The following is a 115,343-nucleotide window of genomic DNA, read 5'->3' on the forward strand; positions in this document are numbered from 1 at the left end:
CCCGGCAGCCCGCCGGTCGCGCGGGCGGTCCGGGCGGTCCGGGCGGTCCGGTCCGCTACCGCAGGACGCCGTGCACGGCCTCGGGGTCGGTCGGTGCGAGGCCGGTGGCGGGGGCCGCGGCGGGCGTGGCCTTGGCGGCGGCCGGCGGCGGCGTCACGTACACCGGCGCCGGATCGGCCTCGGGCGCACAGGTCTTGGCGATCCGGCCCTTGCCCTGGGGCAGGCTGCCGTCGCGCAGGTAGGCGGTGAAGGTGTCGTCCAGGCAGGCGTTGCCGTGGAACAGGATCTCGTGGAAGCTGCCGCCGTCCTGGACGACCAGCTTGGAGCCGGGCAGTGCGTCGTGCATGGCGAGCCCGCCCTCGTACGGCGTGGCGGCGTCCTCGGTAGCCTGGAAGAGCAGGACCGGGGGCAGGCCCTTGCCGGTGATCTTCAGCCGGCCCGCCTGGTTGCCCTGGTACGGCCAGAACATACAGGCGGCGTTGTACCACATGTTGTTATAGGTGTAGAAGGGCGCGACCGCGTTCACCTTCGCCTGGTCCTTCTTCCACACCTCCCAGTCCCGCGGCCAGGCGTTCTCGGTGCACTGCGCCGCGTTGTACGCCGGGAAGGTGCCGTCGTCCGCGCCGGGGGCCGCGTACCTGTTGTACGCGATGGCCAGCGGGCGGGTGTCGTGCTGGGTGAGGTAGGCGGAGAGCACGGTGGCCATCCGGGGCCAGCGCAGGAAGTTGTAGCCGCCGCCGTAGAAGGTGTCCTCGAACTCGGCCGGGCCGATCTTCCCCGGGGCGGGGGCGGCGTCCACCGGCTCCTTCCGCAGCGCGTCCTCGACCCGGCGGTAGGCCTGTTCGACGGCGGCGGCGTCGGTGCCCAGGTGGTAGACGGAGTCGGCCTTGGCGGTCCAGGCCGCGAAGGCGTCGAAGCGGCGCTGGTGTTCCTTGTCCTGCAGGATGTTGTGGTCGTACCAGCTGATGGTCGGTCCGACGATGCTGTCCAGCACCATCCGGCGCACGTGCGAGGGGAACAGCTGGCCGTAGGTGGAGCCCAGCGAGGTGCCCCAGGAGCCGCCGTAGAAATTGATCTTCGGGACGTTCAGGGCCCGGCGGATGCTGTCCATGTCGCGGGCGTTGTCGACGGTGGTCATGTGCGGCAGCAGCCAGGACCAGTCGGCCGCGCAGTCGGCGGCGTAGCCGGCCGCCTTCTTCAGCCACGCCTTCGACGTGCCCTGGTCCACCTGGTAGTCGGGGCGCTCCGCGTCGAAGTAGTGGGCGTCGCAGACCACGTGGGGGTCACTGCCGTTGGTGCCGCGCGGGTCGAACCCGATCCAGTCGTAGGTCGAGGCGACGTCCGCCGGGATCGCGGAGGAGACGGACACCGGCATCCACAGCCCGGAGTCGCCGGGCCCGCCGGGATTGAGCAGGATCGGGCCCTGCTGCTTGTCCTTGGGCGCGGTCGCGGGGAGCCGGTTCAGCTTGACGGCGATCTTCCGCCCGTGCGGGTCGGCGTAGTCCACCGGCACGTCGAGCATCGCGCACTGCAGCGCGGGGGTGGTGGCGTCGTTGCAGGAGCTCCAGACGAGCTTGCCCTGGCCGGTGTCGGCCAGATCGGCGGCGTCGGGTCCGGCGGCGGAGGCGGAGGTTCCGCCGAAGGCGGCGACGGCCGTGACGGCCGCGAGCAGGGCGATGGCTTTTCTCATGGGGAGCATGATGTGACATGTGCAATGGCACATCTAGAGGATCGGCCGGAATTTGCCAAGCTTTGACCGAATGGACCTGACTGGTCATCAGACCTCCCCTTCCGCAGGAAGGTTGTCCGTGCGGGTACTCACGGCCCGTGACCGGCACCGGGAACGCATTCCGTTCGAGACCTTCCGCTGCCCGGCGTGCGCCAGGTCGAGGTGGAGGTGGACGGGTACGGACTCACCGTCCTGCACGCCGATGTGCGCACCCCCGGCGGACCGGCGGGCCCGCCTCCCGGCGCCGGCCGCCGACCCCCTCGGCGAGGTCGACACCCGCGATCCGAAGGGCGGTCCGCACCTTGCTGTCGGCGGCTTCCCGAGCAGGCCTCCCGGGCGGCCGGCGGAAGAAGTGGGCACCCCGGCACCGGTGTTCGGCGGGGCGGCCCCCCTGTGCGGGTGCCACCCCGCCGTCGCACCTGGCCCCGGAATCCCGCCTCAAGCCACCCGGAACCGTGCTCGACGGGGACTAGAGGAATCCGGACCGGGCCCCTCGCCGCCGCTATGGTGCGACGCATCCCCCCACCATTCCTTCAACTCGAACACACATCCGACCGACCCGGTCACCCCGCTCGACCGAGCGACCCTCTCACCGTCCCGCGCACGAAAGGAGAACTGCCATGCAGCTCAGAGTCCTCGGCCCCCTCACCGCCGACCTCAACGGCATCTCCGTCGTCCCCTCCGCCGCCAAGCAGCGCCAGATCCTCGCCCTGCTCTCGCTCTACCCGAACCGGATCCTGCCCACGGCCACCCTGATCGAGGAGATCTGGGGCGACGACCCGCCAAGACAGGCGCTCACCACGATGCAGACGTACATCCTGCAGCTGCGCCGGCGCATCACCCAGGCCCTCGGGCCGACCCCGCACGTCACCGCCAAGGACATCCTGACCACCCGTCACGGCGGCTACCAGCTCACCACCCACCCCGACAACCTCGACGTCCACACCTACAACCTGCTGATCACCCAGGGCCAGCACGCCTTCAACCACGGCCACGACCACCAGGCCGCCACGCACTTCCGCCAGGCCCTCGCGCTCTGGCACGGCCCCGCCCTGGTCGACGTACGGCCCGGCCCCATCCTCACCATCGAGATCATGCGCCTGGAAGAGAGTCGGCTGATCACCCTTGAGCGGCGGATCGACACCGACCTGCGGCTCGGCCGGCACAACGAACTGATCCCCGAACTCACCCACCTGACCCACCAGCACCCCCACCACGAGGGCCTGCACGCCCAGGCCATGGTCGCGCTCTACCGCGCCGGCCGGCAGACCAGCGCCCTCACCACCTACCACCACCTGCGGCACCGGTTGACCACCGAACTCGGCATCCAACCCTCCCCGCACCTGCAACACCTGCAACACGCGATCCTCACCCTCGACCCGACCCTCAACACGCCCACCACCGCCCACCCCACCACCTACAACCTGTACCCGGCCTGAGCCCCGTCCGGACGGCCGTCCCTGCCGACCTCTCCCAGCCCTCACCCACAGGACGCGTCATGACCACCGCACCCGAGCAACCCCTCGCCCTGATCACCGGCGGCACCCGCGGCATCGGCCTGGCCATCGCCCGCGAACTCGGCAGCCGCGGCCACCGTGTCTTCATCTGCGCCCGCACCGCCCAGCACATCGACCAGGCGGTGGTCACCCTGCGCGAGGAGGGCCACCAAGCCGACGGCCTCACCTGCGACGTCCGCGACCCCGCCCAGGTCTCCGAACTGATCCGGCACGCGGTCGCCGAACACGGCCCGATCACCGTGCTGGTCAACAACGCCGGACGCACCGGCGGCGGGCCCACCGCGACCACCACCGACGACCTGTGGTACGACGTCATCGACACCAACCTGAACGCCGTCTTCCTGGTCACCCGGGAGACCCTCCGGCACGGCCACATCACCAGCACCACGCACCCGCGCATCATCAACATCGCGTCCACGGCCGGGAAGCAGGCCGTCACCCTGGGCGCCCCGTACACCGCGAGCAAGCACGCCGTGATCGGCTTCACCCGGGCGCTGGCCAAGGAACTGGCCCCGACCGGCACCACCGTCAACGCCATCTGCCCCGGCTACGTCCAGACCCCGCACACCACGCGGATCCACCACGAGTACGCCACCGCCTACAACACCACCCCCGAGACCATCCACCAGCACTTCCAGACGCACATCCCGCTCGGCCGCTACACCACCCCGGAGGAGGTCGCCTCGCTGGCCGGCTACCTCACCACCCCGACCGCCGCCAGCATCACCGCCCAGGCGCTCAACGTCTGCGGCGGGCTCGCCACCCAGTAACCCCGGCGCGATCCTGGCCGGCCCACGGGAAGGACTCGGGCTCCGGTGCCCGCTGATCAGTGATGACGAACCGCCAGTTCTCCAGCGCACCCGTCACCTTGCTGGTGTCCGGCGCACCCGCGCCCGAGCCCTGCCTGCCCGCCTCCCGCCCACCGAGACGGCTCGACGCGGGAGCGGTCAGCGCGGCCCTGGCCCGCACGACGGCCCGGCCCCGGCAGACCGCCGCCCGGCCCACCGGGGCACGGGAGTTCCTGCTGGTCGAACTGCACCGGGCGTACCGGCCGGACGTGCTGCACACCGCGCTGCGGGCCGTCCTGCCGGAGGCCCTCGGCCCGCGCACCGCAGCACCGGGTGCCGGGACGGACGCCTTGCCGGGCGCAGTACCGGACACCGCGCCCGGTGCCGTGCCCGCCCCGGCGGCGCCCGGCGCCGGGGCGGACCTCCTGTGGCACCGGACGGCGGACGGCCCCGAAGGCCTCGACCGGGTACTCGCCGAACTGGGGCACAGCCTGGCCGCCGGGCCCCGCCTGCGGGCGGTGCTGGTCGAGGACCGCCGGAGCCGCCGGTCCGGCCCGGACACCCCGGGCCACCCGGACGACTTCGACGCACTGAACGCCCCCGACCGGCGGCCCAGGCTCTTCGTCGGCCTCGCGCCCTCGCCGCCCGGACACGCCGTCGAGCTGCTGGCGGAACTGCGCGAGGCGCTGGCACACCCGCCGGAGCCCGTCACCGTGCCCACCAGTGCCCTGCAGCGGGAGATGCTGCACCAGGTCCTCGGACAGCCCGACCACGGCGGGCGGCACATCGAGCAACTGTCCTGGAACTGGCACGGACCACTGGACACCGAACGCTTCACCGCCGCCTGGCAGTCCGTCATGGACCACGAGACCGTGCTGCGCGCGGCCTTCGACTGGGACGAGGACGGCGACGGCACCGGCGAGGGTGAACCGTGGATGGTGCTCCACGAACGCGCCGTCCCCGAGGTCACCCGGCACCCGCACGGCACCGCCGACTGGGACGACCTGCTCGCCGCCGACCGCCGGCGCGGCTTCGACCTGCGCCGCCCCGCCCTGCTGCGCGCCACCCTGCTCGACGCCCCGCCGGACGCCGGCGAGGGCCCCACCACCCGGGTGCTGCTCACCTACCACCACGCGATGCTGGACGGCTGGAGCGTGCGCCTGCTGCTGCAGTCCTTCCACCGCGCCTACCTGACCGGCGGCGTCCTGCCCGGCGGCGAGCGCCGCCCCGACGTCCGCGACCACGCCCGCTGGCTGCAGGCCCGGAGCACCGACGCGGCCCGGCAGTTCTGGTCCACCCGGCCCGGCGCCACCGCCGTCCTGCCGCTCGCCCCCGACCCCCGCCGGCACGGCAGCGGCCGCGCCCGGCGCCGGCTCACCCCGTACGAGGCGGTCCGGCTGCGCGGCTGGGCGGCCGCCTGGGGCGCGGGCGAGAGCAGCGCCCTCCAGGCCGCCTGGGCCCTGCTGCTGTACCGCGCCGCGCAGTCCGGCCGGCCCCGCCGCCCGGCCCGGTCGGTGCGGGTCGGCTTCGCGGTGACCGTCTCCGGCCGGGGCATCCCGCTGGACGGCGTCGACCGGCTGCCCGGCGCGCTGCGCAATCCGCTGCCCATCTCCGTCCGGCTGCACCCGGGCACCACCGTGCCGCAGCTGCTCGCGGCACTGCGCGACGGGGTCCTCGACCTCGCCGCGTACGAGTGGGTCTCCCCCGGCCAGGCGCACCGCTGGACGCCGAACGCGCACGGCCGGCGGCCGAACAGCCTGGTCGTCCTGGAACACCAGCCGACCTCCGCCCACCACCTGCGGCTGGAGACCGACCTGGCCGCGCACGGCATCCACGTCGAGAGCCCGGCGCCGGCCGGCACCTTCACCTCCTACCCGATCACCCTCGCCGCCCACTACGACACCACCGGCGGACTGGTCCTCACCGTCACCCACGACCGCGCCCTGCTCGCCGACCAGGACGCCGCCGAACTCCTCAGCCAGAGCGCCCACCTGCTGCGCACCTTCCCGGACCTGCCGAGCGGGCTGAGCACCACCGAGGTGCTGCGCTCCACGCTCGCCGGGCAGCCGGCACCCCGGCTGGGCGAGCCGGGCGACGACACCGGGCAGCCCCCCGTCGGCCGTAGCACCGCAGACGACCGGGGCTTCCCCGACGACCGGGCGTTCCCCGACGGCCACGGCACGGCGAACCCCGGCGGCCCGGCGGTGCAGCTGGACGTCCTGCGCCGGGCCACCCGCCCGGGCGCCGGCTGGGTCCTCCTGCTGGCCCCGCCCGGCGCCCCCCGCACCCGCCGCCCCGACGCCTCCCGCGGCTGGCCCGGCCCGCAGGCCCTCGGCGTGCTCCGCCCCGAGCGGGGCGCCCCGCCCCCCGCCGCCTACCGGCCGCTGCTCGGCCCGCTCGTGGAGTCCCGCGCCCCCGTCGCCCTGGTCGCCCCACCGGGGCTCGGCCTGACCGCCTACGAGATCGCCCGGCTGGGCGCCCCGGCGCACCCGCCGCTGGTGGTGCTGCTCGGCGAGGACGGCGACCTGTCGACGCTGGCGGCGCTGCTGGGCGACCGGGCGTAGCGGCCCGGGGCAGGTACCCGTATGGCCCCGGACCGCGCCGAGATCCGTACGGTCCCCGGGAGCCCGGCGGCGCTACGGTGGGCCGCATGGCCTGTTTCGTCCTGACCCGCCGTTCGCCGCTGCCGCCGGCCGTCTGCTGGGAGCGGCTGCTCGCCTGGCACCGGCACGGGGACCGGGTGCCCTTCACCCGGGTCGGTGTCGCCCGGGGCAGCGGTCGGGAGACCGGCGACGTCGTCCTGGCCCGGACGGCCCTCGGACCGCTGCGGTTCGACGACCCGATGGAGATCGTCGAGCTGGTCGCTCCCGCGCCGGGCCGCGACGGCCTCTGCCGGCTGGTCAAGCGCGGCCGCCCGGTGCGCGGCGGCGCGGTGCTGCGGGTCCGCGCGGTCGGCGGCGGCAGCGCGGCCGTCTGGACGGAGGAGCTGCGGATCGTCGGACTGCCCCGGTTCGCCGATCCGGTCGTCGCCTCGGCGGCCCGCCTGGTCTTCGGGCGGGTGCTGGACCGGCTGTTGGAGCCGTAGTCGGCGCCGCCCGGCCCGACGTCGTGCCCGGCATCGGCTCCCGGGGGCGGCTCCCGAGGTCGACTCCCGGGGGCTCCCGTGGTCAGTTCCCGGGCCGGTGCGGGTGCCACTCCGCCAGCAGGATGGTCGCGTCGTCGCGCAGCCGGTGCTCCTGGTGGGTGACCAGGGCGTGGATCAGGTGGCGCAGCGCCTCGGGGGCCGGGTCGCCACCCGCCATGTGCTGGACGAGGGTGTCGGTCAGGCGGCGCTCCCCGAAGATTTCGCCGGAGGTCGAACGGGCCTCGGTGACGCCGTCGGTGTAGACCAGCAGCCGGTCACCGGGCTGCAGCCGGGCGTGGTGCACGGGCTGCGGGCCGTCCAGGTGGAAGCCGAGCCCGAGCGGCAGTTCGGCGCGCCGCAGCAGGGCGTCCGGCACGATGCGGCGCTCCCGGATCAGCAGCGGCGGCGGGTGGCCGCAGTTCACCCAGGAGAGCTCGCCGGTGGCCGTGTCCAGGTCCGCGACCACGGCGGTCAGCAACCGCTCCGGGATCCACCGGGCCAGGGTGCCGTCGATGGCCCGCGCGATGTCGGCCGGGCCGCCGCCGGCCCGGCGGGTGGAGCGGCAGGCGGCCAGGGCGACCGCGCTGGCGCCGCCCGAGGCCAAGTCGTGGCCCATCGCGTCGAACACGGACACGTGCAGGCGCCCGCCCGTCACCGAGTGGTCGAACGCGTCCCCGCCCACGTCGTAGGCCGGTTCCAGGACGGCACTGGAGGTCACGTGGCGGGTGCCGATGGTGCGCGGCGGCAGGAAGGACCACAGCAGCTCGGCCTGCAGACTCATCCGCCGCCGACGCCCGACCTTCACGATGAAGTCGCTGTACGCGCCCTTCGACACCACCAGCAGGGCGACGAGCGCCGCCAGCGCCTCGTAGCGGCCCATCGCGCCCTCGTCCCTCGGCCCGCCCTCGATCCGCAGGACGCCGATCCGCTCGACCCCGTCGACCAGTGGGAACCAGCCCACGGCCGACGGCCCGGTGGAGAGCTGGGTCTGCTGCAGCCGGTAGGCGCGGCCGCCGAGCGTCCCCTCGATGTCGATCTGGCTGTCGAGGTCCCCGTCCTCGCCGCGGTCCCCGCCGCCGTCCCCGTCGGACTGCCCGTCCCCGGGGCCGGACAGCAGGACGAGGCGCCGCTGCTGGACGTCGACCAGGTGGACCCGCGCTCCGTCCGCCCCGAGTCCGCGGGCCGCTTCCCGCACCAGCCCGGGCAGCTCGGTCGGCCCCGCCTCCCGCGAACGGGCCAGTAGCCCGGCCAGCACCGCGCCCAGTCCCGCGTCGTCGCAACTCACCGTTCACACCTCCCGTCGGGTCCACGCCTACCCGGATCGGGCGCGATCCTGCAGCGGCTCCGATGATTTCCGCCGGGACCGCGCCGCCGTCCCACGCCTGGCGCGCCCCGTCCCACGCGTGACCGGTCCGGCGTGCGAAGCGGCCCGTCCCGGCGCACCGTCGGAGTCATGGCCTCGATCATCGTGCTGTTCGAGCTGGAGCCCGAGCAGGTCCTCGGCGCGGAGGGCGTCGGGCCCGGCGTACTGGCCGTCCACGCCGCCGGCGCCGACCCCGACGTCCCCGAGGACCCCCAGCCGACCACGCTGTGCCGGCGCGACACCCGCTCCATGGAACACAGCCACTACGCCCCCGCCCGCCCCGGCGAGCCCTGGTACCCGCCCGAGCTGGCCGACCGCCGCTGCCGGGAGTGCGAGCGGGCCCTGGCAGCCGCCTGAGGGCCCCGTCCGGCGTGATCGGGCGTGGCCCGCCCTGGGGCCACGCCCGATCACGCCGGGCGAGCCGCGTCACGGCGCCTGGCTGTCGGCCGCCGGAGGCTCGGGCTCGTCGTCCTCGGCCTTGTCCCGGACGTCCGGCGGCGTGGGGGCGGTGATGTTCCGCTGCTCGGACGAGCGCTCGCGCGTCTGCTCGTCGGCCTGCGGGGTGTCCTTCTCCTCGGGAACGCTCATGGCGGTCGTCCTTCCGTAGCGGTGTCGGTCAGGGTGCCGGCCCGGCAAGGTGCCGGCCGGGAGCGGGGCTCCGCAGGGCCTGGTGCGGGGCTCCGCAGCCCTCGCGTATCCCCGCCTCCGGCAAAGTCATGCGGTCGACGGGCGGTGCGCCGTCGGCAGGTGTCGCCCGGTGCCGCGTGGGCAGACGCCGTGTGTGAACCCGATCGAACGAGCCCTTCGGGGCGTGGACCGCTTCCAGCAGCGGCACCGGCCCACCGGTGTGGTGATCGGCGTCGTCCGCAAGTACGGGGACGACCGGGGCGGGCTGCTCTCCGCCCTGATCACCTACTACGGCTTCGTCGCGCTGATCCCGCTGCTGCTCCTGCTCAGCACCGTCCTCGGCTTCGTCCTCCACGGACACCCCGGCGCCCAGCGCTCGGTGGTGGACTCCGCGCTGGCGGACTTCCCGATCATCGGCGACCAGCTGCGCCAGAACGTGCACTCCCTGCAGGGCAGCGGCCTGGCCCTGCTCATCGGCGCGCTCGGGATGCTGTACGGCGCGCTCGGCATCGCCCAGGTCCTCCAGCACGCCATGGCCGAGGTCTGGAACGTCCCCGGCGTCCAGCGCCCCGGCTACTGGCCGCGCCTGGCCCGCAGCCTCCTGCTGTTCGCCGTGCTCGGCACCGGGCTGGTGCTGGGCACCGCCGCCGCGTCGCTGGTCGGCACCGCCCTGGGTGGGGCCCCCGCCCGGGTCGGGGGGCTGGTCGTCTCGGCGCTGCTGAACACCGCCCTGTGCCTGGCCTGCTTCCGCGTGCTCACCCCGCGGGAGGTCCCCACCCGGGCGCTGTGGCCGGGCTGCGCGATCGCCGGCCCGCTGTTCACCGCCTTGCAGGCGTTCGGCGCGCTGCTGGTCGCGCACGAGCTGCGCCACGCGGGCCAGGTCTACGGCTTCTTCGCGACCGTGATCGGCCTGCTGTTCTGGCTCTACCTGGCCGCGCAGGTCACCGTGTACGCGGCCGAGACCAATGTGGTGCTCGCCCGTCGGCTGTGGCCGCGCAGCCTGCTGCAGCCGCCGCTCACCGACGCCGACCAGAAGGTGCTGTCCTCCGTCGCCCGCCAGGAGGAGCGTCGGCCCGAACAGCGCGTCGACGTCTCCTTCCGGGCCGATGACGAGCCCGCCGGCGGCCGGCCTGCCGACGGCCCGCCCGCCGACACCCAGCTCCCCGACGGCCGGCCTGACGCCGGGGCCCGGCCGGGGAAGGGCGGCGACCGACGTGACGGCCCCCCGGACACCGACGGGCGGATCCGGTAGGGCGGCGGCCCGGCGGACTCAGGCCGGGGCCGCCGACACGTCCGGGGCGTCGCCGCCACCGGGGCCGTCGGTGGCGCCGTCACCGGGGCCGACCGGATCCTCGGCCCATCCGGGGGCTTCCCGGTCCTCCAGCTGTTCGCGCAGGTGGGCGAGGGTGGCACCGAGCAACCGCGAGACGTGCATCTGGGAGACGCCGATCCGTTCGGCGATCTGGGACTGGGTCCAGCCCTCCCAGAAACGGAGCTTCAGGACGGTCTGCTCGCGTCGCGGCAGTCCGGCGATCAGCGGGCGCACGGCGGTGCGGAAGTCGGCGAGGTCGATCCCGGGGTCGCAGCTGCCGAGCCGGTCGAGCAGGGAGCTGCCGGTCTCGTCGGCGTCCTGGTCACGCAGGGCGTCCAGGGAGTCGGGGCGGTAGACCCGGCCCGCCAGCAGTCCTTCGGTGGCCTCCTCCACGGTGAGGTGCAGGCCCTCGGCGATCTCCTGGGGTTGCGGAAGCCGGCCGAGCCGCTGTTCGAGGCGGTCGGAGCCGCGGGCGACGGTCAGGTACAGCTCCTGCATGCTGCGCGGCACGCGCACCGGCCAGGAGGTGTCGCGGAAGAACCGCTTGATCTCGCCGGTGATGGTCGGGATCGCATAGGTGGGGAACTCGACGCCGCGCTGCGGGTCGTAGCCGTCGACGGCCTTGATCAGGCCGATCGTGCCGACCTGGAGGATGTCCTCCAAGTCCTCGGCGCGGTGCCGGTAGCGGGCGGCGATGAAGCGCACCAGCGGCATGTTGAGTTCGATGATCGTGCCGCGGACGTAGCTGTAGGCGTGGGTTTCGCGCGCGAGCCCTGCCAGGCGTTCGAACAGCGCGTCGCTGAGCTCACGTGCCTCGGTCTTCCCCATCGACCGCATGTCGGCCTCCGTCGGTCGCGGCGGGAGGTCGGCGGGCAGGTCGGCGGGCAGGCCGGGCGGCGTGGCGGCATCGCGGCGGACTGTTTCCAGTGAGGTGGACACGTGACTTCTCCTGGGCATCGGGGTGAACGCCCGGCGGGGGTGGCGAGCTGCCGCTCGCGTGCGTCGCGGGCTTCGTTCCCCAGGACCTGTGCCCGGCTTCAAGCGCGGTCCCGGTGGCACCCGGTCGGGTGCTGGAGCGACCGGATCCGATCGTGGTCGCTGCATCGGTGTCCTACCCGACATACGACATTGAATTCATGTTTATATCGTTTTCTTCAGTTTCATCCGGGTATCCGCGCCACGGCAACCACCTCGGCCACGAGAGGAGGGGCCGCCATGCCCCGAGGATCCAGCCCCAAGCGGGAGCGCCAGTACGAGCACATCAAGGAGAGCGCGCTCGACCGGGGCGAGAGCGAGAAGCGGGCTGCGGAGATCGCCGCCCGGACGGTGAACAAGGAGCGCGCCCGGCACGGCGAGTCGAGGACCGCGAGCCGCACCTCGATCCAGGACGTGTCCTCCGGCCACCGCGGCGGCAGGCGCTCGCACAGCGGTTCCCGGGGCCCGACCTACGACCAGCTGTACAACGAGGCCAAGCAGCGCAACATCGAGGGCCGCTCAGGGATGAACAAACGTCAGTTGGCCGACGCGCTCGGACGCTGAGCGGCGGCGGCCACGGCCGCGCCCCGGCGGATCAGCGGCCGCGGCGCCGGGCGGAGCTGCCGCGGCGCCACTCCGCGTACTGCTGCCGGACGTACCCGCGGGCGTCGCCCTCGGCAGGCGTGACGCCGTCGTGCTCGGCCAGGTCCCGGGCCGCGATCCGCGCGCTCGACACCTGGCCCGGGTCGGCGTCCGTGTTCCCCACCGCCACGCGGTCGCGCAAGGCGGCGAGGCGCAGCAGGAACTCCCGGCGCCGCCGGGGCGGCTCGTTGCTCCGGGACCGGTGCGCGTCGACGTACCGGGCCTCCTCCGCGACGGCGGGCGCGTCCGCGTACGCCTCCTCGGGCGTGGGCACCGGCCCGGTGGGCACGGTCCGGACCGGCGGGGGCGGCAGCGGCGGAAGTCCGTGCGCGGAGAGCACGGCGTTCGCGAACTCCGGCCGGTCGACCGGGAGACCGTGCCGGCCGAACAGGGCGAACAGCTCGGCGAGGGCCCGCGGCTCGACGTCACGCGGCCCGTCGTCGTCCTTGACGGTGAGCTCCCCGAGGAACGGGCCCCGGAACCGGCCGGGCGGGTCGACGAGGCGCAGCCGGAGGCGGACCAGGCGGGCGCCGGTCTCCGTCTCCTCGCCGAACTCCATGGCCAGCCCCCGGATCTCGGCCCAGGTGTAGTGCTTCGGCACGAGCAGGCGCACCACGGTGAGGCCGGTCTCGTGCTCCCGCACCCAGAAGGTGCGCGGCGCGCAGGCCGTCACGGCGGCGACGACGGCGGCGCCGGTCAGCATCGTCGTCCCGACGCCCGCGGCACCGGTCTCGCTCAGCACGATCACCGTGATCAGGGCCGGTATGCAGCCGACCCCGATGATGTCCACCCACCGCCGCATGAACGCCAGTCGTACCGTCGTCATCCCGCACCTCCCCGCGCGTGCTCCCACCCTCGCGGGCGATGCGCGGCCCGGACAAGCACGGGCCCGCAGCTGTGACGGCCCCGTGACGAACCCGCCGCCCGGGCCGCTGCGTTCCCGCCCTGGGCTCCTGGCTTCGCCGCCTTCCGCTACCGCCCGCGCAGGCGCCGGACGAGGTCGCGGGCGGCGGCCGGCCAGTGCGGGTAGTCGAAGGTGAAGCCGGCGTCGAGCAGACGGGTCGGGACGACGCGGCGGCTCTTCAGCAGGAGTTCGGACTCGGAGCGCATGGCGAAGGCGCCGACCTCGGCCATCCAGCGCGCGGCGGGCAGGGCCAGCGGCATGCCCCAGGCGGTGCGCAGGTCGCGCATGAACTCGCGTTGGGGCAGCGGGTTCGGGGCGGCGAGGTTGACCGGGCCGGTCAGCTCGTCGTGGGCGATGAGGAAGTCGACGGCGCGGGCGAAGTCGCGTTCGTGGATCCAGGAGACGTACTGCGCACCGCCCGCGATCGGGCCGCCGGCGCCGAGGCGGGCCAGCCAGGAGAGCGAGTCGAGGGCGCCGCCGCGGTCGGGGCCGAGGACGACGGCGGTGCGCAGCGCGACCTTGCGGGTGGCCGGGGTGTCGGCATCCTCCTGGGTCTCCTCCCAGGCCCTGGCGATGTCGATGCTGTACCGCCAGGAGGCCGGCGCGTCGGGTTCGGTGCCGCCGATCAGGCCGTCGTGTTCGCCGTTCGGGGCGTCGTGGCGGTGGGCGTAGACGGTGGCGGTGCTCATCTGCAGCCAGACGGCGGGTGGACGCCGGGCGGCCGCGACGGCCTGGCCGACGACGCGGGTGGAGCGGACCCGGGAGTCCATCATCTCCCGCCGGTTCTCCTCGGTGTAGCGGCAGTTGACGCTGCGGCCGGCGAGGTTGACCACGACGTCGCTGCCGTCGACCTCCTCCGCCCAGGCGCCGAGCGTCCGCCCGTCCCAGCCGATCTGCCGGGGTCCGGCGGGCCTGCGGCTCAGGGTGACCACCTGGTGCCCGGCGGCGGTCAGGCCGCGGTCGAGCAGCGCGCCGAGGGCTCCGGATCCACCGGGAATGACGACCTTCATGCGTTCCCCCTCTTCTTCGCGCTCCAGCCTAGCCCAGAGTTCTGAACGTGTTCAATTACCTGGTTCCCCGCCGTGCAGCCGCCGATCAGGTCGTGGACGCCCGCGCAGTGCAGGACGCTCCGTCGGCCGGCGGGGAGTTCGCCGTGGCCGGCCGGGAGTTCGGCGATCGGGAGGCGGCAGGAGCCGGGAATCGCACCGGCCCCGCGCTCGGCGGCGCTGCGGACGCCGACGGCGTCGGCGAGGTGCCCGGCGGCGAAGTCGACCGGGCCCCGGCCGTCGGTGGCCAGGGCGCCCTCCGCGCGGCGGCGCAGCAGCTCGGCGTCGGTCAGGGCGCGGACGGCGGCCGGGTCGAAGAGTTCGCGTGCGCGGCGGTCGAGGTCGGCGTCGTAGCCGACGTAGCCGGGGCGGTGGGCCGGCCGCCGGCGACCGGCATCTCGACCGGGGCGGACTCTGCAGGTGACTCGCCCGACTACTCCCGGCGGCCGATCGGCTCACCGTGCACGGGCTGGTCCTCCGACACGTTCTCAGTGGTGGGGCCGGCACCGTCCGGGTCGCAGCGGCTACCGGACGGTACGGGCCTCGTACCGGGCTACGTCTACCAGCCGCGGCGTGGTGGTACCGGGTTGAGCTTGGCCGTGAGCGTCGAGAGGAAGACGGGGAGCTTGTCGACCATGGTCTTGGGGACCGGCGCGGTCTGGACGCTGCCCCGCCGCACGTCCTCGACGACGAGGGTGTAGGTGCCGTTCTCCTCGACGAGTTCGGCGGCGAAGAGAAGGGTTCGGGTGGTGGTTTCCATCGGGGTCCTAGGCTTGGGTGTCGTTGAGCCAGGCGGTCCACGCCGCGGTGGCCTGCTGCTCGTCGGCGTCCTCGGCGAACAGGTGGTGGCCGAGCCAGATCGGCACGTTCCAGGTGCTGCCGTTGAAGAACCGGTAGAGCCCGTCCGGGCCGCGCAGGCCGACGAATTCGGGGCTGAGCCAGTCCACGACCACGTCCTCCGGCCGGCCGTCCGTACCCGGGAGGCGGAGCGACAGCCGGTCTCCGACGGCCGCGTCGTCCGCGAGGCCCAGGCGTCGGCACAGGGCGGCGAAGTCGTCGGGGTCGGAGGCGGGTTCGGGGCGCCCGGCCTTGACGTAGACGGCGGGTCGGCCGGCGAAGTGCCGCAGGTACTCGGCGAGGCTGTGCTGGTAGAAGTGGACGTGCTTCTCGGCCGCGTCCGCCTTCCTGTCCCAGACCTCGTCCCAGACGCCTTCGTGCACCCAGTGGATTCCCATGCGCAGGTGGGTCGTTCCGCCGTCCACCGGCTCGATCCGGTAGCTGAGCGTGTTGGAGAATTCGTCGCCGAGAGTCGCCCGGGCGGCGAAGTGGTGCGGCGGCTCCCACGCCACGACGGTGCTTTCGGCCCGGGTGATCTTTCCGCCGACGCGAGGCTCGACCTCCATGGGGTACAGCCAGCCCAGGTTGCCGGCGCCGGTCGCGACCGCGGCCCAGACCTGTTCGGGTGACGCGGGCAGGTCCTGTTCCTTGCGGACCTCGAACTCTCGGGCCACGGTCGGTTCTCCTTCGTCGTCATTCATCAGGTGTCAGTGGGTGACCGGGAGGGCGCACAGCCGCCGTTGCAGCGGGTTGGGCCGCCAGTCCAGCGCCGCGCCGTCGGCCAGCCGAAGCTCGGGCAGCCGGCGGACCAGCGTGCCGATCGCCACTTCGGCCTGGAGCTTGGCCAGCGGGCCGCCGAGGCAGAAGTGCGGGCCATGGCCGAAGCTCAGGTGCCGGTTTCCGGGGCGGGTCAGGTCGAGCCGGTCGGGGTCCTCGAAGCGCTCGGGATCGCGGTTGGTCGCGCCGAGGAACAGGTACGCCAGCTCGCCCTCGCGCAGGGTCCGTCCGCCGATGTCCAGGTCCTCCGCGACGACCCGGACGATCGCCTGGGTCACCGTGTCGTAGCGGGCGAGCTCCTCGACGGCGCCTCGGATCAACTCCGGGTCTGCGCGCAGCCGGGCCAGTTGGTCCGGGTGGCGCAGCAGGGCGAGCACGCCGTTGCCGATCAGGTGGGTGGTGGTCTCGTCGCCGGCGGTGATCAGGACGAAGCAGGTGGACAGCAGTTCGGAGTCGGTGAGCCGGTCGTCCTGCGTCTGGGTGGCGACCAGGGCGCTGATCAGGTCGTCGCCCGGTTCGCGCCTGCGCTGCCGGATGAGACCGGACAGGTAGTCCTCGTACTGCTCGATCGCCGCCTCGGACTTGTCGATGTCCTCGCCGAGCCGGCCGAAGCGGCGGAACCAGCCCTTGACCCGTGGCCGGTCCTCGTCCGGAATGCCGAAGAGCTCGCAGACGACGGACATCGGCAGCGGGGCGGCGACTGCCTCGATCAGGTCCATGGTCGGGCCGGCCGCGACCGCCTCGTCGATGAGGTGGTCGACGATGCGCTGGACACCGTCGCGCAGGGCTTCGACCCGCCGGGCGGTGAAGGCCCGGTTGGCCAGCTTGCGCAGCCGGGCGTGGTCCGGCGGGTCGGTGTTGGTCATCACCCGGCCGAGCCGGTCGGTGAGCCGGCTGATGGCCTTGAGGTCACCGCCGAGCCCGACGTAGGCGCGGGTCATCCGGTCCCGGTCGTTGGACAGCCGGAGGTCGCCCAGCGCCGCCTCGACGTCGGCGTGCCGGGTGAGGTACCAGATGCCCTGGGCGCTGCGGTGGACGGGGCTCTCGCGCCGCATGCGGGCGTAGCACGGGTACGGGTCCCGCCGGGCCTCGGGGGTGAGCAGGTCCGCGGCGAGGTCGTGGGGCGGGGCGAGGTCGTGGGGCGGGGCGAGGCCCGCCGTGGGGCGGGCCTCGTCCGTGGTGTCGGTCAGATTCACTACGGGCCGCGCTACCGCTGGGTGTCCATGGCGTCGGCGAGACTCTTGGGCCGCATGTCGGTCCAGGACTGCTCGACGTACTCCAGGCAGGCGGCGTTGGTGTCGGGGCCGTGGACGATTGTCCAGCCGGCCGGAACGTCCGCGAACTGCGGCCAGAGCGAGTGCTGGTTCTCGTCGTTGACGAGCACGAGGAAGGTGCCGTCCTGGTCGTCGAAGGGGTTGGTCATGGGTCAGTCCTCCTGGTGGGAAGGGGTGGTGGTGCCATCGGTGTCACCGATGGCCTCGGTGAGCCGGGCGGCCAGGATCGGTCCGATCTGGGCCAGTGAGCCGGCTTGGGTCATCCGGTCGTGCCGGGTGGTGATCTCGTGCGATTCGATCCGGCCGGTGACGTAGGCGCGCCAGGTCTCGGGCCCGGCGTTGTCCTCGCCCCGGTCGATCGTGGAGTTGAACAGCAGCAGGTCTCCGTCGAAGCCGCCAGGGACGAAGTCGACCGCCAGCTTCGCGTTGTTGATCATGATCTCGACGATCACCTCGACCTGTCGCTCGTTCAGGCCGGCCAGCGCGCTGCCCCGCCGGTTCAGCACCTCGGCGACCTCGGCATAGGTGATCTCCCGGTCGCCCAGCTCGTCCGGATCGACGTCGAGCACACCGACGAGGACGTCCCGCACGGTGGGCACCGGAGCCACCTCGAACTGCACGTCCTTCACCGGGTAGGCGTCGAGGATCGCCAGCAGCGCGGTCCGTTCGCCGCGCGACTGCAGTTCGCAGGCCAGCGCGTGGGCGATCAGCCCGCCCGCGGACCAGCCGAGCAGCAGGTACGGGCCCTCCGGCTGGATCTTCTGGATCTGGTCGGCGTAGTCGGCCGCCATCTCCTCGTAGGACGTCGGCAGGACTTCGGGCCGACCGAGGCCGCGCGCCTGGATCGCGTAGACCGGGTGCTCAGGACCGACGTGGTTCAGCAGCCCGCTGTACGACCAGCTGATGCCGCCGCCGGGGTGGATGCAGAACAGCGGTGTGCCGGTCCCGGTCGAACGCAGCGGCAGCACCACGTCCAGCGCGTCCTCGGGATCGTCCATGAGCAGACGCTCGGTGAGACCGGCCACCGTCGGTGCCTCGAACAGCATGCGCAGGCCCAGCTCCAGGCCCAGGGTCTCGCGGACCCGGGAGGCCAGGCGGGCGGCCAGCAGCGAGTGCCCGCCGAGGTCGAAGAAGTTGTCGTCGATGCCGACCTGCTCCCGGCCGAGGACCTCGGCGAAGAGGCCGCACAGCAGCTGCTCCTGCGGCGTCCGGGGGCCCCTCCCGGCATCCGAGGCCCCGTACTCGGGGGCGGGCAGAGCGGCACGGTCGAGCTTTCCGTTGGCGGTCAGCGGCAGTGCGTCCACGGTGACGAACGCCGCCGGCACCATGTAGTCCGGCAGGTCGCGGCGCAGCCGGCCGGACAGCTCGCCCGCGTCCGGCGCCCCCTCCCGGGTGGGCACCAGGTAGGCGACCAGCCGCTTGTCGCCCGGCCGGTCCTCGCGGGCGACCACGGCCGCCTGGGCGACGCCCGGGCAGCCCGCCAGGACGGCCTCGATCTCGCCGGGCTCGATCCGCAGGCCGCGCAGCTTGACCTGGTGGTCGGCGCGGCCGGCGAAGTCCAGCGTGCGGTCGGCCCGCCACGAAGCGAGGTCGCCGGTGCGGTACATCCGGCTGCCGGACGGCCCGTAGGGGTCGGCGGTGAAGCGCTCCGCCGTCAGGCCGGCCCGGCCGTGGTAGCCGCGGGCCACGCCCGTCCCCGCGAGGTACAGCTCGCCCACCATGCCGGTCGGCACCGGGCGCAGCCTGTCGTCGAGCACGTAGGCGCGCATGTTCGCCATCGGCCGGCCGATCGGCACGGTCGCGGCGTGTTCGGGCAGGTCGCCCACCGGGTGCCAGGTGGCCAGGGTGGTGGCCTCGGTGGGCCCGTAGCCGTTGACCACCTCGATGCCGGGGCAGGCCGCCAGCACCCGGGCGACGGCGGCCGGGGAGACCACGTCGCCGCCGGTCCACACCTCGCGCACCCCGGCGAGCAGCCCCGGGCGCTCCTCGGCGACCAGGCGGAACAGTCCGGCCGTGAGCCACAGTCCGGTCACCCCGTGCGAGGCGACCGTGTGCTGGAGCAGGTCGAGGTCGAGTTGCTCCGGCGGTGCGACCACGACCCGGCCGCCGTTGAGCAGCGGCACCCACAGCTCGTAGGTGGAGAGGTCGAAGGCCGTCGGGGAGTGCATCAGCACCCGCTCGTGTCCGCCGCCGCGGAATTCGGGAGTGAGCGCGAGGCCCACCACGTCACGGTGGGTGACGGCCACGCCCTTCGGCCGGCCGGTCGAGCCCGAGGTGTACATGATGTACGCCACCTGCCCGGGTGCACAGGGGACGTCGACCTCGGACGGATCGGCGGCCTCGGACCGCACCAGCGCGGTGAGCACCTCCCGGGTGAGCACCAGGGCGGCCCCGCTCTCCCGCAGGATCAGGTCGATCCGGGAGGCGGGGAAGCGCGAGTCCAGCGGCACGTAGACGCCGCCCGCCTTGACGATCGCCAGGATCGCCACGACCAGCTCCGCCGAGCGGTCCAGCATGACCGCGACCGGCGTCTCCGGCCGTACGCCCTGGCGGATCAGCGCCCGCGCCAGGCGGTCGGTCCGTAGGTCGAGTTCCGCGTAGGTCAGCTCGGTGCCGCCCGCCACGACCGCGACGGCCTCCGGGGTGGCCCGCACCTGGCGGGCGAACAGCTCCGGCACCGCGGCCCCGGGCAGCTCGGCCGCGGCACCGCTGGACCCGGCGAGCAGTCGGCGGCGTTCCTCGACGGGCATGATGTCGATCCGGCTGATCGGCCGGTCGGGGTCGGCGACCGCCGTGCGCAGCAGCCGGGCCAAGCGCTCGAACAGCAGCTCCACGGTGGGCGCGTCGAACAGGTCGGTGGCGTACTCCACCGCGCCGACCAGACCGTCCGGGCCACCGTCCGGGCGGAACTGCTCGGCCAGGCTGAACGTCAGGTCGACCCGCGCGGTCCCGGTCGGCGCCTCCAGGTGGACGGTCTCCAGCCCCGGCAGTGCGAACTCGCCGACCGGTGCGTTCTGCAGGGCCAGCATGATCTGGAACAGCGGGTGGTGGGCCAGCGACCGCGCGGGGTTGACCACCTCGACCAGGTACTCGAACGGCACGTCCTGGTGGTCGTACGCGGTGAGCGCCTTCTGCCGGACCCGGCCGAGGAGTTCGGCGAAGCCGGGGTCCCCGCCGGTGTCGGTGCGCAGCACCAGGGTGTTGACGAAGAACCCGACGAGTTCGTCCAGCGCCTGGTCGGTTCGGCCGGCGATCGGGCTGCCGATCGTGAGGTCCGTGCCGGCTCCGAGCCGGGTGAGCAGGGCGGCGAGGCCGGCCTGGAGCACCATGAACATGCTGGCGCCGCGCGCGGCGGCCAGGTCCCGCAGGGCCTGGTGCAGTTCGGCGTCCAGTCGGACCACGACCCGGTCGCCCCGCTGGGAGGCCACCGGCGGGCGCGGCCGGTCGGCGGGCAGCTGGAGCTGCTGCGGGATGCCGGCCAGCTCCTCCTTCCAGTAGGCCAGTTGCCGGGCGAACAGGCTGTCCGGGTCGGCGGCGTCCCCCAGCAGGTCCCGCTGCCAGGCGGTGTAGTCGGCGTACTGCACCGGCAACGGGGACCACTTCGGGGCCTCGCCCCGGCAGCGGGCCGCGTAGGCCGCGGCGAGGTCACCGGAGAGCGGGCCCATCGACCAGCCGTCGGCTGCGATGTGGTGCACCACGACCAGCAGCACGTGCCGGTCGGGGGCGAGGGCGTACAGCTCCGCCCGGACCGGCGGTTCCGCGGCCAGGTCGAATCCGCGTCGGGCCGTCTCCGCCAGCCGCTCGGGCAGCCCGCTCTCGTCCAGCTCGACCAGCGGCAGCGCCGGGTGCGCCCGGGCGGTGCTCAGCACGACCTGGTACGGCACGCCGGCGATCTCGTGGAAGACCGTCCGCAGGCTCTCGTGCCGGGCGATCACGTCCGCGAGCGCGGCGTGCAGGGCCGGGCGGTCGAGTTCGCCGGTCAGGCTCAGCGCGAGCGGCATGTTGTAGGTGGCGCTCGGCCCGTCCATCCGGTGCAGGAACCACAGGCGGCGCTGGGCGAAGGACAGCGGCACCCTCCCCCGGCCTTGACGGCCGGGAGGTGCCCCCATGGGCCGTGGCCGGGCGGTGAGCGCGGGCCGCGCCGTTCCGGAGCCGTCCATGCGGGCGGCCAGCCCGGCCACGGTCGGGGTCTCGAACAGGGTCCGGACCTCCAGCTCGGCGCCGAGGGTGGCCCGGACCCGGGACGCCAGCCGGGTCGCCAGCAGGGAGTGTCCCCCGAGGTCGAAGAAGCTGTCGTCGACGCCGACCTGCGCCAGGCCCAGCACCTCGGCGAACAGCTCGGCGAGGAGTTGCTCCTGCGGGGTGCGCGGCGCCCGCCCGGCCGCGACCGGGCCGAGGTCGGGTGCGGGCAGCGCACGGCGGTCGAGCTTGCCGTTGGCCGTCAGGGGCAGCGCCTCCAGCGCCACGAACGCCGACGGGACCAGGTAGTCGGGCAGCCGGCCCCGCAGCCAGTCACGGAGTTCGCCCAGGAGGGCGCCGGTGCCCCGGCCGCCGGTCGGGCGGTTGGTCAGCGCCGACAGCGCGGACAGCGTCCCGCCCGTGGCCCGGGCCGACCGGTACGCCTCGACCGGGGAGCCGTGGACCGCCTGCGGGTCGGTGAAGACGACGTCCACGGCGTCCGCCGCGGTCGCCGACCAGGTGACGACCGCCGGGCGGCCGAACTCCGCCCCGAGGGAGCGGAAGTCCTCCGGGTCGGGGAGGGAGTCGGCGTCCTCCGGGGCGTGCAACCGTTCCAGCAGCTCGGCGAGCGAGCCGTCACCGTTCTGCACCGCCCGGGCCAGGGCGGCCTCCCGCGCCACGCGGCGGTTCGGCACCCCGGTGATCCGCAGCAGGTCGGCGGGCGGCTGGGCGAGCAGTTCGCGCAGCTCGGCCGGCCCGGCGACCTGCCGTCCCCACGCCAACTCCACGGACCGCTGCGGGACCGCCGGGGTGACCGGCGACCGGTGCAGCGTCACGTCGTACCGGTAGCGGCTCAGTTCGTTGTGGTGACGGCCGCTCCGGACCTCGACGGCCACCGCGCCGATGTCCGTGCCCATGTCCGTGCCGTGCTCCCGCAGGGCGGTGAAGAAGTCCGGGTCGACCAGGAGTTCCTTCTCCACCCGGACGGCCTGCTCGACGGCCCGGCGCACCGCGCCGAGGTCGGCGCCTTCGCCGATCCGGTGGAGTTGGACGGCGGTGGCCAGCGGGCGCAGCAGCCGGAGGTTGCGGACGTCGCCGACGAACAGCACACCACCGGGGGCGAGTAGCCCCATCAGCTTCCCGATCACGTCGGCGAGGTACTCGGCGGACGGGAAGTACTGCACCACCGAGTTGATCACGACGGTGTCGAACTGCCCGGCCGGCAGCCCGTCGGTGTCGTGTGCCGGGCGGGTCTGCAGCACCACGCGCCCGGCCAGGTCCTCCTGCCCGGCCACCTGGGCGGTCAGCGCCTCGATCGCGGTGGCGGAGAAGTCGGTCGCCCAGTACGTCTCGCAGTGCGGTGCGACCTGCGAGAGCAGCAGACCGGTGCCGACGCCGATCTCCAGCACCCGGCGGGGGCGCAGGGCCAGGATGCGGGAGACGGTCGCGTCCCGCCACTCCCGCATCTGCTCGACGGGGATCGGGCTCGCGTCGTAACTGCTGTTCCAGCCGACGAAGTTCTGACCGAAGCCGGCGTCCTCGGGCGCGATGGGCAGGGCGTCGTAGATGTCCTGCCACTCCCCCACGTGGTCCGCTTCGAGGCCGCTGTCCCGGGATTCGTCCCGGCGCGGGACGACGTAGCCGACGAGCCGGTCGTCCTGGGCGAGGACCGCGGCCCGGGCGACGGCGGGGTGCTCGGCCAACGCGGACTCGATCTCGCCGGGTTCGATCCGGAAGCCGCGGACCTTCACCTGGTCGTCGTCTCGGCCGACGTACTCCAGCTCGCCGTCACTGCGCCGGCGCACCAGGTCACCGGTGCGGTACATCAGGGCGCCCGGAGAGCCGTACGGGCAGGCGACGAAGCGTCCGGCCGTCAGACCGGGCCGGTTCAGGTAGCCGCGGGCCAGGCCCGCGCCCGCGACGTACAGCTCGCCGGGCACGCCGGGCGGCACCGGCCGCAGCCGGTCGTCCAGCACGTACACCCGGGTGTTGGCGATCGGCCGGCCGATCGGCGGTGCGCCGCCCGTTCCCGGGGACAGCGGGTCGCTCATCGTCGCGCACACCGTGGTCTCGGTCGGACCGTACGCGTTGATCATCCGCCGGCCCGTGGCCCAGCGGTCCACCAGCTCCGGCGGACACGCCTCCCCCGCCACGACCAGCGTGGACACGGTCACGGCGCCCTCCGGCACGGCGGCGAGGACGGACGGGGGCACGGTCACGTGGGTGACCGCGAGGCCCGGGTCGGTCAGTGCGGCGACCGGGTCCGCCGCCGGGGGCAGCACCAGGGCCGCGCCGCGCAGCAGGGCGGTGTAGATCTCCGACACCGAGGCGTCGAAGCTCGGTGAGGCGAACTGGAGCACCCGACTGCCGGGTTCGATCGCGAACCGCTCGATCTGGGCGGCGACCAGGCTGGCGACCCCGCCGTGGGCGACCACGACGCCCTTGGGGCGACCGGTCGAACCCGAGGTGTAGATCACGTACGCCGGGTGCCGGACGTCGAGCGCGACGACCGGATCCGTGCCCGGCCAGTCGCCCTCGCTCACCACGGCGGGGTCGTCGACCATCACCGTCGGACGGGCGTCCGCCAGCATGAAGTCGATCCGCGCCTGCGGGTACGCCGGATCCACCGGCAGGTACGCCGCCCCGGCCTTCAGCACCCCCAGGACCGCCACCACCGACTCCACCGAACGCGGCAACGCCACCGCCACCACCTGCTCAGGACCCACACCCCGCGCGATCAACGCATGCGCGAACCGGTTCGCCCGAACGTTCAACTCGCGGTACGTCAATGCGACATCGCCGCACACCAGCGCCACCGCGTCCGGCGCCACCGCCACCTGGGCGGCGAAGGCCTGCGGCACCGGAACGGCGCCCACCTCGCGGGCGGTCGCGTTGCCCCGTTCCAGCAGCCGGTGCCACTCGTCGCCGTCGAGGAGGTCGATCCTCCCGATCGCCCGGTCCGGGTCGGCGGTGACCGCCTCCAGCAGGAGCGTCCAGCGTCGGACCAAGGCCTCGACCGTCGAGCGGTCGAACAGGTCGGTGGCGTACTCCGCCGCGCCGAGGATCCCGGCCGGCTCCCCGTCCGGACCGAACTGCTCGACCAGGCTCACCCCGAGGTCGAACTTGGCGGTTCCGGTGGCCACCGCGTAGGTGGCGACCTCCAGGCCGGGCAGCGAGAACCGGCCCATCGGGGCGTTCTGAACGGCCAGGATGGTCTGGAACAGCGGGTGGTGCGACAGCGACCGAGACGGGTTGAGCACCTCCACCAGGTGCTCGAACGGCACGTCCTGGTGCGCGTACGCCGACAGCGCCGTCTCCCGCACCCGCCCCAGCAACTCGGCGAAGCTCGGATCACCGCTCGTGTCGGTGCGCAGCACCAGCGTGTTCACGAAGAACCCGACCAGCTCGTCCAGCGCCTCGTCGGTCCGCCCGGCGATCGGGCTGCCGATCGGGATGTCCGTGCCCGCACCCAGCCGCGTGTACAGCGCGGCCAGCGCGGCCTGCAGCACCATGAACAGGCTGGTGCCGGTGTTCCGCGCCAGCTCGGTCAGAGCGGTGTGCAGCTCGGGGCTCAGCTCCAGGCCGACGTGGTCGCCGTGCCGGCCGGCGACGGCCGGCCTCGGCCGGTCGGCCGGCAGCCGGAGCAGCTCCGGCAGGTCGGACAGCTGGCGCTTCCAGTAGTCGAGCTGCTCGGTGAACCGGCTCTGCGGGTCGGTGGCGTCGCCGAGCAGGTCGCGCTGCCAGAGCGTGTAGTCGGCGTACTGCACCGGCAGGTCCGACCGACTCGGCGCGCGGCCCTCACTCCGGGCGGCGTACGCCTCGGCGAGGTCGCGGGCCAGCGGCCCGGTGGACCAGCCGTCACCGGCGATGTGGTGCATGACCAGCAGCAGCACGTGCTCGTCCGGCGCGAGTGCGAACAACTCCGCCCGCAGCGGCGGCTCCGCCGCCAGGTCGAAGGGCCGCCGGGCGAACTCGGCGAGCCGATCGTGCAGTTCGGGCTGCGAGACCTCGGTCAGCCGGGCCCGGGGCCGGGCCGCGACCGGGTCCAGGACCCGCTGACACGGAACGCCGTCCGCCTCCGGGAACACCGTCCGCAGGCTCTCGTGCCGGGCCACCACGTCGGCCAGTGCCTCGTCCAGCGCCGCCCGGTCGAGCGTTCCGGTCAGCTGGAGGGCCAGCGGGATGTGGTAGGTCGCGGCCGCGCCGTCCATGCGGTGCAGGAACCAGAGCCGGCGCTGGGCGAAGGACAGCGGCACGGCCTCCGGCCGCTCCCGTGCGGCCAGTGTCGGGCGAGTACGACCGGCCTCCGCCAGTGCCCCGGCCAGACCCGCCACCGTGGGCGCCTGGAACAGCGCGCGCAGCCCCAGCTCCACGCCGAGCACCGAGCGCACCCGAGCGGCCAGCCGGGTGGCGAGCAGCGAGTGCCCGCCAAGGGCGAAGAAGTCCTCGTCGACCCCGACCCGTGGACGGCCCAGCACCTCGGCGAACAGCTCGCACAGGATCTGCTCCTGCGGGGTGCGCGGCGCCCGGCCGGTCTCCCTGGTCGTGGCCTCGGGCGTGGGCAGCGCCGCCCGGTCCAGCTTCCCGTTCGGCGTCAGCGGCAGCGCGTCCAGCAGCACGAACGCCGACGGCACCAGGTAGTCCGGCACCCGGTCGCGCAGGTACGCCGCCAGCTCCGCCGGACGGACGGTTGCGTCCGGACGAGCCGTCACGTAGCCGACGAGCCGGTCGCCCCGGGCCAGGACCGCCGACTGCGCGACGGCGGAGTGACCGGCCAGGACCGCCTCGATCTCGCCGGGTTCGATCCGGAAGCCGCGGACCTTCACCTGCTGGTCGGCGCGGCCGACGTACTCCAGCTCGCCGTCACTGCGCCGGCGCACCAGGTCACCGGTGCGGTACATCAGGGCGCCCGGAGAGCCGAACGGGCAGGCGACGAAGCGTCCGGCCGTCAGGTCCGGCCGGTTCAGGTAGCCGCGGGCCAGACCCGGGCCGGCGACGTACAGCTCCCCGGTCACCCCCGGCGGCACCACGCGCAGCCGCTCGTCGAGCACGTACACCCGGAAGCCTGCGACCGCACGGCCGATCGGCGGCAGGCCGCCCGTTCCCGGGGACAGCGGGTCGCTCATCGTCGCGCACACCGTGGTCTCGGTCGGACCGTACGCGTTGATCATCCGCCGGCCCGTTGCCCAGCAGTCCACCAGCTCCGGCGGACACGCCTCCCCCGCCACCACCAGGGTGGTGGCCGTGACGTCGGTACCGTCCACCGCTGCCAGGGCCGACGGCGGCAGCGTCACATGGGTGACGCCGAGCCGCTGGTCCGTCAGGGCCTCCAGCGGGGCGTCCGCCGGGGCCAGGACGAGGGCGGCACCGCTGAGCAGGGCGCTGCACAGGTCCCAGAAGGACGCGTCGAAGCTGGGCGAGGCGAACTGGAGCACCCGGCTGCCGGGCACCACGCCGAGCCGCTCGACCTGCGCCGCCACCAGGCCCGACACGCCGGAGTGGCTGACCACGACGCCCTTGGGGCGACCGGTCGAGCCCGAAGTGTAGATCACGTACGCCGGGTGCCGGACGTCGAACGCGACCACCGGATCCGTGCCCGGCCACTCGCCCTCGACCACCACGGCGGGGTCGTCGACCACCAGCACGGGCCGGGCGTCCGCCAGCATGAAGTCGATCCGCGCCTGCGGGTACGCCGGATCCACCGGCAGGTACGCCGCCCCGGCCTTCAGCACCCCCAGGACCGCCACCACCGACTCCACCGAACGCGGCAACGCCACCGCCACCACCTGCTCAGGACCCACACCCCGCGCGATCAACGCATGCGCGAACCGGTTCGCCCGAACGTCCAACTCGCGATACGTCAATGCGACATCACCGCACACCAGCGCCACCGCATCGGGCGCCACCGCCACCTGGGCGGCGAACAGCTCCGGAAGGCTCACCCCGACCGCCCCACCCTCGACGGCGGGCAGCAGCTCGCGGCGTTCCTCGGCCGACAGCAGGTCGATCCCGCCGATCGGCTGGTCGGGCGCAGCGGCGACCGCGGCCAGCAGCCTGGTCCACCGGGCGACCAGGTCCTCGACCGTCGAGCGGTCGAACAGATCGGTGCTGTACTCGACCGCACCGCTGAGCCCGGCCGGCACGCCACCAGGCCCGTGCTCCTCCGCGAACCCGAAGGTCAGGTCGAGCCGGGCGGTCCCGGTGAGCACGCTCATCCCGGAGACCCGGAGACCCGGCAGCTCGAAGTCACCGGTCGGCGCGTTCTGCACGACCAGCCCGGTCTGGTACAGCGGGTGGTGGGACAGCGAGCGGGACGGGTTCACCGCCTCCACCAGGTGCTCGAACGGCACGTCCTGGTGCGCGTACGCCGACAGCGCCGTCTCCCGCACCCGCCCCAGCAACTCGGCGAAGCTCGGATCACCGCTGGTGTCGGTGCGCAGCACCAGGGTGTTGATGAAGAACCCGACCAGGTCCTCCAGTGCCTCGTCGGTCCGCCCCGCGATCGGGCTCCCGATCGGAATGTCCGTCCCCGCACCCAGCCGGGTGTACAGCGCCGCCAATGCCGCCTGCAGCACCATGAACAGGGTCGCACCCGAGCGGCGCGCCAACTCCACCAGAGCCGCGTGCAGTTCGGCTTCGATCCGGAGCTCCAGCAGGTCACCGCCGTACGACATGGCGGCCGGGCGCGGCCGGTCGGCGGGCAGCTGCAGCTGCTCGGGCAGCCCGGCCAGCGCCTGCGTCCAGTAGGCGACCTGGCGGGCGAACACGCTGTCCCCGTCGTGTTCGTCGCCCAGGATCTCGTGCTGCCACAGCGTGTAGTCGCCGTACGTCACCGGCAGCGGCGGCCAGGCGGGTGCCCCGCCACCCCGCCGGGTGGCGTAGGCGGTGGCCAGGTCGCGGGCCAGCGGGCCCATGGACCAGCCGTCACCGGCGATGTGGTGCATCACCACCAGCAGCACGTGCTCGTCCGGCGCGACGGCGAACAGCTCCGCCCGCAGCGGCACTTCCGAGGTCAGGTCGAAGCCGCGCACCGCCGCCTCGCGCAGCAGGGCGGGCACCTCCGCCTCGCCGGCCGCGCGCACGGCCAGCGGGACCGGCACCTCGGCGGGGTCCAGCACCCGCTGGTGCGGGACGCCCGCGATGTGCGGGAAGACCGTCCGCAGGGTCTCGTGCCGGGTCAGCACGTCGGTGAGCGCGGCGCTCAGCGCCGCCCGGTCGAGGTCGCCGGACAGCCTCAGCGCCAACGGCATGTGGTAGGTGGCGCTCGGCGCCCCGAACTGCTGGAGGAACCAGAGCCGGCGCTGGGAGAACGACAACGGCATGGGCTCGCGGCGGGGCCTGGGCACCAGGGCCTGCCGCGCGGTGCCGGCGCCGGGCAGCCCGGTCGCCAGCCCGGCGGGCGTCGGGGTCCGGAACAGGCTTCGCAGCTCCAGCTCGACCCCGAGGGTCGCACGGATCCGCGAGACCAGCCGGGTGGCGAGCAGCGAGTGCCCGCCGAGGGCGAAGAAGTCCTCGTCGACCCCGACCCGTGGACGGCCCAGCACCTCGGCGAACAGCTCGCACAGGATCTGCTCCTGCGGGGTGCGCGGCGCCCGGCCGACCTCCCTGGCCGTGGCCTCGGGCACCGGCAGCGCCGCCCGGTCCAGCTTCCCGTTCGGCGTCAGCGGCAGCACGTCCAGCAGCACGAACGCCGACGGCACCAGATAGTCCGGCACCCGGTCGCGCAGGTACGCCGCCAGCTCCGCCGCGGTCACCCCGCTTCCCGCCACGGGGACGACGTACGCGACGATCCGGTCCTCCCGGGCCAGGACCGCGACCTGGGCGACGCCCGGGTGCGCGGTCAGCTCGGCCTCGATCTCGCCCGGCTCGACCCGGAATCCGCGCACCTTCACCTGGTGGTCGACCCGGCCCGCGAACTCCAGCTCCCCATCGGCACGCCAGCGCACCAGGTCGCCGGTGCGGTACATCAGAGCGCCCGCCGGACCGTACGGGTCGGCGACGAAGCGCCCGGCGGTGAGCCCTGGCCGGTTCAGGTAGCCACGGGCCAGCCCCGTCCCGGCCAGGTACAGCTCACCCAGCACACCGGGGGCCACCGGTCGCAGCGCCGAATCCAGCACGTACACCCGGCAGTTGGCGATCGGACGGCCGATCGGCACCGGCAGCGGGCAGTCGGCGGGGTCGGCCGGCAGCGGGTAGGCGGTGATCACATGGGTCTCGGCGGGCCCGTAGTGGTTGTGCAGCACCCGGCCCGGCCGACGGGCCTGGAAGCGGCGCACCGCACCGCTCAGGCGCATCGCCTCGCCGGCCTGCGCGACCAGCCGCAGGCTCGGCAGCTCCAGCCCGGCCTCCTCGGCGGCCTCGGCCAGCGCCTCGACCACCAGGTTGGGCGCGAACAGCTCCTCGACCCGGTGCCGGTCCAGCCAGTGCGCGAACAGCTCGGCGCTGCGCCGCTGCTCCTCGGTCGGCACCACCAGGGTCTTGCCGTACAGCAGCGCGGAGAGCACCTCCTGCACCGAGACGTCGAAGCTGATCGCGGTGAACTGCGCGGTGCGTGTGCCGGGTTCCCCGCCGACGGCCCGGTGGTGCCACTCCAGCAGGTTCAGCAGCCCGGCGGCGGGCATCACCACGGCCTTGGGCCGGCCGGTCGAGCCGGAGGTGTAGATGACGTAGGCCGGGCGCCGTGCGTCCACGGGGACAGCCGGATCGTGCTCCGGCTGCACGTCGGACGGTGTGACGGCCGCGAGGTCGTCGAGCACCACGGCCGGGCGCGCGTCCTCCAGCATGTACGTGATGCGGGCGGCCGGGTAGTCCGGGTCGACCGGCAGGTACGCCGCGCCCGTCTTGAGCACGGCGAGGACGGCGACCACCAGCTCGGCCGAGCGCGGCAGCCGCAGGGCGACGGTCCGCTCCGGTCCGACCCCGCGCGCGATCAGCGCGTGGGCCAGGCGGTTGGCCCGGCGGTTCAGCTCGCGGTAGGTCAGCGCGGTGTCCTCGAACACCACGGCCGGGGCCTCCGGGGTCGCCCGGACCCGCGCCTCGAACAGCGCGGGCAGATCAGCCGTGGCGACCGGGCGGGCGGTGTCGTTGCGGGCGACCAGCAGCTCGTGCCGCTCCTCGGCGGTGAGGACGTCGATCCGGCTCAGCGGCCGGTCCGGCTCGGCGGCCACCGCGGCGAGCAGCCGCAGCCACCGGTCGACCAGCGTCTCCACCGTGGTGTGGTCGAACAGGTCGGTGCTGTACTCGACCCGCCCGACGATGCCCTCGGCCGGCCCGCCGGTGCCGCCGCGTTCCAGCAGGTGGAAGCCGAGATCGAACATCGCGGTGGGCGTCCGCACCAATTCGATCTCGGCGTTCAGACCGGGCAGGGCGAAGTCGGTGCGGGGCACGTTCTGCAGCGCGAGCAGCACCTGGAACAGCGGCTGGCGGGCGAGCGACCGGGACGGGTTGAGGGCCTCGACGACGTGCTCGAACGGCAGGTCCTGGTGCGCGTACGCGGCCAGCGCGCCCTCCCGGACCCGGCCCAGCAACTCGGCGAAGGTCGGATCGCCCGAGGTGTCGGTCCGCAGCACCAGGGTGTTGACGAAGAAGCCGACCAGGTCGTCCAGCGCCTGGTCCGTCCGGCCGGCGATCAGGCTGCCGACCGGGATGTCCGTTCCCGCGCCGAGCTTGTCCAGCAGCGCCGCCAGCGCGGCCTGGAGGACCATGTAGGCGCTGGCCCCGTGCTCCCGGCCCAGGCGGACCAGTCCGGCGTGCAGCTCGGCGTCCAGCTCGACCGCGAGGTGGCCACCGGAATAGGAGGGTGCGGAGGAACGGTGGCGGTCGGCGGGAATCCGGATCTGCTCGGGCAGGTCCGCCAGCGTCCGTGTCCAGTGGGCCACCTGGCGGGCGAACAGACTCTCCTGGTCGGCCGCGTCGCCGAGCAGTCGGTGCTGCCACAGGGTGTAGTCGGCGTACTGGACAGGCAGTGGCGCCCACCGCGGTTCCTCGCCCCTGCGGCGCGCCGCGTACGCGGTGGCCAGGTCGGTCGACAACGGGCCCAGCGACCAGCCGTCACCGGCGATGTGGTGGACCACCACCAGCAGCACGTGCTCGTCCGGTGCCGTCTCGAACAGCTCGGCACGCAGGGGTGGTTCGGTGGCGAGGTCGAATCCGCGCGCCGCGGCCGCCACCAGCAGCTCCGGCAGATCCGTCCCACCGGTCCTGGTGACCGGCAGCCGCGGCCGGACCGTCCATGCGTCCAGCACGTCCTGGTACGGCACCCCGTCGACCTGCGGGTAGACCGTGCGCAGGCTCTCGTGCCGGTTGACGACGTCAGCCAGCGCCTCCTCCAGGGCAGCGCGGTCCAGCGGGCCGCAGAGCCGCCACGCCAGCGGCATGTTGTAGACGGAGCCGGCGCCCTCCAGCTGGTGCAGGAACCACAGTCGGCGCTGCGCGAACGACAGCGGGACCCGGTCGGGCCGCTCGACGTGGCGCAGTGCGAGCCGCGCCTGGCCGGCTCGGCCGAGTCCTGCGGCCAGCCCGGCCACCGTCGGCGTCTCGAACAGGCTGCGCAGTTCCAGTTCCACACCCAGCGTGGCACGCGCCCGGGCCACCAGCCGGGTGGCGAGCAGGGAGTGCCCGCCGAGGGAGAAGAAGTCGTCGTCGGCCCCGACCTCGGCCACGCCCAGCACCTCGGCGAACAGCTCCGCGAGGACCTGTTCCTGCGGGGTGCGCGGGGCCCGGCCGGTCCGCGGTGCGGTGTGGACGGGTGCGGGCAGCGCGCGCCGGTCCAGCTTGCCGGTGGCCGTCAGCGGCAGACCGTCCAGGGGCACGAAGGCCGCTGGGACCATGTGGTCCGGCAGTCGCTCGCGCAGGTGTGCCCGCAGCTCGTCCGGCCGGAGGTGCGCCCCGGCGACGGCGACCGGGTAGGCGACCAGCCGTGCGTCCCCTGCGCGGTCCTCCCGGACGGCCACCGCGACCTGGGCGACCTGCGGGTGTGCCGCCAACGCCGCCTCGATCTCGCCGAGTTCGATCCGGAAGCCGCGCACCTTGACCTGGTCGTCGGTCCGGCCGAGGAACTCCAGGTTGCCGGTCGCGTCCCAGCGCACCAGGTCTCCGGTGCGGTACATCTGCGTGCCGCTCGGACCGAACGGGTCCGCCACGAACCGTGCCGCGGTGAGACCCGGCCGGTTCAGGTAGCCGCGGGCCAGGCCCGCTCCGGCGAGGTACAGCTCGCCCGCCACGCCCGCGGGCACGGGCTGCAGCGTGCTGTCGAGGACGTGCAGCCGGATGCCCCCGAGCGGCCGGCCGATCACCGGGCGCGGACTCGATTCCAGCGGTGCCACCACGGCGTCCACCGTGCATTCGGACGGCCCGTAGTAGTTCAGGCAGGACACGCCCTCGACGGCCCGCAGCCGCTCCCACAGCTGGTCCGGAACGGCCTCCCCGCCCATCGAGACCACCGCGGGACGGCGCTCCGGGTCGTCCAGGAGCCCCCGTGCGACGAGCACGTGCAGGTAGGAGGGGGTGGCGTTGACGTAGTCCAGTCCGGCGCGCGCGACGTAGTCGACGAAGGCGTCCGGGTCGGACCAGGTCACCTCGTCCAGGACGTGCAGTTCGTGGCCCGCGTACAGGCCGGACAGCTGGTCGCAGGAGGCGTCGAACGACACCGAGGTGGTCAGCCCGATGCGCAGCCGCTCCTTCGTCCGCCGGGGGAACAGCAGCGGACGCTGGCTGACGAACAGGTTGACCAGGCCGGCGTGGGTCGACACCACGCCCTTGGGCCGGCCGGTGGAGCCGGAGGTGTAGATCACGTAGGCCGGGTGCCCCGGGGAGATGGCCACCAGGGGGTCCGTCGCCGGGCCGTCGGCCACCGGGGCGGCCGTCGCCGGGTCGTCGACCACCAGCCACCCGGCCGGACCGGCCTCCGGCAGTCGGCCCCGGGTCCGGGCATCGGTCACCGCCAGGACCGGGCCGGCGTCGTCGAGCATGTAGCCGATCCGGGCGGCGGGGTACTCCGGATCGACCGGGACGTAGGCCGCCCCGGCCTTGAGCACCGCGAGGATCGCCGCCACCAGCTCGGCGGACCTCGGCAGGGCCACCGCGACCAGCCGTTCCGGCCCCGCGCCCCGGGCGATCAGGGCGTGCGCCAGCCGGTTCGCCCGTGCGTCCAGCTCCGCGTAGGTCAGCGAGACGTCCCCGCAGACCAGCGCCACCAGGTCCGGCGTCGCCCGCACCTGCGCCCGGAACAGCTCGGACACGCTCGCGGCCGGAAGCTCCACCTCCGGTCCGGTGCCCAGGGCCGTCAGGTCCTCGCGCTCCTCCGCGGAGAGCAGGCCGTACCGGCTGAGCCGCCTCCGCGGGTCGGCGACCGCGGCCCGGAGCAGCCGCTCCCAGCGGCCGATCATCGTCTCGACGGTGGCCGGGTCGTAGAGGTCGTCGGCGTACTCGACGAGCCCGTCGATCCCCTCCGGGGAACCGTCCTGCCCCTGCCGCTCGGACATGGTGAAGATCAGGTCGAGCTTGGCGGTGGTCGTCGTCAGCGGCATGTCGTCGACACGCAACCCGGGCGGCGCGAAGTCGGCCCGGGGCGCGTTCTGCAGCACCAGCATGACCTGGAACAGCGGGTGGTGCGCCAGCGAGCGCACCGGGTTGAGGGCTTCGACCAGGTTCTCGAACGGCAGGTCCTGGTGGGCGTAGCCGGCCAGCGAGGTGTCCCGGACCCGCTCCAGCAGCTCGGCGAAGGTCGGGTCGCCCGAGGTGTCGGTACGGAACACCAGGGTGTTGACGAAGTAGCCGACCAGCTCGTCCAGTGCCTGGTCGGTCCGGCCGGCGACCGGGCTGCCGACCGGGATGTCGTCGCCCGCGCCGAGCTTGCTGAGCAACGCCGCCAGCCCCGCCTGGAGGACCATGAACAGACTGGTGCCGTGCTCGCGGGCGAGCTCGCGCAGGCCGCGGTGCAGTTCGGCGTCCATTCCGGCACGCACGAAACCGCCCCGGTGCGAGGCGGCCGCCGGGCGGGGCCGGTCGGCGGGCAGCTGGATCCGCTCCGGAAGACCGGCCAACTGCTCCGTCCAGTAGGCCGCCTGGCGGGCGAACGGGCTGTCCCGGTCGGTGGAGTCGCCGAGCAGCTCGTGCTGCCAGAGGGTGTAGTCGGCGTACTGGACCGGCAGCTCCTCCCACCGCGGCTCCTCGCCGCGGCAGCGCGCCGCGTAGGCGGCGGTCAGGTCCTGCGCGAGCGGGCCCAGCGACCAGCCGTCACCCGCGATGTGGTGGAGCACCAGCTGGACCACGTGCTCATCGGGCGCCAGCTCGAACAGCGCGACCCGCAGCGGCACGTCGGCCGCCAGGTCGAACGGCCGGTCCTTCGCCGCCGCCGTCAGGGCGGGCAGCTCGGCCTCGGTGGCCCGGCTCACGAGCAGCCGCGGGCGGGCCGCCACGACGTCCAGAACCTGCTGGTACGGGACACCGTCGACAGCCGGGAAGACGGTGCGCAGGCTCTCGTGCCGCCCGACCACGTCCGCCACCGCGGCCTCCAGGGCCCGCCGGTCCAGGTCCCCGGACAGCCGCCAGGAGAGGGAAATGTGGTAGTTCGCACCGGAGCCCTCCAGCTGGTGCAGGAACCACAGCCGCCGCTGCGCGAACGACAGCGGGATCACCTCGGGGCGCTCGCGCCGCACCAGGGCGGCCTGCGCCGGTCCGGCCGCCACCAGGGCGGCGGCCAGGCCGGCCGGGGTCGGCGCCTCGAACAGGGCGCGCAGGGGCATCTCCACGCCGAGTGTCGCGCGGATCCGGGCGGCCAGGCGGGTGGCGAGCAGGGAGTGCCCGCCCAGGTCGAAGAAGCCGTCCTCGACGCCGGCCGACGCGACGCCGAGGACCTCGGCGAACAGCTCGCAGAGCACCTGCTCCTGCGGAGTGCGCGGCGAACGGCCGGCAGCAGCAGCCGGGGCGTGGTCGGGGGCGGGCAGGGCCCGGTGGTCCAGCTTGCCGTTGGCCGTCAGCGGCAGCGCGTCCAGCACGACGAACGCCGACGGCACCATGTGCTCCGGCAGCCGCTCGACCAGGTGCTCGCGCAGGTCGGCCGGGCGCGGTCCGGCGCCGGCGACCGGGACCAGGTAGGCGACCAGCCGGGTGTCGTCGGCGCGGTCCTGCCGGGCCAGGACGGCGACCTGGGCGACGCCGGGGTGCGCGGCCAGCGCCGCCTCGATCTCGCCGAGCTCGATCCGGAAGCCGCGCACCTTCACCTGCTGGTCGGCCCGGCCGACGTAGCGCAGGCTGCCGTCGGCGGCCCGGCGCACCACGTCCCCGCTGCGGTACATCCGCGATCCCGGCGGTCCGAACGGGTCCGCCACGAACCGCCCGGCGGTCAGGCCCGGACGGTTCAGGTAGCCGCGCGCCGGCCCGGGGCCCGCGACGTACAGCTCGCCGGGCACGCCCGGGGGCACCGGTCGCAGGCCGTCGTCGAGCACGTAGGTCCGCAGGTCCGGCAGGGCGGCGCCGATCTGCCCGGCGGCGGCGCCGGAACGGTCGAGCGCCGCGTACGTGACGTGCACCGTGGTCTCGGTGATGCCGTACATGTTGACCAGGCGCGGCGCGTCCTCCGGGTGCCGTTCGTACCAGCTCGCGAGCCGGGCGTGCTCCAGCGCCTCGCCGCCGAACACCACCGTGCGCAGGGCGAGTTCACGCGGGTGCTCGGCGTCCGCCTGCATCAGCTGGTAGAAGGCGGACGGCGTCTGGTTGAGCACCGTCACCCGCTCGCGGGCGAGGAGTTCCAGGAACCGCCCGGGCGAGCGGCTGGTCTCGTGGTCCACGACCACCAGGCGGCCGCCGTGCAGCAGCGCGCCCCACAGCTCCCACACGGAGAAGTCGAAGGCGTAGGAGTGGAAGAGCGTCCACACGTCCTCGGCGGTGAAGCCGAACAGCTCCTCCGTCGTCCGGAACAGGCGTACCACGTTGCGGTGCGGGACCACCACGCCCTTGGGGTTGCCGGTGGAGCCGGAGGTGTGGATGACGTAGGCGGCGTGGCCGGGATCGACGGCGGCCTCCGGGTCCGTGTCCGGCAGCCCGTCCAGGCCGGCGGTGTCCAGCAGCAGCCGGTCCAGGTGGTCCGCCCCCGGCAGCTCGCCGGTCCGGCTCGTCGTCACGAGCAGCGCGGGCCGGGTGTCCTGGAGCAGGTAGGAGATCCGGGCCGGCGGGTACGCCGGGTCGATCGGCACGTAGGCCCCGCCGGCCTTGAGCACCGCGAGGACGGCCACGACCAGCTCCGCCGAGCGCGGCAGGGCCAGCGCCACCGACTGCTCCGGGCCGACCCCGCGGGCGATCAGGGCGTGCGCGAGCCGGTTGGCGCGGGCGTTCAACTCTCCGTACGTCAGGGTGACTTCGCCGTCCGTGAGGGCGACCGCGACCGGGTCGGCCCGCACCTGCCGCTCGAACAACGCGGTCAGGCTGCTCTCGGGCAGCTCCCCGCTCCGGTCGGCGGCGGCCGGCAGCAGCGCGCGGAGCTCGTCCGCGGACAGCACGTCCACCCGGCCGATCCGCCGGCCGGGGTCGGCGACGACGGCGCGCAGCAGCCGCAGCCACCGCTCGACGATCCCCGCCGCGGTGGACTCGTCGAACAGGTCGGTGCTGTACTCCAGGACGCCCGAGAGCCCCTCGGGCCGTTCGGCCAGGATGAAGGTCAGGTCGCACTTGGCCGTCCCGGTGTGCACCAGGTCGGTCGTCACCCGCAGCCCGGGCAGGTCGAAGGCGCCGAGCGGCGCGTTCTGCAGGGCGAGCATGGTCTGGAACAGCGGGTGGTGCGCCAGCGTCCGGGTCGGGTTCAGCGCCTCCACCAGGTGCTCGAACGGCACGTCCTGGTGCGCGTACGCGGCCAGCGCGTCGGAGCGCACCCGGCCCAGCAGTTCGGTGAACGACGGGTCGCCGGACAGGTCGGTGCGCAGCACCAGGGTGTTGACGAAGAAGCCGACCAGCTCGTCCAGGGCCTCGTCGGTGCGTCCGGCGATCGGGGTGCCGATCGGGACGTCGCTGCCCGCGCCGAGCTTGCCCAGCAGGGCGGCCAGTCCGGCCTGCAGCACCATGAAGAGGCTGGCTCCGCCGTCCCGGGCGAGTTCGCGCAGGCCCTGGTACAGCTCGGCGTCGACGTGCACCGGCAGGTGGGCTCCCCGGTAGGACATCGCGGCCGGCCGGGGCCGGTCGAAGGGCAGCTCGACCTGCTCGGACAGGTCCGCCAGCTGCTCCCGCCAGTACGCGAGTTGGCCGTTCAGCAGGCTGTCCGGGTCCGCGCCGTCGCCCAGCAGCTCCTGCTGCCACAGGGCGTAGTCGGCGTACTGGACGGGCAGCGGCTCCCACTCCGGCTTCGCCCCCTCGCAGCGGGCCGCGTAGGCGGTCCTCAGGTCCCGCAGGAGCGGCCCGGCCGACCAGCCGTCACCGGCGATGTGGTGCACCACCAGCAGCAGCACGTGTTCCTCGGTGCCGGTCCGGAACAGCTCGGCACGCAGCGGCGACTCCTCGGAGAGCTCGAAGCCGTACCGGGCCGCCTCCGCCAGCAGGTCCGGCAGGTCGCACGCACCGACGTCGGTCACCCGCAGCCGCGGCCGTGCCTCGTCCGGGTCCAACACCCGCTGGCACGGCACGCCGTCGACCACCGGGAAGACGGTGCGCAGGCTCTCGTGCCGCCCGACCACGTCCGCCAGGGCGGCTTCCAGGGCCCGTCGGTCGAGGGTCCCGGAAAGCCGGAGCGTCAGCGGGATGTTGTACGTGGCACTCGGGCCCTCCATGCGGTGCAGGAACCAGAGCCGGCGCTGCGCGAAGGACAGCGGGACGGCCTCGGGCCGCTCGCGCCGTCCCAGCGCCGGGCGCGCCCGGCCCGCGACGTCCACCGCCGCGGCCAGTTCCGCCACCGTCGGCGCGTCGAACAGGTCGCGCAGCCTCAGCTCCACGCCGAGCACCGACCGGGCCCGGGCGACCAGCCGGGTGGCCAGCAGGGAGTGCCCGCCGAGGTCGAAGAAGCTGTCGTCGGCGCCGACCTCCGGCACGCCGAGGACCTCGGCGAACAGTCCGGCGAGCAGGTGCTCGGTCGCGGTGCGCGGAGCGCGGCCCGGGTCGGCGTGCTGCCGGTCGGGCGCCGGGAGCGCCCGCCGGTCGAGTTTGCCGTTCGGGGTCAGGGGCAGGGCGTCCAGCACCACGAAGGCCGACGGCACCATGTGCCCGGGCAGCCGTTCCCGCAGGTGTTCGCGCAGGGCGGTGTCGGTCACCGTGGCGCCGGGCCCGGAGACCGCGTAGGCGACCAGCCGGGGCTCCTCCTCGGTGCGCACCACGACGGCGGCCCCGGCGACCTGCGGGTGCGCGGTGAGGACGGCCTCGATCTCGCCGAGCTCCACCCGGAAGCCGCGGATCTTGACCTGGTCGTCGGTGCGCCCGAGGAACTCCAGGTTTCCGTCCGGGTTCCACCGCGCCAGGTCACCGGTGCGGTACATGCGGTCGCCGTCCGCGCCGAAGGGGCTGGCCACGAACCGCCCGGCCGTCGCCCCCGGCCGGTTCAGGTAACCACGGGCGAGGCACGCGCCGGCGATGTACAGCTCACCCGGTGTGCCGGCCGGCAGCGGTCGCAGCGCGCCGTCGAGCACGTACAGCCGGGCGTTGGTGCCGGGCCGGCCGATGACCGGGCGCGGGCTCGAACCCACTGTCGCGATCACCGGGTTGACGGTGCACTCGGACGGCCCGTAGAGGTTGAGGCAGGACACCCCCTCGGCGGCCCGCAGCTGTTCCCACAGCCGCTCCGGGACGGCCTCGCCGCCCGCTGCGACCAGCGCCGGCCGCCAGCCGCGGTGGCCCAACAGCCCGTGGGCGACGAGGACCTGGAGGTAGGACGGAGTCGCTTCGATGTAGTCCAGCCCGCAGCGCGCCGCGTAGCTCACGAAGGCCTCGGGGTCGGTCCAGGTCGCGTGGTCCAGGACGTGCAGTTCGTGGCCCGCGAACAGGGCGAGCAGCTGGTTCCAGGAGGCGTCGAACGACACCGACGTGGTGAGGGCCACCCGCAGCCGCTGTCGTTCCCCGAGCACCGCCCGAAAGTGCACCTCCCGGAGGTCGGTGAACAGGTTGAGCAGGCCACCGTGGGTCGGCACCACGCCCTTGGGCCGACCGGTGGAGCCCGAGGTGTGGATGACGTACGCCGGGTGGCTCGGCTCGACGGCCACCATCGGGTCGGCCGCCGGGCAGCCCGCCACCAGGGCGGCCGTCTCCGGGGCGTCGAGCACCAGCCGGTCGACAGGACCGGCCTCGGGCAGCCGCTCCCCGCTCCGGGAGTCGGTCACCACCAGGGCCGGGCGGGCGTCGTCGAGCAGGTACGCGATCCGGGCGGCCGGGTACTCGGGGTCGACCGGGACGTAGGCCGCCCCGGTCTTCAGCACCGCGAGGACCGCCACCACCAGCTCGGCCGACCTCGGCAGGGCCACCGCCACCAGCCGCTCCGGTCCCGCACCCCGGGCGATCAGGGCGTGCGCCAGCCGGTTCGCCCGCGCGTCCAGCTCCGTGTAGGTCAGCGAGAGGTCCCCGCAGACCAGCGCCACCAGGTCCGGCGTCGCCCGCACCTGCGCCCGGAACAGCTCCGGCAGGCTCGCGGCCGGAGCCGCCGGTGCGCACGCCACCGGCCCGGCACCGAGCGCCGCCACCTCGCGGTGCTCCTCGGCCGTGAGCAGGTCGATCCGGCCCACCGCCTCGTCCGGGTCGCAGTCCGCGACGGTGTCGAGCAGGGTGAGCAGCCGCTGCCGGTGCGCGGCGAGATCGTCGTCGCCGTACGCGTCCGGCGCGCCGTGCAGCCGGAGGAGCGGGGGGTTGCCGTCCCGGTAGTCGAACACCCAGACGGCGAGGTCGGTGGTCGAACCGGACACGAAGTGGTGCACGGAGGCAGGGTGCCCGGCGAAGCTCGGCCTGGAGTTGAAGGCCATGATGTTGACGATCAGCGGGAACGCCGTCCCGATGCTGCCGGGCGCGCCGAGGTCCCGCAGCAGGTCCTCACTGCGGTAGCGCTCGTGCGTGACGGCCGACGCGACCTCCCGCGCCACCTGGGAGACGAGCTCGCGCCACTGCATGTCCGGTCGCACGGTCAGCCGGAGCGGCACCACGTTGGACATCGTGCCCGGCACCGACATCAGGTCGCGGTCGGTGCCCCGGCGGGCGGTGACGGGCATGGCGAGCACCACGTCCTGTGTGCCGGTCAGCCGGTGCGCGTAGAGTGCCGCCGCCGCGATGACCAGGCGGGACCACCGGACACCGGTCCTCCCCGCCGCCGCCCGCAGCGCCTCCGGACTCCGCAGTTCCCGCTCCTCGGCCAGCCGCAGGGCGCGGTGCGGATCGGTGGCGGAGGCGTCGGTGAGCCGGGTCGGGGCGGGCAGGTCGGCGAAGCGCTCGGTCCAGTAGGAGCGGTCGGCGGTGAAGTCGGCGGACGAGCGGTAGGCGGCGTCGGTGTCGACCAGGTCCCGTAGCGAGCCGAACGGGCACGGCGGCACGGCACCGTCCTCGGCGAGCGCCGAGTACACCTCCCCGACCCGCTGACGGACCATGGAGCTGCTGATCGCGTCCAGCACCACGTGGTGGTAGTTCAGGTACCAGAGGAACTCGGTGGGCGACAGCCGGATCAACGCGTGCCCGAACAGCGGGTCGCGGGTGAGGTCCAGCGGGCGCATCAGGTCCCGCTCCATCCACGCCACGGCCGCCGCCCGGGGGTCGGACTCCCCGCCGAGGTCCAGGTGCGCCGGCGCCCAGTCCCAGCTCTCCCGGAGGATCTGGCGCGGGCCCTCGCCGTCGTCGGCGAAGGTCACGTGCAGGGCGTCGACCTCGTCGACCACCCGGCGCAGCGCGGTCTCGAACAGCTCCCGGTCCACCGGCCCGTGGATCTCCAGGCACTCGCCGACGCGGTAGCCCGGGATCGCCGTGCGGGAGCTCTGCTCGGCGAGCCAGATCTCGCGCTGGGCCGCTGTCAGGGGAAGGGCGTCACCGTCACGACGGGACATGGGGGTACCTCCGAGGGTGTGGGCAGGCGTGGTGGCAGGGCGCACCGGACCGCACCGGACCACGCCGACCGCGGTGGCGTCACGAGGTCGGCGGGTGGGCGCGGGTGCTGCGGTCAGGCGGCGAGTTCGCCGGCCTGGAGCTGCCAGAGGGATGCGTAGAGTCCGTGCCGGGCGACGAGTTCGTCGTGGGTGCCCTGTTCGGCGACGATGCCGCCCTTGTCCAGGACGTAGATCCGGTCGGCGTGGCGGACGGTGGAGAGCCGGTGGGCGATGATGACCATCGTCCGGTCGGCCGCGAAGCCGCGGAGCGTGCGTTGGATGGCGGCCTCGGTCTCGTTGTCCACGGCGGAGGTGGCCTCGTCCAGGATCACGACCGGTGCATCCTTGAGGATCGCCCGTGCCAGGGCGATCCGTTGCCGCTGGCCGCCGGAGAGCGCGGCGCCGCGTTCGCCGATCAGGGTGTCGTAGCCGTCCGGCAGCGTCGAGATGAAGGTGTGTGCCTCGGCCATCGTGGCCGCTTCGACCACGGCCTCGTCCGAGGCTCCGAAGCGGCCGTAGCGGATGTTGTCGGCGATGCTGCCGTCGAAGAGGAACGGGTCCTGGGCGACGAACCCGATCGCGTGGCGCAGGTCGTGCCGGGGCAGGTCGCGCATGTCCCGCCCGTCGAGCAGCACGCTGCCGGATTCCGCGTCCTGGAAGCGCATCAGCAGCTTGGCGACCGTCGTCTTGCCGGAGCCGGTGGCGCCGACGAGGGCGGTGGTCCGCCCGGCGGGGATGGTCAGCGAGAGGTCGTCGAGCGCCGGCGGCCGACCCGGGTAGGCGAAGGTCACCCCGTCGAGGACGATCTCGCCCTGGACCTTCTCGACGTCGAGCGGTCCGCCGGTGCCCTCGGCCTCGACGGGCAGGGCCCGCAGCCGCTGGACCCGGTCGTGGGCGGCGAGGGTGCGCTGGTACTGGTCGACGATGCCGCCGAGCCGGTTCATCCGGAACAGCACCATCTGCGGCAGCCCGATCAACGGGCTGAACACCTCGAAGCGCAGGGTGCCGTTGAGCACCGAGCGGCCGCCGACCAGCAGGGTGCCGGCCATGGAGGCGGTCGTGCAGGCCCGGACGGTCTCGGCGTGGCGGATCGTGCTCCGGGCGGTCTGCTGGTTGCTCGCCTGGACTTCCTCGCTCAACCGGTCGATGCGCTCGGCCTCGTAGTCCTCGGTGCAGAAGCTCTTGACGGTGGCACCGGCCTCCAGCGTGTTGACCAGCTGGCTGTGCAGCCTGGCCCGGTTCTCGCCGGAGACGGCGTAGTCGCCCGCGACCCTGTCCTGGTAGTGGAGCGACAGCCAGGCGATGACGGGGATGGGCAGGAAGGCGATCCAGGCGATCTGCGGCGCCATCAGCAGGAACACCGGTACCAGGATGGCCAGGCTGGTCCCCAGGTGCAGCACGTCGTTGGCCGAGGTGGCGAAGAACGTGCCCAGCTGGCTGACGTCCTCGGTGAGCGCACCGGCGACCCGGCTGGTCCGCTCGCCCTCCAGGTGCCGCAGTTCGAGGTGCTGCACGTGGGCGTACGTCCGGCTGCGCCAGTCGTGCTCGATGTCCTGGCCGAGCCCGCGCCACTGGAGGTTCGACGCGTACGACAGACCCGCTACGGCGGCGCAGGCGGCCGCCACCAGCCCGGCCAGTCCCCAGAGTTGGGCGGATGCGGTGGTCAGGCCGAGGTGGACCAGCGGCGCCGCCTCGCCCTTGATGAGCACCAGTCCCGTCCAGCCGAGGAAGGTGCCCAGCGCCATCTCCGAGACCTGGCAGGCGACCGAGAGCGCGGAGGCGCGGTAGAGCCGCTTCCGGTGCGGTCCGACGATCTCCAGCAGGGGGTGGCGTGCGGCTTCGGCCCCGGACAGGTCCCGGGTCGTCCCGACCGTTCTGCGCCAGGACTTCCGGACGACGGCCGCGGTCGCGGCCGCGACCCCGCCGAGCGCCACCAGCTGCCTGCTCAGCGCCGACCCGCGGATCAGTGCGATGCCGGCCGCCACACCGCCGCCGACGGCGAGGACGGGGCGCACGACGAGGCCGCGGTCCGGACGTGCGGCCGGTTCACCGGCCGGGCGGGCGGGTGCCGGAGGTCGTGTCCTGGCCGGTCCTTCCGCGACCAGGGCGACCGCCCTGCGCACGATCCGGCCGATGTCCGCGGCGGGTACCCGTACGTCGTGTCGGACGAGGACGCCGCCGGTGACGGGGTTGGCCTGGGCCGCGGTGATCCCGGGGACGCGGCGCAGGGCCGCGGCGAGGACTTCGGCCGTCCTGGGCCGCCCGATAACCAGCTTGACGTCCCAGCGCTGGCGGCCCGGAATGACCGAGCGCGGGCTCGCGTCCGAATCCACGGGGCCGAATCCGGCTGCGGCACCCAGCAGAGATGGCATGTGTACGATCACCTGTTTGCGGAGGTCGCAGGCAATCCGTCGACGGGCACGGCGGAATCGTGCGCACGGCGGAGTTACTGCGACGGAGTGGAAAGTCCGAAGGAGGGCGGAGATTCGGCCGAAAGGCCCACGGCCGGCCGCCGCGAGGGCTCGTCATCCGAGACCGGTCGGAGGACTCGCCCGGGCGGCGGGCCGGGCCGCGAATCAGGGGGTCATTGCGCCTTGCCGGCGCCGGCGCCGGCGGTCGCGCGGATCTTCGGAGTCCTGGCCTCGCCCTCGACCCGGTCGGCGGCGTCCTCCTTCTCGCCGTTCGAGGCCGAGTTCTTCTCACCGTTCGAGGCCGCATTCTCGGCGGGCCGGTGGCCGTCACCGGAGGCGATCTGCGCCGCCACCATGTCGGCGGCCACCTCGGCCGCGAGGTCGTGGATGTTCTCCCCGGCCTCGTGGGCCGCCTTCTTCACCTCCATGACAACACCGACGGACGTCTTGACGACACCTCGCACCAGCGGCTTGAGGAGACGCTTCGCCAGGGGCGCGACGATGAGACCGATCAGGAACGGCGGAACTACGGGCGGCATGATGCTCCAACCTCTCTACGCAGACGTATGACAGGGGACTCCGGGCACTGCGGACTCCGGAGCGCGCACAGCGGGACGGACGGAAGCACCCGTTTCCGGAATTCTCGATTCCCGCGCCGGATTTCCCGCCGGGTCGAATTCCTCGTCGAGAGGGGTGTACCGACCGTTCCCCGATCACCGTAGTCCAGTCCTGTCCATCGAGACCAAACAGTCCTCGCCGGTTTCACTCGTGCGAGTGCCATCCGGTGTCCGGGCCGCAACGAATTGGCCGGAGGGTACACATCAAGCGAAGCGATATTCCTATCACCCGACTTCTAGAGACCGCCGTCGTGCCGCGTTCCGAGTTCTCTCGCCACCCTTCGACGCAGGGCGGGGAACGGCAGCGCCCCGCCTCCCAGCACCGCCTCGTGGAAGGCACGCACGTCGAACCCGGCACCCAGGTCCGCCTCGGCCCGCGCCCGCAGCCCGCCGAACTCCAGGTAGCCCGCGCGGTAGGACAGCGCCTGCCCCGGCAGGTCCGTCGAGTACCGCAACAGGTCGGAGGCGATCTGGCCGTCCGCCTCGGTGGAGTTGGCCCGCATGAAGTCCCGGGCCTGCGCGAGGCTCATCGTCCCGAGGTTGAGCCCGGTGTCCACCACGAGCCGCTGCGCGGTGAACCGCTCCTGCGCGAGGCGCCCGTACGCGTCCCACGGGTCGTCGTAGAGCCCCATCTCCCAGCCGAGCCCCGCCGCGTACTCGGCCCAGCCCTCGCTGAACGCACCGAACTCGGCGGCCTCACGCCGCAGTCGCGGCAGTGAGCGGTCCTCCGCCTGACGGGCGAGGTGGAAGTGGTGCCCCGGCGCCAGCTCGTGGTAGATCAGGGAGGCCGAGCCGATCAGCGATCTGCCGTCCAGACCCGACCCGTTGTAGCGGTAACGCCCGACCGGACTCGCCGCGGTCGGCAGCTCGTAGTACCCGAAGGTCATCCCCGACTCCAGCGCCGGGTCCAACCGGGCCAGCCCGTACGGGGCGGCCGGCACGGTGGCGAACCATCTCGGCAGCAGTGGGGCCAGCCGGTCGAGGTGGCCGCGGAACCGGGCCTCGACCTCCTCGGGCGTCCGGGCGTACAGCCGGGGCTCGGACCTGAGCCGCTCGTGGAACTCGGCCTCGGAGCCGTGGAAGCCCAGGGTCGCGCGCACCTCCCGCATCCGCTCGGCGAGTTCGCGGCACTGGTCGCGGCCGAGCTCGTGCAGCCGCTCGGGCGGGGTGTCGCCCCCGGTGCCGGTCCGGACGAAGTCCCGGTACGCCTCCTCGCCGCCCTCGTAGCGCGCCCAGCCGACCTCCTGCGGCGCCGTGCCCGGATCGGCCGGGTCGTCGACGAGGCCGAGCAGCCGGTCGAAGGCCGGCGTCAACTCCCTCTCCACCAGCCGCCGTACGCCGTCCCGGAGGCGTCCGCGCTCGGCCGGCCCCAGGCCACCGAGCCGGTCGTCCGCCACCGTCACCCTGCGCGCCGCGGAGGACCGCAGGCCCTCGACCGTGGCCCGCACTCCGGCCAGGGCGGGTGCGGGCACCCGAAAGCCGCGCGCGGCCTGTCCGACCACCTTGTCGCCGATCGAGCCGACCACGCCCGCCAGTTCGCGCACCAGCGTCAGGTAGCGCCCGGTGTCGGCCCGTTCGGCGAACCGGAAGGGGCCCAGGACCGCGTCGAGGTACAGCGACAGCGGGAACAGCCGGTACGGCGTGACGGCGGGCGTCAGCCAGTACCACCGGCGGGAGCGCAGTTCCTGCTCCGCCAGCGCCGCGAGAACGGCCGCGGTGTCGGCGTCGGCACCGGACAGCTCCGCACCGTCGAGCCCCCGGACCCGCTCCAGCACGCCCGCCGCGAGCCGCGCCCGTTCCTCGGCCTCGGCGAGCGACACTCCCGGCAGCGTCTCGACCGGGAGCCCCTGGCGGACTCGCAGCAACGGGTCCCGCTCCAGCAGGAACTCCCAGTAGCGGTCCGCCAGGTGACCGACCTCGCGACCCGGTTCGTTCGTCCTCATGTCGACATCCTGGCCGTGCCGGACCGTCAGGTCACCCGGTCGGCGACACACAGGCGGCGACACCCCTCGAACGAGTGAATCAGAACCTCCGCCCCCACCGTCACGCGCCGTCGCCGACCGCTCCCACCCAGGCCAGCGGCGACTCCCCTGATTCGAACACCGCTTCCCTGCGGGCGAGTTGAATCGCCACCGCCAATTCCCGGTGGCACCATGGCGGCATGCCCCGTCGCCCCCTGCCGGTCGCCCTGACAGGCGCCATGACCGCTGCGGCCGTCGCGCTGAGCGGCTGCGGCGGAGCCGCACCGTCCTCGACGACCACACCGCTCGTGGACCGCGGGACCGTCCGGATCGCGGCGGCCGCCGAGACCCCGAGCTTCGACCCGTACACCGCCTTCGGCGCTGCGCAGGCCCGCTACGCCTACGACTCGCTGGTCAACATCACCGCCGACGGCACGGTGGTCACCGGCCTCGCCTCGTCGTGGCAGGCCACGACCACCACCGCCACCTTCACCCTCCGCCCGGGCGTCACCTGCTCCGACGGCACTCCCCTCACCGCCTCGGCGGTGGCCCGGGCGCTCACCTACGCGGGCGACCCGGCCAACCAGCTCCCCGGCGCCCGGACCGTCCTCCCGAACGTCCCGTTCACCGTCGGCGCCGACGACCGGACCGGCACGGTGTCCGCGACCACCACCGGCCCCTTCCCGTTCCTCACCCGCACCCTCGGACTGCTGCCGATCGTCTGCCCCGCCGGACTCGACCGGCCCGAGGCGCTGGACCGCACCACCCGGGGCACCGGCCCCTACCTGCTGACCCGCTACACCCCCGGCGGACCGTACGAGTTCACCGTCCGCGAGGGGTACGCCTGGGGCCCGGACGGTGCGACCACCGCAGAGCCCGGCCTTCCGGCCCGCATCGTCCTCTCGGTGGTGCCCCAGGCCTCCACCGCGGCCAACCTGCTGCTCACCGGCGGTGTCGACATCGCGGACGTGAACGGGCCGGACCGCGCCCGTCTCACCGGCCACGGCCTGGCCACCACCGACGTGGCGACCGTGGTCGGGCTGACCTTCTTCAACCAGCGCCCCGGCCGGGCCCTCGCCGACCCGGCGCTGCGCCGCGCCCTGGTCTCCGGGCTCGACCGGCAGGGGCTCGCCAACGTCGCCGTCGGCGGCACCGGCCGGCCCGCCACCGACTTCGGCGCCGAGGGCGCCGTCTGCCACGCCGACCTCGCCGCCGACCTGCCCGCACAGGACGCCGCCGGGGCGCTGCGGGCCGCCGGCTGGACCCGCACCGGCAACGGCCCGCTCACCAAGGACGGCCGACCGCTCCGCCTCCGCCTGATCACCAGCCCCGACCTCGGACCGACCCTGCCGTCCGTCGCCGAGCTGATGTCCCGGGAATGGACAGCGCTCGGCGCACAGGTCGACCTCGTCACCGAGAGCCTGCCCGCACTCGTCAACGCCATGTACCGGAGCGGCGAGTTCGACGTGGTGGTCGGCACCTCGCCGGGCTTCGCCCTGCCGGTCGGCTTCATCCCGTTCTTCTCCGGCCCCGCCCCCGCCCAGGGCCTCAACTTCGCGGGCGTGACCAACCCCGAGTACGACGCGCTGGTCGCCCAGGCGCTCCAGGAGACCGACACGGCCGGCTGCGTCACCTGGAACCGGGCCTCCGCCGCGCTCCTCCGCTCGGCCGACGGCCTGCCGATCGCCGACGGGCGGAGCAGCGTGTACGGCTACCGCACCACGTTCTCCACGACCTTCGGCGGCCAGATCGTCCCCACCAGCATCCGCCTCCACCAGTGACCGAGGGAGCCACCGTGTCCGTACCCCAGCTGCTACGGCACCCGTGGACGGCGTTCCTCGGCCGCCGCACCGCCCGGCTGCTGCTCTCCCTCGGGGTCGTGCTCACCGCGTCGTTCGCGATGATCCGCCTCGTCCCCGGGGACCCGGTCCGCGCCGCGCTCGGTGTCGACGCCGCCCCGGGCCTGGTGGCCGCCCGCAGGCACAGCCTCGGCCTCGACGCGCCCTTCCTGTCCCAGTACCGGCACTACGTCGGTGGCCTCGTGCACGGCGACCTCGGCACCTCCCTGGTCACCGGGACACCGGTCGCGGAGCTGGTCCGCACCCGGCTGCCGGCCACCCTGGAGATCGCCGGCCTGGCCTTCCTGGTCACCCTCGCCGTCGCCCTGCCCTGCGGTCTGCTGGCTGCCGTCCGCACCCGCGACGGACGGCATCCGCGCACCGAGCTGGTGTTCACCGCGGTCACCGCCGCCCTGGCCGGGGTACCGGACTTCGTGCTGGCCGCCGGGCTCACCGCGCTGCTGGCCGTCGGCCTGCAGCTGCTCCCGGTGGCGGGCGCGGCGGGCGTCGAGTCCTTCGTCCTGCCGGTCCTCGCGCTCTCCCTCGCGCCCACCGTCGTCCTGGTGCGCATCGTCCGGGTGGAGACCCTGAAGGTGCTGAGCGAGGACTACATGCGCACCGCCCGGAGCAAACGGCTGTCCCCCGCCCGCCGTTACCTGCGGCACGCCGCGCCGAACACCGCGACCGCCGCGCTCACCGTCGCCGGGAGCCTGCTGCCCGCCCTGATCGCCGGCACCGTGCTGGTGGAGAAGGTGTTCGCCTGGCCCGGCATCGGTTCGGCGATGGCACAGTCCGTCGTCGCGCAGGACTACCCGGTCGTCCAGGCGATGGTGCTGGTGCTGGGTACCACCGTGCTGCTCGCCGGCCTCCTGGTCGACGTGCTGCTGGCCGTGCTCGACCCCCGTTCGGCGATCCGGGAGATCTGACCATGCCCCGTCCACTCGGACGCCGACGCTCACTCATGGCCCGGATCACGGCGGCCATGTTGGGCTCGCTGGTCGTGCTCGCGCTGGTCGGCCCGCTCGTCCGGGGCGAGGCGGCGGACCTCCCGGACCCCTCCGCGGTGCTCCAGGGCCCCTCAGTGGCGCACCCGTTCGGCACCGACAACCTCGGCCGGGACCTGCTGGCCCGGGTCCTGACGGCGACCCGGCCCTCCCTGCTGCTCGCGCTGACGGCGGTCCTGCTCGGCGCCGCCGGGGGCGTCCTCCTCGGGGCGTCCACCGCCGTGGTCGGCCCCCGTGCCCGGCGGCTGCTCGCCGGGCTGATCAACCTCCTGCTCGCCTTCCCGGCGCTCCTGGTCGCGATGTTCCTCGCGGTCGTGTTCGGCGCGGGCGCCGGCGGGGCGGTGCTCGCCCTCGCCGTCGCGGGCGTCCCCGGATTCGCCCGGCTCGCCCAGACCCTCGCCGCCGGCGTGGCGGGCACCGACCACCTGGCCGCCGCCCGGGTCCTCGGCCTGCGCCGACACCGGCTGCTGTGGCGGCACGTCCTGCCCAACATCGCCGAGCCACTGCTGCTGAGCACCACCACGGCGGCGGGCACCGCCCTCGTCGCGCTCTCCGGGCTGAGCTTCCTCGGCCTCGGCGTCCAGCCGCCCGACTACGACTGGGGGCAGTTGCTCAACCAGGGGCTCGACCGCATCTACGTCGAGCCCCTGCCCGCACTCGCCCCGGGCCTGGCCATCCTCTACGCGGCCCTGACCTTCCAACTGCTCGGCGAGGTCCTCGCCGCAGGCGTCGCCCGGCGGAGCCCAGCCCGCCGTACGCCCGCGCCACGGCTCTCCCCGAGCGGTCCGGCCGGGGACGGCCTGGTGCTCCAGGTCGAGGACCTCCACGTCGAACTCCCCACGCCGGACGGGGTGATCCGGCCGGTGCGCGGTGTGAGCCTGTCGCTCCGGCCGGGCGAGATCGTCGGGCTCGTCGGCGAGTCGGGCTCGGGCAAGTCACTCACCGCGCTCGCCATCGCCGACCTGCTCCCGGACGAGGCCCGGGTGTCCCGACGCACTCTCCGCGTGCTCGGCGCCGACCTCGCCGCCATGACACCCGGGGAGCGCGACCACCACCTCGCGACGGGCCTCGCAATGATCTTCCAGAACCCGGCCTCGGCGCTCAACCCGTCCCTGCGGGTCGCCACCCAGCTCACCGAGTCCGTCCGGGCGCATCGCGGCGCGAGCCGCACTCAGGCCCTCGCGGAAGCCGCGAACGCCCTGCACCGGGTCGCGCTCCCCCCGGCACTGCTGCACTCGCGCCCCCACCAGCTCTCCGGCGGCCAGCGCCAGCGCGTGATGATCGCGGCCGGACTGATGGTCCGGCCGGGCCTGATCATCGCCGACGAGCCGACCACCGCGCTCGACGTCACCGTGCAGCGGCAGATCACCGGGCTGCTGTCCGAGATCCGGCAGGCCACCTCCGCCGCGGTCCTGTTCATCAGCCACGACATCGCGCTCGTGGGCGAGTTCTGCGAACGGGTCCTGGTGATGTACGCGGGCACGATCGTCGAGGCGCTACCCGCCGACCGCCTCGCCACCGGAGCCCGGCACCCCTACACCCGCGCGTTGGTCGCCTCGGTGCCGGACCTCGGCGCGGACCGCGACCGGCCGCTGCCGACCGTGGAGGGCGCGCCGCCCGACCCGCTCGCGCCCGCCCCGGGCTGCCCGTTCGAACCCCGCTGCCCGAGCCGCCGGAGCCGCTGCGCCGAGCAGGCCCCGCCACTGGACGACCTCGACGCGGCGCACCGGCTCGCCTGCTGGAACCCGGTACCGGTGACGGTCGAGGCGGTGAAGCCGTGACCACCCTTCAGCTCCGCGACCTCACCGTCCGCCGTCACGGCCCGCGCGGCCCGGTCACCGCCGTGGACGGCGTCTGCCTGGACGTACCGTCCGGCAGCACCCTCGGGCTGGTCGGCGAGTCCGGCTCGGGAAAGTCCAGCCTGGCCCGGGCCGTCGTCGGTCTCACCCCGGTGCACGGGGGCCGGGTCCTGCTCGACGGCCGGGAGGTCCGTGTCCGCACCGTACGCGACCGGCGGCGGCTCGGCCGGCTGGTCCAGGTCGTCCTCCAGGACCCGGACACCGCACTGGACCCCAGGATGACGGTCCGTCAGACCCTGGTCGAGGCGGCCACCGTCTTCCACCGGCTCGACCGGCCGGCCCGCATCGAGCGCGTCACCGCCCTGCTCGAACTCGTCGGCCTGGACCCCCGGTTCGCGGACCGCCTGCCCCGCCAGTTGTCCGGCGGCCAGCGCCAGCGGGTCGCCGTCGCCCGCGCCCTGGCCGTCGGACCGCGCCTGCTGATCGCCGACGAGATCACCTCGGCCCTCGACGTCTCGGTGCAGGCGGCCGTCCTCAACACGATCCGCGACCTCCAGCGACGGCTCGGCCTGTCGATGCTGTTCATCGGCCACAACCTGCCCGCGGTCTGCCACGTCTCCGACGCGGTGGCGGTGATGCGGCACGGCCGGATCGTCGAGACCGCCCCCACCGACGCCATCCTGTGCACCCCGCAACACCCCTACACCCGGACGCTGCTCGACTCCGTACCGAACCTGAGGAGGGTCCGATGACCACCCGCCAACCGGACGCCGTCGTGGTCGGAGCCGGAGTGATCGGTTCGGCCGTCGCCCTCGAACTCGCCCGCACCGGGCGGCAGGTGGTCGTCGTGGACAAGGCGGGCGCTGCCGGACACGGCTCCACCAGCGCTTCCAGTGCGATCGTCCGGTTCAACTACTCCACCTTCGACGGCGTCGCCACGGCCTGGGAGGCCCAGCACCTCTGGACGTCCTGGACCGACCACCTGCGGCTTCCCGGCCGCAGCCCGCTCGCCGCCTTCCACCGCACCGGCGCCGTACTGCTCGACTCCCCCCTCGCCGCGCCCTCCGACGTCGCCGCCCTGTTCGACCGCGCCGGCGTCCCGTACGAACGCTGGGACGCCTCCGCGCTGCGCCGTCACCTGCCCGGGATCGACCCCGGCCGGTACTGGCCGCCGAAGCCGGTGGACGACGACGCCTTCTTCGCCGGCCCGTCCGGCGAGCTCGGCGCCCTGTTCACCCCGGACGCCGGGTACGTCGACGACCCGCAGCTCGCCGCCCAGAACCTCGCGGACGCGGCGGGCGAACTCGGCACGCGCTTCCTGTTCCACCGCACCGTGGTGGCCGTCGACCGGCACGCGGACCGGGTGGCGGGCATCCGCCTGGCCGACGGCGAGCGGATCGCCGCGCCGGTCGTGGTCAACGCCGCCGGCCCGTGGTCGGGCGGCCTCAACCGACTGGCGGGGGTCGGCGGCGACTTCACGATCGGCGTGCGGCCGCTGCGCGAGGAGGTCCACCAGGTCGCCGTGGGCGGCCACGCCGCCGGCCCCGGTCCCGTGGTCGCCGACCTCGACCTCGGCACCTACCTGCGCCCCGCCCCCGACGGGCACCTCCTGGTCGGCGGGACCGAGCCGGACTGCGACCCGCACGAGTGGATCGACGATCCGGACGAGGCCGACCCCCGCCCCACCGCCCAGCGGTTCCGGGCCCAGGTCACCCGGGCCGCACGCCGCTTCCCGGAGATCGGCGTCCCCAACCGGCCGCTCGGGGTCGCGGGGGTGTACGACGCCGCCGACGACTGGACCCCGATCTACGACCGCACCGCCCTCAGCGGCTACTACGTCGCCATGGGCACCAGCGGCAACCAGTTCAAGAACGCCCCACTGGTGGGCCGCTTCCTCGCGGCCCTGATCGGCCTGGTCGAAGCCGGCCACGACCATGACGGCGACCCGGTCCGCTACCGCTGCGAGCACACCGGCAACACCGTGGACCTGGGCTCCTTCTCCCGCCGACGCGCGCTCCGAGCGGACTCCGCGCGGACGGTCATGGGCTGATCACCCGCAGCTCCCGCACCAGGTCTCCGACCACGCCGACGACGAACTCGGGCGCCTCGTGCGGGAAGTCGTGGCCCGTCCCCTCCGGCGTGTGCACCAGTCGCGACGCCGTCGACGCCGCCAGGTACCGAACCCTGCTGCGGAGGTAAAAGCGGCTGATCCGCTCGGCCTCGACCGCGTCCCGGGCGCCGGCCAGCACCGCCTCACCGCCGATGAGGTCCCGCGGTATCACCAACACCAGCGGCAGGTCTCCGAGATCCCCGTCGTACACCACGGTCTCCCAGCCCACCCGCGCCAAGCCGGCCGGCGTGAGCTCCCCGAAGGCGGACCCGGCGGCGCACAGCGGCCCGGTCCGCCCGCCACGGCCACGGTGCGCACCGAACAGCTGCCGCACCGCAGCCAGCAGGAGGCCGCGGCGCATCGCCGCGAGCTGCCCGTCGGGCGGCGCGAAGGCGATGACCTCCAGCGGCGTCGGATCCAGCAGCACGAGCCCGGCCACCAGCTCCGGCCGACGCCTGGCCACGTTCGCGACCAGTAACCCACCGAAGGAATGACCGACGAACACGAACGGAGCCCGCTCGCCCGCCGCCGCCAGCGCTGCCGGCAACTCCTCCGCCTCGGCCGCCGTCGTCCGCGGGAAGGGCCCGACGTCGCTCCAGCCCGTCCCGAGGCGGTCGACCAGCACCGACCGGGCCCGGGCCGACAGCATCGTGTGCAGTTCCCGGAAGTCCTCGCCGGGGGCGTGCCCGCCGGGCATCCAGACCACCGTCGGCCCGGCCCCGGCCTCCCCCTCGGCGAGGACGTGCATCCGGTGACCCCCCACGTCGACCAGCCGCCCCGGCGGCGGGTTCTCCCGCCCCTCCCGGGCCGTCAGCACCACGTGTCGCACGGCTCCCACCGCCAGCAGCACGCCGACCGCCATCGCCACGCCACCGAGCGCCACCGCCCATGCCGGCCCCACCCCGACGAGGCCACCGCCCACTCCCACCACCACCAGCGCGACCGGCACCCCCAGCCAGTCCCGGCTCAGCAGCGCGAGAAAGGAGTTCGCCACCTGCCCGTTCCGTCGCATCGGTCCTCCGCGACAGCAGCGTCCGCCGACTGCCCCCTGCCCGTCTCTTTCCCGCCCGCTCGCCCCCTCACCCGCCCGCTCTCCCCGTCACCCGGAAGAAGTCCCCCACAGCCCACCAGCACGGATGCCCCGACGCACCCGGGGCTGCGCCGGTCGGCTGACGGCCGGGCACCGCCGTACCGACCGGCCCGTCCGGTCCGCCCGGTCCCCTGGTCCCGGCTCCGTGACCGGCCGAAGATGGCGACATGGGAGCTGACGTCGTGGGTACCGGACTGCTGGTGACGAACGTGCGCGTCTTCGACGGGACCGGCACGGAGCCGGTGCCGGGGCACGTCCGAGTGGAAGGGGACAGGATCGCGGAGGTGGTGCCGGGCCACCCCGTCCCACGCGGCCTCCCCGGCGGCACGGCGGTGCTCGACGGCGGAGGCCGCACCCTCCTCCCCGGCCTCACCGACGCGCACGTCCACCTGTTCGCGATCGGCGGCACCATGGCGGAGCTCCAGCTCGCACCGACCGGTACCGTCTACTACCGGGCGCTGGCCGCGGCCCGCGACATGCTGATGCGCGGCTTCACCACCGTGCGGGACATGGCCGGCGACACCGAACCGCTCCGGCGCGTGCTGGACCTCGGGCTGTTCCCCGGCCCACGGATCTACCCGAGCCAGGCGGCCGTCTCCCAGACCGCCGGCCACGGCGACTTCGGGACGGTCCACGACGCCCCCACCGCCCTGGGCGGGCCACCGGCCCGGAGCGAACAGATCGGGTTCACCCGGGTGGCCGACGGTCCGGAACGGGTGCTCGCCGCGGTGCGCGAACAGCTCAAGAAGGGCGCCACCCAGATCAAGCTGATGGCCGGCGGCGGCGTCATCTCCGAGTTCGACCCGCTGGACGTCCTCCAGTTCACCACGGCCGAACTGGAGGCCGCCGTCGCCGCGGCCTCCGACTGGGGCACCTACGTGACCGTGCACGCCTACACCTCCGAAGGCGTCCGCCGCGCGGTGCAGGCCGGAGTGCGCTGCATCGAGCACGGGCACCTCGTCGACGAGGACACCATCCGCTACCTCGCGGAGCAGGGCGTGTGGCTGAGCACCCAGCCGTTCGCGGTCGACGACCACCACTACGCCTCCGTGGACAGCGACCAAAAGAACCGCGAGGTGTGCGAAGGCGTCGCCCGCACCATCGGCTGGGCGGTGAAACACGGTGTACGGCTGGCCTTCGGCACCGACCTGGTCCTCGACCCCGGGAAGGCCCACCGGCAGAACGAGATGCTCGTCCGGCTCGCCACCCACCTCAGCCCGGCCGAAGCCCTGAGGACGGCCACCTCCGGCAACGCCGAACTCTTCCGCCTGTCCGGCCGCCGTGACCCCTACCGCGCCGCGCCGCTCGGCGTCATCGCGCCGGGAGCATGGGCCGACCTCCTGGTCGTCGACGGCGACCCGACCACCGACCTCTCCGTCCTCGCCGACCCCGGACGCAACCTCCGACTGATCGTCAAGAACGGCGTCGTCCACAAGAACGAACTCGGCTGAGCAGAACGGGCTTCCGCGTCTGCGTGATCGGCTTCGCCGGGCTCCTGCTCGCAGCGGCCGGTGCCCCGATGGTGTGGGTCGTCATCCTGGGCATGGGACTGGGCGCCGGGCAGGCACTGCCCGGCGTGCTCTACGCCCACCTGGACCGCACCACTGACCGCGCTCACCGCCGTCCTGCTCGTGTGCGCAGCGGCGAGCCGGCCGGCCGGCCACGACCCCGAGTGAGCGGCCACCCGGCCCTCCGAGCACACCGCGACGCCGACGCCGGAGCGGACCGCAGGACGCACGGGCGCGGTCGACGTCTGGGTCAGGTTCATCACCTGGTAGCCATGGGTAGGCAAGGGTGCACTGAACGTAGGCGGCAGGAGGGATTCGGAATGAGCGGTCAGCCGGTAGTGGCGACGGACGTCGGCGGTGCCCGGGCTGTGGCACCGTATGACGAGGCCGATGTCATCTTCCACGGCGGTGAGATCGTGACCGTCGCCGCCGACGCGGACGGGTCCGGTCCTGGCCCCGAGGCGGTGGCCGTCAAGGACGGTGTCATCGTCCACGTCGGCACCCACCAGGAGGCCGTCGACCGCTGGCAGGGGCCGCGAACCCAGGCGCGCGACCTCGCCGGCCGCACCCTGCTGCCGGGGTTCATCGACGCCCACGGGCACCTGGGCGGCATCGGGCTGCAGGCCACCCTCGCCAACCTGCTGGCCGCCCCCGACGGGGACGTCACCGACATCGGCTCGCTCCAGGAGAAGCTGCGCGCGTGGGCGCGGACCCCGGTGGGCGCCTTCTCCAAGTGGATCATCGGGTTCGGCTACGACGACGCGATGCTCGCCGAAGGCCGCCACCCCACCCGCGAGGATCTCGACAAGGTGTCCACCACCCGGCCGGTGCTGGCCATCCACCAGTCCTTCCACCTCGGGGCGGTGAACAGCCGCGGCCTGCAGGAGCTGGGCTACACCAGGGCCACGGCGGACCCGGACGGCGGCGTGATCCGCCGCCGATCCGGCCCCCTGGCCCGGCCGTACGGCGAGCCCAACGGCGTGCTGGAGGAGACCGCTTTCACCCCTGCCTCCGAAATGGCCACCAAAGGCCTGCCGTTGACCGCACTGGCCGCCCTCTTCAGCAAGGGCGTGGCGTCGGCCGCGAGGTTCGGCTTCACGACCGTCCAGGAGGGCGGCGCCACGCTGAAGAACCTGAAGGCCCTGCGGGACGCCGCGGCCCTCGTGCCGTTCAAGATCGACGTCGTCGCCTACGCGCGGGCCGACGAGGCGACGGCCTCACTGGAGGAGGACCCGGTCGGCGCGAGCCGGGAGTACCACCGGGGCGTGCGCGCGGCCGGCGTGAAGATGTACCTGGACGGATCCCCGCAGGGCAGGACCGCCTGGCTCACCGAGCCCTACCACGAGCGGCCGGAGGGCACGCCCGAGGGCTACCGCGGCTACCCCACCATCGAGGACCCGAAGGTCGTCCTGGAGCAGGTGCGCACCGCGTACGCCAGGGGCTGGCAGGTGCTCGCGCACGTCAACGGGGACGCCGCGATCGACCAGTTCGTCAAGGCGGTCGGCACCGCCGCCCGGGAGGCCGGACCCGGCGACCGGCGGACGGTGGCGATCCACGCCCAGACCGCCCGCGAGGACCAGGTCGAGGCCTTCGACCGGCTGGGCGTCATCCCGTCCTTCTTCTCCATGCACACCTACTACTGGGGCGACTGGTACCGCAAGACCGTCCTCGGCGAGAAGCGGGCCGCCACCATCTCCCCCGCCCGCTGGGCCGTGGACCGGCGGATGATCTACACCTCGCACCACGACGCCCCGGTCGCCCTGCCCGACTCGATCGCCATCCTCTCCAGCCAGGTCACCCGCCGCACCCGCACCGACCAGGTCGTCCTCGGACCCGAGCAGTGCGTGTCGGCCCTGGACGCGGTCAAGTCCATCACCATCAACGCCGCCCACCAGTACTTCGAGCAGGACCACAAGGGCAGCATCGAGGTCGGCAAGCTCGCCGACCTGGTGATCCTCTCCGCGAACCCGCTGACGATCCCGCCGGACGAGATCAAGGACATCACGGTCACCGAGACCATCAAGCAGGGAACCACCATCCACTCCGTCGCCGCCCCGATCAGCGACGACCCCGAGCCCGGGCTCGAAGTCCCGACCGACTACCAGTGGCACGGCTGCTGCTGACGGCCCCGCAGTCGACGCCCCGGGCTTCCGGCCCGGGGCGCCGCACCGGCCAAGCCCGTTGGCGTCAGCGGACGATTCACCCCACGATCCGGCGCCCCCAGCAAGCCGGATCGCCGCGCCGACCTGAGTGCCCTTCAGGGCAGCAGCGCGATCAGGTCCTTCACCGCCCCCGGAACAGCCTGTACCCGCGGTGCTGGCGCCCGCTCAACGGGATGTCCGTCGACGGAGGCGCCATAGTGTGGCGTATCGCCGCCGTGTAGTAGTCGGCCGGGATCGCACTGGCGTGGTTCATGGCCGCCGGGAAGCCACGCACGTACACCGTCGCATCCGCCAACCGCAGCAGTGCGGCATCGCCGTCGCCGTGCCGCAGATGGCGGGCGGCGTCGGCTACGGCGACCGCGGCGCAGACGTTGAACAGGACGTGGACCTGGTGCCCGATGAGCCACCGAGCACTCCACGCGCTCTCCAACGACACCCCCGCACCAGGCTCGGGGGCGGCCACCGGTGCTGCGGAGTCGGGGCCGGCGCCCGGGGGCGGTCCGCTTCGCCTCGGCAGCGACCCTCGGGCCCGACACCGGAACGGGCCGCCCGCCCCGGGGCTCATGGAAGACAGCGACAGCAGGATGACCGGCAACCGGCAATAAGCCCATGGTTGAAGTGTTTCGCCAGGAACACGCCACACGAAACGCTGATCCGCACGACGATTCCCCTGCGGTGCGCCGGAGTTGGCCGACGATCAGCGGCGGCCGGCCCGGCATGCCCCGCGGGCTCCGGCCGACCCAGGACGGCAGCGCCGCCACCACCGACGGGGAGCGCCAACAGGACTGCTCCTGACCGATGGCCGCTCCCGGCAGGCACAGTGACGGCGAACTGGCGATGGAACTGCGGCGCCCGGACTGCTGCTCGGTGCGAGCGAAGCCATCCGCGCGGGCGACGAAGGCCGCAGAGCCGGACACCATGGCCCTTCTGCGTCAACCGAGCCGCTGGAACCGACCAGGCGGGAGCGAAGTGGCCACGCCATCGAACCCTTCGACTACGAATAGCGATGATATCGTCGCCCAGAGTGTCGGCGCGCGGTCTCCGTCACCGCGCCCGGGTCGCCAGGCACCGCTCCGGCCGGCCCCCGACAAGCCGGCCGGGCCCGTCAGCCGTCAACAGGAAGGCACCACGGTGAGCAACGAGAACGCGCAGCTGATCTACGGCCAGGGGGAAGAGGCATGCCCCGAGGGAAGCTTCTGCCTCTACCGCGCCACCAACTACAACATCGGCCAGAGGCCCGGGGTCGGTGACAAGATCCTGGCCATTCCCGTGGGCTCGCACGTCAACGACTTCTCCGTGTACGGCTTCGACCACAGCGGCGACGGGGTGAGCAGCGTCGTCAACCGTACCGACGAGGGCAACGCGCTCTTCTCGGCCGCCGACCAGCGGGGACATTCGCTGCCGGTGGACCGCAGGTCCTCGATCGCGAACCTGGCGCGGATCGCGATGGCCGACAGTCCGAACGGCAGCTGGAACGATCAGCCGCAGTCGGCGCTGGCGGCTCCCTTCCTGGGGAACCTGATCATCGAGCAGTCCTTCCTGAGCAAGTGGCAGGACTGGGAGACCCAGAAGTGGATCTACTCCTACCGGATCACGGTGCGGGCCGCCGAGACGCGCGTGGTGAAGTGGGCGCTCGGCTTCGGTGACCTGCCCGAGGGGACTGCCCTGTACAAGGGGTTCACCGATGTCTTCTGGGGCCAGATCCTGCGGGACGGCACCGAGGGCAGCGTCCTGCTCGGCTCTCCGGAGGGCGGCGGACACACCATCGACCCCGGCACCGACCTCGCCATCGACATCCAGGTCCTCTACGCGAAGGAAAGCCCCGCCCAGGAACACCTCACGAGCCTGAATGCCCAGCAACTGGGCTGATCGCAGACACCACCGCACCACCCAGCCACGGGCCGCTCACCCGGATGGCAGGTAGCGGTGAGGTGCGAATAGGCCACGCTTCGGCCGGCCGGGCTGATCCATGGCGATCAACACGGACGAGCAGGCCGAGCGGAAGGTGGCCGGCGGCAGCCCGATCGTCCTGCGCCGCCGTCCCGGCCGGTCCGGTCCGCCGCTGTGAGCAGGATCTGAACCGCGTCCGCCGCGGCCGTGCCCCTGCCCCCGGACCACTCCCGGACGGGGCGCCGCTGGGTTGGTGTCCTGGGGGCACGTGGCGGGGGGCAACCCTCAGGATCGCCACGCGGCCCGGACGTGGGTGGGCCGGGACGGCCGGGATCAGGCTCGGGCGGGGTGGGTGAGGGTGTGCCAGGCATCGTAGCCGCCGAGGAGGTCGGAGACGTCGGTGCGGCCGTGGTGGCGCAGCAGGCTGGCGGCGATGGACGAGCGGTGGCCGCCGGCGCAGTGGACGACCAGGGGGCGGTCGGTGGGGATCTCGTTCAGGCGGTGGGGGAGATCGGTCAGGGCGATGTGCAGGGATCCTTCGATGGAGCCTGTTTCGCGTTCGCTGCAGGTGCGTACGTCCAGGACGGTGGGGGGTTGCTCGCCGGCGAGGGCGGTGCGGAGCCGGTCGGCGGTGAGACGGCCGGCGGTGGTGAGGTCGTCGGAGAGGGCGGGCAGGGCGTTGGCGGGGTTGCGCAGGTAGCCGGCGATGTGGTCGAAGCCGATGCGGGCGAGGCGGGTGATGACTTCGTCCTCGCGGTCCTGCGGGGCGATGATCGCGATGGTGCGGTCGGGGGTGAGGACGGTGCCGGCCTGTTCGGCGAAGCGGCCGTCGAGGGGGACGTTGACGGCGCCGCGGATGTGTCCCGCGCCGAAGTCCTGGGGGCTGCGGGCGTCGAGGACGACGGCGCCTGCGGTGCGGGCCTCCTGGAAGCCTTCGGGACACAGGGGCCGGGCGGCGTTGGTGCGGTCGAGCAGCGGGCGGTCCTGCCGGTTGAGGGCGGCGTCGTGACCGAAGTAGGCGGGCGCGGTGGCTTGGCCTGCGGTGACGATGCGGACGAAGGTCTCCTGGTCCATGGGCTGGCAGGCGTAGTTGGTCCGCCGCTGCGCGCCGATGGTGGAGTGGCGGTCGGTGGAGAGGTTCTTGCCGCAGGCGGAGCCGGCGCCGTGGGCGGGGAAGACCAGGGTCTCGTCGGGCAGGGCCATCAGCTTGCGGTGGACGCTGTCGTAGAGCATCGCGCCGAGTTCGGCGGCGGTGACGCCGGTGGAGGCGAGCAGGTCGGAACGGCCGACGTCGCCGATGAACAGCGCGTCCCCGGTGAGCACGCCGTACGGGACGGTGTCGTCGGGCTGTTCGAAGACCAGGATGCTGATGGACTCGGGGGTGTGGCCGGGGGTTTCCAGGATCTGCAGGGTGACGTCGCCGAGTTCGATCCGCTCGCCGTCGGCGAGCTTGCGGATGGGGTACTCGGTCTCGGCGCGCTGCCCGTACCCGATCCAGGCGCCGGTGCGGTCGGCCAGTTCGAGGTGACCGGCCAGGAAGTCGGCATGGAAGTGGGTGTTGATGACGCCGACGACGGTCAGGCCACGCGCCATGGCGTCGGCGAGGTACTCGTCGACGTCCCGGCGGGGGTCGACGATCACGGCCTGGCCGGTGCGCTCGTCGGCGATCAGGTAGGACGCCTGGGAGAGGCAGTCGAGGTAGTACTGACTGAAGATCACAGGGTTGTCTCCTTGTCGGGTTCTGACGGGCCGGGATAGATATCCGAGTGTACCCCGGGGGGTATTTTTCTCGACGGGAGTCGAGGCGGGCGCGGCCGATCATGTGGGCCGAACTGTCGGCGCCCGGGCAGCCCTCCTGGGTGGCAGGTGGCAACGGGCGCCGCAACGCGGCGCTGGATACCCCCCCTCGGCATACATGCAGGCATGCGTCCACCGGGGACCGATACCGGCGGGGGTATCGCCGAACATTTCGATAATACCCCCGGGGGTACTATGGTGGGCATCGAGGGGGACCGGCCGCCGCCACCGATCCAGGGACGAGCGGGGCCGAGGAAGCGCCGACACCGCCGCACCACCGCCGCACCGAGCCGTCCGGCCCGTACGGGCGGCCGCGGCAACCCCCGATCCGCCGGACCGCCCGCCGTCCGGCCCGTACCACCGGAGAGAGTCCCTTGCCCCAGCTGCCGCCTGCCCCTGATCAGCGCCGCCCCGATCAGCGCCGCCTCGAACAGCGCTCCCCCCACCGGGGCGTTCCCGACCTGCCCGACCTGCCCGACCGGGGCGACCGGGGCGACCGGGGTGAGCGGGGCGCGCCCGGGCAGACCACGCCCGCCCGGGCCCGGGGGCTCGCCCGTACCGGCACCGCCGTCCTGCTCGACGTCCGGGAGGCCGGTGAGTTCGCCGCCGGCCACGCCCCCGGCGCGCTGCACCAACCGCTGATCGCCCTGGTCGCGGGCGTCCCGCTGCCGCCCGCGGCGGCCGGGCGGACCGTCCTGGCGATCTGCCGCTCCGGTCACCGGTCGCAGCGCGCCGCGGAGTTGCTCGCGCAGCGCGGCGTCGAGGTGCTGAACGTGACCGGCGGCATGGGCGCCTGGGCCGGGGCCGGCCTGCCGGTCACCACGCCCGGCGGCGGCCCCGGGCGCGTCATATGACCGCGCTGCTGCTGGCGCTCGCCGCCGGCGCGATCGTCGGGCTGGCGTTGGGCGGGCTCGGCGGAGGCGGCAGCATGCTCGCCGTGCCCGCCCTGGTCTACCTGCTCGGCTTCAGCCCGGCGACGGCCACCACGGCCAGCCTGGTGATCGTCGCCGCGACCTCGCTGACCGGACTGTTCGCCCACGCCCGGGCGGGCCGGGTCCGCTGGCGGACGGGTGCGCTGTTCGCCGCCGCCGGTCTGCCCGCGGCGGCGGCGGCCGGAGCGCTGTCCGCGCACCTGCCGGGCGGGCTGCTGACCGGCGCCTTCGCGGTACTGGCGGCGCTCGCGGCCTGGCGGATGCTGATGCCGCCCAGGGCGGCAGCGGAGGAACGTTCCGCCGCCGGCACCGGACGCTCCACCGCGGCGGGCGCCGGCCTCGGCGCCGTCACCGGGCTGCTCGGCGTCGGCGGCGGGTTCCTCGCCGTCCCCGCCCTGGTCTCGGTGCTCGCCTTCACCATGGCCGAGGCGGTCGGCACCAGCCTGCTGGTCATCACCGCCAACTCCCTCGCCGCCCTGCTCCCCCGGCTCGGCGCGACCGGCGCGATCGACTGGGCCGTGGCCGCGCCCTTCACCGGCGCCGCGATCCTCGGCGCCTGGGACGGCAAGCGGCTCGCCGACAAGCTCAGCGGGCGGACCCTGCGGAAGTCCTTCGCCATCGCCCTGCTCGCCGTCGCCGCGCTGATGCTGGTCACCGCGCTCGGCTGACCACGGACTCCCCGACGGCCCACCGGAACCGATCCTCGACACCCCGCCGGCCGGGCCGGTCACGCCGATTCCCCCACCACCCCGAGAGGACCCCCATGACCACGCCGCTGACCGTCGAGCAGCTCAAGCCCCGCCTCGGGCAGCTCACCCTCATCGACGTCCGCTCCCCCGGCGAGTACGCCGTCGGCCACATCCCCGGCGCACTGAACATCCCGCTCGACCAGCTCGACCGCGCCCTGCCCGCGCTGCGCGACGCCGCCGAACAGAACGAGCTCGCCGTCGTCTGCGCCGCCGGACCGCGCGCCGACGACGCCTGCCGCCGACTCGCCGCCGCCGGGATCCCGACCCTCACCCTGACCGGCGGCACCAACGCCTGGTCCGGCGCCGGACAGCAGCTGGACCGGGCCGCCGGCGCCCGCGCGGTGTGGTCGATGGACCGCCAAATCCGGTTCGTGGCAGGTTCGCTCGTCCTCGCCGGGGTGCTGATCGGCCTCGCCCGACCCCGCGCCCGCTGGGTCTCCGCCGCGGTCGGCGCCGGGCTGTCGTCCTCCGCGCTGACCAACACCTGCGCGATGGGCTCGATGCTCGCCAAGCTCCCGCACAACCGCCCGCGCCCCGGCGGGCCCACGCTCGACGACACGCTCGCGGCGCTCGGGCGCTGAGCCCCCGGCTGCGACCCCGCATCGCGGGGGCCCCTGCCCACCCCCGTCGGGCAGGGGCCCCGCAGCTCCGGGCGGACCACACCGGACGGACCGGCGCCACACGGCCGACCCGGACGCATCGCGGCCGTCACGGCCGCCCCGGACGGACCGCCGTCACGGCCGCCCCGGACGGACCGGCGTCACACAGCCGCCGCCACACAGCCGCTGCCGGACGGCCGTCGGCATGCGGCCGCTGACGCGCGGCCGTTGACGCGGCTTGTCCGAACATGTGAAATGTCACCCATCACATGCGATGCCTCCCGCATTGATTTGAACGTTCAAACGCTCACTCGTCAACCACCCGACCGGAAGAGGACCCGCCATGCCGCCCCGCGCCCGCACCCGCGCCTTACCGTCCGGTCTCCTGCTCCTGGCCGTCCTCGCCGCTCAAGCCCTCGGCGGCGCACCGGCGTTCGCCGACGACCGGGCACCGCTCGTGGACGGCGGCAGCTACCTCCTCGGCTCCGCGCTGGACGGCAGCTGCCTCGGCCCGCAGTTCGCGCAGTCCGCCCCCGGTGCCCCGGTCACCGGTGCGGACTGCCGCCGGCTGCTCAGCCAGCGCTGGCAGCTGCGCCGCGCCGACGGCGACTACCGGCTCGTCAACGCCGCGACCGGCCGTTGCCTCACCCTCGACGGCCCCGGCCACCGGCCCGCCACGGCGGACTGCGGCACCTCCCCCGACGCCGAACGCTTCACCGTCTCCCGCGCCCCGCAGGGCACGTACACCCTCGCCGTACGCGGCACCGGCGCCTGCCTGACCGCCGACCCGACGCCCGGCCGGGCCACGCCCCCGGCGCAGGCCGGGTCTCCGCCGGCCGCGCACGGCCGCTGCGACGCCCGGCCGGCGCACCGCTGGACGCTCACCCGCACCGAGCCCCTCGTGCTCGCCAACCCCGGCTTCGAACAGGGCGCCGACGGCTGGACGCTCACCGCGCACACCGGCATCGCGACCAACAACCCGCACGGCGGCGCCCGCCTCGCCTACCTCGACGCGGGGACCGGCTACGCGGTCAGCCACCAGGCGACGGCCGTCACCGCGGGCGGCTACGACCTGTCCGCGTGGATCGCGACCGGCGGGGCCGGCGGCAGCTTCTCGGTCAGCGTCAACGGCACCGTGGTGCGCTCCCTCGACCTCCCCGAGCAGCCCACCTACGCGAAGTACACCCTCCCCCGGATCCGGGTCGCCGCCGGTGACCGCATCGTCCTCACCATCGGCTCCTCACCCACCGGTTGGGTCAACGTGGACGACGCCGCCGTCGCCCCGGCCGCCCCCGACGACCCGGTCGCCACCTCCTCCGACCCGGAGGTGGCCGCCCTGTTCGACTGGGCCAAGACCAAGGCCAACAGCTGGGTCCAGCAGGCCGGCACGACCGGTGTCCTCGACATGGACGAGAACCACCCCGGCGGCACCGGAAGCACCGTCTACGACACCACGTACTGGGCCGGCTACCCGTTCCGGTCCGCCTTCTACAGCCGGGACTTCGCCCACCAGCTGGTCGGCGCCCACCTGCTCGGCCTGGACGCCGAGAACAAGACCATGCTGCGCGGCTTCGCCGCCTCCGCCACCGAGGTGAACGGGCTCTACCCGGTCTGGGCGCTCGACTTCGACGCCCGGACGTACGGCGCCATCGACTACCGCGGTCCGGACCGCTTCGTCCGGGAGCTGCCCGCACCCTTCGAACTGGTCCAGAAAGCCGGTGAGGCCTACCGCTGGACCGGCGACCACGACTACGCCGACGACCCCGCGTTCGGCACGTACGTCCGCAACACCCTCGGCCCGTTCATCGCCCGGCACCCCGGCCCGATCGACAACGGCGGCCTGCCGATCCCGCAGGCCACCAGCCGGAGCATCTTCGCCGGCACGGCCGGCTACGCCGAGAACGCCACCGGCACGTACGCCGAGTCCGGTGACGCGCTGGGCTCCCAGTACCAGGCCTACCTCGCCGCCGCCACGCTGGCCGACGCCCGGGGCGACACCGCCTCCGCCGCCGGGTACCGCCAGGCCGCCGGGGCGCTGCGGTCCTACGTCAACTCCACCTGGAGCGTCGACGCCCGGCAGCCCGGCGAGGTCGTGCACGGCTACGACACCACCGGCGCACCGGTCACCGGCTGGGGCTACGAGGCGAGCGTGCTGATGCCGGTCAAGCAGCTCCTCGACCCCGGGCCGCGCCGGGACGGCCTCCTCGCCGCCATCGACGCCGCAGACTCCGGGCCCGACCGCTCGGCCAACCTGGAGGCCTACACCTACCTGCCGGACGCCTTCCTCGCCGCCGACGACGGCGCCACCGCCTGGAAGTGGATGCGGTACGTCTACGAGAACGTCGGCGCCCTGCACGCGAGCGGGCGGATGCTCAACGGCGACTACCCCGAGGTGCCGTTCACCCTGCTCGCCCAGACCGTCCAGGGCCTGCTCGGCGTCGAACCGGACGCCGCGAACGGCACACTCGCCACCACCTCCCGGCTGCCCGCCTCGATGGGCTGGCTGCAGGTCGCGTCGATCCCCGTCGGCAGCGGCACGGTGACCGTCCGCCACGACGGCGAGCGGCGCAGCACCGTCACCAACACCGGGACCGAGCCGCTCACCTGGGAGGCCCGCTTCCGGGGGGAGCACGCCCGCACCACCGTCGACGGAGGGCCGCGGGCCGCCCGCACCGCGGTCGTCGACGGCGTCACCTACACCTGTGTCACCGTCACCCTCGCGCCCGGCCGCTCCGCGACCGCGGCCGTCACCGACTGACCCCACACCGCACCACCACACCGCCGGTCCCCACACCGCACCACCCGCGGCCGGCCGGCCCACCCGGCCGGCCGCGGCCCGTCTGCGGGGCGGCCTCCGGCGCGTCCCGGCGGACGCCCGACGCGCCGGAGGCCGCCCGTGCGGCTGGTCCGGATGCCACTGTGCGGGTGCAGCCGGTCCGCCCCGGGGAGACGTTGGTGAGATGGACACCGTCATCGTGCTGGAACGCGACACCCCGACCAACGTCCGACTCCTGGGGTCGGCCCACTCCCCGGCGCACCCCGACTACCCCGTGCGCCGGGCCCACACCGCGCTCGCGGAGGCGTCGGGCCTCTGCGGGCCCCTCACCCTGTGCGGCCTGGACACCTCCGAGATGACCCTGGCCCCGCTCCGCGCGGGCGACCCCGGCCGGGCGTCGGTCCTCCCCCACTGGAACACCTGCGGGACCTGCCGACACGCCGGGGAACGCACCGCACCCCGTACCACCGGACGGTCCGTCGCGAGCACCGCGCAGAACGCCGCACGGAGCGCCGCGCAGCACGACGCCCCGGACGACGCCCCGGACGACGCGCCGAACGACGCGCCGAACGCCGTGCCGGGGGACGCTCCTGACGACGCGCCGGAGACGGCCGGCGTCGCGGAGACCCAGGCCTCCTGAGCCGCGTTCCGGTACCACCGACGCCGCCTCCGGCGGTCCCCGGGCGGGGATCCGCCGGACGCGGCCGCGGGCCGCCGCTACCGGGCGTCGGACGGCCGCACGGCGCGGGCGGCCGGGTCCCGGACCAGGGCCGCCACGCTCAGGCCGAAGATCAGCACGCCCAGCGGGACGTGGACCGCCGGGACGTGCGCGATGCCCAGGACGACCTGCGCCGAGGCCAGCACCAGGAAGCCGGCCGCGTGCAGGACCGGCCGGGGCGATCCGCCGCCCGGCCGCCACGCCAGGACCGCGGCGAGCACGTACAGCATCGACGCCCCGTACATCACGCGCGCCCCGACGCCGTGCAGCACCTCCCCGGCGGAGGTGGACAGCAGCAGGCCGGCCGTGACCGCCTGGAAGAGGACGGCCGCCGTCTGCAGGGCGATCGCGGCCCGCAGGAAGCCGGTGCTGCGGTGTACTGCTGCCGTCGTCGGTGTGGCCATGACGCGGTCCCCTCTTCTGCCTCGCGGCGGTGATCGATAGTGTCCCGGTGGTCCGACGACGCGGGCCCGCGAAGTGTGAGGCGGGTTCCGTCGCCGATCCGCCTCACAGTCCGGTGCGCCGTTTCGTCGAAAGGGTGGAAGCGGCGGCACGGACGCCGACGGACGAGCGGAACCAGGGAGCGGCCCCGATCATGAACACCCCATCCGAGCCGGGGCACGACCGGACCGAACCGGGCCTGAGCACGGTCGTCGGCGAGCGGCGGCAGCTGATCAACCTCGCCTACCGGCTGCTCGGTTCGCTGGCCGAGGCCGAGGACGCCGTGCAGGAGACGTACGCCCGCTGGTACGCGATGGCGCCGGGGCGGCGGGCGGACATCGTCTCGCCCGGCGCCTGGCTGACGACGGTGGCCACCCGGGTCTGCCTGGACCTGCTCGGGTCGGCGCGGGTGCGCCGGGAACGCTACGTCGGCGAGTGGATCCCCGAGCCGCTGCCCGACCGCACGGAGTGGATCGGCGGGCCGGGCGGCGGCCGGGAGGAGCCGGCGGATCCGGCCGACTGGGTCACCCTCGACGAGTCGGTGAACATGGCCCTGCTCGTCGTCCTTGAGGCGATGACACCGGCCGAGCGGGTGGCGTTCGTCCTGCACGACGTCTTCCGGTACCCCTTCCCCGAGGTGGCCGGGATCGTCGGCCGCACCCCGGCGGCCTGCCGGCAGCTGGCCTCCTCGGCCCGTCGGCGGGTCCGCGCCGCGCAGGTGCCGACGGCGCCCAGAGCGGGACAGGCCGCTCTGGTGCGGCACTTCAAGGAGGCGTGGGAGGCCGGGGACATCGCGGCCCTGGTCGGTCTGCTCGCCCCCGACGCCGCGATGGCGGCCGACGGCGGCGGGACGGTCGGCACCGCCCTGCGCCCGGTCGTGGGCGGCGAACGGATCGCCCGGTACCTGATCCACTTCGCCGGCCGGGCCCCCGGGCTCACCCTCCTCGAACGGACCGTCAACGGCCGCCCCGGTCTGGTGGCCCGGTACGCCGGGGTCACCGCGACCGTGGCGGCCTTCGACGTGGACGGCGAGCGCGTCACCCGGATCTGGGCGGTCCGCAACCCGGAGAAGCTGCGCCCCTGGACGGAGGACCGGCCGCTCCCCCGCTGAGGCCCCGTCTACAGCTCCTCCACCACCTCCACCCCCGGGCACTCCCGCGCCAGGTCGCGGAAGAACCGCTCCGCGTCGACCGCCGCCTCCGGCGGGTGCACCCCCGCCGGCCCCACCGTCCCGTCCAGCAGTTGGGCCAGCGCCAGCCCGGCGGGCACACCTGTCGCCTCGGCCATGTCCGCCAGCAGCCCGTCCGCGCCGGTGAGCCGCGCCAGGGCCGCCGCCGGCCGGCCGTCCCGCGTCCCGGTGGCGGCGGCGAAGAACGGCGGGAGGGTGCCCGGGCCGCGCAGGCGGGGAGCCCGGCCGGCGGCGCGCAGGACGCGGCGCAGGGTGGGGCCGTCCAGGTCCGCGGCCGCGGTCTCATTGCTGAGCCGCCCGGCGTCCAGGTCGGCGCGCAGCACGTCGAGGTAGGCGGCGGTGCCGGCTCGGACCACCATCAGGTTGGCGGCCTCTCCGGTGGGCCGCAGGCTGCGGTGCAGGGTGACCGGTTCGGGGTGGCCGACGGTGTACGCCGTCCCCCGGTGGCCGCCGGGCAGGTCGAGGGTGACGGGGCGCAGCGGAGGGCGCCGTACGATCCGGCCGTCCTCGACCGCCGCGACGGTGCCGCTGATCTGCTGCATCCAGTGCACGGCGGCGGCCGAGACGGCGCCGTTCGCGTCGCGCAGCGAGGGCTCGGGCGGCGAGGTGTCGGGCGGCGAACCGCCCGGTCGGGGGCCGGCGTCGACCGGCCAGGCGGTGTACACGTCGGTCAGGGTGTCGAGGCGGGCGGCTGCCCGGGCGGCGAGCAGGTTGCTGACGCCGGGGCTGGCGCCCATGCCGATCACGGCGCGCACCCCGGCGGCGCGGGCCTCGCCGTCCAGTTCCAGCATCGCGACGGTGGGTTCCCAGTCGTCGCAGATGTCGAGGTAGTCGGTACGGGCGCGGATCGCGGCGCGCAGGACGTCGAGGCCGAAGCGGTAGTAGGGCCCGACGGTGTTCAGCACGGCGTCGGCCGCCCCGAGGGCGGCGTGCAGGCCCGCCGGGTCGGTGACGTCCACCCGCTGGGCCCGCACCGGGACGACCGTCGCGGCGGCGAGCGCGGCGGCCGCGCGCCGGGCGGCGGGCAGGTCGCGGTCGGCGATCACGAGTTCGTGGACGCCGGGGAGCCCGGCCGCGACGCGGGCGGCGACCCGGCCCGTCGCGCCGGCTCCGCCGAGGGCGAGCACCTTCATGGTCGTCATCCCTTCCGGTGGTCCTGCGAGGCCAGGAGCTGCCGCACGCCACCCAACGATCGCTCGTTTTCAGAACGACCGTATCAGATATGAACGAAACCTTCGGGTCTACCGCCGGGCCCGCACCGCCGCCCCCTCCCGCACCACCACGCCGGGCTCCGGCACCACCGACTCCGGCGTCACCGGCTCCGGCAGCGTCCGGAACAGCGCCCAGCTCGCCACCGGCATCAGCACCAGCGGCAGCAGCGCCGTCCGCAGCGAGGTCGCGTCCGCGAGAGCACCGATCAGCGGGCCCGCCAAGCCGCCGATGCTCACCGTCAGGCCGAGCGTGATCCCGCTCGCCGTGCCGATCCGCGACGGCAGGTAGTCCTGCCCCAGCGTCACCTGCAGCGAGAACGGCACGTACAGCCCCGCGGAGGTCAGCGCCACGCACAGGTACAGCGCCGGCCCCGGCACCAGCAGCACCCCGGCCACCGCGACCGCCGCCACCAGGTACGACCGGCCGGCCACCGCGACCCGCCCCCACCGGTCCGCCAGCGCCCCGCCCAGCACCGAGCCCACCGCGCCACCCGCATAGAGCACCACCAGCGCCGCCGTGCCCGTCGCCGCACCCCCGCCCAGCCGCCGGGTGACGAACAGCGCGAGGAAGGTGCTCAGCCCCACGAAGGCGATCGAACGGCACACCACGGCCAGCGACAGCTTCACGAAGGACGCCCGGTCGTCCGCGGCCACGGGCCGCGGCGGCTCCGCCCCGGACGCGCGCCGCCGTTCCAGCTCCCGCAGCACCGGCAGGCACAGCGCGGTGCCCGCCAGCGCCGGCAGCACCAGCAGCGGGGTCAGCCGCAGCCCGCCCCACCCGACCACGGCCCCGACCAGCAGCGGGGCCGCGGCGAAACCCAGGTTGCCGCCCAGCGAGAACCAGGCCATGCCCCGATGGCCGCCCCGCCCGCCCCGCATCCGCTGCGCCGTCAGTCGCGCCACCCGGGCCGACTCCGGGTGATAGGCCGCCACCCCGACCCCGGACAGCGCCACGAAGGCGAGCGTCAGCCCGTACGAGCCGCTCACCCCGCTCAGCGCGATGCCCGCCCCGCCGAGCAGCGTACTGACCGGCAGCAGCCAGGGCAGCGGACGGCGGTCGGTGAGCGCCCCGAACAGCGGCTGCGCCACCGAGGACAGCAGCGAAGCGGCGAGCACCACCCCGGACACCGCGGCGTACCCGTAGTGGCGTTCGGCCACGAAGAACGGCACCAGCGCGGCCACCGCGCCCTGGTAGACGTCCACACAGGCGTGACCGACGGAGAGCAGCAGGATCGACCCGGCGTCGTGCGTTCGTTTCGACATGCCGCCATGCTCGGGGCCGCACCCCCTGTCGGACTTCCGATAATCTGCCAGACAATGCCGCAAATCCGCCACGATCCCGTCGCCCCGACCCGCGCCCAACTCCTGCCGCCCGGCGGCGAGATCGACGCGCACCGGCACGACGACCACCAGATCGCCTACGCCGCCCGCGGCGTCCTCGCCATCACCACCGACGCCGGATCCTGGGTCGCCCCCGGCAACCGCGCCCTGTGGATCCCGGCCGGCACCGTCCACGCCCACCAGGCCCACGGCACCCTCGAACTCCACCTCGTCGGCCTGCCCGCCACCGACAACCCGCTCACCCTCGACCGGCCGACCGTCCTCGCCGTCGGCCCGCTGCTGCGCGAGCTGATCGTCGCCTACACCCGCGCCCCCGAGGACCACGGCCCCGAACGCGCCCGGCTGCGCGCCGTCCTGCTCGACCGACTGCGCGCCTCACCCCGGCAGCCGCTCCACCTGCCCACACCCACCGCACCCGTGCTGCGCGCCGTGTGCGCCCTGCTGGACGCCGACCCGGCCGACAGCCGCACCCTCACCGCACTCGGCCGCGCCGTCGGCGCCAGCGACCGCACCCTCTCCCGGCTCTTCCGCACCGACCTCGGCATGACCTTCCCCCAGTGGCGCACCCAACGACGGCTGCACCACGCCCTGGTGCTGCTCGCCGACGGCCTGCCGGTCACCGCCGTCGCCCACCGCTGCGGCTGGTCCTCCGCCAGCGCCTTCATCGACGTCTTCCGCCGCACCTTCGGCCACACCCCGGGCGGACGGGCACCGGACGGGCACGCGCCAGGAGCGACCGCGCCACGCTGAGGGGCGGGCCGCGCGCCGGTTGTCCGCCCCGGGTGGCAGGCTGGGGGGCATGTGCGGCCGCTTCGTCTCCACCACCACGCCCCAGGACCTCGTCTCGCTGCTCGGAGAGCTCCGCTGGGACCCGGCCGAGACCTTCGCGCCCAGCTGGAACGTCGCCCCCACCGACCCGGTGCCGGCCGTGCTGGAGCGCGTCGACCGGGACACCGGCGAGGTGCTGCGCCAACTGCGGCCGCTGCGCTGGGGCCTGGTCCCGTCCTGGTCCAAGGACCCGTCCGGCGGCGCCCGCATGATCAACGCCCGCTCGGAGACCGTCGACACCAAGCCCGCCTTCCGCAAGGCCTTCACCGCCCGCCGCTGCGTCATCCCCGCCGACGGCTACTTCGAGTGGCGCGAGGTGCCCGCCGCAGCCGATCGCAAGACGTACAAGCAGCCGTACTTCCTCAGCACCGGCGGCGTGATGCTGATGGCCGGCCTCTACGAGTTCTGGCGCGACCGCACCCGCGCCGACGACGACCCGCTGGCCTGGCTCGCCACCGCCACCGTCATCACCACCGACGCCACCGACAGCGCCGGCCGCGTCCACGACCGGATGCCGCTCACCATCGCCCCCGACGACGTCCCCGGCTGGCTCTCCCCCGCCCACACCGACCCCGCCGAACTCCACCACCTGCTGCGCCGCCCCGCCGACGGCGACCTGCGCGTGCGTGCCGTCCCCACGACCGTCAACAGCGTCCGCAACAACGGCCCCGAACTGCTGGACACCGCCCCCGACCCGCTGGGCCTCGCGGACTGACGGTCCGACGAGGACGGGCACGCCGGGCCGAGGGGTCCGGGCACGTCCTTCCGTGATCACGGCCGTCAGCGGTCCCCGGCGCGGAGTTCGGTGGTGAGGCGCCGCCGGCCGGCGGCCAGGGTGTCCAGCACGACGGCGAGGCAGACCAGCAGGGCCAGCCCCGCGGTGGGCAGGAGGACGGGGAGCAGGGTCGGGGCGAGGGTGTGGCCGACCTTGGCGCCGACCAGCGTGGAGAGGTCGAAGGCGGGCCCGAGCAGGGCCGTCGCGGTGAGCGCGGCGAGGCAGAGCACCACGACGGCCACGCCCGCGACACCGGCCGGGCCGATCGCGCTCAGGGGCATCGCGGCCCGGTACCGGGCGTCGGCCCGGCCGAGGGTGTCCGGCAGATAGGAGTCGACCCGCAGGTCCGGCCAACCGGTCGCGCCGACCAGCAGCCGGGCGTCGCGTCCGTTCACGAAGGAGGCGACGGTGGTGCGGGTGCGGTACCCGGGGTTGTTCAGGTCGCCCCGGGCGACGGCCCTGGTGCCGCGGGCCGCACCGGGCGGGGACAGTGCCAGGGCCGGGGCGATGCGCGCGGTGAGCGACCGCTGCACGGTGGCGAGTTCGGCGGAGTCGTCGCCGGGGCGGGTGAGGGAGGTGTACCGCAGGCTGGTCTCGTGCAGGCTGCGGTGAGTCACGTAGTCGCGCAGCGCGGCGTCGGCGCCCCGGTCGCGACCCGGGGAAGGGCGGCCGCGAGGAACACGGTGACGAAGGCGAGGGCCGCCGTCAGCAGCGCGGGCGGCAGGTCGGCGCGCACCCGGGTACGGACCCAGCGCGCGGGCCGGGGGGCCGGGCGGCGCTCGGTGTCGGTGGTGGGCACGGCGGTGCCCGCGCGGCCGGTCACATGTCCTCCGGCCCCGTCCGGGCACGATTCGACCACCCGTGGACGTCCGGCGGCGCTCGACGAGAGCCGGCGGCGCTCGGCGCGCGCCGGCGTGGCGGATCACCGGCGGGGGTCGCCGGACAGCGGACGATGCTGTCAGATCCGTTCGGCGACAGGAAGGGACGTGCACGATTCCGCCCGCTTCACCTGCGGCCTTTTCGGGCACGTTTGACGCTGCGGAGGTTCTTCTCCGGTTTTTCGCCGGCCGGTGAACCCGGACGGCGGTCGCATCCGTGGACCGGAGTGGGAGGTGACGTCGGACGTCTCATGAGCGTGGTGACTGGCGGATCGTCAGATCCCTTGCGCCGACGAACCGTCAGATCCACTCCGTGCCCGGTCAGGTGCGCTCGAAGCCGTGGGAGTGCCCGATGACCTCGAAGCCCCGGCGCGCGTACCAGTCCCGGGGCCAGTCGTCGGACTCCGCGATCAGGAAGCGGGTGCCGCAGCCCGCCGCGGCCGCGCGGCGCAGGGCGGCGGCGAGCACGGCGTCGGCGTGGCCGCGCCGCCGGTGTGCCTCGGCGGTCATCAGGTCCTCGATCTGGGCGATCCCCCTGGCGGGTTCGAGGTAGAGGTCGGCCCAGGCGGCCACCGCTCCGTCCCGCGCCCGCGCGCCGAGGAACCGGACGTCCTCGGCGCCTCGCCGGCACGCCTCCCGCCGGTCGACCAGCTGCCGGACCACGTCCTCGCCCGCGTCCGGGAGCACCGCCCGCCAACTCGCCGCGAGCGGCAGGCGGAGCGCCTCCAGGTCGACCTCCTCGACGGCGCCGCCGTCGGCGGCGGGAACCGGGCTCGTGTGCAGCATCACCAGGTAGGTGCTGTGCCGGTACCCCGCCCGCCGGAACGGCTCCACGCACGCCAGCCCGAACTCCCCGTCCAGCACGGCCGCGACGCGGAACGGCCGCTCGCCCATCACCTCGTCGACGAGGCCGGGCAGGGCGGCCGGATCCGTGTCGGTGCCGTCCACGACGACCTGGTTGTTCGACCACGAGCCCGCGAAGCGGTCGTCGAACACGGCGAACCCGCCGGGGAGTTCGACCGTCCGCTCGGCCCGCAGGCGGGCGAACCCGGCCAGGAAGGCGTTGATCCGCTGCAGTTCGTCATCCGGCATGCCGGAACTCTACGGGTTCCCGCCCGGCGGGCCGCAGCCGGCGGTCGACCGGCGTCCGCTCGGCCCCGTCGTCACCCGGGCACTCCCGGCCGGGGTGCCACCGGCCTCCCCAGGGGCAGCAGGTACTGGATCGGCTCCTCCAGGTCGTCCAGGCCGAGGAGTTCGTGGGCGAGGTCGTCCTGGACGCCGCCGAGGGGGGTGGTGCCGAGGCCGTGCGCGCCGGCGGTGAGGAGGAGGTTCTGGGTGAGGTGGCCGGCTTCGAGGAGGCCGAGGCGCAGCGCGCGCAGGCCGTAGCGGCGGCGCAGGCGACCGAGGTCGAGGTAGACGGCGAGGACGGCGGGGGCCTCGTCGATGTCGATCGCGACCGGGTCGGCGGCCGGGCGGGAGGTGTACGAGGAGAGGGCTTTGAGGTCGTCGAGCGCGGGTGGCGGGCCGATGGGGCGCAGGCTGCGGTGTTCCGGCAGGCAGTGGTAGGTGCCGGCGGGCAGGCCGTCGACGGCGAGGGCGATCAGGCGCAGGCGGACGGTGTGCAGGGCGCCCGCGCTGGGGTACGGGCGGTGGCCGGTGCCGGGATTCTCGGCGTGGGCCGGCCACAGCACGCCGCCGAGGGTGGCGGCGGTGAGCGGGCCGGTGAGGGCGCCGCGGGTGGAGCGGCGGGTCTGCAGGGCCTCGGCGAGGGTGACGGCCGGCAGGGGTTCGGCGGGCAGCGGGACGTCGCCCGGCGCGGGCTGCGGGGCCGGGGAGGGTGGCAGGTCGCGCAGCGTGGTGTCCTCGGTGCGGCCGATCTGGAACTTGCTGCGTTCCAGGTACTGGTGGTCCGGGGCGTGGTGGTCGGCGGGGAAGAAGGTGAACGGCTGCCCGGTCTCCAGCAGGGTCCGGGCGGCGAGGCGGCAGACCGCCCGTTCCTCGTCGGGGCCGACGCCGAGCCGGTTGAACAGCATGTGCAGCTGGGAGGCCCAGACCCAGCCGAGCCGCTCCGCGGACGCCCGGACGGCGTGGCCCGGGGCGCTCCGCTCCACGGCCGCGGCGGTCCGCATCCGAGCTGCGGACTCGGCGACGACGGCGGCCCAGTCGCCCAACCAGGTGGCGGCCGTGCCCGCGTCGAGGGCCGTGCGCAGCGCCCGGGCGCGCCCGGCCAGGGCCTGCCGCTGCCGGGCGAACACCGTGTTGACCCGGGTGTGGACGGCAGCGCCGGGCAGCGCCTGGAACTCGGTGACCCAGCGCCAGGACGCGGCGTGGCGGCGCAGCCAGCGGGAGGCTGCGAGTTCGTCGAGGCCGAGGGCGTGCGCGGTGGTGTGGGCGAGGTCGAGGGCGAGCGGCAGACGGGACTCGGGGGCCGCCTGGAGGGCGCGCAGGGCGTGGACGGCGGTGCGGGTGGAGTCGGTGAACAGGTCCTCGGCGATCGGCAGCAGGGCCGGGCCGCCGTAGCGCGCGGTCTCGGGCTCGTACGGGACTTCGGCGACCTCGCCGTGCCGCGCCGCCCAGGGCCCGTCGAGGGGGGTGCGGCGGGTGGCGAGGCGGGTGAGGTCGGCGGCGAGCGTGGCGGGCGGCGGGCCGGCGCTGCGGAGGCGGATCCGCAGGTGGGGGCCGCCCTCGCTGTAGCGGATGAAGAACCAGTCGGTGTCGGGGAGGCCGTCCAGCAGGGGGGCGAGGTCGGCGGTGAGGAAGGCGTCCGCCTCGTGGGCGGGCAGCGGCAGGGCGAGATGCAGGCTGTGCCAGCCGGGGGTGGGGGCGGTCGGCACGGTCGGTGTGTCCTGCACGGTCGTCGCGTCCTTCATGGTCGGAGTGTCCTTCCCGGACGGCTAGGGGAACGGGTGCGGGTGGAGCGGCAGTTCGTCGTGGCGCAGCGGTTCCGGGGTGCGGCCGAGCCGGTGCGGGACCTCCAGCAGGCGCGGCAGGCCCCGGGTACGCCGGTTGACGTGGCCGAAGGTCATCGGCAGCGTGCCGGGGACGATCACCTTGGCGCAGTGCAGGCCGAGCCGGTCGCGGACGCCGGGCTCGTCCTGGGTGACCACGATGACGTCCAGGCCTTCTCCGGCGAGCCGGGCGACGGTCCGCTCCAGCAGGTCGGTCAGGTCGGTGACCGGTGCGGGGGCATCGGGCCGGCGCTCCGTCCAGGGCACCGGGGGCGGTCCGGCGAAGAGGAAGTCCAGCCGGGACCGGGCCTCGGGCAGCGCGTTCAGCCCGACGTGGTCGTCCAGGCCGACGACGAGGTCGGGCCGTTCGAGCATCGGCCGCAGCCGCTGCGGGTCGCGCGGGCCGCCCGGCGCGGTGGAGCGGTGCGGGGCCTCCTGGACGTTGGTGACGACCTCGGCGACGGCGGAGCGGATCGCGGTCAGCGGGTCGTGGTGGGCGCCGGCCGCGAGGAGGGTCCGCGGGGCGTCCGGGTGTCCGCCCTCGTGGCGACAGAGGGCGATCACCGCGGGGATGCCGAGGTCGTTGGTGGCGTCGAGCAGGGTGAGCCGGTAGCCGAGCAGGCGGGCACGGGCGGCGAGGTCGGCGACCTGCGGGTCGTCGGTGGGGACGGCGATGCCGGGCAGCGGGGTGCGGGCGTACCAGGCCATCAGGAAGGCGTCGCGTTCGGCGACCTCGAACAGGCCGTAGAGCGCGGCCTCCTGGGGGCTGTTGCCGAGCCCGCAGCCGTTCGAGGACTCGTAGACCACGCGGGGGCGGTCGCGGTCCGGCAGGTCCCAGTAGGCGACGTGTTCGGGGACGGCGACCGGGCGACGGTGGGTGAGCGACCAGCCGTGGACCCAGTCGAGCACCAGGTCCGGGGTGTACCGGACGGTGGTGGCGGCGGGGTGGCCGGGGTGGTCGGCGTCGGGCAGGCCGAGCCGGACGGGGTCGAGGACCGCACCCGGATCGCTGTCGCCCGCGAGGTCCGCGTAGGAGGCCCGCAGGACGGTCCGGCGTCCGAGCGGCCGCATCCCGGCGTACCGTTCCACGGCCTCGAACAGCGCCACCCGTTCGCTGGCGCGGAAGTCCACCGCCCGGCCGTACCCACCGTCGTCGACCGCCCGGCCGTCGGTCACCCAGGCGGTGGTGAGGGCGAACGCCGAGTCCTCGGTGCGGAACAGCCGGCGGACCGGGCCGAAGCGCTCGTCGTGCAGTTCGGCCCGCAACTGCTCGGCCCCCGTGCGGTCGTTGGGGCCGCGCAGCACCGCCGGGTCGGGCAACGGGCGGGGTGTCGCGGACAGCCGGGCCGACTCCGGGGTGTCGGCGGGCAGCGGACGGCAGACGGGGCAGCCACCGACGGGGCGGACCCGGTGGGTGGACCAGGTGGCCCGGGCGCCGTTGACGAGGTGGACGGTCGCCTCGCTCCCGTCGGACGACTCGGCCAGTTCGGCGGCGAGCGCGGCCACCGCCTCGTCGAAGGCCGGGGTACCGGTGCCCGCGAGCGCCAGGTCGGGGCTCTGCCAGGGCACCCGGCCGCCCGCCGTCGCGAGCCGCTGGTACTCGGTGCAGCCGAGGCACGCCGGGGCGCCGGGGTGCAGCACCGGGCCGACCAGGGTCAGCGCACCGTCCTCGCGCACCGGGACCAGGCGGACGGGACGGGCCAGGGCGTGGCGGCTGAGCTCGACGGCGAGGCCGAGGGTCCACTCGGTGAGGTGGACGACGGCGGTGCCGCCGGTAGTGGCGAGCGCCTGCGCCGGGGTGAGCACCGGGAGGTCGTTCATCGGCCGTCTCCGATCCGGACGAGCACGGTGAACCCGCAGCCGTCGAGGGCGTTGGCGAGCGGGTGGGCCTCGGGGGCGGCGGGCCGCCAGGGGGCGGTCCGCAGGCCGGTCAGCCGTTGGAGGGTGGTGCGCACGTCCGATTCCCGGTCCGCGAGTCCGGCGAGCCAGCGGTCGGTGGAGCCCTCGTCCGTCCAGGCGGCCGGGGCGCGGCCCGCGGCGGCGAGCGGGGCGGCCGCGCCGTCGAGGGCGGTGTGGTGGCCGGCTGCCGGGCCGTGGTCCCCGGCGAGGAGGCGGGTGAGGGCGGCGAGGGCGGCGTGCGCGACCGCGTCGGCGGGGGCGGCCTCCACCGCCCGGCCGCCCTCTACATCGGCCAGGTACGCCCGGTCACTGCCGAATTGACGGACCGTCAGGACCGGCGGGCGGTCGAGGCAGCGGGCCAGCACCTCCCACCAGTGCGCGGCCTGCGGATGCCCGCGCCAGACCGACTCCGGCAGCTCGGACCCGTCCGGGGCGGCGAGGTCGAGGGCGGCCCGGCGCAGGGCCCGGCCGAGCGCGTGGTCCGGGTCGGCGCCGACGACCGTCGCCGTTCCCCCGTCGACGGCGGCCAGGTGCAGTTCGGCGGTCCGGCAGGCGGCGGCCAGCCGGGCGAGGTCCGTCCGGGCCGCACCGGCAGTCAGGGTGCCGGTCGGTGTGCGGCAGGAGACCAGGGCGACGGGCAGCTGCGGAAGGCCCCCGGGGGACGGCGCGTCGAGGACGCCCAGCCGCGGGTCGCCGAGGGCGGTGACCCGGCGCAGCGCCTCGGCGAGGTCCCCGGGTGGTTCGGCGGCGGCGCCCGCGCCCGCCGCCCACGGATGGTGCTCGGCGCGCGGCGGGCGGGCTTCGGCGAGCAGGACGGCGGGGCGGCCGGTGAGCAGGCGTGGGTCGTCGGCGGGCTCGCCCGGGTCGGGCAGGCCGGCGATCGCGCAGAGCAGCCGCTGGGCGCCGGCGGCGGCGAGCAGCGCCGGCAGCGCGGCCGGATGCCCGGTGCCGCGGCCGAGGTCCAGTCGGGCGGCGAGGGCGATCGCGTCCGCCCGGGTGCGGGCCGGGCCGGCGGGCGCGGTGACGAAGCCGCCGTCCGCGCCGCACCGGACAGCGACCGCCATCGGCGGTTCGCCCGCCGAGAGCACCACCTGCCCGGCGGGCAGCCCGGGTTCGGCGACCACCGTGGGCGCCGCCGTCCCGCCCCGGGCGAGCGCACCGGCCACCGCCCGGGCCACCGGGCCGTCCGGGTCGGCGGCGGCCACCACCGGGTGGGCCGCCGCGAGCGCCGCCGCCGCGCCGTCCGGTTCGTCCGCCACTGCGCCGGTCCACGTCGGCAGCCGGGCGCCGTCCGGGTGGTCCACGATCAGGTCGTGCTCGCGCAGCCGGGCGGTGACGGTGGCCAGCGCGGCCGCCACCTTCGGCTCGACGGCGGGCTGGGCCGCCGCGTCCGAACCGGGGGCGAGCCGGGCGGCGAGCAGCTTCCACAGAACCGGAAGGGCGCGGCTGCCCTCCAGGGTGAGGCTGGTGCCGCGTCCGCGCAGGTGCAGGCCGTCCCGCAGCGGGGTCACCGCCACTCCGGGGCGCAGGTGGGGCCGCACGGACGGCTTTTCCGCGGCCGTCACGCGGCGCCCTCCACCGCGGCGATGACCTCGTCCACCCGGTCCTGCCAGCGGTGCCCGGTGAGCGCGGGCACGCTGCGGACCACCAGGTGGGCGGCGAGGTAGCGCTCCACCGGGCGGACGTCGCAGATCGCGAACAGCCGGTACAGGCCGTTGGTGCAGGCCCGGTAGATCAGGTAGTCCGGGCGGGTCCACATGGTGCCTCGGGGGTCCGAGCGGTGCAGCAGCCGGTGGAACTCGCTGTAGCGGGTGCGCAGGTCGAAGTCCCAGCGGGCGGCGGTTTCCGGGTCGCCGATCGTGGCCGCGCGCTCCCGGTACTCCTCACGGCTGCCGCCGAGGTCGGCGCCTGCGGCCAGCTGCCGCTCCGCCATCGTCCAGGCGGTCGCCGACCAGTGCGCCCAGTCCCGTTCCCAGCCGCTCGCCCCGCCGTCGGTGATCCGGCCGACCAGGGCCGTGACGGCGCCGCCGACCTGCTCCCAGCGCCGCTCGAAGTCGGCCCGCAGGCTGCCGTCCTGGTCCTCGTGGACGAGGAAGTCCTCCAGGTGCGACAGCATCGAGTAGTGGCCGCCGATCAGCCCCTCCGGGTGTGCGGCGGCGTGCGCCGCGAGCGCCGCCACCACCAGCTGCACCCGGGCCGCCGACGCGTCGCCGTGCGCGCCGAGGAAGGCGGACCCGGAGCCGATCGCAGGCAGCCCGAGGCGCAGCAACTCATCGCGCAGGTCGGCGGATTCGGTACCGAGCAGGGCGCGGAGGGACTGCTCGGCGGCCGGGTCGACGGGCTCCACCCGGACGGTGTTGTCCGGCACCAGCGGCCCGTACGGCGGCGCCACCAGTTCGACCCGTCCGGCGACGGCAGCCTCGGCCAGCAGCTGCTCGTCCGTCCGGTCGGCGACCGACGGGTGCGCCGCCGTCCACGTCCGCAACGCCTCGGCCGCGCGCTCCGCGGCGACGGCCACCCGAGCGTGCGGGCCGCGCAGTCGCAGCCGCAGGTGCGGGCCGAACCGCCAGTGCCGCTCGATGTGCGCCTGCAGCCCGTCCGCCACCGCCTGCCGGGCCTGCGGCAGCACGGCTTCGCGCAGCGCGCGGGCCTTCATGGGCTGGTAGTAGGTCAGGACCACGTCACAGGCGGTCACGGCGGTCACGGCGGTCACGGCGGTCACGGCGGTCACGGCGGTCACGGCGGTCACGGCGCTCTCCGGGCCGTCGGCGGGGTCACGCATCGGACGTCTCCTCGGCACTGCGGGGCGGAATGGACGGATGGACGGGCGGGACGGGCCGTCGGGCGGTGCCCCCCGGAGCGGCGCGGCGGCGGGCAGGGCGTGGGCCCGACCGTGCCGCTCACCGGTCCCGCTCCCGCGCTTCGCCGGCCCCCGCCCGGCCGGGACGGTAGGTCTCCACGACCGACTCGACCGCCCGGGCCGGCTCCGCCCTCCCGGCGATGGCGGGCAGCGACTCCTCCAGCACCACCCCGTTCGGGTAGCGGGTGAGCCATTTGGCGAGGTGGCTCAGGTGCAGCGGATTGCCGAGGTCGAGGGGTTGGGGCTTGGGGGCGCGCAGGTGGGCCACGAAGGCGTCGGCGGGGGTGCCGGTGGTCGCGGCGGTGGCGGGCACGGGGTGCAGGAAGAGCTGTTCGGGCAGGCCCAGCAGGGCGCGCCAGCGGGCGGTGGCGTCGGCGGGGACCCCGACGGGCCCGGGGTCGGCGGTGAGGTCGGCGCGCAGCGCGTCGAGCACGGCGGTCGGCAGGTGCCAGCGGCGGCGGGCCAGGACGACGTGGCGGTGGCGCAGGCGCGGGGTGCGGGTGACGGTGCCACCGGGTGCGTCGACGGCGGTGCGCGGCAGCAGCGGCCCGAAGTCGACGACGCCGTTGGGATGGTCGGCGAGCAGCGGGGCGAGCCGCTGGGGCAGCATGAGCGGGGCGAGGAAGCCGAGGTAGAGGACGTCCAGCAGTTCGCCGGTGCTCCGGAGGCGGAAGCGGAGCTGGTCGGTGCCGGTGTCGTGGACGAGGTCGAGGTCGGATTCGGCGAGGTTGGTCCACCGCCGGTCGGGGCCGATCTCGTCGGCGAGCAGCAGGGGGTGGAGGTTGGCGTTGAAGCCGCCGACCGGCCGGATCTGGGCCGCGCGGGCGCCCTCGCCGAGGCCGCGGCGGATCTGCCGGGCGATGTCGGCGGCGGCCCTCGGTGCGGTGGCGTCGAGGAAGCGGCTGGTGAAGCGCCCCCAGCCGCCGTAGACGTGGTTGACGCACAGCAGGCCGTCGGCGGCGTCGCACTGGACGAACCAGGAGTAGCTCAGCGGGCGGGCGGCCGTCCAGTCGGGCAGCCGGTCGGCCAGTGCGCGGACCGCCTCGGCGGGGAGGACGAGTTCGCCGTCCCGCTCCGGTGCGGCGGCGAACTCGGCTTGCAGCGCCGCGAGTTCGTCCGGCATGGCCGGGTCGGTCCAGGCCTGTGCGGCGTCGGCACCGAACTCCCACGGGGTGGTGCACACCCCGCCGGTGCCGAAGCGGGCGACGAAGCGGTCGCGGGCCGCCCGGCGCATCAGGTGGCCGCGGTCGAACAGCTCGGCCAGCGCGGTGAGTTCGGCGAACGCGACCCGATCGGCCGCGCTCGGCGAGGGCCGCGGCGGCGCGGGCGCGTGGACGTCCTCGCTGAGGACGGTGAGCGGCGCGGCGTCGGCGGGGACGGGCCGGCCGGCTGCGGCCAGGACCCGGTGCCAGGTGTCGGCGAGCGCGGCCAGCAGAGCCGGCCGCCGATCGCCCGGCGTCTGGGACAACTCCGCAGTGAATAAGCCGAGTTGGTCGATCAGATCGACGATCGGGGTGTCCTCCGGCCACGGCCTCAGCCACTCGGCGAGGCTCCGCAGCGGCTGCGGGTCCTGCGGGTCGACCGGGTCGGTGGGCACCAGCAGGCGGGCGGTGAGGAGTTGGCCGACGAAGCGGTGCACGGCGGGGTCGCCGCCCGGCCGTCCGAGCGCGTCGGCGAGGCGGACGGCGAGCCGCTCCGGGGTGTCCGGGGTGTCGGCGAGCGTAGCGAGGAGCGCGAGTTCGGGCCGGTCGGCCAGTTCGACCTCCTCCTCGCGGGTGACCAGGTAGCGCCCGCCCGCGAACACCACCTCGCTGCGGGCGTAGTGGGCGCGGCCGTCGGTGACACGGGCGGCGGCGGTCATCCGGTGCGGCAGGGTGCGGCTGCGCCGGGGGTCGTCGAGCAGGGCCTGGACGAGCGCGGCGACCAACGTCCGGTTCTCCCGGACGACCGCGTACGGGGGCGCGGCGGGCCCGTTCGGCGTCGTGTCCCCCGAGGACCAGCCGACCGCTGTGAACCAGGAGAGCGGGCTGGTCTTCGCGGTGGCCCGCAGCGCGTGCCGCAGCACGGCGGCCTCCTCCTTGCGGGCCCGCCCGGACCGCTGTCCCGCCGTGCCGGCCTCGCGGGCCGTGGTGGCGACCGCGCGCAGCAGGTCGGCGCTGGTGAGGGCGACGGCGCGGGCGAAGGCGGGGTGGCGGCAGATTTCGGCGAGTCCGGCGCGTTCGGCGGCGAGCGCGGGCGGAACGGCGTCGGCCAGCGCGGCGAGCGCCCGGGCACGCCGCTGCCGCAGGCCCAGCCATGCGGCGAGCCGCGGGACGCGCTGCGGCAGGTCGGCGAGCCGGTCGAGCAGCGCGGGGCGGGGCGGGCGCCCGTTGTGCAGGTCGCGGCGGAGCGGGAGCACGACCCGGCGGTGGAAGTCCTCGTCGTGTCCGGCGCGACTGTCGTACAGGTCGTCGCCGAGGTCCGTTCGCAGGGCCGCCTCCGCGGCCTCGACGGCGGCGAGTTCGGCCAGCAGGCTCCGCGCGGCCGCCGCCGACGCGGACTGTGCGGGCCGGTCGATGACGGTGGCGCGCACCAGGGCATGGGGCGCGGTGTACGCGACCGGCGCCGGCCCGGACTCGGATTCCTGCGCAGGTGCGTCGGCCTGCGTGGATGCTGCGGCCCGGTCGGGCACGACGGCCTGCGTGCGTGCGTCGGCCGGGGCCTCTCGGAGCGCGGGACGCGGCAGGGATCGGTTCGGCATGGCGGCTCCCTCCGACGGGACTTGAGCGACACGGCAGGAACCCGGCGCGTCCGCGCGAACGCGCCGGGTTCAGGGTTGCTGCGCTGGTGGTGCGGGATGGTGCGGAGTCGGTGCGGGGTGCCGATCTCAGAAGGTGTCGAGGACCGGCGGGTGCGGAGCCCCGCAGGAGGACGATCCGCAGGAGGTCGAGCTGGGCCCGCCGGAGGCGCCCGTCTCGGGCAGCGCGACGGTGTCACGCAACGCGGTGACGGTCAGCTCCCCCAGGTCGAGGCTGTCGAGGGCGAGGACGTCGGCGAGTGCGAGCTCGCCCTGGGCGTGGTCAGACATGTGGTCTCCAGAGTTCTCGAACGATCCTTGCCTACCGATGAACTGACGTGGTGTCAGTCGATGGACCGACGAATCGTCAGCCGATCGGGACGACCATGTCCTGCGGCTGGGCGCAGGAGGACGAGCCCTGGCAGGAGCAGGAGCCCCAGGAGGCGCCGTTCTCCGGCAGTGCGACGGTGTCACGCAGGGAGGTGACGGTCAGCTCGCTGAGGTCGAGGTCCTGAAGGTCGAGAGTGATGTCGGACATGGCGTTCTCCCTTGAGGTGGCAGGCGTTCCGGAATGTCCGGGACGCGTCTGCGGAGCGGGTGCTGTGGGATGTGCCGGGCCCCCCGTGGGTGCGTCGAACGCGGATCGAGGGGATCCCGACGTCGCGCCGCCCACTGGCGAGTCTAGGTAGCGGGCACCGGCCGGCGGCACGGCCCGAGGGGACATTGGCCGGTAGTCCGTGCCCCTACGGCTCATCGCCGCCGCCACTACAGCGGCGCTTGAGCGGTCCGCCACCGACCTGCGATGTTCCACCTTGAAGTCTTCCGAACTCCCTTTTACAGATTGGAACTTGATGGCAAAGCGAAGAGCGGGTGCGGCCGGTCCGCACCCGCTCGACCTATTGATCGTTCCGTTGAAGTACGGCAGCGGCCGGGTTCCGCCGGCAGGGATTCGACGGGGGCTGTCGACTCCAGCCGCAGGGGCCGCAAGCGGCGACGGGCTGTCGGTCAGGCCCCTCGACTGGAGCAGACCGCATGGACGGTGAGCGCCTGGGGCGCAGGGCCGGTGTTCTTGACGCTCGCCGACCAGGCGCCCCCGGTGCTCGTGCCGGAAGTCCCGGTGGCAACGGAGCTCTTGATGTCCCAGGAGGAGCCGGCATCCGTTGCGAGGCCGCCGCCGGTGACCGCCGTCCCCGCCGGGCACCGAACACCTGCGGTGGCGAGCTCTCCGGGCTGGACGGCGGCCGAACGAGTCACCGGAAGGATGCCGACCCCTGGGATCGCTCCGGCATCCGCCACACCCGACCCGCGGGGGGCTTCGCTCGTTCAGCCCGTGCCGAACGAGCGTGTCCCGGATGAGCGGGCCCCAGGACTGCTCAACGCAGCGGCAGCAGCCCCGGCACCGGGCCGCCGCGCCGGGACAGGCGGCGCAGGAAGGTGGCGACGCCGGGCGTGCCGACCGCCCATGCGCGCGCCTCGGCGTCCGGTTGCCGGCCTGCGAAGACCGGCCGGTTCGGCGGGCCGCCGGCCCGGGTGAGGACGAGACCCGCCAGGTCCTCGGCCGCCGCCCGGTGGCGGGCGTCCCCGGTGGCCTCGGCCAGGTCGACCAGGAGGTCCCCGACGCCGGCCAGGCCGCAGCAGCGGAACACCTGGGCGGTCCGCGGGGCGAGCACCCGGCAGGTGTCGGCGGCCTCGGCGGCCAGGGCGAGCAGCTCGTCGTCGCGGTATCGCAGGCCGGCCTGGACGAGGACTGTTCCGAGCCCGGCCAGTCCCCGACACCACGCGAGGTAGCGGCGGGTCGCCCCGGGCCGGCGGGCGGCGTCCGCGATCCGGGGGAGGTCGGCCGCGAGATCGTCCACGATCCGGCGGGCGGTGCGCTGCGAAGCCTCGTCGGGCATGGCGAGCAGGAAGTGGGCGACGCCGGCGCGGCCGTGGGCGAAGCCCTCCGCGAGGGCGGCGGTGCCGGGGTTGGGCTCGTCCTCGGGCTCGTCGAGCGGCCCGGTCGTCAGCCGTACCGCACAGCGGGCGGCAGCCGCGCGGTGCCGGTCGGCGCGATGCCGGTGGGCCTCCGAGCCGACCGCCGCGAGCAGCAGGTGCCCGGTGCCGATCCCGGCCGCACCGGCGATCTGGTCCGTCCCCGTGCCCAGGCCGGGCGCGTCCCAGGGGCCGGAGGCGAGCGGTTCCGCCCCGAGGACGGCAGCCGCCTCGGCGAGGAACAGCTCGACGCCCGCGCGGCCCTGGTACAGGGAGTCGTCGAGCCGGTCGAGGGCCGGGTGGGCGGCGGTCCAGTCGGCCAGGTCGGCGGCGGCGGAGCGGGCGTCCGGGCGGTCCGGGTGCTGGAGCAGTTCGAGGCCGATCCCGGCCGCGCCGTCGTAGAGGGAGAGCAGGGTGCGCGGGCGCTCCGTGCCGGGGCCGGCGGCGACCAGCTCGCGGGCCATCCGCACGCAGATGGTGACGGTGTGGTCGAGGGCCTCGTCCAGCAGGGCCCGGCCGGGCCGCCGCGGCTTGCACCGTGCGGCCCGCGCCGGCAGCCGCCGTGCGGGAGCGGCGATCGCGCCGCCGTCACGGAGTCCCGATGCCGCCGCGGCGCGCTCCGCCGGGTCGAAGCTCAGCAGCCCCGTCACCAGGTCCACCACCGGGCCCGCCCCCGGGAGGGCGGCGCGCAGACAGGCGAGGGTGCGGTCGCGGTTGGTCGCCGGGTCGGGGTCGATCACGACGGGGTCGAGGCCGGTGAGGGCGTGGTGCAGGGTGGTGCCGAGCGCGTAGTGGTCCTCGGTGGGGTCGTCGCCGGTGCCGCCCGGCAGGCCGTAGCCGGCGGTGGCTCCCGGTGGGCGCTCACCGGCGAGGGCGCTCACCCCGAAGTCGACGATCGAGGCGCGGCCGTCGTGGTCGAGCACCACGTTCGCGGGTTTGAGGTCGCACACCACGACACCGCGCGCGTGCACCGCGTCCAGGATCCGCAGCAGTTCGCGGGCCAGCGTCCACCCGTCGCGGGCGCCGTCGTCCGCGACCGCGCCGTACGGACCTGCGGTGAGGACGTCCCGCCGGAGGTCGCGCCCGCCGCGCGCGCCGCTGACCAGGTACTCGTCGGTGCCGTGCCGGAAGTAGTCGACCAGGGGCGGCACTCCGGGCACGCCGGCGAGTGCGGCGAGCACCCGGCGTTCGTGCCGCAGCCGGCCGCGCGCATCGGTGCCCGCGCCGTCCTCGGCGACGAAGGCCCGGGCCTGTTTGACCACCACCTCGCGCCCGGTGGCGAGTTCGACCGCGCGGTAGACGTGGCCGCTGGGCGCGCGGGAGATGCCCGCGGTGAGGCGGTAGCGGCCGTCGCCGACCCGGGTGGTGGCGGTCCGGGCGGGCGCGCGCTGACCGGTGAACGGGTCTTCGGCCCAGGGCGGTTGACGGTAGCGGGCCTCGGCCAGACCGGGGAACCGCGAGCCGTCGGGGCCGACCATGCCGCGTTCCGCCTCCTCCTCCGTGACCCGGAAGGGACCGTAGCGGTAGTACACCGGGGAGTCCGGCCGGATCCGGCGGTCGCTGACCACGTCGGGACCGGCCCGGCCGGCCAGTGCCTGCGCCAGCTCCTGCCCGAGGGCGTGGACTTCGTCCGGCTGCGGGTAGACCGTCACTGCCTTCCCGACGGCGGCGCCGCCGTGCCGGCCGCTGTTGAGCTCCTGCAGGACGTCCGCGCTGTGCGCGAACTTCACGTCGCAGGTGTGGCGGAGCAGGATCGGGATCACCACGTCCAGCAGGTCCGCGAGTCCGCCGGGGCGGGCGGACACGTGCAGCTTCCATCCGTGCGCCAGTTCCGACAGCCGGCGGTCCCGGAGGTACCACCACTGTCCGTCGGTGCGCAGGGGTCCGCGCGGGACGACGGCGGCTGCGGCGAGCGCCTCGACGCTGCGCCGCAGCCCGTCGGCGGAGCCGGGGTCGGGTGGTGTGCTCAAGGATCCGTTCCCTCCCCCGGTTCCGCTGTGTTCCGGTCGGCCCGCTGGGATCAGAAGTCTTCGCAGGGGAAGCGGGTCGGGACGTAGGTGACCCACGGGTCGGCGAGACACGCGACCGGCGTGAGGTCCGCGTCGAACGCGTCCTCGAAGGAGATGGCGTCCTCGTCGATGTCCAGCAGGCCGGCATCGCGGACGTCGGTCATCAGTGCAGTCATGGGGGTCCTCCCTGTGGTTCTTGTCGTTGGAACCTGTGGTGGAGCTGCCTCATGCTAGCCACGCCCGACGGACCGCGACAGGTACCCGACGGAGGCGACAACCCACCTACGTCAAAGGAGGGTTCCGTTTGTGGACACCGCGTGCGCCCTCAGGTACGACGCGAGCGGGCCGGCCCGGTACCCGAGGGGGTGGGTACCGGACCGGCCCGAGCCGTGCGCGTGACGCCGGGTCAGCGCGCGGCGGTCTTGCGGGTGCGGCGGGAGACGGAGTCCAGGACGACGGCGGCCAGCAGGACCGCGCCGGTGATCATGTACTGGATGGCCTGGTTGACGTGGACCAGGTCCAGGCCGGTGATGATCGACTGGATGACCAGGATGCCCAGCAGGGCCGACCAGGTCTTGCCACGCCCGCCGAACAGGCTGGTGCCGCCGATGACGGCCGCGGCGATGGAGTTCATCAGGACGTTGCCGCCGCCGAGGATCTTGTCGGCGGAACCCTGCTGGGAGGCGATGAAGAGACCGCCCAGGGCCGCCATGCCGGCGGAGATCATGAAGACCGAGATCCGGATCCAGGCCACGTTGATGCCCGCGCGGCGGGCGGCCTCCACGCCACCGCCGACGGCGAAGATCTGCCGGCCGTAGCTCGTGCGGCGCAGGACGAAGTCGGTGATGACCACGACGGCCAGGAAGACGAGCAGGGGCAGCGGCAGGCCGCGGTCCTGGTTGAGCATGTAGGCGGCGGTCAGCGCGATGACGGCGAGGACGCCGGTGCGCAGCGCGATCTCGCTCATCGGGCGCGCCGCGAGGCCGGCGGCGGCGCGGCGGCGGGCGTCCAGGATCTGCCCGGCCGCGAAGAGCGCGACGCCGAGGACGGCGAGGCCCCAGGTGTAGGCGATGTCGCCGTCGCCGAGGAAGTACGTGTCCAGGTTGGCGAGGACGCCGTCGTTGACGACGTTGACGGTGCCCTTGTCGCCGAGGACGTACTGCTGCAGGCCGCTCCAGGCGAGCAGGCCGGCGAGGGTGACGACGAACGCCGGGACGCCGATCTTGGCGAAGAAGAAGCCGTGCAGGGCGCCGATCGCGACGGCGGCGCCGATCGCGATGAGGCAGGCGGCCCACTCGTTGTAGCCGGAGCGCACGGACAACACGGCGGCGATCGCGGCGGAGACGCCGGCGACGGACCCGAGCGAGAGGTCGATCTCGCCGAGGAGGAGCACGAAGACGATGCCGACGGCGATCAGGCCGGGGCCGGCGATCCACTTGGTGATGTTGGTGAGGTTGTCGGCGTTGAGGAAGTCCCCGGTGATGCCCTGGAAGATGGCACCGATGAGGATCAGACCGAGGACGACGGGCACGGAGCCGAGGTCGCCGTTCTTCATCTTCCGCTTGAACTCGGCGAGGTAGCCGGCGAGGCCGGCCTCGCGGACGAGCAGGCGGGGGTCGACCGCGGGGGCCGCGTCCGGGGTGGTGGTGGTCTGTTCGGTGCTCACTTCGCTTCCTCCGCGAGTCGGGCCTGGCGACGGGTGACGGCGTTCTCGGTGGCGCCGGTGATGGCGGAGATGATCTCCTCGTGCGAGGTGGTCGCCACCTCGAAGACGCCGTTGTTCCGGCCCAGGCGCAGGACGGCGACGGTGTCGGCCACGGCCTTGACGTCGGCCATGTTGTGGCTGATCAGGATGACGCCGAGGCCGCGGTCGCGCAGGCGCTCGACGAGGTCGAGGACCTGGGCGGTCTGCTCGACGCCGAGGGCGGCGGTGGGCTCGTCCAGGATGACGATCTTGGGGTCGCCGACGAGGGCGCGGGCGATCGCGACCACCTGGCGCTGGCCGCCGGAGAGGGCCGCGATCGGGATGCGCACGCTCGGGATGCGGATGGAGAGGGTGTCGAGGAGTTCGCGGGCGCGCTTCTCCATGGCGACCTCGTCGAGCGTGCCGAAGCGCTTCAGCTCACGGCCGAGGAAGAGGTTGCCGACCACGTCGAGGTTGTCGCACAGCGCGAGGTCCTGGTAGACGGTCGCGACGCCGAGGGCCTGGGCGTCGTGCGGGCGGCCGATGGAGACCTCCTGGCCCTCCCACTCGATCGTCCCCTCGTCGATGGGGTGCACGCCGGCGATGGTCTTCACCAGCGTGGACTTTCCGGCGCCGTTGTCGCCCACCAGGGCCACCACCTCGCCGGCGTGTACCTCCAGGTGCACGTCGGTCAGTGCCTGGACGGCGCCGAAGCGCTTGGAGACCCCGCGCAACGCCAGTACGGGTGCGCCTGTCACGTGAACCATCTCCTTCTTCCCGCGCGCCGTGATGGTGGGTCGGCGGCCGGGGTGGCCCGCGCGCCGTGCTGGGCGGGCGGGTGAGCGTCGAAAAGGGGGTGTCGGGGCGGGCCTGGGGCCGCCGCGGCTGCGGGCGGTGCTCCCCGGGGATGTCGGGGAGCTCCGCCCGGGCGGTGCTACTTCAGGCCGGCGGTGGCACAGGCGGCGGCGTAGTCCGCGGTGCAGATGTCGGCGGCCTTGTAGAGGCCGTCGGCGATGACGGTGTCGTTGATGTTGGCCTTGGTGACGACCTTGGGGTCGAGCAGCTTGGCCGGGATGCCCTTGTCGGTGGCGCTGTCGACGCTGGAGGTGGCGACGGACTTGACGTCCTTGCCCTGCAGGAGGTCGACGGCCAGCTCGGCGGCGCTGTCGGCGAGCGGCTTGTACGCCTTGTAGATGGTGTACGCCTGGTCGCCGTTGACGATCCGCTGGATGGCGTCGAGGCCCGCGTCCTGACCGCCGACCGGCACCTTGATGCCCGCGCCCTGGAGCTGGGTGATGATGGCGCCCGCCATGCCGTCGTTGGCGGAGTAGACGGCCTGGAACCCGTCCTTGCCGAGCTGGGTGATCGCGGCACCGATCTTCTGGCCGGCGACGGTGGGCTTCCACTCGCCGGACTGCTCGTAGACGACCTTCTTGACCTTGCCGTCGAGGACCTTGTGCGCACCGGCCTTGAACTGACCGGCGTTCGGGTCCGCGTCGTCACCGTTGATCATGACGACGTTGGCGTCGGCGGCCTGCGCGCCGAGCGCGTCGACCAGGGCCTGGCCCTGGAGCTCGCCGACCTTCTCGTTGTCGAAGGAGGCGTAGGCGGCGACCGGGCCGGTGGCCAGGCGGTCGTAGGCGACGACCTTGACGCCCTTGGCGGCGGCCTCCTTGACCCAGGACTGGGTGGAGGTGGCGTCGAACGCGTCCAGGACGATGACCTTGACACCCTGGGCGATCAGGGTGTCGAACTGCTGCTTCTGCTTGGAGGCGCTGCCCTCGGCGTTGTTGTAGAGCACCTTGCAGTCCGCGCACAGGGCCTTGACCTTGGCCTCGATGAACGGGCGGTCGAAGGACTCGTAGCGGGTCGAGGACGCGTTCTCGGGCAGCAGCAGGCCGATGGACTTGGTGTCACCGGCGGCGGCGGAGTCCTTCTTGTCGCTGCCGGCCTTGCCGCAGGCGGCCATGGACAGGGCCATCGAGACGGCTGCGGTGGCGATGACAGCGCGACGCATCATTGCGTTCATGTGGGGGTGCCTCCCTGACGTCGCCGCGACGGTGCGGCGGAGTGGGAGGGAGTCAACCCGCATATGCCAGATGGAGTCAAGAAGTAAATCCAAGGCGAGATCATGCTGGGCCTTTTCGTTATCTTCCTGAACGCATGAACGCCCGAATATCGGTGCCATGAACACGCAGAGATGACACCGCAGAACTGTCGGTGACGAAAACCGCGTGCAGGCCGGGAGCTTCCCGGACGCACCGCAGGCATCCGGGGCCCCAGAGGCCTCACGACCACCTCCTGGGCCAGTGCGTTCAAGATGTGTCGACTGGGGTATAGTCCGCAGGTCGGATGCGGAGGCCGCGACGACGGCTCCACCGGGCGGGCGAACCACCCGGCACCGCCCGACGCACCCGGCCCGCAGCACCGACGGGACCGACTCGCGCACCCCGCAGGGGCCTTGACGAAATGTCAGGAATCGCCCCGCAGCCGCGGCCGGGAGCGTCAGCCGCGCAGCCGGCGGGCGCGGAGGTACTCACGGGCCAGCAGCCGCAGCGCGGCCGCCTTCGCGGGACTTGCGGAGCGGCGCAGCAGCGCACCCGGATCGACCCGGGCGGCGGCGCTGACGAGTGCGTCCACCCCGAGGAGGCAGCGGACCATCGGCCGGTGCACGGCCGGCACCAGCGCGACGACGGCCCGACCCTCGGCGAGGGTGCGGTCCGCCCGGTCGAGCAGGTCGCCGAGCAGCGCCCGGACGGCCGGCAGGTCCCGGCCCCCTTCCAGGTCGGCCCGGGTGACGCCGTACTCCCGCAAGGTCTGCTCGGGGATCGTCAGCCGGCCCTCGGCCAGGTCCTCCGCGAGGTCGTTGACGAAGTCGAGCCGCTGGGCGGCGTCGATGTAGGTGCGGCACGCGGCGCGGAAGGCCGCCTGGTCGCCGTCCGGACCGAGCAGCCCGGCGACCACCATGAAGCCGGGCAGCGAGTACCCGTCCACGTAGTCCTGGTACTCCTCCTCGGTGGCGAACCCGGCGAAGTCGAGGTCCGCGTCCGTCGCGGCGAGGAAGTCCAGGACGCGGTCGCGCAGGGCGGGGTGCGCGGCCACGCTGTTCAGCAGGGGGCGCAGTTCGGGATCGTCGGTGCGGCCGGCGGCGAGGCTCTCGGCGACCGACCGCTGCCACCGGGCGGACGCGGCCCGGCGCTCCGCGAGGGGGCCGCTGTCCAGCAGGGTGTCGGTGCGGTGCATGAAGGCCGCCGCCGCGATCACGTGCGGGACCGTGCGGTCCGGGAGCAACAGGCCGGCCGCCAGCGTGACCTCCCGCTTGTACCGGGCGACCTGCTGCCGCTGCCGGCCGTAGTCGGCCCGCAGCCCGGGATCGTGCACGCCGGCCGCGTCCAGCGCCCGCTCCCACCTGCCCATACGGTTCACCCCATCGGTTGTTCGATCGGGACCGAGCGTAGCGGGCGGGAGCCGGGCGGCCTGTTCGCGGCCCCGGGGCACCGGCCGTCGGGGGCGGGCTTCAGCTCTGCCGGATCGTGGAGAAGCCGCAGGCGGGGGTGCAGAGGGTGACGATGCCGCGGTAGCGGTAGGTGGTCCGGCCCTTGGTGACGCTGTGGACGGTGAGCTTCTCCCGCAGGTTCAGCTCCCGGCAGCGCGGGCAGGCGGCGCCGACCGGTTTGCCCCAGGGGCGGTTCGGGTTCAGCTTGGTGTAGGAGACCGCCATCAGCACGACCGCGAGGCCGGCGCCGCCGAAGCCGATGAAGCGCCACACGCCGTTCGAGGACTCCCGACGGTCGATCATCTCGTCGTAGGAGTAGGTGCCCCCGCCGCCGTGGTTGGACCAGATCCGGCACTCGCTGTGCCGGGTCATGGTGTGGCCGTCACAGGTCGGCGGGGAGTCCGGGTCCGACTTCCCCACCACCACGGCGAGGAAGATCCCGACCGCGGCCAGCAGGCCCAGCACGACCAGGGCGGTGGTCCGGCTGCGGCCGGTGTGCAGCCGCTTGCGTTCGTTGTAAGCCGTATCGATCACAGCCTGGGCCATGTTGCCCCCGTCGACCGCCACCACGTGTCTCCTGTTGTCCGGGTGTCCGTACCGCTCGTGCGCCGAGCCGAGTGCCCCCTCGGCGAGGGGGCGACACGAACCCACCACGGTCGGCCCGCAGGCGCACGCGATTTGGCGATCTCTTGACCTTTCAGTCCCCGGCCGTGACCGAGGCCAGATAGGCGGCCGCCTCGACCGGTCCGAGGAACCACCGCGCCACGTCCGCCGGGTCGTTGAAGTTGTTGGCGAACCGGTCCGCCACGGCCTGGTGTCCGCCCGCCGCGACCAGCAGGTCGAGCACGTGCGGGGGCGGCGGGGCGAGCATCGCGTTGGTCCAGGTGGTGGCCGGGCCCGCGGTCTCCCAGAAGTCGTCGAAGGCAGCCTGCTGGAAGTCGCGGTCGAAGGGTTTGTCGCCGTGGGCGAGGATCGCCGCGAGGTAGCCCGCCGCGCACTTGGCCGCGTTGTTGGAGCCCTGGCCGGTGATCGGGTCGTTGGTGACGACCACGTCCGCCACGCCCAGCACCGAACCGCCGCCCGGCAGTTCGCCGACCGGACGGCGCACCACCGGGGTGAAGCGCCCGGCCAGAGTGGCGCCGACGTCGGTGAGTTCGACGCCGGACCGGGCCCGGTCGTACTCCCAAGGCGTGAACGTCCTCATCAACTCCAGTGTCACCCGCAGGTGTTCGGCCGGGTCGCGGAGGCCGTCGAAGGCGTCCGCCGGCCCGCCCGGCATCGCCTCCCAGAGCAGGATGTCGCACGGCCCCGACATCGTCAGGGCCGGCACCACGAACAGTTCGCCGATGCCGGGCACCACGTTGCACCGCACCGCCGCGAATGCGTGCTCGGGGCGCGGCGCAAGGCCGTGCACGTAGGCGGCGGCCAGGGCGCGCTGGGGCCGCTCGTGCGGCGAGTGCGCGTGGTCGCGCTCGAACAGCGAGCCCAGCGCGCCCTTGCCGGAGGCGACCAGCACCAGGTCGTACGAGCCGGCCAGGTGCTGCAGGTCGGCGGCGGTCACCTTGCGCAGCTCCACCCGGCCGCCCCGCTCCGCGAAGGCCTCCAGCCAGGTCGACGTCTTCAACCGCTGGTCGACGGACTGCGCGTAGGCGTCCAGCCGCCCGACCCAGTCGATCACCCGGGTCCCGTCCGGCCCGGGCACCGACACCCCGACGCCCTCGATCCGGGGCGCCCGGTCCGCCCACAGGTCGAGGCCGAGGGCGCGCTCGGTGCGCAGCGCGGAGTCGAACATGCACTGGCTGGACAGCACCCGGCCGGCCCGCACCTCCTCCGGCCCACGGTCCGTCAGCACCGTCACGTCGTAGCCGTGGGACTGCAGTCCCAGGGCCAGTTGGAGTCCGGCCTGCCCGGCACCGACGATCAGAATTCTGCGCATCGCCCCTGCTCTCCTGGTGGTACGTCCCGGCGCGGCGGCCGGCTCCGCCCGGCTACCCAGTCGCCTGGATACCAGTCATCGACGCGCGCGTCCACGGGCCGTGCAGGGATCGGGCGGCGGGATCGGGCGGCGGGATCGGCGGCGTTCCCGCTCACGGCTCCCCGACAGCGGGCGTCTCGGGTGTCGCGACCGGGAAGACGATCGGACTGACCAGGTACGGATCCCGGCCCGGTGCCGGCCCGTTGGCCAGCCGCGGTTCCAGCACGGCGAACAACTCCCTTCCCAGTTCGGTGATTTCCTCCGGGCTGAGCCAGAAGGTGCCCTGTCTGGAAGGCGGCCTCAGCCGGCGATCAGCCGCCGGCCGGTGATCTCTTCCGGCCGGATCCGCACCCAGCAGGGCCGGTCGTCGCCCGCCCACGGCGAGGCACCGGGCAGGCCGGCCAGGTGTGCCAGCTCCGCCGGGTCGTCCACGTAGTGCGCGGGGCCGAGGGCGAGCACGCTCCAGCCCCGGCCGAGGTACTCGTCGATGTGGTCGACCTGGAAGGAGACCGCCGCGCCCTCGGCCGGAGCGGTGGCGTGGTGCTCGCCGGTGCGGTAGGCGAAGGACCGCCGGTCGACCACGTAGTTGACGGGCAGGACCACCGGCCCCGGTTCCACCGGCAGGCCGATCCGGCCGACGCCATGGTTCCCGACCTGCTCCCAGCACTCGGCCTCGGTGAGGTTCTGCAGCCGGGGGTGCGGCCCCGGGCCGCCGTGTCCGGGCGGGGCGTCGGCGCGGCCCCACAGCAGGTCGTCGCGGCTGTCGTCGAGGGCGGCGGCGATCCGGACGAAGCCCGCCGGGTCGAAGTCCGGACCGGCCTCAAGGAGGTGCCGCAGGTAGCGGGGGGCCATTGCCGCCCGACGCGCCAGGTCGTCCTCGCTGAGACCCAGGTGCTCGCGGCGTTCGGCGACCCGGCGGGCCACGACGGCGGGGTCGGGGGTGTCGTGCACGGTGGTGACTCCTCGGCTTGCCGGGGGCGTTCGGACCGCGGCCGGGCGTGACCCGGTGCGGGTCCGTCCGGTCGACCAGGGCGTGCCCATCCAAGCGCCCGACCTGCGGCAAGTCGAGCAACAGGGCGGCCCGTGCGTGTCGTTGCGCTGGGCGGTCCGCCCGGCGGCCCACCCGCGGCCTGCCGCCGCCCCCTCCCGCGACCGGACCTTGATCCCCCACCACCCGGCTGCGATCATCGCCATGACGCGGAATCAGGTCCGCGTCCACAACGGGGAGGAGTGCCATCCGTGCCTGAGAGCCGCCCCGGCCGGTCGCCCACCGGGCCACCCGGCCGATCGGCGCGGCTGCTCGGCCACCCGGCTACTCGGCTACTCGGCCACCGCGACGCTCCCCCGGTCCCGCCAGGCCGGGGCGAGCGCGGCGAGCATCACCGCCGCCGTCAGGGCGAACGCCCACGGGTAGCCCGTTCCGCCCGCGACGGCCCCGAAGGCGACCGCGCCGATGCCCATCGCCCCGTCGTAGGCGACGTTCCACAGCGCGGTCACGGTGCCGTACCCGGCCGGTGGCACCCGGGCGTACATCAGCGCCAGCGTCGCGTTCTGCGCGATGCCGAAGCCGGTGCCGAACACCGCCGCGCCGGCGATCACCGCCACCGGGCTGTCCGTCCACGCCAGCAGCAGCACCCCGGCGGCCGCGACCGGCAGCGCGGGCAGCACCAGCCCGGCCGAGCCGCGCCGGTCGCCGTGCCGCCCGGCGAGCCAGCGGGCCAGGGTCGCCGCGCCCGGCTGGACCAGCAGGGCGACCGCGACGGCCCCGCCGGACGGCACGGCGAGCGGCAGGAAAGTGACGATGATCCCCGCCGCCAGCGCGGTGGCGGCGAACACCGTGGCGGGCCGCAGCAGGGCGCCGCTGCGCAGCCCGTCCCGCAGTCCCACCGCCGGCCCGGCCGCCCGGGTGCGGTCGGGGAGCGCGGGGACGGAGGCGACGGCGGCCAGCGGGGCGGCCGCCCCGATCGCGAACACCCAGCCCCAGCCGACGTGTTGGCCCAGCCAGACGCCGATCGGCAGGCCGAACAGCGACGGCAGGCCGGAGACCACGCCGACCAGGGCCAGCCCCTCCCCGCGCCGTTCGGCCGGGATCAGCGAGGCCGTCAGCGCCCCGCCCGCCACCAGCGCGATCGCGAACCCGACCCCGCGCAGCAGGCAGACCGCCACCACCACCGCCATCCCGCCGGACGCGGTGAGCAGCAGCGCGGGCGCCCCCAGCAGCACCAACCCGGCGGCCAGCACCCACCGGTAGCCGTACCGGGCGGTCAGCGCGGGGGTGGCCAGCTCACCGACGACGGTGGCCAGCATCAGCGCGCCGGTGGCCAGTCCCGCCGCGTGCTCCCCGCCGCCGGACTCCTGCGCGTACAGCGGGACGGCGGAGAGCAGCAGGTTGAAACCGGTGGAGGACCCGAGCAGGGAGACGAAGCGCACCAGCAGGGCCCTGGTCACCAGTGGTGGCCGGACGGAACCGGCTTCCGGGGAGGAGGAGTCGATCGTCGTGGTCACGCGGCGACGGTACCGGCCCGAACGGACCGCCGCCGAGGCGCCGGCCGCTGACTGCCGCCGCCACCGGCCGGGGGCGCCGGCCCGCCGCAGGACCGTTCTCCGCAGGGCCGCCCGCCGGCTTTCCGTCAGAACCGCTGTGCACACGCCTGTCCCGCCCGGCACGCCGGGCGCATACTGTCCTGCGCGGCTCGCACCGTGCGACAGGGCCACCCGGTCCCGGCCCGGCTGCGCCGCGACGGGGGAGGTCGGAATCGTGGCAGTCGTCGTGATCGTCGCCGTGGTGTTCCTGCTCTGGCTGGTGACCGGCGTACGAGTGGTGCAGCAGTACGAGCGCGGTGTGGTGTTCCGGCTCGGGCGGGTGCGCAAGCAGGTCCGCGAGCCGGGCATCACCCTGCTGATGCCGGTGGTGGACCGGATGCGCAAGGTCAACGTCCAGGTCATCACCATGCCGGTGCCCGCGCAGGAGGGCATCACCAAGGACAACGTCTCGGTCAGCGTCGACGCGGTGCTGTACTTCCGCGTGATCGACCCGGTCAAGGCCACCGTGGACGTGCAGAACTACGCGTTCGCCATGCTGCAGGTCGCCCAGACCTCGCTGCGCTCCATCATCGGCAAGAGCGAGCTGGACGACCTGCTCTCCGGCCGGGAGAACCTGCACCAGGGCCTGGAGGTCATGCTGGAGAGCCCGGCCACCGGCTGGGGCGTGCACATCGACCGGGTGGAGATCAAGGACGTCAGCCTGCCCGACTCGATGAAGCGGTCGATGGCCCGCCAGGCCGAGGCCGACCGCGAGCGCCGGGCCCGGATCATCACCGCCGACGGCGAGTTCCAGGCCGCGTCCAAGCTCGCCGAGGCGGCCGTCAGGATGGCGGAGACCCCGGCGGCGATGCAGCTGCGGCTGCTGCAGACGGTGGTCGAGGTCGCGGCGGAGAAGAACTCGACGCTGGTGCTGCCGTTCCCGGTGGAGCTGCTGCGCTTCTTCGAGGCTGCCGCCGCCCGGACCGCCGACGGGGCGGACGCCACGGGTGCGGCGGCCCGGCCCGCCGTCCCCGCGCAGGCCCCGGCCGACGGGAGCGTACGGGCCGACGGGGGCGCCCGGGCTGACGGGAGCGCACAGGCCGACGGGAGCTGAACGGTCCGCGGCGGGAGCCGACCAGCGCGCGGCGGCCGGTCCCGGCACCCCCGGACCGGCCGTCAGCCCATAGCTTGTCTCTATGGCGTCATAGACCGGAACCGACTACAGGAGTGCCCCACCTCCGGGTTGGCTGCAAGGGTCCAGACCACCTCCCGCTGCGCCCGACCGGAGGACCCCGCCATGTCCCGCCCGATCAGAGTCGCGATCGTCGGAGCCGGCCCCGCCGGCATCTACGCCGCCGACGCCCTGCTGAAGTCCGACGCCGCCCAGGCTCCCGGCGTCTCGATCGACCTGTTCGAGCGGATGCCCGCCCCGTTCGGCCTGATCCGCTACGGCGTCGCACCCGACCACCCGCGGATCAAGGGCATCGTGACGGCCCTGCACCAGGTGCTCGACAAGCCGCAGGTCCGGCTGTTCGGCAACGTCGACTACCCGTCCGACCTCGCCCTGGACGACCTGCACCGGTTCTACGACGCCGTGGTCTTCGCCACCGGCGCGACCGCCGACCGTCCGCTGGACCTGCCCGGCATCGAGCTGGACGGCTCGTACGGCGCCGCCGACTTCGTCTCCTGGTACGACGGCCACCCGGACGTCCCGCGAGAGTGGCCGCTGGACGCCGAGAAGATCGCCGTGCTCGGCGTCGGCAACGTCGCTCTGGACGTCGCCCGGGTGCTCGCCAAGACCGCCGACGAGCTGCTGCCCACCGAGATCCCCGGGAACGTCCACGCGGGCCTGAAGCGCAACCGGGCCCGCGAGGTGCACGTCTTCGGCCGCCGCGGCCCCGCCCAGGCCAAGTTCAGCCCGATGGAGCTGCGCGAACTGGACCACTCCCCCACCATCGAGGTGATCGTCGACCCCGAGGACATCGAGTACGACGCCGGTTCGATCACCGAGCGCCGCGCGGTCAAGCACGTCGACCTGGTCGCGGCGACCCTGGAGAACTGGGCGATCCGCGACGTCGGGGACCGCCCGCACCGGGTCTTCCTGCACTTCTTCGAGTCCCCGGCCGAGGTCCTCGGCGAGGACGGCCGGGTGGTCGGGCTGCGCACCGAACGCACCGAACTCGACGGCACCGGCAACGTCCGCGGCACCGGCCGCTTCACCGACTGGGACGTCCAGGCGGTCTACCGGGCCGTCGGCTACTACTCCGACGAGCTGCCCAAGCTGCCCTTCGACCCGGTCTCGGGCACCGTCCCGCACACGGCCGGCCGGGTCGAGGACGGCGACGGCTCGCACCGCACCGCCACCTACGTCACCGGCTGGATCAAGCGCGGCCCGGTCGGCCTGATCGGCCATACCAAGGGCGACGCCAACGAGACCGTCGCCTGCCTGCTGGACGACCACGCGGCGGGCCGCCTGCCCGGCGCCGCCGAGCCGGACGCGGCGGCGGTCGAGGAGCACCTGCGCGGCCTGGGCGTCCGGTTCACCACCTGGGAGGGCTGGCAGCTGCTCGACGCCCACGAGCGCGCGCTCGGCGAGGCCGAGGGCCGCGAGCGGGTCAAGGTCGTCGAGCGCGAAGAGATGCTCCGGCGCAGCGGGGCGTGACCCGGACCGCGCCCTCACCGGACCGCCGTCACCACATCGGCGTCACCGCATCGGCGTGGGCCGGGGACGTGCTGCCGGTCGTCGCACCGCACCGGTCACGGGCGGACGATCGGCAGCAGCACCTCGTCCACGATCTCCTCCGGGTCGAGCTGCACCACGTCCCCGCCGCACATCTTGATCCGGTACAGCATCAGCGCCGGCACCACGTCGGTCACCAGCGGGGTGACCGCCCCGGGGCGGACCTCACCGCGTGCGGTGCCGCGCTCCAGCACCTCGGCGATCAGTGCGGTCGTCGGCTCGACCACCCGCTCGAACACGATCTCGACGAAGGCGTGTGCCCGCCGGTGGTCGAGTTCGCTCATGATGGCCCGCACGGCCGCGCCCGGTTCGCTGAACATGGCGGCGCGCAGCCTGGCCACCACTTCCAGCAGGTCCCCGCGCAGGCTGCCGGTGTCGGGGGCCGACGCGCCGGGCGGCAGGCTGGCCCGCAGCGCGTCCATGACCAGGTCCTCCTTGGAGGACCAGCGGCGGTAGAGCGCGGCCTTCCCGGTCTGCGCGGCGGTGGCCACCCCCTCCATGGTCAGCCGGGCGTAGCCGTCGGTGGTGAGCTGCTGGAGGACCGCCTCGTAGATGGCGCTCTCCAGCGCCTCGCCGCGCCGGCGCAGCGGGGTCCCCGGCACCGGTCCTCGCGCGGTGTCCGTTTCAGCGGTCATGGCTGCGCACCTTCTTCAGTCGCCCTTCCTCGATCCCATCGGGTACACGCATCCGCCCACGTCGCGGTTCTCCGGCCCGTCGATCTCCGCGAAGGGCCCGGCCGGCTGCGCAACGGCGCATGTGTGTCCCAGTATCGCGGGGCTACTGTCGATGCTAGTGAACGAACCCGTTCCTTCCTAGGGTCTCTTCCGAGGCCTCGGTGACGCCAGGTGGCCGACTTGCGGGAGACATCCGGCTCGATACGCTTCGAACAGGATCTCTCCCGGTGCCCGGGCCCGGCCGTCCGCCGAATCGCCCCCAGCGCACCCCGTCCCCACCCCGCACCCCGATGCGGAAGCCCACGTACCCCACGGGACCGCAGGACCCCACGAAACCCCTGGGACCCGCGGGACCCCACGGACACCCACGGAATCCGAGAAACAGACCAGCCTCCGCCCACGTCACGCACCGTGAGCACGCTCTCGCCCAGCGGGACCGGGACGGGACCGTCGCCTCATGCGGACGGGGCGCGGCCGGCGGTGACATGGAGGAGCGGGCCGGAGCAGCCGGCCTGCGGAACCCACCGTGGAGGTCACCATGACCGAACGAACAGCCAGTGCCGCGCTGTTGGCGGCCGGTGCCGCGGCGGTCTCCGCCGCCGTGAGCGTCGCCGCGGCGGCCCGGGCCTGCAGGTGCCGGGTCGAGGACGGCGGCGCGGGCGGTCCGACGGCGAAGCGGCGGCACCGCCCCGGCCGCGGTCCGGGCGGTGGCAAGCCCCGCCCCTTCTGCCCCAACCCGCCGAACTGCAACTGACCCCGCTACCGATCGCAACCGCTGACGAAACCGGCGACCGGCGACCGGCTTGAGATTCCCCCGAAGAACCCGCCCCCGACCGGCCGACCGCCGCGCCGGGGGCGGGCTCCCGCCACCGCGGCCCGCTCAGCCGCTCGCGGGTCGGCGCGGGAGCAGCGCGTGCACCCGGGTGCCGCGGTTGAGCGCGTCGACGGTGCAGCTGCCCCCGATCTCCGCGGCCCGCTCGGACATCGACCGCAACCCCACCCCCGGGTGCTCCGGGCCGCTGTGCCCGGGGCCCTGTCCGTCGTCCTCGACGACGAGTTCCAGGGCTCCGGCATCCACCCGCACGGACACCGTGGCGCTGGTCGCCCGGGCGTGCCGCAGCACGTTGTTGAGCGCCTCCGCGGTGATCCGGTAGACGGCGACCTCCACGGCGGCGGGCAGCTCCGGGAGCGGGTCCGGGGCCAGCCTGGCCGTGATGGCGAGGTCGTCACCGCTGAACGTCTCGGCGAGCCGGCTCAGCGCCCGGGACAGTCCGTAGTCGCCCAGCGCGGTCGGCCCGAGCCGGTCGGTGATCCGCCGTACCTCCCGGACGGCCGTGGCCAGGTCGTCCGCGACCCGTTCCAGCGCGCCGGAGAACATCGCCGGGTCGTCGACCGCGGCCGCTCCCTGCAGCCGCAGCCGCAGTCCGGCCAGCATCGGGCCGAGTCCGTCGTGGATGTCGCGGCGCAGCTGACGGCGCTCCTCCTCCCGGGCCGCGATGATCTGCTCGCGGCTGGCCCGGAGGTCCTCCATCAACTGGAGCGAGGCGACGGCGGGTGCGGCCTGGTCGGCGAGGGAGCGCAGGATGTCGCGGTCGCTGTCGTCGAGGGTCCGCTGGCCGGGGCGGGGGGTGACGGTGAGTCGTCCGATCTCGTCGCCGCGGTGGACCAGGGCGAAGCCCTCGCCGTGGCCGGAGCGGTCCCCGACGGCGGCCAGCGGGCGTTCGCCGCCACGGGTGGTGACCGTCAACGCCACGCCGGAGAGCCGGAGTTCGTCACTGACCGTGGCGCACAGCACGGCCGGCACGTCCTGCGGGTCGACGGTCTGGCTGACCCGTCCGGCCAGGCTGCGCAGCACCTGGTACGGCTGGGCGCGCGCGCCGTAGTACCAGCGGTCGACGACCCCGGAGGCCCAGCGCACGCCCCGGGGCAGCCCGGCCGCGAGGAGGAACACCAGGGCGACCAGCACGAGCGCCCCGGCGCCGCGCCGGCCGGGCATCAGCATGGTGGAGAGCACGCAGGCCACCAGCACGAACACCACGACCAGCCCGGCGGCGACCAGCAGGCCGACCAGCACCCGCCGGGCCGCCCGGTCGAGCCGCCAGGAGCCGTCGCGGACGACGACGGCGGCCAGGGTGAGGGTCCACAGCGCGGAGGCGACCGCGAAGGCGATGTACGAGGGGGTGCTCTGGTCGTCGAAGTAGTAGCCGAGTTCGGCGCCGCCCCACAGCAGGTAGACGCCGAGGGCGATCAGGACGTTCTGCCGGCGCTGCCGGGACGCCCGGCGGATGCGGGCGAGCGGGACGAGCACCACCAGGACGGTCAGCACCACGAACACGACGAGCTGGGTGACGTGCAGCCGCTCGTTGAAGGTCCGCAGCCAGTCGGCGACGGTGCTGTCGGCGAACGGGTTGGGCCGGCCGAACACCGTGGGCTGGTAGACGTAGTAGCAGGCCTGGGGCAGCATCCACAGGGCCAGGGCACCGATCGCGAACCACCACCGGCGGCCGGGCAGGGTGCCGTCCGGAAGCCAGAGCGGCAGCGCGTGCCAGAGGGTGCCGCTGACGGTGTAGCCGGCCGACACCAGGACCACGACGGCGCCGACGACCCGCGGGTCGTCGACCTCGACCCAGACCGGGGCCTGGGCGGCGAGCGGGAGGATCAGCGCCGCCCCGTAGGCGAGCAGGACCCAGCCGAGCTGGTTGCCCGGGCGGTGGGCGTGCAGCAGCACCCCGCCCGCGACGGCGGCGAGGCCGTAGCCGAGGACCGCCAGGTGGTGGGCGGGCGGGGAGATCCCCGCGGCGCCCTGGTGGCTCAGGACGTAGCCGATCCACAGGCCGCCGGCCACCAGGCAGACGACGGCGCACAGGCCCGCCGCGGTCAGTTGCCGTTCCGCCGGGCCGGGCCGGGGCCGCCACCAGGCTCTGCGCGCGCTCTCCACAGCCATGAGCACCCTTCCTTTCCGACGACCCACCGGATGCCAGCAGTGTGCTGCACCCGTTGTCCCGGGCACATGAGGCAGTGGCCCCGGCGGCACGCGGTGCCCCGGACGGGTGGCCGACGGCGGTCGACCGCACCGGTGTGACGCTCCGTCGATCGGCGCCGGTGCGCGGTCACACCGGGTCGCCGGTGGGCGCATCGCTGCGGTGTGACGCTCCGTCGATCAGACCGACTGAACGGTCGCACCGGGTCACCGGCGGGTGAACCGCGGCGGTGTTGACGCTCCCTCGATCAGCGCGGGTCGGCGGTCACACCGGGTCGCCGATAGGTGAACCGCGGCAGGAAGAACTGGGTGATCGGGCCGACCAGGAGGGCGTAGAGGACGGTGCCGACGCCGACGGTGCCGCCGAGCAGCAAGCCGGCGGCGAGCACCGTCACCTCCAGGGCGGTCCGGACGACGCGCAGGGAGCGGCCGGTCGTCGCGGCCAGACCGGTCATCAGTCCGTCCCGGGGGCCCGGCCCGAACCGGGCGCCGACGTAGACCGCGACGGCGAACCCGTTGAGCAGGATGCCGGCCGCCAGCAGGCAGCCGCGGGCCGGCAGTCCGAGGCCCTCGGGGACGACCGAGAGCCCCAGGTCGGAGGAGAGGGCGAGCACCACGACGTTCGCGGCGGTGCCGAGCGTCGGCCGCTGCCGGAGCGGCACCCACGCCAGCAGGACGAGCACGCCCACGACGGCGCTGATCGTCCCGAAGCTCAGCGACGAGTGGTGCTGCAGTCCCTCGTAGAGCACGCTCCAGGGGTTGACGCCGAGGGCGGAGCGGACCAGCAGCGAGAGGCTGAAACCGTACAGGGCCAGCCCGGTGAGCAGCCGGGCGAGGCGGTGCAGCGGGCGTTCCGTGAGCGGCAGGTGGCCGAGCGGCGGCAGCGGGGTGCCCCCGGCGGGCTGCCGGCGCGGCCGCGAGGTGGTGACGGGCATGCGGTGGTCCTCCGGTCCCGGCGCGGTGTGTTGCGCGCCTGCCGTGCAGTCTCCGCAGTCGCCTCCTGCCCCGGAATGGCCAATCGGGGGCGAGTGGTATGTTTCGCGGAGCCGATCCGATGGACACCGGTCGATGACGCACGCTCTCAGCGCCCGGCAGCTGGCCGCGCTGCTGCCCGGCCTGGACGGGGCCCGGCCGGTCTACCGCCGCCTGTTCGAGGCGATCGGCGCGCTGATCCTCGACGGCCGGGTCGCCCTGCACGTACGGCTCCCCGCCGAGCGGGGGCTGGCGACGGCGCTCGGGCTGAGCCGGCCGACGGTCACCGCGTGCTACGCACTGCTGCGCGAGCACGGGTACGCCCGCAGCCGGCAGGGTTCCGGCACGTGGACCGCTCTGCCGGAGGAGGCCGTCCCGCACGGGGTCGGCCGGGTGCTGCCCGCTCCCGAGGCCGCCATCGACCTGGCCAGGGCGGCCCCCGGTCTGCCCCCGCACGTCCTGGAGGACGCGCTCACCCGGGTCGCCCCGCAGCTGGCGGCGTTCACCCGGGGCTCCGGCTACCACCCGTACGGGCTGCCGGGCCTGCGGGCGGCGGTGGCCGACCGGTTCACCCGGCGCGGGCTGCCGACGGTGCCCGAGCAGGTCCTGATCACGTCCGGGGCCCAGCACGCGCTCTCCCTGGTGATCGGCCTGTTGACGGCGCCGGGCGACCGTGTGCTGGTGGAGAACCCGTCGTACCCCAACGCCCTGGAGGCCGTCCGCCGGGCCCGGCTGCGGCCGGTGCCCGTGCCGGTGTCGGAGCGGGGCTGGGACGTGGAGGCCGTCGAGGCCGCGTTCCGCCGGGCGGCGCCGCGGCTGGCCCTGCTCACCCCCGACTTCCAGAACCCCACGGGCCTGCTGATGCCGGAGGAGGACCGCGCCCGGGTCGCCCGGGCGGCGCGGGCCCGCGACACCCGGCTGGTGATCGACGAGACGATGACCGACCTGGCCCTCGACTGCCCGCCGCCGGTCCCGTTCGCGGCCCTCGCGCGGTCGCACGGCGCGGCCGGTGTCATCACCGTCGGCTCGATGAGCAAGACCCACTGGGGCGGACTGCGGATCGGCTGGCTGCGCGCCTCCGCACGACTGGTGACCGAACTCGCCGGGCAGCGGATCGCCACCGACCTGGGCGGGTCCGTGCTGGACCAGTTGCTGGCCCAGGCGCTGCTCGACGGCGACGGCGACGGCGACGGTCTGCTCCTCGGGCAGGTGGAGGCGTTGCGCGGTCAGCGCGCCGCGCTGGTCGACGCCCTGACGGAGCACTTCCCCCGGTGGACCTGGCGGCTGCCGCCCGGTGGACTGTCGCTCTGGGTCGACCTCGGGGCGCCGGTCGCGACGGCCCTCGCCGAAGGGGTCCTGGAGCGCGGCGTGCGGATCGAGAGCGGCGTCTGCTTCGCCACCGATCCGGGCGTGTTCGAGAACCGCCTCCGGATCCCGTACACGATGCCGCCCGCCCTGCTGCGCGAGGCGGTGCGGCGGATGGCCGACACCGTGGCCGAGGGGCTGCGGGTCCCGTCGGCCACGCGCCGCCCGCGGCTGGTGGTGTGACGGATCGTCGGCGCTGTCGCCGAGGAGCGTGAGGGCGGAAGGGCCGTGGGGGCCCTACAGCCCCAGGTCGGTGGCCAGGCAGTTGTAGAACTTCCAGGCGCCCTCGGGATCGTACGGATCGCCGGCCCGGCTGTCCGGCCCGGCCTCGATCCCTTCGCGCATGTCCTCGAAGCGGATGCGTTCGGGAAGGCTGCCGTAACGCGCGTGCCGCGCTTCGGCGGCGGGATCGCGGGTGAGGTCGTCGCTCATGTCACTCAGCATGCGCCCCCCTTCATCACCGGTCAAGACGGTGATCGATCGAACATGTCCGACATTCCTCGGGAGGGCACACGTGTTTGACCGAATTCTGCACTGCCGAGGGGTGGTGAACATGCAATGATCCGCTTCTCGGCCGTTCGTGGCCGGACGCTCCCGGCGAGGCCGCCGGGAGCATCGCCGCACGCACACGAAGGGTGGGTCACATGTTCACTCCCAGGGCCACACTCCGCAACGCAGCCACCGTCGGACCCGCCCGCTCCGTCCAGGTCGCCAACGGCTCCGCGTCCCTGTGGTGCTCTACCCCACGGCCGGGTGCACCGGCGGCTCGGGCCGGGCCACCGGTTCGTCGGCCCGGTCGAACGTTCCGCCGGCGGCGCCGAGCCACCGGGTCGTCCCGGCCTGACGGCACCGCACGCACCCCTGCCGTGGTCCCGACCCGGGCGCAACGCCGCCCCGGCCGGAACCACGGCGGACCCGTCCACGCCCAGCAGCACCGAGGAGACGACGTCATGACCACTCAGGACCCGACCGGCCGGGGCCCCGTGCGGGCCGCGGTGTCGGCCGCGCTCGACCGGGCCGCCGCGACCGCCCACCTCAACGCCTTCATCACGCTCGACGCCGAGGGGGCGCTCGCCGAGGCGGACCGTCACGACGCCCGGGGGGCGGCCGGCTGGGGGCTCGTGGTCAAGGACAACGTCCACGTCGCCGGCCTGCCCAACACCGCCGGCACCCCCGCGCTCAAGGACTTCGTTCCCCGGGCCGACGCGCCCGTGGTCCGGGCCCTGCGGGTGGCGGGGGCGATCGTCCTCGGCAAGACGAACATGCACGAACTGGCCCTGGGAGCCACCTCGTGCAACCACACCTTCGGCCCCGTCGGCAACGGCACCGACCCGGCCCTGTTCGCGGGCGGGAGCAGCGGCGGGACGGCCGCGGCGGTCGCGGCGGGCGTCGCGGAGGCCGGCCTCGGCACCGACACCGGCGGCTCCGTCACCATCCCGGCCGCCCTCAACGGGATCTACGGGCTGCGCCCCAGCGCCGGGCGCTACCCCTCGGCGGGCGTCACTCCGCTGTGCCCCACCCGGGACACCCCCGGGCCGATGGCGAGCACCCTGGGCCGCCTCCTGACGCTGGACACCCTGGTCACCGGGGAGAGCGCGGGCCCGCGGACCCCGGACCGGCCGCTCCGGCTGGGCCTGCCGAGGCACGTGTTCACCGATGACCTGGAGGGCCCGGTCCGGGCCGCCTGGGAGGCGGCCGTCGACCGGCTCACCACGAAGGGCGCCACCTGGGTCCCGGTGGACACGGCGCACCTGGCGGAGCACGACTCCCGGATCGGGTTCCCGCTCGTCTTCGGCGAGTTCGCGGCCGCCCTCGGCGGCTACCTCGACGAGCACGGCACCGGGCTCACGCCGGCCGAGCTCCTCGACGCGGTCGGCGACCCGGTCGTCGCGGAGATGCTGAAGGCCACCGCCCTGCCCACCGGCCCGGGGCATCCGGGGCCCGCCGCGCTGCAGGGGGCGCTCGCGCGGCGGCGGGCGCTGCAGGCCGCCTACGACGACCTGTTCGCGGCCGACGGCCTGGACGCGCTCCTGAGCCCCACCGTCCCGGTCTGCGCCCGGCCGCTGCGCCGTTTCGAGGACTCGCTGCCCCTGAACGGGCAGGACGTGCCCACGTTCTTCACCCTGATCCGCAACACCTCCCCGGCGGCCACCGCGGGTCAGCCCTCGGTGACGGTGCCCCTGCCGGTCACCGCCTCTCCGCCCGTCGGCCTCCAGCTGGTCGGGCGCCGGGCGGCCGACCGGGACCTGCTGTCCGTGGCCGCCCGGGTCGACGCCCTGCTGCGGCGCGGCTAGGCCGCCCCATTCGTCACCACATTGACAGGTGACGACGTGCTACGAAACACTCACCGCCGGTCAGAGCGGTGACGGAGTCGGTGCAGCCGACCCGCCACCGCCGCACCGTCCGAGCGGGGTTCGTCGCGGTGAGCATCAAGGGTGGACGCAGGCGACTCGTGACGGATGCGTTCTCCGCACTCACGGCGGGGCTGGGTCCGGGTTCGTGGCGCCCCCAGGGGCCGGGCCCTGGTCCGGGCCCGAGCGGCCGTAGCGGGTTCTTGCGCCCCTTACAGTCACCTGTCAGGATGGTGACTGTGAACCTTGACCATGTCTTCGTGTGCGGGCACCCGGCCCTCGACTTCGCGGCGACGCTCCGCGCGCGGCGCTCGACCCGGTTCGAGATGTTCGTGACGCCCGAGCGGCTGAACGCCTGGTACCTGGACTGCGGACTCGTGGACACCATCACGCCCGGCGACGAGGAGGACGTCCGGGAGGCGAAGACCGTGCGCGAGGCCGTCCACCGGCTCGTCACCAACCGCCTCCACGAGGAGGAGTTCGACCGCGAGGCGCTCGCCGTGCTCAACGGCGCCGCACGCAAGGCCCCGGTGACGCCGCAGCTCACGGTGGGCGGCCGGCACAACGAGGCGACGCCCGAGCAGGCCCTGGCCACCGTCGCGCGGCACGCCGTCGAACTCCTCAGCGGTCCGGACGTCCCGTTGATGAAGGAGTGCGGCAACCCGGAGTGCACCCGGATCTACATCGACCGGTCCCGGGGCATGCGGCGCCAGTGGTGCGGCATGGATTCCTGCGGCAACAAGATCAAGGCCGCCGCCTACCGGGCCCGGAAGAAGACCTCGCCCGCCATGGGTGTGCACTGACCGCAGTCGACATGTTCCGTCCCGACCGCGCCCACCCCCGCGACATGGGTACCATGCAACACCATCCATCTTGAGGGAGTGAGCGGCCGTGACCCGCCAGCCAGCCTCCACGCTCCGGTCCCGGTACGTGGAACAAGTCGCGTCGGACCTGGATAAGAACCACCGGCGGCAGCAGGAGCTGGACGAAGAACTCAGGGTGCTGAAGCAGGAGGAGGCCCTCCTGGTCGACATCCTCTCGCTCGCCGAGCGGTACGAGGGTTTCTCAGACCCGTCACGCCTGCCCGAGCAGACCCAGGACGAGCCCGTCGGCGGGAGGCCGCGGCCGGCGGCCCACACGGCGAAGGCCGGCGCGACGGAGAGCTCGCGCCGGCCCCTGCTCGGTGACCTCCTGGCGGACCTGCTGGACGACCACGACGAGCCCTGCACCGCGAAGGACCTGCGGGAGAAGCTCATGACGAAGCACCCGAAGCGCAATCCGACGCCCCAGGTGGTGCGGAACACCCTGGAATCCCTCGTCGCCAAGGGCCGCGTCCGGCGCCACAAGCAGGACCGCTCCGTCCTGTACACCCTCGTGGAGCCGGGCGCCGCCGGCTGACCCACCGGCCCGGCGGTGCCACCGGAACCGCCGGAACCCGCCCTGTCACGCGCACCGAGCGCCATACGTGACACGCCCTCCGTGGCCCGTCCACCGTGACACGTCCTCCGGCGCGCACCGCCCGTCACCTCGTGCGCCGCCCGTCGCGTCACGCACTGCCCGTCACACGAAGAACCACGCCCCGGGGCCGTACCCCCGCAGCGGAACGGTCTCCACCCAGTTCCACACGTGTGAGCTGTCCGGCCACGGCCCCTCTCCGGAGCCCCGTGGAGTCGACGACGGCATGTAGCCGACTGCCATGGCGTGTTCCCCATCCGGGTCGAAAGGTATCCGTCCAAGTTCCGGCCGGGACCGGGACACATTTCTCGTCACTGGTTGAGGTGGTGATGAAATGATGACAGGCGCGTGCGTCACCAGTCACGACGGTGACGCACACCTGACGCACACTCCGGGCTGCCGCCCGGAACCGGGCCGCTCTACGTCTGCGTCGACGCCAACCAGCACCGCCGCGGCCTCACCAAGGCCTATGACCTGGGCATCTTCGAGCAGGCCGTCCGAGCGTACGCGCACCTCCGGGCGCCGACCGTGCCGCTCAAGGGCCCCGGCTACCACCTGCTCGGGGACCACTTCCACCCGCTGATCGCCACGCTCGCCCCCACCTACCGGGTCTTCCCGACCCCGCTCACCCTGGTGGTCGCCCAGGCCCTCCTGATGGCGCCGGCCGTCGTCCCGCTCACCCGCCGGGCCGAGGTCACCCTGGTGTGCCGGGAGCCGGTCCGGCCGGGCCCGGAGCGGGTGGTCGTCTACCTGCGCGATCCCAGTGTCCAGGCCCCGTGCGCGGTCGCCGACACCGCCCGCATGCTGACGGTGTACCAGGGTCACGGCTACCGGCGGCTGGTCGACCGGGACGGTCTGCTCCTGCTCAGGCGTCCCTGACCGCGCCGTCCCTCCCGCCCCTCCCCCCGGTCCGGCTTGACCCCCGCGCCGCAGTGGTCCACTATTCCACTATTGAACTAGTGAAAGGCGGGAACGCCGGTGATCGAGTACCGCATCGAGCGGCGCAGCGGCGTCTCCACCTACCAGCAGATCGTGCAGCAGACCAAACAGGCCCTGCGGCTCGGACTGCTGCAGCCCGGGGACAAGCTGCCGACCGCTCGCGAGGTGGTGGAGCTGACCGCCATCAATCCCAACACCGTGCTGAAGGCCTACCGCGAACTCGAACGCGAGGGCCTGGTCGAGCCCCGGCCGGGGCTCGGCACCTTCGTCCGGCGCTCGCTCGCCCGGCCGGAGGCGGCGGCTGACGGTCCGCTGCGCGCGGAGCTGGTCGGCTGGGTGGACCGGGCCCGGGAGGCCGGGCTCGAACGGGAGGACATCGCCGCGCTGACGGCCTCCGTCCTGGAGCAGCGCTTCGACACCGGGGTCTCCCCGGAATCACCGAACTGAGAACTGTGGGGGGACCGGGTGGAAGACCCGACAACCATGACGCCTGCGCTGGAGGCCGTCGGCCTCGGCAGGCGGTACCGGGGCGGCTGGGCCCTGCGCGACTGCGAGTTCGCCGTCCCGGCCGGCCGGATCTGCGGCGTGGTGGGCCCGAACGGCGCGGGCAAGAGCACCCTGCTCGCCCTCGCCGCCCGCCAACTGTCAACCACCGAGGGCGAGTTGCGCGTCTTCGGTGAATCGGCCGGCACGCCGGAGCAGCGCAGCCGGGTCGCGTACGTCGCCCAGGACAAGCCGCTCTACCCCGGCCTCACCGTCACCGAGACCCTGCGGATGGGCCGCGAGCTCAATCCGGTGTGGGACCAGGAGGCGGCCCAACGCATCGTCGACCAGGGTGAGTTGCGGCCCAAGGCGCGGGTCGGCTCACTCTCCGGCGGCCAGCGGACCAGGGTCTGCCTGGCACTCGCCCTCGCCAAGCTCCCCGACCTGCTGCTGCTCGACGAGCCGATGGCCGACCTCGACCCGCTCGCCCGGAACCAGCTCATGGGCACCCTGATGTCGGTCGCCGCCGAACGCGGCACCACCATCGTGATCTCCTCGCACATCCTCCCCGAGCTGGACGGCGTCATCGACCACCTGCTGCTCGTCCAGCGCGGGGGGATCCGGCTGGCCGGCGAGCTGGACGAGGTCCTGGACGGGCACCAGCTGCTCACCGGTCCCGCCGGAGCCACCGGGCTCCCGGCCGACCTGGTGGTGGAGCAGCGGGTCGGCGGACGCCGGGCCACCGCGCTGGTGCGCACCGGCGAGCCGCTGGGCGGCCCGTGGGAGAGCGAGCGGCCGAACCTGGAGGACCTCCTGCTCGGCTACCTCCGCGCACCGGCCGGACCGGCCGACCCGCGTCCGGGCGGCACCCCGGCAACCGACGAACACCGGAACGACGAGGCCGCCGCATGAGCACCGACGTCCTGCCCGACCGCACCACCGCCGGCGTCAGCCCGCGCCCCGCCGCCCCCAGGCTGCGCGGCCTGCTCTGGTTGACGATTCGTCAGAACCGCGCGCTGCTCTGGGTCCTGGCCGCGGTCGCGGTGGTGGTCGCGGCCGACCTGGTCTGGATCCACGCCGTCTGCCGCCACACCGTGGGCGTCCTGCGGCGCACCGGCTGCTACAGCTCCGAGACGTGGACCGACACCCACTGCTGGAACCTGCTCTCGCCGATCGACCGGCCGAACTTCGCGTACGTCTCCGTCCTCCAGCCCGCCGTCACCGTGCTCCCGCTGCTGGTCGGCGTCTTCATCGGCGCTCCCCTGCTGGCCCAGGAGTACGAGCGCGGCACGATCCGGCTGATCCGCGCACAGTCCGTCAGCCCGGCGCGCTGGCTGGCCGTCCGCCTCGCGGTGCCCGCCGTCGCCGTCCTGGCCGTCAGCGGCGTCATCGCCGCACTGATGAGCTGGGTGTGGTGGACGGACATCCTGCACGGACCGGCCTCGTTCGACCCGCCGTTCCAGTTCTTCACCTACCCGGCCATCGGGGTCGTGCCGGTCGCCTGGTCGCTGTTCGCGCTGGCCCTGGGCGTCCTCGTCGGGCGGCTGCTGCGCCGGACGCTGCCCGCGATGTTCGCCACCGGCGCGCTGGTCGCGGGCGTCCACGGCCTGGTGGTCTGGGTCCGCCCGTACTTCCACCCGATCGTGGACCAGGTGGTCCCGCTGGGCGCCGGGCAGCCGTTCATCGGGCAGCCCATGAACGCGTGGCTGATCGAGCGCGGCGCCGTCCTGTCCGACGGCAGCCGCGTCGCCGAGGACGCCTGCCGGTCCTCCCCGTGCGACGGGGCCACCGCCGTCTGGCTCCGGTACCACCCGGCCGACCACCTGGTGCCGATCCAGCTCGTGGAGACCGGGATCCTGCTGACGCTCACCGCCGTCGTCCTGGTGGTCGTGTTCCGCCGGATCCGCGCCTGACGCACGCATCCGCGCCCGCCCGTCCCCCGGTCCTCGGGAGGACGGGCGGGCGCGTGCGCGGGGCGCGGCGGGTCAGGCCTTCTTGACCACGCTCGACTTGAGCTGCATGGCCCCGAAGCCCTCGATGCGGCAGTCGATGTCGTGCCCGTCGACGCCGTCCACCAGGCGGATGTTGCGGACCTTGGTGCCGGCCTTGATGCCGGAGGCGCTGCCCTTGACCTTGAGGGCCTTGACGACGGTCACGGTGTCGCCGTCGCTCAGCACGTTGCCGACCGCGTCCTTGACCACCCGCTCGCCGGCCCCGGCGGAGGCGCCCTCACCGGCCTCGGCGGGCGCCCACTCGTGGCCGCACTCCGGGCAGACCATGAGGGAGTCCATCTCATAGGTGTACTCACCGGCGCACTGCGGGCACGGCGGAAGGTTGTCGCTCATGTGATCAGGATATCCAGTCCCCCGCGGGGTGTTTCCCGTGGTCACCGGGTACGGGACCGGACCGGGCCGCGCCCCGGCGGGCGGGCCCGGCACCCGGCGGCACGCCCCGGGAGGCGCCGACCGCGCGCACTGCCGATACTGGGGCCGCACCCGGGGCCGCCGGGCCGGGCACCGCACCCGAGGCGGCCGGGCCGCCCCGATCCAGCGCGGAACCGAGGAGAACGCCATGACCGGATCCGTGGTCGTCGGCTTCGACGGCTCGCCCGAGAGCGTGACCGCCACCGAGTGGGCCGCCCGTGAGGCGCGCCGCCGCGGCCTGCCGCTCGACGTCCTCCAGTCCTGGCCCTGGCCGAAGCGGGACGTGGTCGGCAGCGACCAGAGCTACCAGCACGTCCGCTCCGAACTCGCCGTCCGTGAGGCCGCGTTGCGCGAGCTGGTGCCCGGGGTGACGGTCTCCTCCTCGTCCGTGTCCGCCGAACCCGCCGAGGCGCTGGAGGCCGCCGCGCAGAGCGCCGCCGTGCTCGTGCTCGGCTCACGCGGGCTGAGCACCGTCCGCGGTTTCCTGGTCGGCTCGGTGAGCCAGGAGGTGCTGCGCCGGGCCGCCCGCCCGGTGGTGCTCGTCCGGGCGGGCGGTGCGGAGACCGACGGCGCGGTGACGGTCGGGCTCGACCTGGCGCGCCCGGCCGAACCCGTGCTGGCCTTCGCCTTCGAGGCCGCCGCGCTCCGCTCGGCCCCGCTGCGCGTCGTGCACGTGTGGGCCCCGCCCGCGGGCAGCGAGCACATGTCCTACGGCGCCATCGGCGGGCTGGAGGGCGAGGTGTCCGCTGACGAGCGGGCCGACCTCGCCGAGGCCCTGGAGTCGTGGCGGGCCCGGCACCCCGAGGTGGCCGTGGCCGCCGACCTGGTCCGGGGCAAGCCCGCGGTCGAACTCGTGGAGGCGGCAGCGACGGCCCGGCTGCTCGTCGTGGGCCGCCGCCACCACCGGATGCCGCGCCTGCACCACCACCTCGGCCCGGTCGCGCACGCCGCGATCCACCACGTCCACTGCCCGGTCGCGGTCGTCCCGTACGACTGACCCCGGCGCGCGGACCACGGTCCGCCACCCGCCGCCGGGTGGGGCGTCTGTCAGCCGTCGTGGGCGGCGCCGTCCCGT

General features: G+C 74.3%; 80 protein-coding genes and 1 pseudogene (1 of these 81 running past the window's edge). 35 read left to right on the forward strand and 46 right to left on the reverse strand.

Translation table 11 applies throughout. The features are described from left to right. Window positions 1-55: 55 nt before the first annotated feature. Complete coding sequence (locus AB0D10_RS21990; protein WP_360258883.1) at window positions 56-1,690, reverse strand: alpha/beta hydrolase; 1,635 nt, start codon at window positions 1,688-1,690, stop codon at window positions 56-58. 659 nt (window positions 1,691-2,349) lie between these two features. On the opposite strand from AB0D10_RS21990, the gene AB0D10_RS21995 reads away from it, so the two are divergent. The 4 genes from AB0D10_RS21995 (at window position 2,350) to AB0D10_RS22010 (ending at window position 7,119) form a co-directional block, all read left to right on the forward strand. Beyond that, a complete protein-coding gene (locus AB0D10_RS21995; RefSeq protein WP_360258886.1) occupies window positions 2,350-3,168 on the forward strand; it encodes an AfsR/SARP family transcriptional regulator in 819 nt (272 codons plus the stop codon). A gap of 59 nt (window positions 3,169-3,227) precedes the next feature. After that, window positions 3,228-4,016: an SDR family NAD(P)-dependent oxidoreductase gene (locus AB0D10_RS22000; protein ID WP_360258889.1), complete on the forward strand. Its 789-nt coding sequence runs from the start codon at window positions 3,228-3,230 to the stop codon at window positions 4,014-4,016. A 62-nt stretch (window positions 4,017-4,078) separates the two neighbouring features. Continuing rightward, entirely contained in the window at window positions 4,079-6,598 is a 2,520-nt protein-coding gene (locus AB0D10_RS22005; protein ID WP_360258892.1) for a condensation domain-containing protein, read from the forward strand. A gap of 86 nt (window positions 6,599-6,684) precedes the next feature. After that, on the forward strand, window positions 6,685-7,119 hold the full coding sequence (locus AB0D10_RS22010) for an SRPBCC family protein (protein WP_360258895.1): 435 nt from the start codon (window positions 6,685-6,687) through the stop codon (window positions 7,117-7,119). Window positions 7,120-7,201: 82 nt separating this feature from the next. Here the strand turns inward: AB0D10_RS22010 and AB0D10_RS22015 are convergent, their stop codons facing one another. Beyond that, window positions 7,202-8,443, reverse strand: coding sequence for a PP2C family protein-serine/threonine phosphatase (locus AB0D10_RS22015; protein ID WP_360258898.1), 1,242 nt, complete (start codon window positions 8,441-8,443; stop codon window positions 7,202-7,204). A 168-nt stretch (window positions 8,444-8,611) separates the two neighbouring features. Between AB0D10_RS22015 and AB0D10_RS22020 the strand changes: the two genes are divergently transcribed. After that, window positions 8,612-8,878 carry a hypothetical protein gene (locus AB0D10_RS22020; RefSeq protein WP_360258900.1) on the forward strand — a complete coding sequence of 89 codons (267 nt, stop codon included), beginning with the start codon at window positions 8,612-8,614 and terminating at the stop codon, window positions 8,876-8,878. 69 nt (window positions 8,879-8,947) lie between these two features. Here AB0D10_RS22020 and AB0D10_RS22025 read toward each other — a convergent pair whose 3' ends face one another. Continuing rightward, window positions 8,948-9,109, reverse strand: coding sequence for a hypothetical protein (locus tag AB0D10_RS22025; protein WP_360258903.1), 162 nt, complete (start codon window positions 9,107-9,109; stop codon window positions 8,948-8,950). Window positions 9,110-9,332: 223 nt separating this feature from the next. On the opposite strand from AB0D10_RS22025, the gene AB0D10_RS22030 reads away from it, so the two are divergent. Then, a complete protein-coding gene (locus AB0D10_RS22030; RefSeq protein ID WP_360258906.1) occupies window positions 9,333-10,400 on the forward strand; it encodes a YhjD/YihY/BrkB family envelope integrity protein in 1,068 nt (355 codons plus the stop codon). Between the two features lie 18 nt (window positions 10,401-10,418). Here the strand turns inward: AB0D10_RS22030 and AB0D10_RS22035 are convergent, their stop codons facing one another. Continuing rightward, the gene (locus tag AB0D10_RS22035) at window positions 10,419-11,399 is read right to left on the reverse strand and encodes a SigB/SigF/SigG family RNA polymerase sigma factor (RefSeq protein WP_360258909.1); all 981 of its coding nucleotides are present in this window, start codon (window positions 11,397-11,399) and stop codon (window positions 10,419-10,421) included. A 276-nt stretch (window positions 11,400-11,675) separates the two neighbouring features. Here AB0D10_RS22035 and AB0D10_RS22040 point away from each other — a divergent pair, with 276 nt between their 5' ends. Then, window positions 11,676-11,999: a plasmid stabilization protein gene (locus tag AB0D10_RS22040; protein ID WP_360258912.1), complete on the forward strand. Its 324-nt coding sequence runs from the start codon at window positions 11,676-11,678 to the stop codon at window positions 11,997-11,999. 31 nt (window positions 12,000-12,030) lie between these two features. Here the strand turns inward: AB0D10_RS22040 and AB0D10_RS22045 are convergent, their stop codons facing one another. From AB0D10_RS22045 to AB0D10_RS22090, 10 genes are all read right to left on the reverse strand, one after another. Continuing rightward, a complete protein-coding gene (locus AB0D10_RS22045; RefSeq protein WP_360258915.1) occupies window positions 12,031-12,903 on the reverse strand; it encodes a hypothetical protein in 873 nt (290 codons plus the stop codon). Between the two features lie 146 nt (window positions 12,904-13,049). Next, window positions 13,050-13,991 carry a TIGR01777 family oxidoreductase gene (locus AB0D10_RS22050; protein WP_360258918.1) on the reverse strand — a complete coding sequence of 314 codons (942 nt, stop codon included), beginning with the start codon at window positions 13,989-13,991 and terminating at the stop codon, window positions 13,050-13,052. 595 nt (window positions 13,992-14,586) lie between these two features. Further along, window positions 14,587-14,787 carry a hypothetical protein gene (locus AB0D10_RS22055; protein ID WP_360258921.1) on the reverse strand — a complete coding sequence of 67 codons (201 nt, stop codon included), beginning with the start codon at window positions 14,785-14,787 and terminating at the stop codon, window positions 14,587-14,589. 7 nt (window positions 14,788-14,794) lie between these two features. After that, the gene (locus AB0D10_RS22060) at window positions 14,795-15,538 is read right to left on the reverse strand and encodes an SRPBCC domain-containing protein (RefSeq protein WP_360258924.1); all 744 of its coding nucleotides are present in this window, start codon (window positions 15,536-15,538) and stop codon (window positions 14,795-14,797) included. A gap of 33 nt (window positions 15,539-15,571) precedes the next feature. Beyond that, window positions 15,572-16,837: a cytochrome P450 gene (locus tag AB0D10_RS22065; protein ID WP_360258927.1), complete on the reverse strand. Its 1,266-nt coding sequence runs from the start codon at window positions 16,835-16,837 to the stop codon at window positions 15,572-15,574. 11 nt (window positions 16,838-16,848) lie between these two features. Then, entirely contained in the window at window positions 16,849-17,064 is a 216-nt protein-coding gene (locus tag AB0D10_RS22070; RefSeq protein ID WP_360258930.1) for an MbtH family protein, read from the reverse strand. A gap of 3 nt (window positions 17,065-17,067) precedes the next feature. After that, window positions 17,068-41,082 (reverse strand): non-ribosomal peptide synthase/polyketide synthase, encoded by a 24,015-nt coding sequence (locus AB0D10_RS22075; RefSeq protein ID WP_360258933.1) that lies wholly within the window; start codon window positions 41,080-41,082, stop codon window positions 17,068-17,070. 113 nt (window positions 41,083-41,195) lie between these two features. Beyond that, the gene (locus AB0D10_RS22080; protein ID WP_360258936.1) at window positions 41,196-43,493 is read right to left on the reverse strand and encodes an ATP-binding cassette domain-containing protein; all 2,298 of its coding nucleotides are present in this window, start codon (window positions 43,491-43,493) and stop codon (window positions 41,196-41,198) included. Between the two features lie 212 nt (window positions 43,494-43,705). Next, window positions 43,706-44,071: a DUF5132 domain-containing protein gene (locus AB0D10_RS22085; protein WP_360258939.1), complete on the reverse strand. Its 366-nt coding sequence runs from the start codon at window positions 44,069-44,071 to the stop codon at window positions 43,706-43,708. Between the two features lie 314 nt (window positions 44,072-44,385). Next, window positions 44,386-46,092: a DUF885 domain-containing protein gene (locus AB0D10_RS22090; protein ID WP_360258942.1), complete on the reverse strand. Its 1,707-nt coding sequence runs from the start codon at window positions 46,090-46,092 to the stop codon at window positions 44,386-44,388. Window positions 46,093-46,310: 218 nt separating this feature from the next. On the opposite strand from AB0D10_RS22090, the gene AB0D10_RS22095 reads away from it, so the two are divergent. From AB0D10_RS22095 to AB0D10_RS22115, 5 genes are read left to right on the forward strand one after another with little or no spacing between them, the layout of a single operon-like run. Beyond that, the gene (locus tag AB0D10_RS22095; RefSeq protein ID WP_360258945.1) at window positions 46,311-47,891 is read left to right on the forward strand and encodes an ABC transporter substrate-binding protein; all 1,581 of its coding nucleotides are present in this window, start codon (window positions 46,311-46,313) and stop codon (window positions 47,889-47,891) included. A 14-nt stretch (window positions 47,892-47,905) separates the two neighbouring features. Continuing rightward, complete coding sequence (locus AB0D10_RS22100; RefSeq protein ID WP_360258948.1) at window positions 47,906-48,874, forward strand: ABC transporter permease; 969 nt, start codon at window positions 47,906-47,908, stop codon at window positions 48,872-48,874. Between the two features lie 2 nt (window positions 48,875-48,876). Continuing rightward, the gene (locus tag AB0D10_RS22105; RefSeq protein ID WP_360258951.1) at window positions 48,877-50,733 is read left to right on the forward strand and encodes a dipeptide/oligopeptide/nickel ABC transporter permease/ATP-binding protein; all 1,857 of its coding nucleotides are present in this window, start codon (window positions 48,877-48,879) and stop codon (window positions 50,731-50,733) included. Beyond that, entirely contained in the window at window positions 50,730-51,503 is a 774-nt protein-coding gene (locus AB0D10_RS22110) for an ATP-binding cassette domain-containing protein (protein WP_360258954.1), read from the forward strand. Before AB0D10_RS22105 ends, AB0D10_RS22110 begins: the two co-directional genes overlap by 4 nt. Next, window positions 51,500-52,801: an FAD-dependent oxidoreductase gene (locus tag AB0D10_RS22115; RefSeq protein WP_360258956.1), complete on the forward strand. Its 1,302-nt coding sequence runs from the start codon at window positions 51,500-51,502 to the stop codon at window positions 52,799-52,801. The genes AB0D10_RS22110 and AB0D10_RS22115 overlap by 4 nt, the downstream gene beginning before the upstream one ends. On the opposite strand, the gene AB0D10_RS22120 is transcribed toward AB0D10_RS22115, so the two are convergent. Then, entirely contained in the window at window positions 52,791-53,855 is a 1,065-nt protein-coding gene (locus tag AB0D10_RS22120; protein ID WP_360258958.1) for an alpha/beta hydrolase, read from the reverse strand. The two genes, AB0D10_RS22115 and AB0D10_RS22120, sit on opposite strands and share 11 nt — an antisense overlap. Window positions 53,856-54,118: 263 nt before the next feature. On the opposite strand from AB0D10_RS22120, the gene AB0D10_RS22125 reads away from it, so the two are divergent. Together AB0D10_RS22125 and AB0D10_RS22130 are read left to right on the forward strand one after the other, a co-directional pair. Next, window positions 54,119-55,402 carry an amidohydrolase family protein gene (locus AB0D10_RS22125; protein ID WP_360258960.1) on the forward strand — a complete coding sequence of 428 codons (1,284 nt, stop codon included), beginning with the start codon at window positions 54,119-54,121 and terminating at the stop codon, window positions 55,400-55,402. Between the two features lie 377 nt (window positions 55,403-55,779). After that, complete coding sequence (locus tag AB0D10_RS22130) at window positions 55,780-57,582, forward strand: amidohydrolase (RefSeq protein ID WP_360258963.1); 1,803 nt, start codon at window positions 55,780-55,782, stop codon at window positions 57,580-57,582. A 160-nt stretch (window positions 57,583-57,742) separates the two neighbouring features. On the opposite strand, the gene AB0D10_RS22135 is transcribed toward AB0D10_RS22130, so the two are convergent. Next, a complete protein-coding gene (locus tag AB0D10_RS22135) occupies window positions 57,743-58,057 on the reverse strand; it encodes a hypothetical protein (RefSeq protein ID WP_360258966.1) in 315 nt (104 codons plus the stop codon). 695 nt (window positions 58,058-58,752) lie between these two features. Here AB0D10_RS22135 and AB0D10_RS22140 point away from each other — a divergent pair. Beyond that, a complete protein-coding gene (locus tag AB0D10_RS22140) occupies window positions 58,753-59,490 on the forward strand; it encodes a peptidase inhibitor family I36 protein (RefSeq protein ID WP_360258969.1) in 738 nt (245 codons plus the stop codon). A 354-nt stretch (window positions 59,491-59,844) separates the two neighbouring features. Here the strand turns inward: AB0D10_RS22140 and AB0D10_RS22145 are convergent, their stop codons facing one another. Continuing rightward, window positions 59,845-61,230, reverse strand: a complete 1,386-nt coding sequence (locus AB0D10_RS22145) for an MBL fold metallo-hydrolase (protein WP_360258972.1) — start codon at window positions 61,228-61,230, stop codon at window positions 59,845-59,847. A gap of 548 nt (window positions 61,231-61,778) precedes the next feature. Here AB0D10_RS22145 and AB0D10_RS22150 point away from each other — a divergent pair. The 5 genes from AB0D10_RS22150 (at window position 61,779) to AB0D10_RS22170 (ending at window position 67,004) form a co-directional block, all read left to right on the forward strand. After that, complete coding sequence (locus AB0D10_RS22150) at window positions 61,779-62,162, forward strand: rhodanese-like domain-containing protein (protein WP_360259133.1); 384 nt, start codon at window positions 61,779-61,781, stop codon at window positions 62,160-62,162. Next, on the forward strand, window positions 62,159-62,908 hold the full coding sequence (locus tag AB0D10_RS22155) for a sulfite exporter TauE/SafE family protein (protein WP_360258975.1): 750 nt from the start codon (window positions 62,159-62,161) through the stop codon (window positions 62,906-62,908). The genes AB0D10_RS22150 and AB0D10_RS22155 overlap by 4 nt, the downstream gene beginning before the upstream one ends. Window positions 62,909-63,003: 95 nt before the next feature. Continuing rightward, window positions 63,004-63,570 carry a rhodanese-like domain-containing protein gene (locus AB0D10_RS22160; protein ID WP_360258978.1) on the forward strand — a complete coding sequence of 189 codons (567 nt, stop codon included), beginning with the start codon at window positions 63,004-63,006 and terminating at the stop codon, window positions 63,568-63,570. Between the two features lie 361 nt (window positions 63,571-63,931). Next, window positions 63,932-66,346: an RICIN domain-containing protein gene (locus AB0D10_RS22165; protein WP_360258981.1), complete on the forward strand. Its 2,415-nt coding sequence runs from the start codon at window positions 63,932-63,934 to the stop codon at window positions 66,344-66,346. Window positions 66,347-66,548: 202 nt separating this feature from the next. Further along, window positions 66,549-67,004, forward strand: a complete 456-nt coding sequence (locus AB0D10_RS22170; protein WP_360258984.1) for a hypothetical protein — start codon at window positions 66,549-66,551, stop codon at window positions 67,002-67,004. Window positions 67,005-67,081: 77 nt separating this feature from the next. Here AB0D10_RS22170 and AB0D10_RS22175 read toward each other — a convergent pair whose 3' ends face one another. Further along, window positions 67,082-67,486: a hypothetical protein gene (locus AB0D10_RS22175; RefSeq protein WP_360258987.1), complete on the reverse strand. Its 405-nt coding sequence runs from the start codon at window positions 67,484-67,486 to the stop codon at window positions 67,082-67,084. A 191-nt stretch (window positions 67,487-67,677) separates the two neighbouring features. Between AB0D10_RS22175 and sigJ the strand changes: the two genes are divergently transcribed. Then, window positions 67,678-68,634, forward strand: a complete 957-nt coding sequence (gene sigJ / locus AB0D10_RS22180) for an RNA polymerase sigma factor SigJ (protein WP_360258990.1) — start codon at window positions 67,678-67,680, stop codon at window positions 68,632-68,634. A gap of 8 nt (window positions 68,635-68,642) precedes the next feature. On the opposite strand, the gene AB0D10_RS22185 is transcribed toward sigJ, so the two are convergent. Together AB0D10_RS22185 and AB0D10_RS22190 are read right to left on the reverse strand one after the other, a co-directional pair. Then, window positions 68,643-69,854, reverse strand: coding sequence for a saccharopine dehydrogenase NADP-binding domain-containing protein (locus AB0D10_RS22185; protein WP_360258993.1), 1,212 nt, complete (start codon window positions 69,852-69,854; stop codon window positions 68,643-68,645). 99 nt (window positions 69,855-69,953) lie between these two features. Further along, a complete protein-coding gene (locus AB0D10_RS22190) occupies window positions 69,954-71,186 on the reverse strand; it encodes an MFS transporter (protein WP_360258996.1) in 1,233 nt (410 codons plus the stop codon). A 54-nt stretch (window positions 71,187-71,240) separates the two neighbouring features. Here AB0D10_RS22190 and AB0D10_RS22195 point away from each other — a divergent pair, with 54 nt between their 5' ends. Continuing rightward, a complete protein-coding gene (locus AB0D10_RS22195) occupies window positions 71,241-72,014 on the forward strand; it encodes a helix-turn-helix transcriptional regulator (RefSeq protein ID WP_360258998.1) in 774 nt (257 codons plus the stop codon). A 49-nt stretch (window positions 72,015-72,063) separates the two neighbouring features. Continuing rightward, window positions 72,064-72,807 carry an SOS response-associated peptidase gene (locus tag AB0D10_RS22200; RefSeq protein ID WP_360259000.1) on the forward strand — a complete coding sequence of 248 codons (744 nt, stop codon included), beginning with the start codon at window positions 72,064-72,066 and terminating at the stop codon, window positions 72,805-72,807. Window positions 72,808-72,872: 65 nt separating this feature from the next. On the opposite strand, the gene AB0D10_RS22205 is transcribed toward AB0D10_RS22200, so the two are convergent. The 20 genes from AB0D10_RS22205 to AB0D10_RS22300 form a co-directional block, all read right to left on the reverse strand. Beyond that, window positions 72,873-73,484 carry a hypothetical protein gene (locus AB0D10_RS22205; protein WP_360259002.1) on the reverse strand — a complete coding sequence of 204 codons (612 nt, stop codon included), beginning with the start codon at window positions 73,482-73,484 and terminating at the stop codon, window positions 72,873-72,875. After that, on the reverse strand, window positions 73,481-73,690 hold the full coding sequence (locus tag AB0D10_RS22210; protein ID WP_360259004.1) for a hypothetical protein: 210 nt from the start codon (window positions 73,688-73,690) through the stop codon (window positions 73,481-73,483). Before AB0D10_RS22210 ends, AB0D10_RS22205 begins: the two co-directional genes overlap by 4 nt. A gap of 376 nt (window positions 73,691-74,066) precedes the next feature. Next, the gene (locus tag AB0D10_RS22215) at window positions 74,067-74,837 is read right to left on the reverse strand and encodes a GNAT family N-acetyltransferase (RefSeq protein ID WP_360259006.1); all 771 of its coding nucleotides are present in this window, start codon (window positions 74,835-74,837) and stop codon (window positions 74,067-74,069) included. A 71-nt stretch (window positions 74,838-74,908) separates the two neighbouring features. Further along, complete coding sequence (locus tag AB0D10_RS22220) at window positions 74,909-76,615, reverse strand: thiopeptide-type bacteriocin biosynthesis protein (protein WP_360259008.1); 1,707 nt, start codon at window positions 76,613-76,615, stop codon at window positions 74,909-74,911. A gap of 24 nt (window positions 76,616-76,639) precedes the next feature. Next, window positions 76,640-78,514 (reverse strand): TOMM precursor leader peptide-binding protein, encoded by a 1,875-nt coding sequence (locus tag AB0D10_RS22225; RefSeq protein WP_360259010.1) that lies wholly within the window; start codon window positions 78,512-78,514, stop codon window positions 76,640-76,642. Continuing rightward, window positions 78,511-80,157, reverse strand: a complete 1,647-nt coding sequence (locus AB0D10_RS22230; RefSeq protein ID WP_360259012.1) for a hypothetical protein — start codon at window positions 80,155-80,157, stop codon at window positions 78,511-78,513. Before AB0D10_RS22230 ends, AB0D10_RS22225 begins: the two co-directional genes overlap by 4 nt. After that, on the reverse strand, window positions 80,154-81,374 hold the full coding sequence (locus tag AB0D10_RS22235) for a hypothetical protein (RefSeq protein WP_360259015.1): 1,221 nt from the start codon (window positions 81,372-81,374) through the stop codon (window positions 80,154-80,156). The genes AB0D10_RS22230 and AB0D10_RS22235 overlap by 4 nt, the downstream gene beginning before the upstream one ends. A gap of 118 nt (window positions 81,375-81,492) precedes the next feature. Beyond that, window positions 81,493-84,192 (reverse strand): lantibiotic dehydratase, encoded by a 2,700-nt coding sequence (locus tag AB0D10_RS22240; RefSeq protein ID WP_360259017.1) that lies wholly within the window; start codon window positions 84,190-84,192, stop codon window positions 81,493-81,495. A gap of 126 nt (window positions 84,193-84,318) precedes the next feature. Continuing rightward, window positions 84,319-84,519, reverse strand: a complete 201-nt coding sequence (locus AB0D10_RS22245) for a thiazolylpeptide-type bacteriocin (protein WP_360259019.1) — start codon at window positions 84,517-84,519, stop codon at window positions 84,319-84,321. Between the two features lie 76 nt (window positions 84,520-84,595). Beyond that, window positions 84,596-84,766 carry a thiazolylpeptide-type bacteriocin gene (locus tag AB0D10_RS22250; protein ID WP_360259021.1) on the reverse strand — a complete coding sequence of 57 codons (171 nt, stop codon included), beginning with the start codon at window positions 84,764-84,766 and terminating at the stop codon, window positions 84,596-84,598. A gap of 835 nt (window positions 84,767-85,601) precedes the next feature. Further along, complete coding sequence (gene lanL, locus AB0D10_RS22255) at window positions 85,602-88,169, reverse strand: class IV lanthionine synthetase LanL (RefSeq protein WP_360259023.1); 2,568 nt, start codon at window positions 88,167-88,169, stop codon at window positions 85,602-85,604. A gap of 50 nt (window positions 88,170-88,219) precedes the next feature. Further along, window positions 88,220-88,384: an SflA family class IV lanthipeptide gene (locus AB0D10_RS22260; RefSeq protein WP_360259026.1), complete on the reverse strand. Its 165-nt coding sequence runs from the start codon at window positions 88,382-88,384 to the stop codon at window positions 88,220-88,222. A gap of 230 nt (window positions 88,385-88,614) precedes the next feature. After that, window positions 88,615-89,874: a sugar ABC transporter permease gene (locus tag AB0D10_RS22265; RefSeq protein ID WP_360259029.1), complete on the reverse strand. Its 1,260-nt coding sequence runs from the start codon at window positions 89,872-89,874 to the stop codon at window positions 88,615-88,617. Then, the gene (locus AB0D10_RS22270) at window positions 89,871-90,659 is read right to left on the reverse strand and encodes an ATP-binding cassette domain-containing protein (protein WP_360259032.1); all 789 of its coding nucleotides are present in this window, start codon (window positions 90,657-90,659) and stop codon (window positions 89,871-89,873) included. Before AB0D10_RS22270 ends, AB0D10_RS22265 begins: the two co-directional genes overlap by 4 nt. Window positions 90,660-90,826: 167 nt before the next feature. Beyond that, on the reverse strand, window positions 90,827-91,921 hold the full coding sequence (locus AB0D10_RS22275; RefSeq protein WP_360259035.1) for a substrate-binding domain-containing protein: 1,095 nt from the start codon (window positions 91,919-91,921) through the stop codon (window positions 90,827-90,829). Between the two features lie 476 nt (window positions 91,922-92,397). Beyond that, window positions 92,398-93,309, reverse strand: a complete 912-nt coding sequence (locus tag AB0D10_RS22280; RefSeq protein ID WP_360259037.1) for a squalene/phytoene synthase family protein — start codon at window positions 93,307-93,309, stop codon at window positions 92,398-92,400. Between the two features lie 100 nt (window positions 93,310-93,409). Then, window positions 93,410-93,955, reverse strand: coding sequence for a hypothetical protein (locus AB0D10_RS22285; protein ID WP_360259039.1), 546 nt, complete (start codon window positions 93,953-93,955; stop codon window positions 93,410-93,412). Between the two features lie 130 nt (window positions 93,956-94,085). Continuing rightward, a complete protein-coding gene (locus AB0D10_RS22290; RefSeq protein WP_360259041.1) occupies window positions 94,086-95,324 on the reverse strand; it encodes a styrene monooxygenase/indole monooxygenase family protein in 1,239 nt (412 codons plus the stop codon). Between the two features lie 339 nt (window positions 95,325-95,663). Next, on the reverse strand, window positions 95,664-96,314 hold the full coding sequence (locus tag AB0D10_RS22295) for a pyridoxamine 5'-phosphate oxidase family protein (RefSeq protein ID WP_360259043.1): 651 nt from the start codon (window positions 96,312-96,314) through the stop codon (window positions 95,664-95,666). Window positions 96,315-96,683: 369 nt separating this feature from the next. Next, window positions 96,684-97,868 (reverse strand): MFS transporter, encoded by a 1,185-nt coding sequence (locus AB0D10_RS22300; RefSeq protein ID WP_360259045.1) that lies wholly within the window; start codon window positions 97,866-97,868, stop codon window positions 96,684-96,686. 253 nt (window positions 97,869-98,121) lie between these two features. On the opposite strand from AB0D10_RS22300, the gene AB0D10_RS22305 reads away from it, so the two are divergent. Together AB0D10_RS22305 and AB0D10_RS22310 are read left to right on the forward strand one after the other, a co-directional pair. Then, a complete protein-coding gene (locus tag AB0D10_RS22305) occupies window positions 98,122-99,000 on the forward strand; it encodes a slipin family protein (protein ID WP_360259047.1) in 879 nt (292 codons plus the stop codon). Window positions 99,001-99,183: 183 nt separating this feature from the next. Then, on the forward strand, window positions 99,184-100,548 hold the full coding sequence (locus AB0D10_RS22310; RefSeq protein WP_360259049.1) for an FAD-dependent oxidoreductase: 1,365 nt from the start codon (window positions 99,184-99,186) through the stop codon (window positions 100,546-100,548). 95 nt (window positions 100,549-100,643) lie between these two features. On the opposite strand, the gene AB0D10_RS22315 is transcribed toward AB0D10_RS22310, so the two are convergent. Beyond that, complete coding sequence (locus AB0D10_RS22315) at window positions 100,644-101,261, reverse strand: TetR/AcrR family transcriptional regulator (protein WP_360259051.1); 618 nt, start codon at window positions 101,259-101,261, stop codon at window positions 100,644-100,646. 577 nt (window positions 101,262-101,838) lie between these two features. Here AB0D10_RS22315 and AB0D10_RS22320 point away from each other — a divergent pair. Beyond that, complete coding sequence (locus AB0D10_RS22320; RefSeq protein ID WP_360259053.1) at window positions 101,839-102,054, forward strand: hypothetical protein; 216 nt, start codon at window positions 101,839-101,841, stop codon at window positions 102,052-102,054. Between the two features lie 126 nt (window positions 102,055-102,180). Here AB0D10_RS22320 and AB0D10_RS22325 read toward each other — a convergent pair whose 3' ends face one another. Together AB0D10_RS22325 and AB0D10_RS22330 are read right to left on the reverse strand one after the other, a co-directional pair. Further along, window positions 102,181-104,244, reverse strand: a complete 2,064-nt coding sequence (locus AB0D10_RS22325; protein WP_360259055.1) for a histidine kinase — start codon at window positions 104,242-104,244, stop codon at window positions 102,181-102,183. 284 nt (window positions 104,245-104,528) lie between these two features. Next, window positions 104,529-105,215 carry a hypothetical protein gene (locus AB0D10_RS22330; protein ID WP_360259057.1) on the reverse strand — a complete coding sequence of 229 codons (687 nt, stop codon included), beginning with the start codon at window positions 105,213-105,215 and terminating at the stop codon, window positions 104,529-104,531. Window positions 105,216-105,348: 133 nt separating this feature from the next. Here AB0D10_RS22330 and AB0D10_RS22335 point away from each other — a divergent pair, with 133 nt between their 5' ends. Further along, window positions 105,349-106,800 carry a PLP-dependent aminotransferase family protein gene (locus AB0D10_RS22335; protein WP_360259059.1) on the forward strand — a complete coding sequence of 484 codons (1,452 nt, stop codon included), beginning with the start codon at window positions 105,349-105,351 and terminating at the stop codon, window positions 106,798-106,800. A 54-nt stretch (window positions 106,801-106,854) separates the two neighbouring features. Here the strand turns inward: AB0D10_RS22335 and AB0D10_RS22340 are convergent, their stop codons facing one another. After that, window positions 106,855-107,049, reverse strand: a complete 195-nt coding sequence (locus AB0D10_RS22340; RefSeq protein ID WP_360259061.1) for a hypothetical protein — start codon at window positions 107,047-107,049, stop codon at window positions 106,855-106,857. 518 nt (window positions 107,050-107,567) lie between these two features. On the opposite strand from AB0D10_RS22340, the gene AB0D10_RS22345 reads away from it, so the two are divergent. The 7 genes and pseudogenes from AB0D10_RS22345 (at window position 107,568) to AB0D10_RS22375 (ending at window position 113,758) form a co-directional block, all read left to right on the forward strand. Beyond that, a complete protein-coding gene (locus tag AB0D10_RS22345) occupies window positions 107,568-108,911 on the forward strand; it encodes an amidase family protein (RefSeq protein ID WP_360259063.1) in 1,344 nt (447 codons plus the stop codon). A 296-nt stretch (window positions 108,912-109,207) separates the two neighbouring features. Next, window positions 109,208-109,771 (forward strand): CGNR zinc finger domain-containing protein, encoded by a 564-nt coding sequence (locus AB0D10_RS22350; RefSeq protein ID WP_360259065.1) that lies wholly within the window; start codon window positions 109,208-109,210, stop codon window positions 109,769-109,771. Between the two features lie 88 nt (window positions 109,772-109,859). After that, on the forward strand, window positions 109,860-110,366 hold the full coding sequence (locus AB0D10_RS22355) for a hypothetical protein (RefSeq protein WP_360259067.1): 507 nt from the start codon (window positions 109,860-109,862) through the stop codon (window positions 110,364-110,366). A 453-nt stretch (window positions 110,367-110,819) separates the two neighbouring features. Further along, window positions 110,820-111,113 (forward strand): annotated as a pseudogene (locus tag AB0D10_RS22360) (DUF2079 domain-containing protein); the annotation flags it as partial. A 288-nt stretch (window positions 111,114-111,401) separates the two neighbouring features. After that, a complete protein-coding gene (locus tag AB0D10_RS22365; RefSeq protein ID WP_360259070.1) occupies window positions 111,402-111,809 on the forward strand; it encodes a GntR family transcriptional regulator in 408 nt (135 codons plus the stop codon). A gap of 36 nt (window positions 111,810-111,845) precedes the next feature. Continuing rightward, on the forward strand, window positions 111,846-112,757 hold the full coding sequence (locus tag AB0D10_RS22370; protein WP_360259073.1) for an ABC transporter ATP-binding protein: 912 nt from the start codon (window positions 111,846-111,848) through the stop codon (window positions 112,755-112,757). Continuing rightward, window positions 112,754-113,758, forward strand: coding sequence for a hypothetical protein (locus AB0D10_RS22375; RefSeq protein WP_360259076.1), 1,005 nt, complete (start codon window positions 112,754-112,756; stop codon window positions 113,756-113,758). The genes AB0D10_RS22370 and AB0D10_RS22375 overlap by 4 nt, the downstream gene beginning before the upstream one ends. 72 nt (window positions 113,759-113,830) lie before the next feature. On the opposite strand, the gene AB0D10_RS22380 is transcribed toward AB0D10_RS22375, so the two are convergent. Further along, window positions 113,831-114,190, reverse strand: coding sequence for a zinc ribbon domain-containing protein YjdM (locus AB0D10_RS22380; protein WP_360259079.1), 360 nt, complete (start codon window positions 114,188-114,190; stop codon window positions 113,831-113,833). A gap of 226 nt (window positions 114,191-114,416) precedes the next feature. On the opposite strand from AB0D10_RS22380, the gene AB0D10_RS22385 reads away from it, so the two are divergent. Continuing rightward, the gene (locus tag AB0D10_RS22385) at window positions 114,417-115,265 is read left to right on the forward strand and encodes a universal stress protein (RefSeq protein ID WP_360259081.1); all 849 of its coding nucleotides are present in this window, start codon (window positions 114,417-114,419) and stop codon (window positions 115,263-115,265) included. A gap of 50 nt (window positions 115,266-115,315) precedes the next feature. Here AB0D10_RS22385 and AB0D10_RS22390 read toward each other — a convergent pair whose 3' ends face one another. Next, on the reverse strand, window positions 115,316-115,343 hold the 3' portion of the coding sequence (locus AB0D10_RS22390) for a hypothetical protein (protein WP_360259084.1). Its footprint extends 1,064 nt past the window's final position; only the last 28 of its 1,092 coding nucleotides appear in the window; its start codon lies off the right edge, out of view — the gene reads right to left on this strand; the stop codon is at window positions 115,316-115,318.

The sequence above is a fragment of the Kitasatospora sp. NPDC048545 genome (genome assembly GCF_040651155.1).
In the GTDB taxonomy this organism is placed as follows: Bacteria; Actinomycetota; Actinomycetes; order Streptomycetales; family Streptomycetaceae; genus Kitasatospora.

Coding starts and splice junctions, on each gene's coding strand:
- AB0D10_RS22105 (WP_360258951.1), top strand. CDS start 48,877: ATGCCCCGTCCACTCGGACGCCGACGCTCACTCATGGCCCGGATCACG.
- AB0D10_RS22325 (WP_360259055.1), bottom strand. CDS start 104,244: ATGGCTGTGGAGAGCGCGCGCAGAGCCTGGTGGCGGCCCCGGCCCGGC.
- AB0D10_RS22330 (WP_360259057.1), bottom strand. CDS start 105,215: ATGCCCGTCACCACCTCGCGGCCGCGCCGGCAGCCCGCCGGGGGCACC.
- AB0D10_RS22380 (WP_360259079.1), bottom strand. CDS start 114,190: ATGAGCGACAACCTTCCGCCGTGCCCGCAGTGCGCCGGTGAGTACACC.
- AB0D10_RS22075 (WP_360258933.1), bottom strand. CDS start 41,082: ATGTCCCGTCGTGACGGTGACGCCCTTCCCCTGACAGCGGCCCAGCGC.
- AB0D10_RS22200 (WP_360259000.1), top strand. CDS start 72,064: ATGTGCGGCCGCTTCGTCTCCACCACCACGCCCCAGGACCTCGTCTCG.
- AB0D10_RS22085 (WP_360258939.1), bottom strand. CDS start 44,071: ATGCCGCCCGTAGTTCCGCCGTTCCTGATCGGTCTCATCGTCGCGCCC.
- AB0D10_RS21995 (WP_360258886.1), top strand. CDS start 2,350: ATGCAGCTCAGAGTCCTCGGCCCCCTCACCGCCGACCTCAACGGCATC.
- AB0D10_RS22175 (WP_360258987.1), bottom strand. CDS start 67,486: ATGGCCACACCGACGACGGCAGCAGTACACCGCAGCACCGGCTTCCTG.
- AB0D10_RS22070 (WP_360258930.1), bottom strand. CDS start 17,064: ATGACCAACCCCTTCGACGACCAGGACGGCACCTTCCTCGTGCTCGTC.
- AB0D10_RS22240 (WP_360259017.1), bottom strand. CDS start 84,192: ATGCCGAACCGATCCCTGCCGCGTCCCGCGCTCCGAGAGGCCCCGGCC.
- AB0D10_RS22225 (WP_360259010.1), bottom strand. CDS start 78,514: ATGAACGACCTCCCGGTGCTCACCCCGGCGCAGGCGCTCGCCACTACC.
- AB0D10_RS22000 (WP_360258889.1), top strand. CDS start 3,228: ATGACCACCGCACCCGAGCAACCCCTCGCCCTGATCACCGGCGGCACC.
- AB0D10_RS22220 (WP_360259008.1), bottom strand. CDS start 76,615: ATGAAGGACGCGACGACCGTGCAGGACACACCGACCGTGCCGACCGCC.
- AB0D10_RS22280 (WP_360259037.1), bottom strand. CDS start 93,309: ATGGGCAGGTGGGAGCGGGCGCTGGACGCGGCCGGCGTGCACGATCCC.
- AB0D10_RS22010 (WP_360258895.1), top strand. CDS start 6,685: ATGGCCTGTTTCGTCCTGACCCGCCGTTCGCCGCTGCCGCCGGCCGTC.
- AB0D10_RS22185 (WP_360258993.1), bottom strand. CDS start 69,854: ATGACGACCATGAAGGTGCTCGCCCTCGGCGGAGCCGGCGCGACGGGC.
- AB0D10_RS22020 (WP_360258900.1), top strand. CDS start 8,612: ATGGCCTCGATCATCGTGCTGTTCGAGCTGGAGCCCGAGCAGGTCCTC.
- AB0D10_RS22385 (WP_360259081.1), top strand. CDS start 114,417: ATGACCGGATCCGTGGTCGTCGGCTTCGACGGCTCGCCCGAGAGCGTG.
- AB0D10_RS22005 (WP_360258892.1), top strand. CDS start 4,079: ATGACGAACCGCCAGTTCTCCAGCGCACCCGTCACCTTGCTGGTGTCC.
- AB0D10_RS22130 (WP_360258963.1), top strand. CDS start 55,780: ATGAGCGGTCAGCCGGTAGTGGCGACGGACGTCGGCGGTGCCCGGGCT.
- AB0D10_RS22370 (WP_360259073.1), top strand. CDS start 111,846: ATGACGCCTGCGCTGGAGGCCGTCGGCCTCGGCAGGCGGTACCGGGGC.
- AB0D10_RS22080 (WP_360258936.1), bottom strand. CDS start 43,493: ATGCCATCTCTGCTGGGTGCCGCAGCCGGATTCGGCCCCGTGGATTCG.
- AB0D10_RS22115 (WP_360258956.1), top strand. CDS start 51,500: ATGACCACCCGCCAACCGGACGCCGTCGTGGTCGGAGCCGGAGTGATC.
- AB0D10_RS22160 (WP_360258978.1), top strand. CDS start 63,004: ATGACCACGCCGCTGACCGTCGAGCAGCTCAAGCCCCGCCTCGGGCAG.
- AB0D10_RS22040 (WP_360258912.1), top strand. CDS start 11,676: ATGCCCCGAGGATCCAGCCCCAAGCGGGAGCGCCAGTACGAGCACATC.
- AB0D10_RS22165 (WP_360258981.1), top strand. CDS start 63,932: ATGCCGCCCCGCGCCCGCACCCGCGCCTTACCGTCCGGTCTCCTGCTC.
- AB0D10_RS21990 (WP_360258883.1), bottom strand. CDS start 1,690: ATGAGAAAAGCCATCGCCCTGCTCGCGGCCGTCACGGCCGTCGCCGCC.
- AB0D10_RS22250 (WP_360259021.1), bottom strand. CDS start 84,766: ATGTCCGACATCACTCTCGACCTTCAGGACCTCGACCTCAGCGAGCTG.
- AB0D10_RS22125 (WP_360258960.1), top strand. CDS start 54,119: ATGGGAGCTGACGTCGTGGGTACCGGACTGCTGGTGACGAACGTGCGC.
- AB0D10_RS22170 (WP_360258984.1), top strand. CDS start 66,549: ATGGACACCGTCATCGTGCTGGAACGCGACACCCCGACCAACGTCCGA.
- AB0D10_RS22320 (WP_360259053.1), top strand. CDS start 101,839: ATGACCGAACGAACAGCCAGTGCCGCGCTGTTGGCGGCCGGTGCCGCG.
- AB0D10_RS22375 (WP_360259076.1), top strand. CDS start 112,754: ATGAGCACCGACGTCCTGCCCGACCGCACCACCGCCGGCGTCAGCCCG.
- AB0D10_RS22270 (WP_360259032.1), bottom strand. CDS start 90,659: ATGGTTCACGTGACAGGCGCACCCGTACTGGCGTTGCGCGGGGTCTCC.
- AB0D10_RS22290 (WP_360259041.1), bottom strand. CDS start 95,324: ATGCGCAGAATTCTGATCGTCGGTGCCGGGCAGGCCGGACTCCAACTG.
- AB0D10_RS22345 (WP_360259063.1), top strand. CDS start 107,568: ATGACCACTCAGGACCCGACCGGCCGGGGCCCCGTGCGGGCCGCGGTG.
- AB0D10_RS22195 (WP_360258998.1), top strand. CDS start 71,241: ATGCCGCAAATCCGCCACGATCCCGTCGCCCCGACCCGCGCCCAACTC.
- AB0D10_RS22155 (WP_360258975.1), top strand. CDS start 62,159: ATGACCGCGCTGCTGCTGGCGCTCGCCGCCGGCGCGATCGTCGGGCTG.
- AB0D10_RS22275 (WP_360259035.1), bottom strand. CDS start 91,921: ATGAACGCAATGATGCGTCGCGCTGTCATCGCCACCGCAGCCGTCTCG.
- AB0D10_RS22095 (WP_360258945.1), top strand. CDS start 46,311: ATGCCCCGTCGCCCCCTGCCGGTCGCCCTGACAGGCGCCATGACCGCT.
- AB0D10_RS22245 (WP_360259019.1), bottom strand. CDS start 84,519: ATGTCTGACCACGCCCAGGGCGAGCTCGCACTCGCCGACGTCCTCGCC.
- AB0D10_RS22315 (WP_360259051.1), bottom strand. CDS start 101,261: ATGACCGCTGAAACGGACACCGCGCGAGGACCGGTGCCGGGGACCCCG.
- AB0D10_RS22235 (WP_360259015.1), bottom strand. CDS start 81,374: ATGCGTGACCCCGCCGACGGCCCGGAGAGCGCCGTGACCGCCGTGACC.
- sigJ (WP_360258990.1), top strand. CDS start 67,678: ATGAACACCCCATCCGAGCCGGGGCACGACCGGACCGAACCGGGCCTG.
- AB0D10_RS22335 (WP_360259059.1), top strand. CDS start 105,349: ATGACGCACGCTCTCAGCGCCCGGCAGCTGGCCGCGCTGCTGCCCGGC.
- AB0D10_RS22190 (WP_360258996.1), bottom strand. CDS start 71,186: ATGTCGAAACGAACGCACGACGCCGGGTCGATCCTGCTGCTCTCCGTC.
- AB0D10_RS22090 (WP_360258942.1), bottom strand. CDS start 46,092: ATGAGGACGAACGAACCGGGTCGCGAGGTCGGTCACCTGGCGGACCGC.
- AB0D10_RS22055 (WP_360258921.1), bottom strand. CDS start 14,787: ATGGAAACCACCACCCGAACCCTTCTCTTCGCCGCCGAACTCGTCGAG.
- AB0D10_RS22340 (WP_360259061.1), bottom strand. CDS start 107,049: ATGAGCGACGACCTCACCCGCGATCCCGCCGCCGAAGCGCGGCACGCG.
- AB0D10_RS22215 (WP_360259006.1), bottom strand. CDS start 74,837: ATGCCGGATGACGAACTGCAGCGGATCAACGCCTTCCTGGCCGGGTTC.
- AB0D10_RS22045 (WP_360258915.1), bottom strand. CDS start 12,903: ATGACGACGGTACGACTGGCGTTCATGCGGCGGTGGGTGGACATCATC.
- AB0D10_RS22050 (WP_360258918.1), bottom strand. CDS start 13,991: ATGAAGGTCGTCATTCCCGGTGGATCCGGAGCCCTCGGCGCGCTGCTC.
- AB0D10_RS22310 (WP_360259049.1), top strand. CDS start 99,184: ATGTCCCGCCCGATCAGAGTCGCGATCGTCGGAGCCGGCCCCGCCGGC.
- AB0D10_RS22260 (WP_360259026.1), bottom strand. CDS start 88,384: ATGACTGCACTGATGACCGACGTCCGCGATGCCGGCCTGCTGGACATC.
- AB0D10_RS22025 (WP_360258903.1), bottom strand. CDS start 9,109: ATGAGCGTTCCCGAGGAGAAGGACACCCCGCAGGCCGACGAGCAGACG.